The sequence below is a fragment of the Clostridium chromiireducens genome (assembly GCF_002029255.1).
In the GTDB taxonomy this organism is placed as follows: domain Bacteria; phylum Bacillota; class Clostridia; order Clostridiales; family Clostridiaceae; genus Clostridium; species Clostridium chromiireducens.
In genome coordinates, this window is record NZ_MZGT01000005.1 from 1 (window position 1) to 115,343 (window position 115,343).

Sequence of the window (115,343 nt, forward strand, 5' to 3'; positions counted from 1 at the left end):
ATATATTTTTATTAATAAAAATAGCTATTCTAGATTAAATAACCTAAAATAGCTATATCATTAGTTCGATATATTAGTTTTTACTTCCATAAAACATTTGCATCTTTTCTTGGTACAGTCCTAACATATTTTACATTTGGATATCCAATAACCATGCAAGTTACAATCTCTTCTTTCTCTTTCAACCCAAGTAAACTTCTAATCTCATTATTTCCTTGTGCTGCCATTGCAAAAAATCCACTAAAAAATGTTCCAAGTCCTAGAGCATTAGTCATAAGTTCCATATTTGAAGATGCTAAAGTTGCATTTACAGGAGACTCTGAAACCGCAAGAATTAAAATTGGTGCATTAAAAAATAACTTATCATTTTTCTTTGGATCTTCCTTATAGTCATTGTACATTTTAATCCACATTTGTGCATATCTCTTGTAAGGTAATGTTTGTGCATTTAAATTCGCAAGTATACCTTCACCTCTGACTTTTAGATTTTCTAAAGCCATTTCTTTTAATTGTTCAATATTATCTTTCACTACTATATACGAAACATTTTGACTGTTAGTCCCCGTTTGTGTAAATCTGCCTGCTTCAATAATTTTTAGAAGCTTTTCTTTTTCTACTTCTTTATCTTGAAATTGTCTTGTAGTTCTTCTAAATTTAATAAAATTAAGAAGTCTATCTGCTTCTATTTTGAATTCAGATTCATCATAATCTTTTACTTCTTCCATATTGTATTCATCTGTAGATACTGCACCTTTAGGGCATACAGCAATACAATGTCCGCATTTCATACATGTAATATTTCTGATCTCAGCCTTATTTTCAACTATCTTAATATCACTTGGAAAACAATCCTTAACACAAAGTCCACAACCCACACACTTTTCTTTGTTTACAATCATCATAATATATTTAGCTCCTTTTATATTAATTTCATTTAATCTTAGTCATCTTACAATTCACTAGTTCTTCAACCAAATTTTCAATTGCCTTTTCCCTATCATCTTTGTTATAGAAATCGAATCCCATTTCATTTTTTATGTTTTCTGCCTTTAAGAATATGTAATTTAAATATCCTGCAATTAAGTAATTTTTAACCCAAAATTTATGCATATCATCGCCATAAAGTTCTTTAAGGCATTTATTGTATGATTCCTCTGAACCCAATAAATGTGCTGTCATCTGATTCGTCTCTAAATCATCTAAAATAGCAATCTTTGAAATTTCAGAGTTATCAGCAATAAAATTTGCAACTTCTTTTAATATAAAGGCAAGTCTATAAGCTGGCGGTTCACCATCTTTAGATTTCGTTTTTTCGCTCAATGACTTTGTTGCACAGTTCATGACCTTTTTTACGGCTAATCGAATTAAGTTATCCTTACTTTGAAAATGATAATTTACCATACCGTTACCAAGGCCTGCTTTTTCGGTAATATCTTTAACGGTAATCTCGCTTGGTTTTTTACCTTCACATATCATTCTTATGGTAACATCTATTAATTTTTCCTTGGCATCATTTTCTCCCATCCGTTCGCCTCCTTATTATTATTTCATCACATTGAATGATATACTGTATGATATACAGTATATCATTCAACTCTTAATTTTGTCAATTCTGCACATCCTCGAAAAAGATTATTATACTAAGTCCAAAGCATAATATAATCACTTATTTTGTTAGATGGAATATACTAATAGGTATGTAATAATATTTTGTTCAGGAGTATATAATGCTATCAAAGCAAGAATTTATTAATCAATCTTTAGAGCTAAACCTTTTCTTCTTAAGAATTATGAAGGAACATTCAATATTCATTGAAGCGGCAATTCCACAGAAAAATAAAGACTTAGTAAGCCAAGCTGATGCTTTTAAAAATGAATTTTCTATATTACTTACACGTGCTATATCATTAGCAGATGGAATCATACCATCTAGAGTTTTAAGTTCAAATGAGATTGTAACAAAATACACATTGGATGCTGAAAGAGCAACTCAATTTTCTACTGGCATTTTTATAGATACAAACATAACCTCTATGGAAAATTCACTTTCTTATGACTCAGGCGATAATGATGTATCTACGTTTACAGATAATGTTTATATGTTAAATCATCAAGCTATTACTGCAACTAACCTAATCATCAGATTTAAAACTAAATTTAAAAATGATGTTCTAACCTGCAAAGTATTCACAACTTTATATCCATCATTAATAAATCATGTACTTAGTGAAGCTATAATATTTATGGAGCTATTAACAAGATTGCAAAAAGGTATTAAGATTGATATGAAAAAAGATTTGCTTGCTCTTGAAAACTTCTGGGATGATAAAATGTATGAGCATGGATTTACTATTAGAGGAATGCTAGATCCTACCGAGAAAGAATTATTTATTATGGCCCATAATTTCGGAAAAGAATTTGAAACTTTAAGAAAAGAAGCATCTCAGGTAAATTCAGAATCAGATTTATCTAATCTTACCGAAATAACACTAAACAAAACAATAAAATTTAGAGATTTTAAGACACAAGCAACCGAAGGGCTTTTGACATGTAAAATAAGATCAATAATACTTCCACTTTTAGCAGATCATGTTCTTAGAGAATCAAATTATTACATTAACTTACTCAGTTCATATGATGATCATTAAAATATTAAATCAGTGTAGAAATACTGAAGCAGATTATTGTATTTTTTGAATTGCAAGCTATAGTTTTATGCTTAATTTAATTGTAAATAAATAAGTGAGGATTATTCATTTAACTCCTCGCTTATTTATTTAAATATTCTATTAATACTCTATATAAAATTCCTTGTAAGATTTAAAGTTGTATCTGATATAAATAATAATTCTTTATACAATAGATTGATACTCCCATATTGTATCTATAAAAATATACTAGCATCAAACCCTGATGTTTCCAATAAATATTTACATATGTTTATATTTTTCTATTTAAATACTTACATTTCTAAATAGTTTTCTATAAACATAGATTCCTTTTAAAGCATATTCCCATAAACATAGTTTTATTCATATATAGGTTTCTAGGAAAATCCAAAATAATTCTTACTTTTAAAGTAAAAAAGAGCATAAATTCGAATTATAAAACTAAACCGAAGGCTCTGTTCTACTGATTTTATGCTCCTCTTTATATTCTGTTTTTTACCGCTCCGCCCCGTAGTTAATCTTCTTTTGACGGGGACAACTATTGTAGTTTTATAAAAATGATTGACGACATCCCAAATTTTCCAACACCCTTACATCCATATATCCATCCCATTCTCTCTTCCATCAAATCTTCAAAACATTCACACTTTATAATAAAGTCTGGAGAAAAATTGTCCACAAAACCTTCTTTTTTACCTTCAATATATCCACATTAATCACAGGTTTTTTATAATAAAGTTTGCAGAAAACTAAACAGAAAAAATGACATGAGAAAAGGGATAAGATTTATCAATATCTTATTTCAATACTCTTTCAAGCCTTGAAAATCAATACTTTAATCTTATCCCTCTTATTTTTTTCTATTTAGTTTTCAATATAAAAATCAATATTCTTGATTCGTTTTTCTTGTCCTTTTGCCTTAAAATCTTCAATCTTTTTTATCACGTAAGCATTCTTTTTTATGATGTTGTCAAAGATTATTGTTGGAGGACAACTATTTTAATTTATGAACAAATAATCCACTTCTAAGCTTTGGCTCAAACCAAGTTGATTTTGGCGGCATTACTTCTCCAATATCCGCAACACTCATTATATCACTAACTTCTGTAGCATACATTGAAAATGCAATTTTCATATCAGTATGAACTCTTTTTTCAAGTTCCTTAAGGCCTCTAATTCCACCTATAAAATCTATCCTATCTGATGTTCTAACATCTTCAATTCCTAAAATAGGTGTTAAGACATTATTTTGTAAAATTGCTACATCAAGGCTATCTATTGGATCTTCTTCATTATAAATTCCGTCTTTAGCCTCTAGCAAATACCACTTATCTTCTACATACATTCCAAATGTATGTTTCTTAGCTGGTTTAACTGGTCCTTCGCTAGTTGATTCTGCTACAATGAATTTCTCTTGAAGCTTTTCTATTAATTCATCTTTAGTTAATCCATTTAAATCTTTAACAACTCTGTTATAATCCATAACCATCAAGTCATTATCTGGAAATGCAACTGCTAAGAAATAATTAAATTCTTCCTCTCCAGTATAATTAGGATTCTCAGCTCTCCTTTTTAAACCAACTTTAACTGCTGATGCCGATCTATGGTGACCGTCAGCAATATATAAATAATCTATCTCTTTAAATAAATCTATTAATTCACTTATTATGATATCATTATCTATAACCCAAACAATATGAGTAATTCCATCTTCAGCTACAAAATTATACGCTGGTTTTCTTTTGCTCTCATTCTGAATCCAAGCATCAATTATTTCAGAAGCGATTTGGTCTTCCTTATATGTTAAGAAAATAGGTCCTGTATTTGCATCGCAATAGTCAACATGATTAATTCTATCTAGTTCTTTATCTGCTCTAGTAAACTCATGCTTTTTAATAACATTGTTCATGTAATCATCAATAGAAGCACAAAATACTATTCCAGTTTGAGACCTTCCATTCATTATTTGCCTATATATGTATAAACATGGTCTCTCGTCTTGAATAAATTCTCCTTCAGATATCATTCTATCAAGATTCTCTCTAGCTTTTTCATACACTTTTGGATCGTGTATATCTATTGATGGATCTAAATCTATCTCTGGTCTATCAACATGTAGAAATGAGTTTGGATTTCCAACTACCATTTCTCTTGCTTCATCGCTGTTCATTACATCATAGGGTAAAGCTGCTATTTTTGAAGCTAATTCTTTAATTGGCCTTATCCCCTTAAATGCCTTAACTACCGCCATTGAAAAACTCCTCCTAAATAATTATAAATTAAAGAATTCTTTAATTACTGAAACTACTTCTTCACCTATTCTTGTTTGAGCTTCTTTAGTTGCAGCTCCAATATGTGGTGTAGCACTAACTTTGGGATGATTAACTAGTATTTCATTCTTAGTTGGTTCTTCTTCAAATACATCAATACCTGCTCCAGCAATTACTCCATTATCAAGTGCTTCTATTAAAGCCGCTTCATCAACTACTTTACCTCTAGCACAATTAATAAGGTATGCTGTATTCTTCATTAATTCTAATTCTTTCTTTCCTATTAAAGAACCTGCTGCTTTATCATATGGAACGTGAAGCGAAATAAAATCTGAAGTTTTTAATACTTCTTCTAGAGATACGAAATCATACGCTAAATCATCATGTTTTCCTTCGATTGTGAAATATACAACTTTCATTCCTAAAGCAGTAGCTTTCTTAGCTAATGATTGACCTATTCTACCCATTCCAACTATTCCAAGTGTTTTTCCTGCTATTTCAGTACCTTCATATTTTTTCTTATTCCATTCACCATTTCTCATAGTAACATTAGATACAGCTATAAATCTTGCAAGTGCAAACATATGGCCGATTGCAAGTTCTGCTACTGAATCTGAGCTTGCAGCTGGAGTATTTTTAACAGTAACTCCTACACCTTCTGCAGCAGGTATATCTATATTATCTATTCCTACACCAGCTCTTATAGCCAATTTTAAGTTTCCGCCCTTTTCTGCATCGAATATATCAGCAGTAAGTTTAGTAGCTGATCTTATAACAATCGCATCAAATTTCTTTAATTCTTCTCCTAATACATTTTGTTCGATATGTTCGTTAACAACTTCTGCTCCCAATTCTTGTAGTGCTTCGATTGCTGCACTTTCTAATCCGTCGTTTGTTAATACTCTAATCATTTTAAAAATCCCCCTTAATTTATCGCGCTTATTACTATTATTTTTCAATATAATCATGAGATCTATGCATGATTAAAAATAGTTAATTTAGTAAATTACCCATTTTAAGTAATACATCATTGCAATATTTATCAAATTATATATCCTATTAAAACCATCTGAATTGTAAGGCTAAAAAAATAGCATAAATCTAAACTTTACTAAATTATTTAAATAACTTTTAAATCTTGCAATTCTACAATTTCAACTATTAATTACTATAACATTTGACTATTTAATTTGCATATGTATTATAAACATACCGAAACTCATTTGTTTTATTCTACTACTTATTTAGCTTCAATTCAAGACTTTATTGCTCTGAATTAAAATTTTTAAATAATACTAATTTTCTTAGAACTCTTAAAAACTTTATAAATCTTTTAAAAGCAGGGCTAATAGCGATTATTTGCGCCCAAATAGAATAATTTATAATGTTGAATACAGTTTAACAAACGATAAAAAGGCCATTTTAGATAGCATTAATATGCGTCTAAAATAGCCTTTTTTAACTTAATTATTTACATCTATCAATTGTACTATAACAAAAATTTATAGAATAATTATAAAGATTTAGATTATAGATTATTTCTTACCTTCTATATACGCTTGATCAAAGAATATATATCCAAGCGGAGATACTTTTACACCTTTTACATAATCTTTTATTCCAAAAGTTTTAGTATCGTGGTATAAAGGAATAATCGGCATATCTTCCATTAAAACATCTTCTGCTTGATGTAGTATGTCAAATCTCTTATTAGCATCTATTTCATTCTTAGCAGCATCAACTAATTGATCATACTTTGGATTGTTATATCCAACTTCATTATTAGGAGAAGTCGATATAAACATATCAATAAATGTCATTGGATCAGAATAATCTGCATTCCATGCACCTCTTGCCATTTCATAGTTCTTCGCATCTCTTGTTGCTTGGAATACTTTCCATTCTTGAGTTTGAAGTTCAACATTTACACCAATCTTCTTCCACATATCTTGGATTGCTTGATATAATTCACCATTACCATTTTCAGGATTGTATAATACTACAAGTTGTGGTAAACCTTGACCATCTGGGTATCCAGCTTCAGCTAATAATTTCTTAGCCTTTTCTATATCGCCTTTTTCTTCAAAATACTTCTTACTTGCAAAGTCTTTTCCATCTGGACCAATAATTCCAGGAGCTACAAAACTATGTGCAGGCGTTTGGCCGCTCTTAAGTACTTTTTCAACAATTGTTGTTCTGTCTATAGCGTTAGCTAATGCTTCTCTAAATTTTGCATTACTTAATACTTTTGCAGCATTTGCATCTATTTCTTTAGCTTTTTCTGAAACATTAACATCAACATATTGAGTTCCTAACATCTTAAATGTAGTGGCTGTCTTATCTTTTATAGCCTGCTCAATTTCTGATGATGGAACAGAGTATACCATATCAAATTGACCTGTTTTATAACTAGCCCATGCTGATGTATTTTCTGTAACCATCTTCATTGTAATTTTATCAAGTTTAATTTTATCTTTATCTGGATAGTTTTCATTTTTCTCTAATACTATTTGGTCTTTAATCTTATAATCTGTGAACTTGAAAGGACCATTTGAAACTAAAGTTTTAGCATCTTTTGCCCAATCTTTATTACCTTCAACAATTTTTTGTTCTACAGGCATATATGTCGTAGAAGCTGTTAATTCTAAGAAATATGGACATGGTGCAGCAAGAGTAACCACTAGTGTAGTATCATCAGTTGCTTTTACTCCAACTTGATCTGCTGTTCCTTTCCCTGTATTATATTCGTCTCCACCCTTTAGATATAGTAATTGGAATGAATATATAGATGCTGTTTCAGGATTTAATACTCTTTTCCATGCATATTCAAAATCGCTTGCCTTAAGTGGATCCCCATTTGACCATTTAAGATCTTTCTTTAAGTGAAAAGTATATGTTAACTTATCATTAGATACTTCCCATTTTTCAGCTTGACCTGGAATTGCTTTACCATTTTCATCCAGCTTACATAGACCTTCAAACGCATTTGCATCTACGATAGAGCCATCAACCGCCTGGTTTAAGCCTGGATCTAAAGTTTTTGGATCCGCTGCTAAATTAAAAACTAACTCTTGTTTTGATGAAGTTGCTGCTTTATCAGCTGTCTTAGAACCACATCCAGCTAAAACTGAAAGCCCAATTGTTGCCGCTAAAGCTACTGCGCATAATTGTTTTACTTTGCTATTTTTCATTAATATTTCCCCCTTAAATAATTATTATTTATTATAATACCTGTTTAAGTTATTATTTCTAAAATTCCTTAACAGTATACTACTTACTAGTCAAATTATTTTATAATATTTTAATTAAATACTTAATTGCTTTGCCTAAATTAATCATATAAATGACATGCTACAAAATGTCCTGGTTTTACTTCCTTTAAATCAGGATCAACTTCTGAACATATTGGTTTTGCATATTTACATCTTCCCTTAAATCTACATCCTGGTGGCGGATCTATCGGAGACGGGATATCTCCTTCTAAAATTATTCTTTTATTATTTTTAGCAACCTCTGGATCAGGTATTGGTACTGCTGAAAGTAATGCCTGCGTATAAGGATGCAATCCTTCTGAGTATACTTTACTACTTTCTCCCTTTTCTACCATTCTTCCAAGATACATAACTCCAATATGGGTTGATATATGTTTAACCATTGAAAGGTCATGCGCTATAAAAAGATAAGTCAATCCAAGTTCCTCTTGAAGTTCTTCAAGCATATTTATAACTTGTGCTTGAATTGAAACATCAAGAGCTGATATCGGTTCATCACAAACTATTAATGATGGCTCTACAGCCAACGCTCTTGCTATACCTATTCTTTGTCTTTGCCCACCTGAAAATTCATGAGGGTATCTATTAATATGATCGCTCGCAAGTCCAACCTTTGATAAAAGGCTTCTTATTCTTTCCGTTCTTGCTTCACCTGTTAGCAATTTATGAATATCAATAGCTTCTCCAATTATATCTCCAACAGTCATCCTTGGATTTAAAGATGCATATGGATCTTGGAAAATCATTTGCATTTCTTTTCTTAAAGGAACCATTTCTTTTACCGAATTTTTTGTTATATCTTTTCCATTAAATATTATTTGTCCTGCTGTTGGTTCATAAAGCTTTAATATAGTTCTTCCTGTAGTTGTCTTTCCGCAACCCGATTCACCTACAAGTCCCAAAGTTTCTCCTCTTTTTAGTGAAAATGAAACTCTATCTACTGCTTTAACATAACTTTTACCTTTAAATAAACCCTTATCTGCATGGAAGTACTTACATAAATCTTTAACTTCTAAAATTATATCTTTATTATCTTCCACTACTTTATCCTCCTTATAGGTGATTCAACTTTTGGCGCATCCTCGTGGCATAACCAACATGCTGTTTTGTGTTCTTTTCCTACTTCAAATAGAGGCGGCTGCTTTTGAAGGCATATCTTCATTGCATAGTCGCACCTTGCAGCGAACGGACATCCAACTGGTGGATTTAACAAATCTGGTGGCTGCCCTTCAATTGGGATAAGCTTTTCTTTAATATCTTCTTTAGGATTTGGAACACTTCTTAAAAGTCCCCATGTATAAGGATGTTTACCTCTATAGAATATATCTTCAGTAGTTCCAGTCTCTACTATTATTCCACCGTACATTACATTTATTCTCGTACAAACATCTGCAACAACTCCTAAATCATGAGTTATTAATATAATTGCAGTATCAAGCTTTTCTTTTAATTCTTTCATTAAATCTAAAATTTGTGCTTGTATTGTAACATCCAATGCCGTTGTTGGCTCATCTGCAATAATCAGCTTTGGTTCACAAATTAAACTCATAGCTATCATTGCTCTTTGTCTCATACCGCCTGAAAATTCATGAGGATACTGTTTCATTCTCTTCTCTGGACTTGGTATTCCAACTAGTCCAAGCATTTTTATAGCTTCTTTCTTAGCTTCTGCTCTAGTAATCTTTCTATGTTTTAAAAGCGGTTCAATTAATTGATCGCCTATGGTATATACTGGGTTTAATGATGTCATAGGGTCTTGGAATATCATTCCTATATCATTACCTCTTATAGTTTCCATTTCTGATTCTTTGATACTTGAAATGTCTTTCCCATTAAAACGTATTTCTCCGCCAACAATTCTTCCGTTATCTGCTAGCAGCCTCATAATAGACATCATAGTAACACTTTTACCACAACCTGATTCTCCAACTATTCCTAACGCTTCTCCTTTTCCTAAGTAGAAAGATACCCCTCTTACTGAGTGTACTTCACCAGCACTAGTTTTAAAGGAAGTTTGTAGGTCTTTTACATCTAATAACTTTTCCATATGTTCTTTCTTCCTCCTATCTCTTGTTCTTAGGATCTAACGCTTGACTCAATCCATCACCAAAAAGGTTAAAGCATAATATTATTATACAAATCATTGCTGCTGGGAAAAATAATTGGTATGGGTATGTATATATACCTTGCATTGCTTCATTAGCCAATGTTCCAAGAGATGCTCTTGGAGCAGCAATTCCAAGACCAATAAAGCTTAAAAATGCTTCTGTAAATACAGCTTCTGGGATTAATAATGTTAATGTAACCATTATTGATCCTATACAGTTTGGAATCAAATGTCTTATTAATATTCTTCCATTTGTTGCACCTAATGACTTTGCAGCAAGAACGAACTCTTGTTGCTTTAATTGAAGTACATCTCCTCTTACAATTCTAGCCATTCCAATCCAATAAGTTATGGAAAGACCTAACACTATGGTAATAAGACCACTTCCACCAGCTGCTCCTGGCTTATTTAAAATTGCCATAAATATTACTACATATATAGTCATCGGAATTGAAGATAAAACATCTACTATTCTCATTAATATGCTATCTACTATTCCACCAAAATAACCAGCAATTCCACCATATAATACTCCAATAACTAGATTTATAAAAGCTGCTAAAACAGCAATAATCAATGAATATCTAGCTCCGTAAAAATTTCTAACAAACAAGTCTCTTCCAAGATTATCTGTTCCAAACCAATGCTCAGCAGATGGTTTTAAATATGTTTGTGATAGATCGTTAGCTGCATAATCATATTTAGATAACATTGGAACCAAAATAGCTGCCGAAACTACAAGTATTATTACCACTAAGGACACTATTGCCATCTTATCCTTTTTTAATCTCCTCCATGCATCCTGCCAAAATCCAACACTTGGTCTAACTATTGCATCAATTTTCTTTTCTTCTGCACTTAGAGGAGCAAACAATTCTTTTTCAATTTTTAATCCATTTTCCATTTTTCTTTTCCTCCCCTAGACTTCCGCATCTTGTAATTTTATTCTTGGATCAATCAATACATATAGTATATCCACAAAGAATGTAAAAAATATTAACATTGTACAATAGAATACTGTTACTCCAAGCAACATAGAATAATCTCTGTTTGTAACTGATTGTATAAATTCATTACCAAGTCCAGGAATGGCAAAAATCTTTTCAGTTATGAATCCACCAGTTAATATAGAGGCTGTTAATGGTCCAACATATGTAACTATTGGAATCAACGAATTTCTTAAAGCATGTTTAAATATAATTGTACTTTTACTTAATCCTTTAGCTTTTGCGGTTCTTATGTAATCTGACTTTAATACATCTATTAACTTACTTCTTGTAAGTCTTGTAATAAATGATAGAGATGCTGCTGATAATGCAATACAAGGCATTATATCATTTTTCCATTCACCAAATCCTGTTGGAGGTAGTAATTGAAACTCAACACCTAATACATAAATTAAAACCGCACCAATTACAAAGCTCGGTATTGTAATACAAAGCGTTGCAATAAATACTACAACCCTATCCGGCCATCTTCCACTCTTTAGCGCTGCAAGCGTTCCTAGAAGTATACCTCCAATTAGTGACATAATTACAGCTATTATACCTAACTCAGCAGATGCTGGAAATGACTTTTCTATAGTATCTGCTACTCCTCTTCCTTCAAAAACCATCGATTCACCAAAATCCCCATGTACCAAATTATTAAGATACATTGTGTATTGGTCAAATAAAGGTTTATCCGTTCCATATTTTGCTGCCATATTTGCCTTAACTTGCGGTGTTAGCTTGTCTCCATCAAATGGCCCTCCTGGCATAAGTCTCATTAGAAAAAATGTTACTGTTATTACAACCCATATGGTTAACAGACTTACTAAAAATCTTTTTCCAATATATTTTAGCATTTATTCCTCTCCTTCTTAATTTTATCTTTACTTTAATATTGTTAAATTAATTTATTTTAATTTGTTGTATTTAGATATTTCTATTGACATTTAAAATTATAACTGAAATATTATATTTTTCATAATTTAAGGAAAGCGCTTCCATACTTTTCAAAAATATATAATATATTAATGGAGTCATTAAACACACTCAAACGTTTAATAACTCCTTTGTTATTTTTTCTCATTAATGATTTATCAATATTTGATTTTTCTTTATTAAAATTTAATTTATTCGTAACACAATATCATAATAATAATATTTTTATTTATTTATGTCAAGATTATATTAAAATTAGGTAAAACAAATTAGAGGGATCTTTACCTATTTATAGTATGGAATTTATTAAAACTTCACACTCTTTAGGCAAATAACCCCCAAATATTTTCCTTGTTTGCTTATATTTAACTTTTAAATTCCAAAAATTTTCTTTTAGATAATATATTAAATGAATTTCGAAAAATCCAAAGTTTTTACCTTTATATAATAGAATTTATGGAGTTAGAATTCATCTTTTAAATTTTTCACCTATATATACTTAATTTTATTAATATAGACTTTTATATATGTGATAAACTTGATCCCTATCTAGATTTATATAATTATTGGCCATTAGCCTTTGCTGTTTCCCAATAACACTATCCGAAAATTCTTCCAGCTCCCTTTCACTTACTCCATATTCACTTAGTGACTTCTTCACAATTAAATTATCAAGTAAGAATTCCAGCTGTTCATAGACTCCATCTTCTGAACATTCTAATAAGTTCGCCAAAAACTTATTTAATTCTCCAATTTCTCCATCTGGATTCACTTTTTGATATACTTTGAATATTTCTGTGAACATCACATAATTTGCTTCTCCATGAGGCACATGGTATGCTGCGCTTAAAGGATAACTCAATGCATGAACCGCTCCGCACCCAGCATTCCCAAAAGCAATGCCAGCGTAATTACTTGCTAGAAGGAATTCATCCAACATTTCGTTTCGCACATCTTTTCCTTTTTCTACAATTTTTTTATATCCTTTAATTATTATCTCCATAGACTTTAATGAGAAAAGCCTTGTATGCGCTGTAGCTTTAGGAGATAGATATGATTCGATTGCATGAATAAATGAATCAATCGAGCTAGTCGCAAATACATCAAATGGCAGGCATTGTAATAACTCTGGCACCATAACGGCACTATCAGCATATAGTTCATCTGTAGCAAGCCCCATTTTAGTGTTTTTATCTTTCAATTCTAAAATAGATATATTAGTAACCTCACTACCAGTCCCACATGTGGTTGGCACCAAAACCAGTTCTTTTTCCTTTATAATTTCTAATTTATGATCATATAAATCTACAACTGGTGAAATGTTTTTTAACGCAAATAACTTTGCAATGTCTAGAATAGATCCGCCTCCAATAGCTATAACTCTTTCATAAGATATCCTTTTAATATGCTCATACATAGCTTCAACCATTTCATCAGAAGGTTCTCCACTCCCATAGTTTTCTCTAAATAATACAGCTGCTTTATTCACATTAGTCTTCAAATAATTATCATAAACCCTTTTATTAGTAATAATAAGATCATCCTTCCCAACACGAAATTCTCTGCAGAAAGTTTTACAATCATTATACATATATATAGTAGGATTTAACATTAATTGTTTCATAAAGTACTTACCCCTCCTTTATTATTAGAAATACTATAGATATCTCAACCCAATATTTTACTTATAATCAGGATAATACATGTCAGACTCATGTGTCTAATATACTAGAAACAAGTGACATGTCACTTGTTTCGGTAAGTCATCACATAATTCTAAACATTAATTATATACTTATATATTGAACTCTTTTCTAGTATCCTCTAATGCGATATCCATTCTCTCGATTACATTATCCATATCCTCTTTGGAAATAACTGCTGCTGGTTCAAAACGAATGCATTTAGCATTTACTAAGGTACCTGCAGTCATAACTCCTCTTTTAAACAGACCTTTAGCAACAGAGTATCCTATATCACTTTCGCAGAATTCTACTGCTAGCATAAGTCCAGTACCTCTTACTTCATTAATTACTGTAGGATACTTCTTCCATAAACTTTCTAATCCTGCTTTTAGATACTCTCCTTTTTCTTTACATTGTCCAGGAACATCGTTTTCTAGCATATATTTTATTGTTGCAAGTGCTGCTGAACAACAAACTGGATTTCCACCAAAAGTTGGTGACCCTAATAACCATGGATTATCTATTAAATCTTGTGTCCACATTTTAGGTCTGCATATAATTCCTGTTATTGGCATTATTCCACCACCAAACGCTTTACCAAAAGTCATAATATCAGGTGTTACACCTTCTGCTTCACATCTCCACATTGTTCCTGTTCTGCCCATACCAGTTTGAATTTCATCAAATATTAATGCTACTCCATATTCATCACATATTTCACGAACTTCTTGTAAGTATCCTTCTGGCGGAATAATAATTCCTGCTTCACCTTGTATTGGTTCTAGTATGACAGCTGCGACTTTTTCTCCTACTGCATAAAGATTTTTTATAGCTTTTCTCATATCTTCTGCGTTACCATATTCAACGTGTTGAACTTGTTGCACCATTGGTGTGTAAGGTACTCTATATGTACTCTTACCTCCCATTGAAACTGCTCCCATTGATTTGCCATGGAAAGCTCCTACTGTTGAAATATACCATCTTCCACCTGTAGCTATTCTTGCAAGTTTTAATGCCATTTCTACTGCTTCCGCTCCTCCATTAGTGAAAAAGCAGTATTCTAAATCCCCAGGAGTAATATCAGCAACTGCCTTTGCAAGATATCCTCTTAATGGATCTAATAGTTCTTGCGAGTGTAATGCTTGGTGATCAAGTTGTGCCTTTACAACATCGAGAATTTCCTCATTTCTATGTCCACATGTATAAATTCCAAAACCACCCAAACAATCGATAAACTTTTCTCCATATAATCCTGTACAATAAGATCCTTCATCAGTCCACTCTATAACTGCTGCATTTGTAGATACTGACTTTCTGTATTTAAGCCAGCCTGGGCTTACATAATTATCAAAATAATTTACTGTATCTTTCGTAATTAGTTCCTTATCCTCATTTGTTAACTCATTGCTTTTAATATATCCTATTACTCTGTTTAAATCTTCAATAACTTGTTCTTTGTGTCCCATAATATTACTTCCTCTCTAAAACAAAACAGCGCATTACCTTGATTATTAAATCAGTAATACGCCGTTGTATTTAATCTATTTCTTTTATTGATATTATTATAAATCAAACTAGTCAACGAATACAATTCTCTATACGTATGGTTATTGCATTATTTTAGGAGTATACATACTACTTTATAAGTACCTTTTTTCTTCCTTAGTATGTAGCATTTCTAATATTTAAGTATTATTGAAAATATGTACAATTAATCTGGATTATGATACACTGTTTTTAGTGAATACACAGGATATAATGCATGTATTATTGGCATTTGTTCAAGGAGTGTAACTAATATGTAATTACAGAGAGGTATTTATATGCAAAATAATGAATTTCTCTTAATAAATAATATAATTTATCAGATCTATAGCATTCCTGATTTCGATACTATGAAAATAACATTCTTAAACCTGCTCAAAATGCTACTTCCAAGTACTGCTTCAAGTATCCTAATGGCCGATCATACCAGCTCAAATAATTTACTTTGTGACCCAATTTGCGTGCCCGAAATCTATTCAGAAGCTGAGAAAAACTACCTACTAAATGAAGATGAAGATTACACGCGTTGGGTTATGCTTAGCGGTCAGTGCTTACTTATTCGCGAAAGTGATTTGATGCCTGAAGAGGAACGAATAAAGACAGTTCTTTATAAAAAATGTTATGAACCATTCGGTTTTCATTATTCGATACAATTAAATCTTGTATATAATGATTTATTCTTAGGTGTAGTTACCCTTTATCGAAAAAAAGAAGATAAAGATTTTACATCTGATGAAATGTTCATTGTAAAAGCATTTAGTGATCATCTCAATCTTCGTTTCTATGAATATTATACAAAGGATTCAAAGAATTCTTCCACCAAATCCTACTCAATTGCTAATCTTGCAGCACAATATAATTTAACAAATCGTGAAGTAGAAGTTCTGCAACTGATTTTTGAGGATTTAGATAATGACCAAATTGCGGACAAACTATGTATAAGCGGCTATACATTAAAAAAACACATCCAGAATTTATACCGAAAATTCGATGTGTCTACAAAATGGAACTTGTTAAAATTTAGAGAATGACCGAATACTTAAAGTGAGGCAATAGACAACCGAAATAGAATACATATATGTTCCTCAGGACTGTGAAAAATTTCGCTGAACATATATGTATTCTATTTCTTTGTTTTGCTTTCACTTTAAGTGTTTAGAATTACAAGCTTCTTGCTATGCAGTATCAAAAATTACTGAAAGACTCTCATTAACTTTTACTCATCAAATCATTTATTATTAAGAAACTATTAATAATACTATTGATGCCTAGGAAATATATAAATACTTGCCTACATATGCTTTGCCTTTAAAAATTTACACCAAACAAAGAAATTGAATATATGTTTTTGCGGAGCGTTCATCAGAAGAGTTTGCTGGCTGTGATTCTTAGAATATAAGTTGTTCCAAATATGCTAGTTCAAAGCTTGCCTTTGAGGCTAGCATTTTGGGCACAACTTGTATTCTTAGAATCATCCAGAAAACTCTTCCAAGAACTGGAGTAAACACATATATTCAATTTCGGTTGCTTAGAAGTAAACTTAAAGTGTCATACAACTGAAAGTATTTTTATACCGATTTTAGTGTTCGTACCAGCCGATTGGTCCTGGTGTTAGATTGATGTTTATTTGTTTTATTTCTTGGTATTCTTCTAGACCATGGATACCTAATTCTCTGCCATATCCACTCATTTTATATCCTCCCCAAGGAGCTTCGTTGAAAGTTGGGTTATAGCAATTAATCCATGTGATTCCTGCACGGATTTCTTTTATTACTTTTAGTGCTCTTGTGCCGTCTGAAGTAAATACAGCTCCTGCTAAACCATAGATTGTATCATTAGCTAAAGCTATAGCTTCCTCTTCTGTTTTAAATGTTTGAATTGTTACAACTGGTCCAAAGATTTCTTCTTTTACAATTGTCATATCTGAAGTACAGTTATCAAATATAGTTGGTCTCACGTAATATCCTTCTACACATTCTCCTTCTGTGTATCTTTCTCCGCCACAAACTAGAGTTGCACCTTCATTCTTACCTATCTCAATATATTTTAATACTGTTTCCATATGTTCTTTTGAAACTAATGGTCCCATATCTGGATTATTTACTGGATTACCTATAGTCATTGCATTTGCTTTTTCTGCAAGACGCGCTACAAATTTATCTTTAATAGATTCCTCAATAATAATACGTGACCCTGCTGAGCAAACTTCTCCCTGATTAAAGAATATACCAACCATAGCCCATTCAACTGCTCCTTCAAAGTCCGCATCTGCAAAAATAATATTTGGTGATTTCCCCCCAAGTTCTAGGCCAACTTTTTTAAGGTTTCCTACAGCAGCTCTTGCAATACCTTGTCCCACTTCTGTGCTTCCTGTAAAAGTAACCATATCTACATCATTGCTTTCCGCTATTTCTTGACCTACAGTTCCACCTGAACCTAATACCAAATTAACACTTCCTTTTGGAAGTCCTATTTCATCAAAAATTTCAAATAGTGCAATTGTTGATAAAGGAGTATTTGAACTAGGTTTAAATACGACACTGTTTCCTGCTGCAATAGCTGGTGCTAACTTCCAAACTGCCATTAAAAATGGGTAGTTCCATGGAGTGATTTGTCCACATACTCCTACTGGCTCATGAACTGTGTATGAGTGCATTTGCCCAAATCCATCATTTACATCATAAACTCCTCCATATGGTTTTGTGATCAACCCTGCATAATATCTAAAACAATGAATTCCGTCGTCTATGTCACCTTCTGCCTCTCGAAGAGGTTTTCCATTATCTATGGTATCAAGCATAGATAATTTATCTCTTTTTTCTGCTATCTTGTCTGCAATTTGTAAAAGAATATCAGCACGAGCTTGTGCATTCATTCTCCTCCATTCACCTTTTCCATAAAAAGATTCTTTTGCAGCTGCAATTGCCAGCTTAGTATCCTCAATTCCGCCTTCTGTTGTTTTTGCAATCACTTGCCCATTTGCCGGATTTATTACATCTCTTGTTCTTTTTGAAATAGATTCTATCCATTCACCATTAATATACATCTTTTTAATTTCCATAACATCTCTTCCTCTCACTCAATTATTATAAAATTACTCAACTCATTTTTACTGTAAATTATATTTTTCTATTGATTCTATAAACTAATTTCTATTAACAATCACTTTCAAAGTCTTATAAAATATTTATAAAGCCTGATTTCTTGCGCATATTCTGAAGAATATATATGGTACAGAATATCTATTCTTTAAAATAGATATTCTGATATTTTTAGGAATGATTATGGTAAACCGTATTAACCTCAACATTTTTATTACTCCCAATTCCACAGATTACACTTATCTTTAATAGTCTTTCCAGCACTTACATCCAATACTTCTTTTCCTTTTACCGTCATGACTCCATTTACAAATACATATTCAATACCTTCCGGCCTTGTATCTGTGGCTCCAAAGCATGGATAATCTGCCTTATCTTCTATTATTTTCGCATCAAATATTAAAAGGTCTGCATCAGCTCCAATTCCAATAAACCCTTTATTTATTAACCCTAATCGTTTTGCCGGTATATATGTGCAACGGCTGATAGCATCTATTAAATTAATTCTATTCTGCTCCCGCACCATAGTTTTAAAGAACTTAGGGTATGTACCTGCATCTTGAGGATGGCCTGGCACTCCATTATCGTATAATGTCCCTGCATCTGTACAAACCATTACATAAGGTTTTTCCAGGATTTCAAATACTTCATATTCTTCACCTACCATTCCTATTCCAGTGTGATCAGGATAATCTCGTCTAAGCTCTTCATACATGTCTTTGGTTAATCTCTGACCTCTATATTTACCAGTACCAGCTATTATACTGCTGTAATCACAGCCCCATTTCTCTACACACCCTTCATCAAAAACAGCACTTCCTATAGAAGTTGCGAATCCACTATATAATCCACTATCTACTGATATATCTAAGCCTTCAGATAAAGCTTCATCAATCATATGAAGTGCTTCTGTTGCCATTCCCATCCCAAACTGATAAGTAAAATGAGAGATATTTACAGCTGCTCCTGTTTTTCTACTTATATCAATAGCTTCTTTTAGAGCTGAAAGACCTCCATAACAATCTGATCTTGTATGAATAGATACTAGCTTTCCATATTTAGCTGCAACTTTAGCTAACTCTAAAACTTCTTTTGATGAACTTCCTGGTACATACTCGAGTCCAAAAGACAGCCCACTTACTCCCAAATCAAACGCTTCTTCAAGGATAAACTTCATCTTTTTAATTTCTTCATCACTAGATGATTTATAACGATCAGTAACCCCAGCTTGTTCTCTTAGAGTAGTATGTCCAATCTGTTCTATCTGATTGATTAAAAAGCTATCATATTTCTTATAGAATTCATTAATATTTTCTGGAGACATTCCACAATTACCATTGTATACTGTAGTAACTCCCATTGCCGCTAATACCTTAGCGCAATCTAAATTCCCCTCTACATGAGCATGAATATCTATGATGCCTGGACATACTATTTTTCCTCTTACATCTAATTCAACATTACCTTTTATCTCTTCTCTTGTTATACTGCTTATTTTTCCATTTAAGATTCCAATATTAGCAACAGTACTCTTTTTTCTCTTTGGATCTATTATGGTTCCATTCTTAACAACAACATCGTATTCCATAATCAACCACCTTCTCTTGCACTTCTAATGTTCTATGCTTTAATAGCCTTTAATTTTTTAACTTGAAATGCAGTATTTAAAGCTATAATTATAATAGTTACAACCATTATTACTGTTGATAAAGCATTTACCTCTGGTGTTACCCCGGTCTTTACCATTGAGAAAATCTTAAGTGGAAGTGTTGTACTTCCTGGACCCGCTGTGAAGAAACTAATAATAACATCATCAATGGATAATGAAAATGCCAACATGGCACCAGATAAAACTCCTGGCATTATAAGAGGAAGTGTTACTCTCCAGAAAGTTACAATCCTATTTGCTCCTAAGTCCATAGCTGCTTCCTCAAGATATTTATCAAATCCCGCAAGTCTTGCTCTGACTGTTATTACAACAAAAGGAATACTAAATGTAATATGAGATAAAGTAATACTAATTAATCCTAAAGGAATGCTGAGAGCTGAATATATTGAAAGTAATGCAATACCAAGCACTACTTCTGGAATTACTATAGGAATATATAGCAATTTATCTATTACCTCTCTTCCTCTAAATCTATATTTACTTAATCCTATTGCACCAATAGTTCCTATAATAGTTGAAACAAGAGTACTTATAATTCCAATGATCAAGGTATTTGTAAGTGCCTCCATCAAAGTTCTGTTTTTAAAGAAAGTCCCATACCACTGAAAAGTGAAACTTTCGAAAGTAATATTTAACTTTGAGGTATTAAATGAAAAAATAATTACATAAAAGATAGGAAGATATAAAAATAAGAAAACAAGATAGATATAAGTATTTTTTAATATTCCAGCTATATTTTTTTTCTGTGCCTTTGTCATTTTACATACCTCCTAAATCATCCATATTACCACCTGACTTTTGGTATAACCACACAAGTATTAAGGTAATTACAATTAAGAAAATTGAAATCGCTGATCCTAATGGCCAATTTCTAGCGGTTATAAATTGAGTTCTAATAATATTACCAATTACTTGAGTTTTACTTCCTCCAAGTAAATCAGTAACAAAGAAATATCCTAATGCTGGGATAAATACTAGAATACTACCTGCAAATATTCCTGGCATTGTAAGAGGTAAGGTAACTTTTATAAACGAAGTAACAGGTTTTGCTCCTAAATCGCTACAAGCTTCCAAAAGAGATTTGTCCAATTTCTCGATCGAGCTATATAATGGTAGAATCATAAATGGTAATAACATATATACTAGACCTATCATAACGCCCGTTGTATTGTATACTAATTGAAGTGGTTCATTAATTAATCCTAATTTTAACAATAGTGAATTGACAACACCGTCCTTACGAAGTAAGTTAATCCATCCAAAAAGTCTAATTAATGAACTTACTAAGAAAGGAACTATTACCATAGCCATAAAAACAGTCTTCTTTATAGTTGTTTTTTGAGCTATAAAATACGTAAATGGATACGCAACTATTATACAAATTATAGTCGCAAAAGCTGAAATCAAAAGTGATCCTGCAAAAACTTTCAAATATAACGGATCAAATACCTGCATAAAATTATTTAGTGTGAATCCAATAACAACACCACCATAAGCCCCTTTATTCATGAAACTCATAGCAAATACATAAACAAAAGGAATAGCTACTAGCAAAATCATCCATGCTGAAACTGGACCTACTGTGGTTATAAGAGGCAGGTTTATTTTCTTTTTACTGTTCATTTAAGCACCTCCTTATTTTGCTTGCTTCTCTACTGTAAATACAGGGTTGTCTATAACATTAAATACTTCTTGACTTTGTGATTTAATAACTACTGCATCTTCCTTTTCCCAATATACACATACTTCTGAGCCTATTGGTAGCAATTCCACTTTTGGAGTGGTATTCATCTTTATCTCCATTCCTGTTGGAAGCACAATTATAGTTTTGTTCACATTTCCAATATAAACATGTTCTTTTACCTTCCCTACAAGGGTGAATCCCTCTATCGGCTCTTTAGATAACCTTATATTTTCCGGTCTTACTAAAACATAAATTATTTCATTATCCATAACTTGAGAGTCTAGTACTATAGCATCTCCATTTTCTAATTTTACTTTTAATACATCATTTCCCAATTTATTTGCAACTCCATAAAAAATATTTGATTCTCCAATAAAGTCTGCAACAAATTTAGATTTTGGTTTTTCATATATTTCCTTTGGTGTTCCTATTTGCTCTAAGTCCCCTCCATACATAATTGCAATTCTATCGCTCATGGTTAGCGCTTCCTCTTGATCATGAGTAACATAAATAAATGTGATTCCCAGCTTCTTCTGGAGACGCTTCAACTCAAATTGCATTTGCTTTCTTAATTTTAAATCTAGAGCTCCTAAAGGTTCATCTAGTAATAACACCTTTGGTCTGTTTATAAGCGCTCTTCCTATTGCAACTCTTTGTTTTTGTCCACCTGATAACTGATCTGGTTTTCTATTTTCAAATCCTACTAGCTGCACTAATTCAAGAATTTCTGTAACACGTTGTTTAATTTCTGATTTGTTAACTTTCTTAACTGATAGTCCAAAAGCTAAATTATCATAAATAGTCATATGAGGAAATAGTGCATAGTTTTGAAAAACTGTATTTACTTCTCTCTCGTATGGTTCAGTGTTTTGAACCTCTTCACCTTCAATATAAATGCTTCCACTAGTAGGTGTTTCAAAACCTGCTATCATCCTCAAGGTTGTGGTCTTACCACAACCTGAGGGCCCAAGCATAGTTAAAAATTCACCTTTTTTTATATCAATAAACAGATCTCTAACTACATGATTTTCTCCGTATTTTTTATTTATATTGTCTATTTTTACGATAACCTCAGACATTTTATCCCCTCCAAAGTCTTATTTTCTTCTTTCTATCCTTTAAACTTGGTCCATAAGTCAGTTATTTTTGATACATTTTCTCCAATATCTTGTAGACCTTGGCTCTTTTTCATTTCTGCTTCTGAGATATTTACAATATTGTTATTTTTAAATTCTTCTCCTAAAACTTCTTTAGCAGCTTTGTTTGGATTTACATATGGGAACGTCTTTGATATAGTAGCACTTACTTCTGGATCTAATATATAATTCATTAATAAATCTGCATTTTCAGCATTCTTTGCTTCATTTACTTTCATCATCATATCAAATGTGAAATAGATGCCCTCTTCTGGATAAACCACTTTAATTGCTGGATTTTCCTTAGCTGCTAAAGCACATTCACCGCCGTAAACAAGACCTAATGAACACTCACCATTTAATAATAATGTCTTTGGACTATCACCGTTAAATGCATGGATATTTGGTTTTAGTTGTGTTAAAAAGTCTCCTGCTTTCTTTAACCCTTCATCACTTGTATCATTTATCTTATATCCATTTGTCATTAATCCAATACCAACAATTGGCCTAGCATCTTCAACTACAACCATTGTATCTTTATATTTAGGGTTTAATAAATCCTTATATGATTTTATATCATCCTTAATTTTATCTGTATTGACTGCAATCAATATGCTTGTACCCAAATAAGGAATACTATATTCACTCTTTGGATCATTTGATTCATGTAAATATTGTTCATCAATATTTTTATAATTTTCTATTTTACTTGTATCTAATTTTTGAATTAAATCTTGAGATTTTAATATTTGGATATCTTGAGCTGGACCAATAATCATATCGTATGTCCCTTTACTCCCCGACTTAACCTTTGCTAGCATTTCATCTGGGTCAGTAAATGTAGTCATATTAACGGTAACTCCGTACTTTTCTTCAAATCCCTTTAGCACTTCATCTGGAAGATATTCCGACCAGCAAATAACATTTAATTCTTTGCTTCCACTACTAGAATTTCCACCAGCACTTCCGCCAGAAGTTGATTGAGTATTGGAACCACAGCCTGCTAAACTCATTATAGTCACAGTTCCCATCATTATGCTTACTATAAATTTTTTTAATATTCCCTTAATCATTTAACTCACTCCTCTTAATAAATCTCATTTTTTAGTTTTAAAATATCTTGATTAAACTCAAATTATAATTTCATATAAAAAAGTGCATAAAGATATTCATATCTTTATGCACCTTTGCATTTAAATATTTATAATTATAAAGCCTTACTTCCTCTTTCACCTGTTCTAATACGAACAACTTGTTCTATATTACGAACAAATATTTTACCATCTCCAACATTACCAGTACCTACTTTATCTATTACGGCTAAAAAGATATCTTCCAAAATATTATCTTCTACTACTGCCTCAACTTTGATTTTGGGTAGTAAATTAATATTTGTTTTTAATCCTTTGATTTCATTTACTCCCTCTAAAGATCCTCTCTGGGTTCCGCATCCCATTGCAGTTGAGATTGTCATTCCACCACAGTGATATTCATCTAAAATACTTTTAACAATTTCTAATTTTTCTGGTCTTATAATTAATACTATTTCCTTCATAACCTCTCTCCTCTCTAATTATAAAATTATATAAAAAGTTCCTTCTAATTAACTAGTCCACTACTTCTTGTGAATAATATACTATCAAAATCTTTTTATAACAATTCACCAAAAACACCATTTTAATTCTACTTTTTAATATATAAGTACTTATAAAGGAGTATGTTTATTATTTTTCCCTAACCATTTTGAATAATTGAACCCTATTTTTAATATTTAATTTTCTATAAATATTCAGTACATGCTTTTTTAAGGTATTATTTGTAATGCATAACTTATCACTAATTTCATTGTTCTCTAAACCGTTCATAAGTTCGGATAAAACAGATTCTTCTCTCTTTGTTAATCCATAAATGTCTACACATTGTGAAATAGATAACTTTTCACTCTCCATAGAATTATTATTTAAATCCTGATATAGTCTAAATGCTAAATGTTCCTTTATCATATCTAATACAAAAGAATCTTCATATCCAAAATCTGCTTTTCCTTTTAGCCTAAAAAAACACACTACGCCAACAAATTGATTTTTATGCGCTAGTATCATATTTAATGTATTATGCCAGTTATTAGGTTCAAAATATTTTTTATAATATTCAGTTTCTACTCGTTTTTGCTCAGAAATAATGTCACTTTCTCTATAAACTTTGCTTTTACCACCAAACATTAGTCCCCTGCTATAATCTATGCTGTCATACTTGTCCATATAGTTTTCATCTGCTCTAGGTTTATAATTATAGAAAACCGGGTCAGTCAATGTGTGGCTATTCAATTCTGACGCAATGTAAAAATCAGCGCTATCAAAAGCTAATATTAACGCCATCTGAGTAAGGAAATTTTTTCTCATAGTCACAGAATCCTCAATAGAATTAATTTGATAAACAATATTGTTTATCACCATCCAATCATTTGTTTCTAAACTACGCATATGTTAAAACTTCCTTTCTTATTATTAATTAAATTCATATAAAATAATAAAAGCATATGTAAAAACTCGTAAACCAAGTATTACATATGCCACTCTGCATATTTATATTATTTTCCATTTATTTTATTAGTTATATTCTACTCTCTTAGCATACCTCTTTCAACATTATCATTTGACCATTTTTTTATAACAGTCTACTCCTTTAGGAGTAGATTGAGAGTATGCTGTAATATTTAATAAATCTTAATAATCTCATTTTATGCGATTAATATTTGATAGATTAATTTAATTATCTTCATCAAAGTATAATACTGATTCTGTTTCTCTACAATATTTTACGCACATACATTGTGCTAATTTCCTTGGGCATTTATAACATAAACACGTTAAATCTTTTCCATCACATTTCCCTTGTTTTAACTCTGTGCAATCCCCGCAATTTACTCCATTTCCTGCCGGCATAATAATATCACTACTCCTTTAACTTTATACTTACATTATTATTAACCCAAAACTAATGAATGTCAAATAAATAGATAGCTTTTTTCACCAAAGCTATCTATTCTTACTTAAGACATATGAAATTGCATTTACCAAATTGCTACCCTATCTTCTGGACTAACATACATACGATCTTTATTTGTTATGCCATATGTGTCATAAAACTTTTGAAATTGAGGTAAAACTGCATTTACTCTAAATTTATTAGGTGAATGAACATCTGCTATTATAGCATATTCCGCATATTGTTTTGTTGTCATTTGCCGCCAAGTAATTGCATAGCTTTCAAAAAATGCTTTATAATCAGGATTGTCCATAGTTCCTAATATATCTAATAGGCAGGATACACCTCCGATATCCGCAATATTTTCTCCTGCCGTAAGATTTCCATCTATATTTACATCTGGCATAGCTTCAATTTCACTATAAAACTCCTTTACTTTCTGAGTTTTTTGTGTGAATTTTTCATAATCTTCTTGACTCCACCAGTTACTAAAATTTCCGTCTGAATCAAATTGTGCACCTGTGTTATCAAATGCGTGACTAATCTCATGACCTATGATTGTCCCTATTCCACCTAAGTTCTTTTCTTTACTGGCACTTGGGTCATAAAAGTGCCCCTGTATAATCCCTCCTGGTATTATAATCGAGTTCTCATTTACACTATAAAACGCATTAACTGTCTGAGGAGTGAATACTTCTTTTTTATTATCTACTGATTTATTTATCCTACTATATTCTTTATCAAGCGAAAAAACTCGTAGTTCCATTATATTATCAAAAAGAGAGCCACCTTCTTCATAAGACTTAATGCTCAATTGTGAGTAATCCATCCACTCTTCTGGATAACCTATTTTAATGCTTAAATTATCAAGCTTTTTGATAGCATTTTGTTTAGTCGAATCGCTCATCCAATCAAGATTTTTAATACGTTTTTTATAAACGTCTATAACTTCTTTGGTAATATTCTCTACATCCTCTTTAGTCTTTTTAGAAATATACTTTTCCGCATAAATCTTCCCAATTCCCAAGCCCATCATACCACTAACTGTACCCAACGCATCTTCTTCCTTTGATATATTCCCCTTTACGCCAAGAAGGCCATTTTCATATTCCCTATATGCATTTTCGAAGTCTTCGCTTATATAATTGGACGCATATAATAAATTGACTATTTCAATATAATTCTTAATAAGAGGCAAATTTTCCTGAACATATATTTTATTAAATCCCTCAAGCCATTTAGGATCTTCTAAAATAATTTTATTAGGATTATTAATCCCTAAATAACTAAAAATAGCCGAGAAGTTCAAATTTGGTGCTAAATCATTAAGTTCATCTAATGTATATACATTATAAACGGAATCAATTAAATTTGAAACCGTAGACGCCTTTTGTTCTTTTGAAATACTTTGCGCCACCATTTCTTCAAACTTAAACATATTATCTACTTTTATATTCGCCTCACTTTTAGTATATCCACTTAATACTAAAAGTTTATTATAATAATCTTGCGTTAACTTCTTATTTTTTAGTGTATTTTGGGTTGTATTAGTATACTTCTCTGAATCTCCTAGACTAAGTACCGTAGGGCTTATATACAATATATTATTTTTAACGTCCTTTATATCTTTATCAACATGAAACCTTATAGTTGAATTTGCTACTTTTTTATCAATCCACAATTTTGTAACATCATCGATTGTTTGTATGCTCTTAACCTTGTTTAAGGTTTGTTCTACTGGCTTTAATCCTTCTCTATTTCGAGCTTCTACATTAAGAACATTATTATACAGATTTATTATTTTTTTCTGATCACTATTTTCACTATATATACTTTCATTCGATATTAATTCATTCATAATAGATTTTATCTGATTTGTTACATTTTTTTCAACATCATTAAATGTCGAGGTGGTCGAGTTTCCTTCTTGAATTTTTGCAGTATTGAACCACTCATAATTTATTGCATCATAAAAATCATCTTGTAATCTTATTTTTTGATCATTATTTGAGTTTACTTCCTCCGCTATTGCCATCGTATATGATACAGGAGACATCATTAACATAAAGATTATTAAGCTGACTATGGCATATAATTTCTTAATTCTATTCATTATCTAACCTCTTTTCCAGCATAGTTTTTAATAGTTAGTATTGATATATCGGTTGTTATTTTCTTAAAAGAAGGCTTTTATTTCCTAATAACTTCCTAATACATTATGTATATACTTTCTTCACTCAATTTTATTTATATAAAGTATCTGCTAGAACCTTATTTATTTTACACTAATAAAAACTATTCTTTGACTTTCCAAATTAGTAACAAAATCCACCTCATTAGCAATATTAATAGTTAGGCTCATCTAAATAAATGTATCCGTACAAATAGCTTGTCTCATATATTTCTCTATATCTGAAAGCAGCTCCATGCCAAGTTGATTCGGATATATAAATCTTTCCACCGCTTATCTTTTCTACAACAGCTACATGTCCACTTCCGCTGGATCCCGGTAAACTAGATTTCCATACTGCTATCGCTCCAACTCGTGGCTGAGATCCATACTGATATTTACCACTTTTTTTATTCGCCTCCCACCACTCATAGCCATTGCCTATAAATCCTGCATCAACTGGTTTTATTCCAGTAAGTTCCCAAGCTCGTCCCCAAGCATACCATGTACAATTACCTTTAATTTCTTTTCCTCCATTAAGAAATGGCGGTGATAATCTAACTTTGTAAAAAAGATTATCATCTGAGTAGTAATATTTGTTTCCCATGCTTGGTGCTGTATCTCTTATTTTGCCCTTCTTTAATGAATCATCAGTAACATTATCATCCATACTATCATCTTTTTTACCACTATCTATTGGGGGAATATTATCGTTTTCTTCTTTGACATTTGTGTTGTTAGTATCCTCGGGCCCAATTACAACAATTGGTGGTGTGCTTTGAGGCCTTTCAAATATAATCCACTTGGAACTGATCCAACCTTCTTTCCCATTAATAACTATTGGATAGAATTCATTTTCTTTATCTCCCAGAATTTTTACTTCTGTTCCTTTAGCCAAAGTTCCTATTATATCTGAAGAAGTAGTAGCTTTTGCTCTTATATTTAACAACCCATCACTAGTTGATACATATGCTATACGCGAGTTATCCGTGTTTTTTATATCTCCTACTCCAGGTTGCGCTTGTTGAACTATTTCCTTGCCACTTAACATTGCCCCAGTCTGAGAAAAGTCATATGTTTTGCCATCAATTGTAATGGTTCCTGTTTCCATTTCTCCACTTGAATTTGTAAAATACCAAGTGCCATTATCATTAATCCATCCAATGCTCATTTTCCCATCATTATTAAAATGATACCACTTCTCATCGATTTCCTTCCAGCCTGTGAGCATTTCACCACTTCCAGATAGGTTGTACCAATTACTACTATATTTAATCCAACCAGTACACATTCTTCCATTATCATTAAAGTAATACCAATTTTTATCTATTTCTTTCCATCCAGTAACCTTGCTCTTATTCTCTATCCAACTCCAGTTATTTTTCGAATCTTTAACCCATTCCGCTGAAGCTGATGTGTAATGCATATTTGCCGTTGTTAAGGCTGCTATTGTCATTAGAATCAACTTTTTTATAACTTCTTTCTTCATACATTATACCCTCTCTTTACAAATTAATAGTCGTAATTCGTAATCTCATATGTAAACCTACTATGAATCCATTTCTACTATTATCTAATGAAGGAAAATAAATCCCATCTATTAAATATTAACTCAAAAATAAACAATTAACAAATGAATTATACATAATCATTCTGAAAATAACAAAACACTTGTTTATTAAATTTCAAAGAAACCTCTTTGAAATTCAGCAAACAAGTGATATTCTCTTTATTAAAAATTAAATTTTGCAACACCCTAAATTCCTCAACTGAAAATCAAAATTTTTGTTATAAATACAACCCTATTATTATTAAAACAATAACACCTGGAACTCCAAAAAAACCTGCTACTAAAGCCGTAATCGGATTAATTGCTAATGAGAAGTTAACATTTATGCCAACTACACTAAGATTTGCAATTATAAAATTAACTGCATATAGTATAACAACGCCTATTATCCCATTTATAATTATTTTTATTGGCCATTTTAATAATCTTGTTAATAAGAATAATGCTAATATCCCTATTAATCCATATACTAAATATTGTCCATCCATGTTCAACTTCCCCCACCTTATCTACTCAGCAATTTGTACATTCTTATCAACAACATAGTTAATACCTACACTTATACCCCTTTCTCTTGCTATTGAAAGTAGGTAATCATATCTCTTTCTCGCCACATATTCTGAATAAATCGCAACCTCTATTAGTTTGTCATCGTTAACATTATTAAACATGCTGCGTGCTACATTAATCTCCATTTTTGCAATTTCCATATCTTCTATTAATTTTGCATACATCTTTGAGTCTTCAGTCTGGTTCATCAGGTATTCTACAATATTTTTTTTATTCATGTAAATCCCTCCAAAAAACTTCTTGTTAACATTTTATCCATCAGTTGGTAAAAATATACATATTTTTTCTTTTTAAATACCTTAAATTTGTAACACTTTTAAAATACTCTTATATATTATATGTATAAGAAGCTTTTCACTCATGTCAGACAGAAACTTCTAACTCCCATCTATGTAACACTTTTTCTTGGAACCTAATATTACTTTAGGTTCCTTATTTTTTTAAAGTTCTTTTCTTCCTTCTAATGCCTTAGATAATGTAACTTCATCTGCATAATCCAAGTCTCCACCTACAGGTATTCCAGCTGCGATTCTTGTAACTTTAACATCAAGGGGCTTAAGTACTTTTGATATATACATCGCTGTCGCTTCCCCTTCAATGTTTGGATTAGTTGCAAGTATTACTTCCTTTATATCTTCATTCATTCTTGTGACTAACTCTCTGATCTTAATATCTTGAGGACCTCTCCCTTGCATAGGAGATATATTTCCGTGTAGCACATGGTATACTCCGTTATATTCCTTAACTTTTTCCATAGTCATAATATCCTTAGGTTGTTCTACGACACATATAGTTCCTTTATCTCTATTAGGATTATCACAAAGAGGACAAGGATCCTTATCTGTAAAATTTCCACATACAGAACAATACTTTATTGTCCCTCTTGCCTTAACTAATGCATCAGCAAATTCTTTTACCTCTTCATCTGGAAGATTCAAAATATGTAGTGTGAGTCTTTGCGCAGTTTTTTGTCCTATGCTAGGTAACTTTGCAAATTCCTCTATTAATTTCTCTATGGCCACCGGATAAAATTCCATCATGATTAAAACTTCCCCTTTATTTCATATTTGTTTGATATCTGATATTAAATAATTTATTATAAAAAAGCATACAGATTGAGGATCCCCGACAATTCTGTATGCTAGCCATTATAATTTCTTAAGTTCTTAGAATAATCCGCCTGGCATTCCCATTCCGCCTGTTAGCTTACCCATTTTACTTGAAGTCTCTTCTTCTGCTTTTCTTAATGCTTCGTTAACGGCACTCATCACTAAATCTTCAAGCATTTCTACATCGTCTGCGTCTACAACTTCTGGCTTTATGTTAATTGCTGTTACTTCTTTTTTACCATTTACTTTTACTACTACGGCACCACCGCCTACTGACGCTTCAAACTCTTTTGTTTCAAGATCCTTTTGCATATCTTCCATTTGCTTTTGAAGCTTTTGTGCCTGCTTCATAAGATTATTCATATTTCCGCCACCAAAACCGCCTGGAAATCCACCTTTTGCCATAAAAAATCCTCCTCTTTCTTCAATCTCATTTTCTAATTATAAAACATCTTTTAATAATACTCAAGTTATAACTAATAATCGTCAATACACAACTTACATTTCTTTACTATTCATCATACACCTTGAATGGCACTCCATTTACTGCTTCTTTCAGCAGATCTTCTTTATCCCTACTCTCTTGATTTGTTCTTACGATATAGTCAACTATTACTTTTTCTTTCAAGATTTCAGAAAATACTGAGTTTACAATTTCTCTATATTCTGCTTTTTGCAATCTATCTCTATTAAATGCATACATAGCATCATACTCCAATGTAACTATACCATTCTTAAAATTATAAGGCTTAGCCGTAACAATTGACGCATAGACGATCATTGCTCTCTTTGCTTTGAACTTTTCCAACACTTCAGTCCAAGCTCTACCAACATCATCAATAGTTAATGATGAATTAGGATTTATCTCTATCTTTTCTGCATGACTTATATTAGAGCTACTTTCAGCCACAGTTTTTTTGACTCCTGAATTAGTATGCGCATATTTTGAATCTTCATTAGTTTTTTCAACCTGAACCATTTGTATCTTTCCACTCTTCAATGATTCTTCAAGCTGATTTATTCTTGATACTATTACTTCATTTGAAGTGTCATATTCAATTTTACACATTTTAATTATTGCAAGTTCTAAATATAGTCTACTTTGCTTACTGGCCTTTGAATTTATTTCTGCATCCTGAAGTATCCTAATTGCTCTCATTATTTCTTCTACTCTGATTTTTCGTCCTTGCTCTTTAACCATATAAATATTCTCAAGAGACATATCTAAAACTTCTTCTGGATTGTTTGTAACTTTCACCATAAGAAGATTTCTAAAGTGAGCTATTAAATCCTTGATAAAAAGCTGCATATCCTTACCTGAATATACAAGCTTATCAATAATAATCATTGCCTTCTCAACACTTCTATCTATAACTGCATCAGCTATGTCAAATAAATATTCGTTAGTTACGAGTCCTAGAATACTAACTAAATCTTCGTACTTAATTTGACTATCTCCCATGGCAATTGCCTGATCTAATATACTTAATGCATCTCTCATTGCACCATCACACACTCTTGAAATCAAGTCTAAGCTTTTCTCTTCATAACTTATGTTTTGAGAATCAGCTATTTTTTTAAGTCTATTAGAAATTTCTTTTTGGTTTATTCTCTTAAAATCAAATCTTTGACATCTAGATAAAATCGTTATTGGTAGTTTCTGCGGATCTGTAGTTGCTAATATAAATATTACGTTTTTAGGAGGTTCTTCTAAAGTCTTTAAAAACGCATTGACTGCGCCAACAGATAGCATATGTACCTCATCCATTATATATATCTTATACTTTGCTTCCTGCGGTGGGTATTTGGTATCATCTATAATATCTCTAATCTTATCAATACCATTATTAGATGCTGCATCAAGTTCTGTTACATCAATCGCTAGACCTTCATTAATCTTTTTACACATTTCACATTTATTGCATGGCTCCCCATTTTGCAGTTCAAGGCAGTTTAGAGCCTTTGCCATTACTTTTGCCGTGGAAGTTTTTCCAGTTCCTCTCGTTCCACAAAAAAGGTACGCATGAGCAATTCTATCATTTATAATTTCATTCTTTAATGTTGTAGTTATATGCTCTTGCCCTACTACATCATCAAAATTTTTCGGTCTCCACTCTCTATATAATGCTGTATAACCCAAGGGGTTCTCACCTCGCTATTTCTCTTAAATATATACTTATTATACACCATTGCATCAGCGATGCAAATTGTACAATTAGGAAAACTATAAAGGACAAGGAATACTTAATTCTTTTATAGAAATGTTAAAATACTTGAAATTTACTCTACAATAAATAAATATACTAAGTGACTTGTTAAATAGTTTAGGTTAAAATGTATATTGGATAAATTTATTTGAAAGATAATTTTGACAAATTATACAAGGAGGAGTACATTCGATGAGTTTATATGATGATAAATACTTATCTATTGCTAACGATATATTAGAAAATGGTTATTTTGATGATAATAGAACTGGAGTTAAAACTTATAAATTGCCTCATCAAATAATGCAATTCAATCTAGAAAAAGAGTTCCCTATCTTAACAACAAAATTTGTAGCTTTTAAAACTGCTGTAAAAGAACTTTTATGGATATTCAAAGATCAATCAAATAGTGTAAAAGAATTACAAGCTCAAAACGTGAAAATTTGGGATGAGTGGATGATGGATGATGGAACTATTGGAACTTCATATGGATGGGTAGTTAAAAAATTTAACCAAATGGATAAATTGATAGAGGCATTAAAAAATAATCCTCAAGATAGAAGAATGATGATTAATCTATGGCAAATCCAATATCTCGACGGCGGTCCATTATATCCTTGCTGTTTCCTAACAATGTGGGATGTAACCGACGGAAGACTTAACTGCATGCTTGTTCAAAGAAGTGGAGATTGGGGTCTTGGAGTTCCATTTAATACATCACAATACGCTGTATTAGTGCATATATTAGCGCAAGTAACTGGGCATAAGCCAGGATTATTTACTCATGTTATAAATAACGCTCATATATATGAAAATCAAGTTGAAGGTTTAAAGCTTCAATTAACACGAAAAAATGATACATATGCTGCTCCAAAACTTTGGATTAATCCTGAAATTAAAAACTTTTATGACTTTACACCAGATGATATAAAACTTGAAGAATATAAGCACCACGAAGCAATTAAGATGGACGTTTCAGTATAGTAATTAAAGTGTTTGCTTAATAAAAATGAATTCAGTAACTTAAAGACTCAAGGAGGAATACTAAATGATATCTGTAATTGTTGCTGTTGCTCAAAATAACGTTATTGGAAGAGATAATAAATTATTGTGGCACATTTCAGAAGATTTAAAGAGATTTAAAAAAATCACTTCAAATAAAAAAATGATCATGGGAAGAAAGACATTTGAATCATTACCTGGTGTCTTACCAAATCGCGAACATATAGTTGTAACTAGAGATGAGAATTATAATGTTAACTCTGATCAAGTGACTATAATACACGATCTAAACTTATTGCTTGAAAAATATTTAAACTGCGAGGATGAAATTTTCGTAATTGGTGGAGCAGAAATTTATAAGCAGCTTCTTCCTTACGCACAAAAATTATATTTAACTAAAATAGGAACCTCTTTCGATGGTGATACTTATTTTCCTGAAGTTAATTATAATAACTACAAAACAGAGTATATTTCTGAACAATTAACTGATGAAAAAAATGGTCTTAATTATACTTTTATAGATTTAACAAGAATATAGACAGTGTTTACAAAAGAAATCCTAGAAGAAATAAAGATAATAGAAATTTGTGATTCTAATATTTTAATTTCCTTTAGGAATTTTTCTTAAGTTTTTATCAATTATTATTTAAATTAATATTGGGGGCTTTAATATGAAATTTATAACTTATAAATATAACAATCAAGAACAAGTTGGTATTTTAACAAAAGATGAAAATGGAGTTTATCCACTAGAAACCCTTGGCATTCACTATGTTACTATGACTGAATTAATTGAAAATATAAAAACAGAAGAAATAGACTCACTAAGCGGAATGCTTAATGATAGTAGTAAGGAATATATCTCAACTAAAGATATTAATATAATGGCACCGATCCCTAGCCCTAAGCAAGACATAATTTGTTTAGGCATTAATTATATGGAGCACGCAATAGAATCTGCAAGGTATAAAAAAGAAGCTTTTGGTGGCGATAGACCATACGCTGTATACTTTTCAAAAAGAGTAGGACTTGCAACTGGACATGGAGATTATATTCCTAGTTATCCAGAACTTGTAGATAGTTTAGATTATGAAGCTGAATTGGCAGTAATAATAAAAAAAGATGCTAAGAATGTATCTAGGGAAGATGCTTTTGACTATGTGTTTGGATATACCATAATGAACGATGTAAGTGCAAGAAATTTACAAACAAGACATAAGCAATGGTATTTCGGTAAAAGCTTAGACGGATTTACACCAATGGGGCCTTGTATCGTTACTAAAGATGAATTCACAACTCCACCAGTATTGAAAATTTCTTCTAAAGTCAACGGAGAGTTAAGACAAAATAGTACTACGGATCTTATGATTACTTCAATTGAAGATGTAATTTATGAATTATCTCAAGGAATTACTTTAAAAGCTGGAACTATTATTGCAATGGGGACACCTGCTGGCGTTGGCATGGGATTTGAACCTCCAAAATTTTTAAAATCTGGTGATATAGTTGAATGTGAAATTGAAGGCATTGGATGCCTTAAGAATATTGTACAGTAAGTTTTACAATTAAATATATATTAGCAAATTGCAAGTTAGATTTTAATTTTTGTTAATTAGTATATTATAAATAAGATAAGAAAAAGAGGGTATTTCATAAATGAAATGCCCTCACTTTCTTATCCTATTGTGTCCTATGTTAATCCTATTGAAGAATAACCTAATTAATATTCCTATAATTAAACATTAAAATAAACCATGCACCTCGCTTCGTTATTAGTTCTCTATACGTTACTAATGCAGTTAGCTCAGACCAGATTGATCCACGGCACATGAAAGGGACCACTTATCGCTGCTTCCTTCCAGACCTGACGAGGTTCATAGGCTTCCATTGCGTGGGACCCAGTCCTCAACACCACTTACAAAAGTCAGACTATAAATTGCTAATACCTAAGCGAGGGATTCAACCCTGCTGTAGCGGATTGCAGGTTACAGGGCACCGCTAACTCCCCATCTAGCATGGCAATGGTGGAATGTCGAGGGTTTGAACCTCAAAACTTTCTCTAAATCGAGAAAACCTTCGCCCCCAGTGGACGTCAAACCATGTTAAACATTGCTCTTTTAAAATATACACTTAATAAATTGCTAAGCATTAACATTTTATGTAAAATTATTAACCTTGATAGCATAAATTTATTAAACCGTATTTTTGATACTTGTTAATAATAACACATAAAGTTCTTAAGTTCAAGGATATTATCTTTGTCTTTATATTAAATTTCTTCCATCCTTGACATACCGTTATAGTATTGTGAGAAAATCAATACTATAATTTCAATAACCGTTTATATTTTCCTTATTTTCCTAGGAAGTTAAAAAAAAATAATTTATCATATTATTCTTTAACAAGAATAATATGATCCTTTTCCACATCTGCTAATGCCTCAAAAATCTTAATTAGATTCATATTATTAACTTCATTTTTATATTTTTCATAATAGCTTACAGCATGTTCCTCTTTTTGCTTTGCTAAACCTAATAGAGCATTATCACTATCATATCTTTCATAACTTATTTTACTTAAATTAGGAGCATTAGCAAATCCACCTAGCCTTTGATGCACTTTTGAATGAATTATCTCTATTCTTGATAACGCTTCAAATGTCTTTCTTACTTTATCATTCTTTGACATAAGTGCTGCGATATTGTAAAAATCACCATTAAAAAGTTCTAGCTTAACAGCATGATCTAAAATTTTCAAAGTATCTTCATTAAGTAAATTACTATCTATTTCAATAATTTCATTATTTTCGCTTAAGTATTTTTTACTCACACCACAGAACGGACAATATATTATATTATCTATAGTATTCTTATTTGTAAAAGCCGACTCGTTAAAATTATAATTTTTTTCATTTATATCCATACCACATATTTTACATTTCAAATGATCCACCACCTTAAAACTTTATATATACTCTTGTGTATTCTTACACGACTTTGACTTCCCCATATCTTAGATTGCTATTCTACATAGAAAACTAGCTAAAGCAACTCCACCTATGCTCAAAAATACATTAAGGAGAACATTGCTAATACCTAGTATATATCTCCCGTCATTTATAAGACCGATTGTTTCATAACTAAATGTTGAAAATGTTGTAAGCCCTCCCATAATTCCAGTTGTTAAAAAAAGTCTCATATTGGGTGATATTAAATTGGTAGACATACTTAGCTCCATAATCATACCTATTAAGAAGCCTCCAACTACATTTACTATTAATGTTCCTAAAGGAATATTTGAATTAATAATCTTTGATGACTGTAAAGTAACTAAATATCTAATTGCTGCTCCTATAAATCCTCCAATACCTACATAAATTATTTTTTGCACCCTAATCACACTCCACTCACTTAAAGATAAAAGACTCCTGCTTAGAAAGCAAGAGCCAGTAGTATTCACATATACCAGTGAACTCCATAATCTTTTAATTGTTGACTATTCTAAGTGTTATTATATTCTACTAAATAATAAAAGTAAATTACACCTTTCCCTTGCTAGCTGTAACATTTTTTGAGTGTAAGACTTTTATTATGCCTGTAAATATTATTAATAATGTTAATATTAATATTAATTCAATCATAAATAGTTCTTCTGGCAAAGCATTTATTATAGGGTCAGTTACTGGATCAAAGATCCAATAATCATTTCTAAAGAATATTTTATGAAAGATATAGAATGTTTTTGGGAAATCAATTATTGTCGCCGCAGATATAATTGCAAATATTATAGCTATTATATTTACGCTTCTATTGAAGCTTTCAACAAGCTTCTTTCCTTGCTTACTTCTTTTATTACCCATTAACTTTACTAATTTAAAAATCATTAAGATGATAAATATAATGCTAAAAATGTATAATGCTATAAATATTCTCTTTACTTCATAGAAATGAATCTTCCCAAAATTACTCATAGTCAAACTATTAAGTACTAATTCATGATCAAATGGATTTTGAACATAATTTATTACTCTATTATAATTGTCCATTAATATTTCTGTTGATAATCCAGTATAGTTATTTAATTCATATTTCTGTATTACATATTTATAAACAATAGTCATGTTTAAAACACTTAATACCGAAATAGAAATAATCGATATTGCATAGAATAAATCTCTGAAAAAATCATAAAATTTCTTAGTTGTATTTAGATAAACATTCTCCTTAATAAGCGACTCACTTCCTTAATAGAATTTTAAATAAAACCATTTATAATCTTTAAATCATAAATGGTTTACTATTAATTTAATATGTTAAATTGTATTCTTCTCCATAGAAATATTAACATCAATGTTCATATCTCCTACTCCCATTTGTACACAAACTACTTTATCCGAGCTTGCATTTGCAGTAAAGCTTCCATGCACAAGTGTTGGCGTGGATATATTTATATTTATATCTTCTTTTGAAAAATTAGTTGCTACAGTTGCAGTTATCATATTTGTAAGTTCAGATATTGCACTTTGAGCCAATTCATCAAAATTTTCTACAGGCATACCCATCATCATTGTTGATGCAATTGTTTTTGCAGCTTCTAAACTTAATCCATAAATAACATTTCCCTTAATATCTCCAATAATACCAACTATGATAACAACCCCTGGACTTTCTATAAATCTGCCTTTTAAGCTTATCCCCTTTTTTTCTACAGCAGGTAATCCTAATTGTGGCATTACACTAGCAAAAGAACTTATTATAGGATTTATATAATTGACATCCATTCTCCTTCACCTCTTCCAAAGCCTATACTTATTGACAAATCTCCAAACTGTGTCTTTGCATTTGCAGAGTATATAATTTCCAATTCCGCTTTTGATATATTAATTGATTCCCCATGAAACGTAGTTGGAGGTGCAACTCTTAACCCAAATATCTTATTTTTCTTGTTTATCATCGAACATGCATTTCCCGCTGCCATATTAGCTATTTCTGACATGACATTAAGAACTTCTTCGTTATTCTTAGGATCTCTCTTAAGTAAGGCTCCCGACATCTTTTGCGCTGTTTCAAATGATGCATCAAAAATTATTCTTCCTGAGTATTTTCCTATAACACCCATAACAATCGAAATACCCTTACTTACTTTTTCCACATTCTCATTATTTTCATTGGTAACTTCGGGGATTGTTTTAGTAAGTTTATTGAAAACATCTAATAGAGCTTCTCTAAATACAGCTGAATATAACCCATCTAATTCAGAAAACAACTCTTCATCTGCCATAACTCTATTTATTAATAATGTTAATTCTTCTGCATCAACTGGCTTTTGGGCATATCCACTCACATGAGTTTTTCTAGCCTTTCTTACTATCTCATCATCCATCATTGAACTAACAATTATAACTTTAATATTAGAATTTATTTTATGTATTTCTCTAGTACATTCAAAGCCATCCGTTCCTGGAATAGTCATATCCATTGTAACTAAATCCGGCTTAGTATTGGTAACTACCTCAATAGTTTCCTCTAAAGAACTTGCTTCTCCCACAACATTAAACCCATTTTCTGTTAATAAATCTCTCAATAATGCAATTTGAAAAGGTGAATCATCAACTATTACTATATTTACATTCTTCATAAATCTAACCACTCCTTTATTATATAAAATAATAATTAACTCACATACCCTATACATTTTTTTATCTTTTCTACCCTTGTAAAAATGCTACCATAAAAATTTATTAAGTATGTTTTTTATACGAATTAACTCTAACACCATTATATTTTAAAATTCAACATTACTCAACAAAATTCATAATGTTATACTACTAATTCTAGATATATCTAATCAAATGCATCCAAATTTAATGTTTATTTTTTTCTTCTGAAGTTATATTCACATATGGAACCTCAATTACATCTAATATAAACATGAAAATAGGTATTCCTATAATTAATCCTAAAACACCACCAAGGTGCTCTGAAACTAAAAGTATACTTAACGTATAAAATATAGGCAGCTTAGTTTTTGAAGACATTAATTTAGGATTTAAAATATACGCCTCAAATGCATGAAGTAAAGCAACCATTATAAGTATATAAACAACATGAACTAAACCTCCGTTATTAAAAGCGACAATACTTAAAGGTAATAATGATATTATCACTCCGGCTACTGGTATTAACCCAAGTAACATTACCATCATTCCAAACCCTAGTAAATGAGGAAATCCAATTATCCATAATCCAATAGTTGAAAGTATTCCATTTACCGTAGCTATAGCAATTTGTGCCTCAATAACCTTTCCGAAAGATGACATAAACTTTTCCCAAAAAAACTCGAGTTCACTGCAAATTCCCGAAATTTTACTTTGCTTAAATTTATAAGTGAAAAAGATTATCCTATCCTTTTCTAAAAGGAAGAAAATACTTAAAATTAATGAAATTATAATATTAATTCCCAGCCTGCTTATATTAGAAATAGATTGAACAATATAATTTATACCTTCTGCTGAAAATATATGGCCATAGATTTGATCCAATTTTTCTCTAACTAATCTAGCGATTTCATTATCTTGAGAAGAACCATAATATATTTCTTGTATTTGCTTAATAACCTGTCTAAATTCATGAATAACTAATGGTAGAAAGTCTATTATTATTATGAACAACATAGTAGTTACAAATAACGAGACTGCTAATATCATTACTTTATAATTTATTCTTATCTTTCCTTCAAATCTGTTTATTAAGAACTTTGAAACATTATGTATTAAATATGTAAATACAAAAGTTAAAAGCATTAAATTAAGCATACCTCTCATTGCATATAAAAACATAAATAATATCAATAATGTTATAAATCTTTTAAAACCTTGACTTTTTAAAATTTGCATCATATTTGGCATAAATAACTACTACTCCTTGCATATCTTATGCTTTTAAATTTGGGTGATTTCCATAAGAATTACTAATTTGATTTAAAAATGTTCCCTCATACTTATACTAACAGTTTTGCTTTTCCATGTAAATGATTTTAGGATACAGATACATCAAAAATCCTATTTAGATTAATTTTAAAAATTATAATTAATAAATAAGTAAATAAAATCAAAACAGGATAAATTATTATATATTTTATCCTGTTTCCAATTATTGTATTCTTATTCATAATATTTTTTATAGTAATTATTAAGTTAATAATATTACATAGGCATATCAGTGCCTATACTCATCAATTCCGGATTTAACATTCCAAAAATCATAGCTATATGAGCTACTACAAGGAATATTCCTACAAATATAGCGTGTAATTTAAGTTTATCTGTTTCATTCTTATTAGCTGATATAAGTCCAAGTTCAAGCAAACTAATTCCAAGAAGCGGAACCACGCCTAAAAGATAAAATCCTACAGCTATTACATCTGCGATTCCTCTCCAACCACCCGTAGTTGTTAACGGCATTACTGCATTTATAAACAGATAAATAAAAATGCCTAAAAAATAAAAACCAGCGAAGATTCCAGTTATTTTATTAATTTTTCTCGCAGTGCCTGTAAAGTTTCTCTTAAAAAGTATCATAAGTTCAGTGATGGCAAGTGTCTCTGCACAAATAACTGGTATCGCCATAAATATAATCAGATTCCACGGTTGATTTTGTGCGAGTAATTCCATGTAATGGGTCATATTATTCATAATTTAGATCCTCCTTTAAAAGTCTTGGTAATAATATAATTTTATAAAATTCATATGAAGATTTTATGAAGATTTTGATCAAATTCTTTTTTCTATAAGTATTTATAATTCTTAGTTTGATATGATTTCCATTTATTCTAAACATATTTTTAGGGTCACATAAAAAACACAGCATATTATACCGTATATGCTGTGCTTTATGATTAAAATAAATCCATAAGATTTTTTTCTTTCTGCTTAAACTTTAAATTCTTGAATTTCTTCAAGTAATCTATCTGAACTTTCTTTCGTAAGTTCAGCTTGCAATATTACTTCTCTAATACTATTAGCTATATCTATAGTTTTTCCTGCTATATTAGTTGAACCATTAGCACCTTCAGTAGCAGCACTACTTACTTCATTTATTATATGGACAATATTACTAATAGATTCACTTAATTTTTCCGCTGTACTTGAAAAATCTGAAACTAAATTATCAACAAAAGACGCATCATTACTATATTGTTCTCCGGTTTCAACAAGAGTCTCATAATCCTTCAGTACATTTTCATCAATAAATTGCAACATATTCTTAGACTCTGAAACTAGGCTGTCCACAGATTGTATAACTGTTTGAGTCATACTTTGTATTCCTCCTGCAGCTTCCTTCGAATCTTCCGCCAGTTTGCGTACTTCTTCCGCGACCACAGTAAAGCCTTTCCCCGCTTCCCCTGCTCTAGCTGCCTCTATAGCTGCATTTAATGCTAATAAGTTTGTTTGTTCTGATATACTCAATATTGTATCGGATAGTATCTTTATTTTTTCTATAGTCCTTGTTTTTTCTATAGATTTAACCATACTAGCGTGAGTTTTATTATATACATTTTGAGCTTTTTCATTTGAAGTTAACGCTTTTACTTTTAACTCCTCCGCTCTTTGCTTTATTTTCCTAGCTGCCTCTTTTCCCTCTTTGGCCTTCATAGCTGTTTCCTCAACAGATAATTCAATCTCTGAAGCAGTTTCATTCATTTCATGTGTTGATGCTGAAGTTTCTTCTAGCCCAGCTGATAATTGTTGAGTAGTGGCAGAAATACTTTCTATATCTATTTGCAATTTATTTAATTGTTCATTAGTGTTTCTTACATTTTCCTGAATCACATCAGTCTCTTTTATAACATCACTAATAATTGACTTTATTCCACCCTGCATAGACTCGATAGCCTTACCAATATATCCTATTTCATCTTTTCTACTTAATGGCTTCATATTCATTTTCACACTAAAATCGCCTTTTGCAAAAGAATTAATATCATTCCTAACTATCTCTAAGTCTTTTGTTATATATTTTGCTATAAAGATTGATATTATAAATCCTATAGCAATCATAATTGCACTTATTATAGAAATATCTATTGCTAAACTAGTAGTTTTATTTAATACTTCTTCATAAGACAATCCTACAAAATACATTCCAATAATCTTACTATTTTTATCTTTTAACGGTATATAATATCCTTCTACATCAATACCTTCTATAGTAACTTTTCCTATGTAATTCTCTCCACTTTTTAAAACAGTATTAACAACTTGCTCATTTGCCTTTGTTCCTATACTCCTCTTTCCATCTTTGTCTTTAACATTAGTTGTTACTCGAGTATCATTCATAAATATTGTAGCATACATATTAGTCCTATTTTTAACTTCATCAACTACATTGAAATCATTGTTAATTTCTGAATTCCCCTTGTATAACTTGTCACCCTTAACCTCCCAGTCTCCTGGATATTTTTCATCAAAAACTATTGTAAACATGCCCATATTTGAGTTAAGATCTTTTTCAATATTCATTTGTAATATATTAATCACCTTGGTATAAGTCCCAATTCCTAATGTCAACGAAAAAGTAACAAGAACCAATGAAATTATTATTGATATCTTCCATTTTAATTTCATAAATACCCTCCCTTAAAAGTTAGAAATATATTGCATTTAATGTGTTTTTTATCTTTACTTATTAATATTTTCTATTTTATAGAAGTCTTTTAATGATCCGATAAAACGATTTTCGTATAAGGTTCCCAGCTTATGATCTTTTATCTTAACTCTGGAATTAGGATCTACCCCATTTTCTATGCAATGCTTTGCGAAAACCTTAATCTGCTTTTTTCCAATAGTGTGAGGCTCTAAGGAAGGTTCACCCTCCAATGTATAAAAATCTTCTTTTTCAAGTTTCACAAATCTTAATATACTATCATAATTAATTTCCTTCTTATCTTTCGAAGACATTATAAAAGCATGATGATAATTATACTTTTTTGCCATTCCGTGATCATAACTTTCTATATATCCATTCTCAAGCACTATTCCAATCGTTGGTATGTATTTTTCTATAATGACTTACTCCCCCTAAAGTAATAGACTGTGCCAAAATCATTAGCCCATAATTAAAATTTTCATTTTAATTATGGCCTTAATATTTAGTACAGCCCTTACTACTTATGTTATATTATTTTAATTTTACTAATAATTCACCAGTCTTAACTTGTTTTCCTTCTTGAGCCAAAATAGATTCAACAGTTCCTGCACTAGATGCAACAATATTGGTTTCCATTTTCATCGCTTCCACAACAAGTAAGCTATCGCCCTCTTTAACGCTGTCGCCTTCCTTAACAAGCACCTTTATAATAGTTCCTGGGATACTTGCTCCAATTTCAAGCGCATTATCTGGATCAGCCATCTTAGATGAATCATCTGAACCTGAAGTATTTATAATTCTTTCAGTTTTATCTTTTATCTTAATCTCTCTTCTATTCCCATTGATTTCGAAGTCTAAAGTTCTGTTCCCTTCTCCATCTAATTTTCCAATTTCAATTAATTGAACAATCATTGTCTTACCTTCAGCAATTTCAATTTCACTTGTTTCGCCTTCTGCAAGTCCATGGAAGAATACATCACTGCCCATACGGCTTACATCACCATATTCCAATACAGATTTTATATATGATTCAAATACATCTGGATATAGTGCATAACTTATTATATCTTTCTTACATGGAGTAAATTTATATTTTTCTTTTAAATATGTTTCAATTTTATCAAAATCTTCTGGTGGTAATAATTCTCCTGGCCTAACAGTTATCGGTTCTTCTCCCTTTAATACAAGTTCTTGTAATTCCTTAGGGAAACCACCTTCTGGTTGACCCATCATTCCTTTGAAATATGAAACTATAGAATCTGGAAATGCCATATTCTTAGCCTTTTCAAGAATATTTTCAGGTGTCAAATCATTTTGAACCATAAAGATAGCCATATCTCCAACCATTTTTGATGATGGAGTAACTTTAATAATGTCTCCAAGCATATCATTTACTTTTTTGTACATATGTTTTACATCATTGAATCTATGACCAAGGCCAAAGCTTTCAACTTGTGGTTTTAAGTTTGAATATTGACCACCTGGAATCTCAAATTTATAAATTTCAGCACTTCCTGATTTTAAATCAGATTCAAATTGATTATAAACTGGTCTTACTGTATCCCAGTAATCAGATAATTTTTGAATTCCACTTAAATCAATACCAGTATCTCTGCTTGTATTTCCAAGAGCTGCTACTATTGAATTTAATGCTGGCTGACTTGTAAGTCCTGACATACTATTAAAAGTTGTATCAACTATATCAACTCCTGCATCTGCTGCCATTAATACTGTCGCAACACCATTACCAGTAGTGTCATGAGTATGAAGATGAATAGGAATTGAAATTTCATCTTTTAACGCACTTATAAGCTTCTTAGCCGCATAAGGTTTAAGTAATGCTGACATATCCTTTATAGCAAGTATATGCGCTCCCATTTTTTCAATTTCCTTAGCTTTTTCTACATAGTATTTCAAGCTATATTTGTCTCTGGTTTCATCTAAAATATCACCTGTATAGCATAATGCAACTTCTGCTACCTTATTACATTTTAATACTTCATCTAAAGATACTTCTATACCTTTTAACCAGTTAAGTGAATCAAAAATTCTAAATACATCTATTCCATTATCTGAAGATTGTTTTATGAATTCTCTTATAACATTATCCGGATAGTTTTTATATCCTACAGCATTTGCTCCTCTAATAAGCATTTGGAACATTACATTTGGAATTCTCTTTCTTAAAGATTCAAGTCTCTTCCATGGAGATTCTTTTAGGAATCTATAAGCAGTATCGAAAGTAGCGCCTCCCCACATTTCAAGAGAAAATAAATCATTTCCATAAACAGCTGTTGCTTTTGCAATATTCTTCATGTCCTGAGTCCTAACACGAGTTGCCATTAATGATTGTTGAGCATCTCTCATTGTTGTATCTGTAAGAAGTAGTTTCTTTTGATCTTTTATCCATTTAACTACACCTTCTGGACCTTGTGCATCTAAGATTTGCTTAGTACCACTTAAACCATCTAAAGATGTTATTACTGGAATATCCGGTACATCATATTCTCTTTTATTTCCTTTAGTTTCATTTACTACTTTTTCTCCAATGAACTTTAAGATTCTAGATTCTTCATCAGTTCTTGGATTTATATCAAATAATTGTGGATTATCTGATATAAAGTTAGTATCGCATTCACCTTTTTGGAACTTTTCATTATTTAACACGTTTATTAGGAAATCCACGTTAGTTTTAACACCTGAAATTGTTAACTCTTTAATTGCACGAATAGATTTTCTAACTGTGTCTTCAAATGTTCTTGAATATGCAGTGCTCTTTACAAGTAAACTATCATAATATGGACTTATCACTGCACCACTATATCCATTTCCACCATCAAGTCTAATTCCGAATCCTGATCCAGTTCTGTAAACATCAATTTTACCTGTATCTGGAGAGAAATTATTTGAAGGATCTTCTGTAGTTACCCTGCATTGAATTGCATATCCTCTTGGTTTTATATCTTGCTGAGAATATATTCCTACTTCTTTGGAGCCTAATTCATATCCTTCTGCTATTAAGATTTGGCTTTGAACTATATCTATACCAGTTGTCATTTCAGTAATAGTGTGCTCAACTTGAATTCTAGGGTTCATTTCTATAAAGTAGTGATCTCCGTGCATATCAACTAGAAACTCAAGAGTTCCCGCACTTCTATACTCCACAGATTTAGCTATCTTTAAAGCATCAACACATATCTCTTCTCTCTTTTCTGGAGTTAAAGATAATGCTGGAGCAACTTCTATAACCTTTTGATGTCTTCTTTGGATAGAACAATCTCTCTCATAAAGATGTACTATATTACCATACTTATCTCCCAAAACTTGAATTTCAATATGTTTTGGTCCTTCTAAGTACTTTTCAATGAACATATCATCGTTACCAAAAGCTTTTTTAGCCTCATTTTTAGCATTTCTAAAAGCAGTAAGAATTTCATCTTCATTTCTTACTATTCTCATTCCTCTACCGCCACCACCAGCAGCAGCTTTTATCATAACAGGGTATCCACACATTTTAGCAACTTCAACTGCGTTATTTTCATCAGTTATTGGCTTTTCTACACCAGGTATTACTGGTACGCCAACACTTTTAGCTACTATTTTAGATTTAATTTTATCCCCTAATTTATCCATCATTTCTGATTTTGGTCCAATAAATTCTATACCAACTTCTTCACATCTTCTTGCAAATTCTGGGTTTTCAGATAAAAATCCATAACCCGGATGTATAGCATCCACGTGCTTCTTTAATGCAAGATTTATTATTTCATCAATATTTAAATAAGCTTCAACTGGTCCTTTGTTTTTTCCAATTTGATATGCCTCATGAGCTTTAGTTCTAAAAAGAGCAAACTTATCTTCCTCTGTATATATAGCCACTGTTCTGATACCAAGTTCATGACAAGCTCTAAAGATTCTTATCGCTATTTCCCCTCTATTAGCAACTAGCACTCTTTTAAATTTTTTCCCCAATTAATATACAACTCCTTTAATGCTTATTATTTATTTATAATGAGCTATTCATTGCAAAACACTATATTAAAATAGATTCTGCAATTTTTACAACTCATATTTTGTCATAATACAAATTTACGCTGTTTAAAATTAACATAATAGATTATAACATATTTCTTACTATTTAACACATATTATTTATGTTTTATATTAATTTTTACACGATTTTTGTCACAATTACAATTTATTTTCTTTATCAAATATGAATCTTTTATTTTTTTTTCCTTCATTTCTTTGGCTTTTTTTTACAATAACCCAAGGATTTTTAGTTCAATTCTGATGTGCAATTAGGACATCTTATTGCATTAATATGAATTTCACTATAACAATAAGCACATATTTTCTTAGTTCCAGCTGGTTTTTCTTCTTTCTTTTTTGTAAATCTATTAATTTGTTTTATAACCATAAAAATAGAAAAAGCTACTATCAAAAAATCAATTATATTATTTATAAATAAACCATAATTTATAGTAGCAACTCCTGCATTTTTAGCCTCCTGTATTGTTTTGAACTCCCCATTTCCAAGGGCAATAAATAAATTTGAAAAATCAACCTTTCCCACTAATAAACCAACAAGCGGCATTACAATATCATTAACTAAAGATGTAACTATTTTCCCAAAAGCACCGCCAATTATGACACCTACTGCTAAATCAACTATGTTACCTTTCATTGCAAATTCTTTAAATTCTTTTAACATATAAAAATCTCCCCTTTTATAAAATTAATATACCTGCAAATATTAAATTTACTGTTATAACTTATACAATTTCATATACATGTGAATTAAAAATCAACAAGAAAGTGGTATTTGTAACGTAATATAACAAACTTCTTTCTCAAAATGAAGCCATGTTTATAGGTAATCCTATAAACATAGAACTAAATACAAAAACAACTATCTTAGACTTATTTTTATTATCTGTTTCTCAAGTAAATTTATTCTACTATGACAATTTCAAGTTATATTTTATCATATTTCAACAAAAATATATCTCCCATTAACTTCCATGTTAAATATGTGAACAAAAATAAAAGCATATGCATTTATCTATTCTTATCAACAGAATTAAATAAACACATATGCTTTTAGATTTAAATTACAACTTAATTATCATTCATTTTCAATTTTAAATATTATCAATATAGACTTCTTAAAATTCTAATTATCTTTAAGTACTTTATATATTTTAAAATCCATTGATTTCAAATATATGTTTTCACCAACATTTGATATCTGCGAATTTATGAGGTCTTTAATTAGGGAATTAATAGGTAATTTAAATTCAACTTGCTTTTCCTCATTATTAATAGCTATGATTGTCATTTCTTTTTTATAAGAACGTTCAAATATAATCAAATTTCCTTCACAATATAGGGTTTTATAAGATCCATAAATTAATTCCGGATTATCTTTTCTTACTGAAATTAATTGTTTGTATAAATCAAATAATTCTTTGTTTTGTTTTTCCTCTTCCCATACCATGCACTTTCGAGATTCTGGTTCCTCTCCTCCCCAAAGTCCAATTTCATCTCCATAATATATATATGGTACTCCTATGTATGTGAATTGAAAGGCAATTGCTAATTTCATTCGCTCAACCTTCTCACCACATTCAGTTAAAAATCTTTGTGTATCGTGGCTCCCAATCAAGTTCCACAGCTGTCTTGTTATGCTATCCATATAAATATTTCTATTAATAGATAAAATCTCACTAAACATTTTCGCATCTATGGTTCTGTTACCAAAGAAATCTACCAAAGCACCTTTAAAAGGATAATTCATAATTCCATCAAGCTGATCTCCCTTTAAGAAAGAGCTAGCCTCATGCATAATTTCTCCGATAATTATAGCTTCCTTTTTATGATTTTTTACATCCTTCTTAAAATCTCGCCAGAAACTGTGATCTACTTCATCACACACATCAAGTCTCCAGCCATCTATTCCAATTTCATCTATCCAATACTTTGCGACATTTAATAGATAATTTTTTACTTCTTCATTATTTGTATTAAACTTTGGCATTGTTGCAACATTATCAGCAAAAGTATAGTAATTCACATCTTCTAACCTTGCTGGAAATCTATCTATAAAATACCAGTCTTTATATTTAGATTTTTCTTGATTTAAAAGTACATCTTCAAATGCAAAAAAATCTGCACCAGAATGATTAAATACTGCATCAAAAACCACCTTAATATTTTTATCATGGCATTTCTTTACTAGCTCTTTAACTTTTTCTATATCTCCAAATTGTAAATCAATCTTATAATAATCAGCCGTATTATATTTGTGATTAGAAGATGACTTAAATATAGGGGTCAGATATAGTAAGTTTGCACCCAAATCCTCCAAATAGCCTAACTTATCAATTATTCCTTGTATATCACCACCAAACATTGATGCTTCATTTACATCATCACCCCATTTCGCAATATTTTCAGGGTCATTGCTCTTATCTCCATTACAGAAACGGTCAACAAAAACTTGATATACAACAGCTTCTTGAAGCCATTTTTCTTCATTATATACATCTGCTGGCGCTATATAAGGATATTGAAACGCCGTCGCTTCTTTTCTTCGTATCTCTTTTCCTCTGAGTCCTCTTTCATCTAAAAAGAACCTATTCCCTTCACCATCTATTATCTCAAAAAAATATCTATACCTATTTCTCTCAACAGATATATCTGTTGAGAAAAAATCAAATAAATTATTAGTATCTTTAATTTTCATTTCTTCTACATTGAAGCTATTTTCCCAATCATATCTGCTTTTATAATGTATATTGCATATTTTTATATCATTTTTAGCAGCTCTTAGTGTAACCGATAAGGTGTTGATATCTTTTGCATATGCATATGGTGTATCTAATATATGATATATTGCATGTTTGTTCAACTTAAAATTCCTCCTCTATTATGCCTGTAAGTGTTCTACTCTTTTACTGCTCCTGAAACCAAACCCTTAGAAATAAACTTTTGAATAGCTACAAAAAGTATTGCAAGGGGAACAGAAATCATTATAGAACAAGCAGAATACATAGGCCAGTCTGTTAACTTTCCAGCTGTAAATGACTTTAACCCTATTACTAATGTTTTTAAATCTTTATCTTTAAGCAGCGATGCCGAAAATACAAACTCTCCATAAACCGCAATAAATGAGAAGAAAAAGATTACCACAGACATGGACTTAGTTAATGGTAAAATTATTTTGGTAAATATCTGCCACACAGTAGCCCCATCAACTTTTGCAGCTTCATCTAATTCTTTAGGAAGCCCATCCATATATCCTTTCATAAGCCAAATATTATAAGCACTTCCTGCACAAAGTATTAATGATAAAAATATTAGATTGTCCATTCCAAAAGATAGTCTATATGCAACTGCTAATATTGCTGGCACACTCATTATTGTAGGAAACATTTGAAGTATTAATAATAGCATTAAACCCTTTTTTCTACCTATAAATTTTAATCTAGAAAATGCAAACGCCGCTGGTAATGTCATTGCTAATTGAATAATTGATACCAATACTGCCACAAATGTAGTATTAACCATCCACTTAACAAAACCAATATTATCACTTAATGCTTTTTGGTAATTTTCAAAAGTTATTGCTGTTGGAATAAGATTTTTTTGCATGAAACTTGTCCCTGTTGAAAGAGATGCTGCTATTATAGCGAATATAGGAAATATTATTATTAATATAGATACTATTAGAAATAATCTTTTCCCCCATAACTCTATCCACTCTCGCTTAGTCATCCTCTTTCTATATGTTAGTCTTTCCTCCGATATAGACAATTGTTTATTTATACTTACATTAACTTCTGACATTAGTTCTCCACCTCTTTAAATTGTCCTGATATCTTCATATTAATTATTGATAAAGTCCCTATTATTACAAATAATAATATGGACATTGCGGCTCCAAGACCAAAGTTCCCTTTATCCACTGACATTTTAAAAGTCGCAGAACCAATAATATCAGTCCATCCAGCGAAGGATGAGCCCGCTTTTGATGGTCCTCCCTCTGTTAGTAGATAAGCAGAGTTAAAATTATTAAAATTGAATGCAAAATTGGCTATCAAAAGTGGATATGATACGTTTGTCAATGATGGAAGTGTTATACTTACAAACTTCTCCCATCTACCTGCCCCATCAATGTCTGCTGCTTCATAATATGTATCAGGTATTGCTGCCAATGCTCCAATGCATACATTCATCATATAAGGGAATCCAAGCCATAAATTAACTAGGATCACAGCTACCCTCGATGTCATAGGGCTTGTTAGCCATAAAATCGGATCATGTATTAAGTTGAATTGCATTAAAATGCTGTTTATAGCACCATATTGACTATTAAACAACCCTTTAAATGAAATTATTGTTATCGCTCCTGGTAATGCCCACGGGATCACTAGGAGCCCTTTATAAATGAAAGCTTCCTTCATATTCTTATCCCCTAGAGCCATAGCAAATATAAGTCCTATAATAAAAGCCCCCAAAGTAGATACTACCGTAAAGACGAGCGTCCACTCAAGCAGCGGAAAAAACTCAGCTTTTAGAGGTCCTGTTAATACTTGTTGAAATTGATATAATCCAACTACTTTCCATCCATTAGCAGTTCCATAACCATGATTCTGATTTTTTAATGTATAATTAGTAAATGCTATAAATATTGTATATAGCATTGGTAACACACTTAATATGGTTATGCTTATTATAGCTGGTGAAAGATATCTGTAGCTTTGTATGCTATCTTTTAATTTAATTCCCATTATTACTTTAGCCATATTCTCACCTTCTTTTATTATTTTTATGAATGCTATTCCAAGCCTAGTTTAAAAGATAATTTGTTCATATAAGTAAAACATAAGCTTGGAATCTTTTTTCACTCTAATTTTTGCTAGCCTGAATTCCATCCTTAACTGCTTTTTCTATATCTTTAGCTACTGCCTCTGGATCTTCTCCACTTAATATCCTTGTCATATTCTCCATTGGTTTCCACACTGATTCAATTTCAGGTACATTAGGAATTGGTACAGCTGAATTTGTTTGCGCTATAAATCCTTGTGTAAATTCATTGTTCTTTATTTCATCTTTATTCAATTCCACCTTAAGTACAGGAATTCTATTGCCTATTTTATATAGTCTCTCTCCAGTATTATTAGCTAAATACTTCATTAAGCTCCATGCTTCATCTTGTACTGGCGATTTACTGCTTACGAATCCGGCTTGTACACCCATGAATGTTTTTGCCTCTGTTCCATTTATTGGGGGAATCTTCACCACTCCAAAGTTTACACCGGCATCTTTAAAACCACTAATGTCCCAAGGTCCCCCTATATAAAATATTGCATCTCCTGTTTTAAACGAGCTATTTGCGATATCTGCAGTTATATCTGCTGGCATCAGTTTATCCTTTTGAACTAAATCCTGTAAAAATTTATAAGCTTTTATTGCTCCGTCATTTGCAAGTCCTATATCATCTACTTTTATATTTCCTTTATCTCCTCCAAATATATACCCACCATACGACTGAACAAAAGCTGCTCCATAATAGAACTCATTCATTGAAAATTGAAAACCTGATGGACCATATGCTTTTGCTTGCTTTACTAAATCTTCAATTGTTTTAGGTACTTCTTTAACTTTATCTTTGTTGTAGAATAAAGCATAAGTCTCCATAGATAACGGAACACCATATGCTTTTCCATCATAAGATACAGCATCCCAGACAGCACTATTTACATACTCTTCTTTATTTGCAAAATCTTTTGGAACTTCTGAAAGTAATCCAGCCTGCTGAAATGTTCCTAAGTTATTATGAGTTATACCAAAAACTAAGTCGGGTCCTTTTGATGAATTCGCTGCTTGCAGAAAGGACTGAAACGGTGAATTATCCTTAATTACCTTTACCTTTTTTCCATTTTCTTTTGCCCATTCTTGCGCAATATTATCTAATTCCTCAACCTCATTGTCCATTAAATATGACCAAACCACTATTTCCTTGCTATCCTTCTCAGCGGAAACCGCAGATGACTTTCCACATCCAGCAAGCATAGATAGAGAGCAAATACCTGCAACGAGCATAGTAGTAATTCTTAATTTTTTTCGCATCTTAACCCCTCCAGATTATTATCTAAAATAGAATACATTGTTAAACGATTGCAACCTTTACAGGTTTATTATATCAACTTTATATTTAACAATTGGTTTTAAATTGACCTTTTTTATTTCTAGGTACCCAAATTTCTATATTTTAGTATATAATTTAATTAATATATAAACTTAGTTATTATTTTATTAGGAGGTGCCTTTTCATGTATGACGCATATGATTCTGATAGCTATTTTTTTAGTAATGAAATTACTTTTTTAATGGAACAAAAGGATAAACAAGCAATTCTTGATATAATTGAGCAGAAACATAAAGATGAGAATAAAGAATTTATCCCAATAGCAACTAAAAAAAATGATTTAATGATTTGGAATGTCATATTTGCTAGAGAAATAATTAAACAAGGTACATCTAAGCAGTTTATTCATACTTTGTATAATAAATATTATAGAACAATTCAGACCTCAAATAGCTTAGAACTCCTTCAAAAATTAGAAATTAATATTGCCACATCATATCTTGATATATTAATTAATTTTGTTGAAGTTACTGACAATTTTATTATAAACAAGGTTATTGGCTTTTTATATATACGTTTGGAAGATCACTTAAGTCTTAAGGAAATATCTGACGAATTAAAAGTTTCTGTCGGGTATATCTCTAGGTGCTTCAAGAAGAACATGGGCATATCAATAATGACTTACTTTAAAAACATAAAAATAGACAGGGCTAAAACTTTGCTAAAAAACACTGATAAGACCATACTCGAAATTTCAGCACAACTTAGTTTTTGTGACCAAGGAAACTTCTCAAAAGCCTTTAAACTCGTAGTAGGAATGACTCCAATGGATTATAGGAACACTTATTATTTAAAAGAGAAATAATAAATAAAAAAGTGTCTATATTAACTAATGCTCATTAATTAACAGACACTTTTATTTACATATTCATGATTTTTGTTTTTTATACTCTTTAATCGATAAACCAGTACACTTTTTAAACCAGTTACTAAAATAGTTCGGATCATCAATACCAATCTTTTTTGAGATTTCATAAGCTTTTGCATTTGGGTTCTTAAGCATTTCAATAGCTATTTTTACTTTGGCGTTTACAATATACTCCGAAAAAGTCTCATCAGTTTTTTCTTTAAAAATCCGGCTTAAGTAGCTTGGATTAACATAAAAATATTCAGCAACCAACTTTAAAGATAAATCTCTATTAGATATATTTTTCACTATAAATTTCTTAATTTGTTCTATATTCAAATTTTTATCATCTGTTTCACTAGTATCATTTAAATTTATTATATTGTTAAACGCAACCATCTTTTCTTTAATATCTTTGTATTCTTTTTTCTTTAAATATTCATTTTGGATCTCATCTTTTAGCTTTAAAACCGAATTCCTCAATTCATCTTCATCTATAGGCTTAAGTATAAAATCACTTACACCAATCTTTATACTTCTTTTAGCATATTCAAATTCATTATAACCTGTAATAACAATAACCTTTATATCTGGATATTTCTCCAATATACTCTTACTCATATCCAATCCATCTGTTACAGGCATGTTTATATCTGTTAAAATAATATCTGGCTTTTCTTTATTTATGAGATTTAATCCTTCAACTGCATTAGAAGCTTCAGCAACAATCTCCATGCCAATTTCATCCCAATCAATGCAATTTTTTATTAGGTCTCTTATAAGATGTTCATCATCAATTATCATAACTTTAATAATGTTATCCATAAATTAATTCACTTCCTTTAGAATATTCATTAGGGAACTTGATTTATCTTGAAACTCTAGGCATCTTGATTGTTATTTTAGTTCCAACATCTTTCTTGCTTTCAACAATAAATTCATGTTCATATCCATAGAATACTCTTAACCTTTCCTTTGTGGTTCTTACTCCAATGCCAGTAGTCATATTCTCATTTATATTTCTAACTTGTGATTCATCCATGCCAATTCCGTTATCTTCTAAAGTCAATATAACTTTTTCTTGCTCCTGAAAAGTTGATATTCTTATCTTTCCTTTATCTTTGCTGCTTCGAATACCATGATAAATAGCATTTTCAACCAATGGCTGTAATACTAACTTTATTATCTTAAAATCATCGCATCTAGGATCTAAGTCATATTCAACCTCAAACATATCTTCATATCTTATTTTTTGAATAATTAGATAGCTTTTTACTGTATTTATTTCTTCTTTTACTGTAATAATATCTTTTCCATTATTCAAACTTGTTCTATAGAATTTACCTAAAGCTTTTATCATTTCATATATTGTTTTATTTTTTCCGAGTAGAGCTAAAGAATTAATAGTATCAAAAGTATTGTATAGAAAGTGAGGCTTTATTTGTGACATTAATAAATTTAATTCATTTTGTCTTTTTATCTTCTCATCTTTACGTATTTTATCTAGAAGTAAATTAATTTGAGAAATTGCAATATTATATCCTTTTTTTAATTCTCCTACTTCATCATTGTACGTTTTTATGTTAACAATATTAAATTCACCACTTTCAATCCCCTTCATTGATTCACTGAGTTTCTTTAAAGGCATTGTAATAAATTTAGATATTACTATAGATCCAATAATAATTAATAGAAAATTTATGATACTAAAACATAAAAGAAAATAATTAGTATATTTAGTTTGCTGTGGCGATTGGTTGTATTCTGCTACAGTTGTCAAATTCCAGTTATAGTCCGAATTTTTAAGGTTTGATATTATATAATCCTTATCTTCTATTCTTTCCTCTAAGAAAAACACTTTTGATTTAGACTCATTATAATTTTTTATTTCTCTTAGTATTTTAGAATCAGCCTCTGACCCTGTTATTAATTCATCTTTATCATTCTTTATAATCAATCGTGTTCCGTATTGGTTATTTAATTTCAGACTTAAATTATAGAACGCATTCTCATTCATGTTTATAATTATTAAACCAATCTTTTCGCCAGTATTTATATCATTTATTTCTCTTATGAGTGATACATAGTTATTACCATTGCCCTCAAAAAATCCTCCACCGTTTAATCTTAATATATATTTACCTTTACCCTCTAATAATTCATTATACCATTCAGAATTTTTAATCTTCTCAATCTGAAAATCCTTATAAAAAACATTTTCCGAATAATACTTATTTCCGTAATTATCCAATACATATATCGAAGATATATTAGAACTGAAATTCGTGAATTGTATTAGATAATTACTAATATTATCATCGACACTTCCTTCTTTCTGAATTTTCTTTAATGTATTTTGGACGTTATCACTTGATATAATCATCTTTGAAACGTTATTAACATTATCAATTATCATGCTAGTATTAGTTTCTGCGCTTTCTAAAACTTCAACCGAACTTTGTTTCATCTTCTCTATATTATAAATAGAATTTATTTTCTTATATGCAAATGTAAGTATGACTGTTGAAAGCACAAAAATTATTGAAAAATATACAATAATCTTTATACTTATTTTTGAATTTAAATATTTATCCTTCAAATTCTTTAATATAAACAATTTATTATACATTTAATCATACCTCATCATTCTATATTCACCATGTCTTTGGTAAAGTCTTCAGGACTTATTTGTCCTTTAAATAACTGACTAACTAATTCTTTCTCTTTGTTTCCTTTTTCCTCTCCCAAGTAAATATCACCATACAAGCTATATGATGCATTCTCTGTTAACTTCTCTAATTTTTTAGATAACTTATTTACATTGCTCGTATCACCGGTGTATTTCCATGCTGGAAGTCCAGAACCAAATTCGAAATATCTTTTTGATATTCTTTCGGCTATAAATTTTGCCGCATCAACAGCTTCTTTTTTATATTTTGTATTATTACTTACCATTAAGTGATCCACTGCTCCACCTAAAAATTCTCTATCATTACCTTTTCCGTCTTTAACTATCGGAAATTTCTTAACGATTACATTGTCCTTTATAGATGGATCCATATTTCCTATCTCACCGATGAACCAGTTTCCTGTATAGTACATAGGAATTTTTCCTTGTTTAAATAAAATCTCAGATTCATCTCTTGTAAGCTCCATACTTGATTCATTAAAAGCTTTTAAATCCATTAATTCCTTTAATTTATATGCAGCTTTTAATATTGTGTCACTTTTATTTGCACCTATATGAGAATCACCAGCTCCGCCTATTCCTCCTTCTCGTAACGCTAAGATATCATAATATAGAATTCCTGTCCAATTATCTTTTTCTCCCACTAAAAGGGGTGCTATACCTTTATTTCTAAAAGCTTTTACTGCATTTAAAAATTCATCATAATTGTCTGGTATTTTAATATTTGCTTCTGAAAAAAGCTTTGTATTGCAATAAAACGTTCCAACTGATAAGGTCATTGGTAATCCATATATGTTGTTATCATAAGTTACATTGTCAAGCATATCTTTATTAATCTTATCTTTTGTATCCTTATCTATATATTCATTTAGATTTAATACCTTTCCTGACTCTATAAATGGCTTACTAAAACCGCCCCCCCAAGAATAAAATATATCAGGCAGTTCATTTACAGCAAATGCTGTCTTTATTTTTGCTTTATACCGCTCATTTTCTACCGCCTCAATCTTAATTTGGACATTAGGATTAGCTTTATTCCATTCTTCCACCGTATCCTGAATTATCCTTCCATTAGCATCCATTTTGGTTTGTGACCATATGTGCCACATGGTTAATGTTATCTTTTCTTTATTCTCTGTGCTATTTGCGTTATCTAAAGAGCAACCGTTGAGACTAATTAAAAATATTAAAATTATAGGAAATAAAATTACTTTTTTAATAATTATCCCTCCCAAAGAAACTTATAATTAGATAGATAATAGTCAAGCAATCCATAACTTTACTACGATATCATCTAGTTTCCTCATTCATATTTAATAAACCTTTTTCTATATTCTTCTACATTCAAGTTTTCCTTATTTAACTATATCTGTATTAGGCTTTTCCTGCAAGCCTTCCAATTCTTCTTCAATTACAAATATACTTTCTATTTTACTAAAACAAAACTTCCTCTCTTAACACAACACAACTCAACTAAATATTAAACTTATTAATAACTTCATTTAGTCTTAAAGTTAGTTCACTCTGATTCTGTGCATTAACCGAAATTTGCTCTACTTCATGGGTTACTTCATTTATACTATTTAATATTTCACTAGAATTATTTTTGGATTTCTCTATATTAGTTGAAAATTCTATCATGGCACTACTTACATTATGAATATTTGTATTTATTGCTTTTACCATAGTTGAAATTTCTTCGGACATCTCATTGATAAATTTAGCATCATTTTCATAACTTTTACTTGATTCTATCATAAACTCATAATCAGATTTCACATTTTGTTCTATATAATTTAAAATTCCTTTTGAATTCTCCGATAAATATTCAAAAACATTTTTTATTTCTTCCACACTTCCATGAATACCACTTACTGTAGCAATAGACTCTTCTGCTAGTTTTCCTACTTCATCTGCAACAACTGAGAAACCTTTTCCCATTTCTCCCGCTCTCGCTGCCTCTATTCTTGCATTTAAGGCTAAAAGATTGGTTTCAGAAGCAATACTTACTATAGATTCACTTAAACCTTCTATTTCTTTAACTACCTTTCCTCTCTCTATAGCCTCTTTAATTTTTTTATTTTTCTCTACATATATCTCTCCAGATAGTTGTATTGAGGCCTCGCTTTTTTCCATAATTTTACTTGATTTCATTTTTATATCTATTGATTTTTTAACCTCTCGATTTACTATTTCGGCTAAATTGTTCATATTTTCATTAATTTTTTTGATAGATAAAACAAATTCCTCAGTTGATGAATTCGTTTGCTCAGCTCCTGTTGCTATCTCATCTGTAGCTTCATTTATAAAGGAAAGCTTTGAACTAATTTCCTGAACAGATGCAGCTAATTCTTCAGAAGATGCCGATAGTTCTGTTGAATTATCTAAAATGATCCTTATGAGTTCCCTTACATTTCGCAATGCTATATTAAGAGCACCTGCCGTTTGAGCAAATTCATCTTTCCCCTTAAGTATAATTTCCTCAGAAAAATTATACTTCGCAAGGTTATTAGCATAATTTTTTATTTTCTTTAATGACACTATTATATTTCTAGTCATTAAATATCCTAAAGCCACAGTAAGAATCAATCCCGTTATTATAAAAGTTGTTATTTGCATCTCTACCTTGCTGTATAAATCATCATTATCAATATTTTCATTCTTAGCTTTAATTGAACTATATTCCAATAATTTAGTTAGTGATGCTGCAACCTTACTTCGTGATACTGCTAATTTTCGATAATCTAATATAGCTTCGTCATAATTATTTTCTTTCACAAACTTTAGCAATGAATCGCTTTTCTCTTTATAATCTTTATAAACTTCATTATAATTTGAAAGCTCATTCTTTTGATAATCATCTAAATTTAATTCACCATATTTCTCTATTAATAAATTTCCTTGTTCAAATCCCTTGAAAATATCATCATTTAATTTTTTCATCATTAATTCATCTCTATCATAAATTAGACTTAATATATTATTATTTATTTCTAACGAATTTTCATTTAATCTATGTAAAATATCTGTAGACACAAGATCAGTATCATACATATCATTTGAAGCATTATTAATTTTACTTAAACTCTTCAGCCCTATGATTCCTACCGATGCAATAATTATAAATAATAGTGTGTATGAAAATATTAATCTTTTCCCTACACTAAAATTGCTCCAAAACTTCATCTACTAAACCTCCTATCAAATCTAGCTTAAAGCTTGTTTTTCATGTGTATCTCAAATTACTTATAAATTAGTCCCGATCACTAATTAATCTGCATATTAATTTAAATAGCAAGAAAAGGGATAACTCAATTTGAAAATATACTAAAGTAAATTTGAATACATTAATCATTTGAGTTATCCCTTATTAATTTTGAATTTTACGTGTATTTAATTATTATTTAGTTTCTGTTGTAAATTGCTTTTGCTTTTCTTTTCCGTATTCAACAACTTTATCTGCAGTTATCCATTTAACTGGCACTGGATAAACACCATCAACTTTTTCACCCTTTATTTTCTTATCTAAAGTATCTATTATAGTTTTACCTATTGCATAAGAATCTTGGTCAACGATTCCTGATATTAAATTAGTACTTACACCATTTTCCCAAGTTGGAGTATAGTCAAATCCAAAGTGATATATGCTTCCAGCTTTGCCTTGAGATTTTATAGCTTCCATTACACCTGTATCTGGCCCTTCTGATCCTAATGAGAATACAGCTACCATATCAGAATTTGAAGTTATTTGTCCTTCTAATTGTCTTTTTGATTCTGCCGATTGGTCATTATCTTGAATTGGTTCTAACCACTCAAAGTTCTTAGCATCTGCTCCCATTACCTTTTCAAAACCAGCTTTTATTCCTTCTTGTCTATATGTCATAGTTGTTTGAGTTAAGTTTACTGCTGCCATTGCAATTTTACCTTTTGTGATGCCTTTTTCTTTTAAAGATTTAGCACCATTTTCTCCAAGCTGCTCTCCAGCAAGCTTATTATCTGTTCCTATATAAGATGTTCTATTTTCTTTTGTTTTTACGTCAGCATCAAAAGTTACTACTGGAATTCCTTTATCATTTGCTTCTTTAACTTTTTTATCAAACATATCTGGATCCATTGGAGCAATAGCTATTCCTGCTGCTTTATTCTTTATAGCCTCATCAAGGAATCCTATATGCTTTTCGTTCTTTTGTGTCTCATTAGGTGGCGATGTTTTAACTATTAATTCATATCCTAAAGCCTTAGCCTCATCTTCAGCTGCTTTCTTCATTGGAGACCAATAAGCTCCTGTATCAACTATCGGAATAAAGTAAATAACCTTTTTTCCACTTGTACTTGCTGTTCCCTCAGTTTGTGTTTTTGTTCCACACCCAGCTAAGCTACCAACAATAAATACTGTTGATAATAAAGCAATAATTTTCTTCTTCATAAAATTTTTCCCCTTCCGTAATTCCAATTTTTTTAGATATGTTGTTTTGGTATATTTTATATAGCTTAATCCATTAATTTCTTAAATCATTAACCTCTTAGAATCTATTGAATTAAGCTTAAATAACACTTGATAATTAGCTTTTTTTCTTAAATAAACTTCCTTTTCTGTAGAAGTCAACAACTATTGCAAGTACAATAACAGCTCCTGTTACAGCTTGTTGTAAGAATGAGTTGATTCCAAGGATAGCTAATCCACTTTGGAATACTTGTATAGTAAATATTCCTACCATAGCTCCTCCGATTGTTCCTACTCCTCCGCCGAATTGTACTCCACCCATGATTGCACCAGCCATTGCAAATAAATCTGGACCATTTATTTCACTTGGAGCACCAACGTTTATACTTGACATTAGTAAGATACCAGCTATTGCAGCCAAAATCCCTTCTATTGCATACACTTTTATAACGTGCTTATTTACGTTTATTCCTGATAGTCTTCCTGCTTCTTTGTTTGATCCCACTACGTAGCAGTATCTACCGAATCTTGTATTTTTCATTAAATAAGCCATAACAATAACTATTAGGATAAATACTATAGTGTTAGTATGTATTATTGATATACCTACTTCTGTATTAGACATATTATAAAACCAATCTGGAACTCCTTTAATATAAATTCCATTTGTGAAGAATAATATTAACCCTCTTATAAGGTAGCTTGTACCCATGGTAAGTATAAAAGATTCTAATTTAAATTTTGTAATTAGGAATCCATTAAATAATCCCCAAAGTGCACCTACCAATAATCCTGCTAGTAAAGAAACTGGTATACTAACTCCCTTTACAGCTAAATAAGCTACTGTACATCCTGAAAATGCAGCTATTGCACCTATTGAAAGATCAACACCTCCAGTTATTATTACCATAGTAATTGCAACTGTCAGAATTCCTACTGTAGGAATCTGCCTTAAGAAATTGGACATATTTGCTGCCCCTAAAAAGTCAGGACTTGCAATTGAGAATGTTAAAATAAGTACTACAAGCACTAGATAAATTGAATACTTTAGAAATAAGTTTTTAATATTAAACCCTTCCATTTTTGTCTTAGTACCTTCCTCTTGAACAACTTTATTATTAATTGTTTGGTTCATCTTTATTAATCCCTCCAAGCGTAGCTAATTTCATTATCTTTTCTTGTGTCGCTTCTTCTCTGCTAAGTTCTCCCGTAAGTTTTCCTTCACACATAACATATATTCTATCCGACATACCTAATAATTCTGGTAATTCAGAAGAAACCATAATAACTACTTTGCCTTTTCTAACTAAATCATTCATTATATGATATATCTCAGCTTTAGTACCTACATCTATTCCTTTAGTTGGTTCATCAAAAATAAATATCTCTGAATCCGTGTTTAACCACTTAGCTAGTATTAATTTCTGCTGGTTTCCACCTGATAATGTTCCTGCCATAACATCAAGATTTGCTGTTTTAATCTCAAGTGCTTCCTTAAATCTTTCTCCAGTCTCTCTTAACTTTTTATGATTTAATACAAAATCTTTTAAGTTAGTTAGAGTTATATTATCAAGAACACTCATTACTAGTGATAATCCTTGGCTTTTTCTATCCTCTGTTAAAAAGCAGATTCCATTATTGATTGCATCCATAGGTGAATTAATCTTAACTTCTTTCCCATTGATCGCTATCTTACCTTCGCTTATTTTATCTGCACCAAATACAAGTCTCATAAGTTCTGTTCTACCTGAACCCACTAAACCAGCTAGTCCTAAAATTTCACCTTTTCTTGCTTTTAAGCTAACATTTTTAACTCTGTCAGCATAATCACTAATGCCTTCAACTTCTAAAACGTATTCTTTAGGTTCAAAGATCTCCTTAGGAAATAGCTCAGTTAAATCTCTTCCTACCATCATATTTATAAGTCTTTCTTGAGTTATTCCTTCTAGTTCACAACTTTCAATATAAGTACCATCTCTTAAAACAGTCGCTCTGTCACAAATATCAAAAACCTCTTTTAATCTATGTGATATATATATTGCTGCTACTCCTTCATTTTTTAGGGTTTTTATAACTTTAAAAAGGTTTTCAACATCTTTCTGAGATAACGATGTTGTTGGTTCGTCAAAAATAATTATCTTTGAATTTAAACTTATTGCTTTCGCTATTTCCACCATTTGCTTTTTTGCTGTTGGTAGTTGCATAACCAAGTCAGTAGCGTTTATATCTATCCCTAATTTTTGTATTATAGAATCTGTGTCTTCATGTAGTTTTTTATAGTCAACAATACCTAAGGTTTCATTTTTATATGGAAGTCTTCCCATATAAACGTTTTCCGCAACCGTCAATGTCTCTGCTAGATTTAATTCTTGATGAACAAATCCAATACCTAATTGTGCAGCTTTAGTCGGATTAATAACTCCACAATCAACTCCTTCAACAAATATTTGACCTTCATCCTGCGTATGAACTCCCCCAAGTATTTTCATTAAAGTTGATTTTCCAGCACCGTTTTCTCCCAATAAAGCATGTACTTCACCTTTTTTAATTTCCAGCTGCGCTCCCTTAAGAGCATAAACTCCTGGAAATCTTTTATGTATGTTCTTCATTTCTAAAAATACATTACTCAAGTTCTAACCACCTCAACTTTCTTAATTACTAATCGTTTTCATGATTTATTTTACAATAATGCGGGGACTAATTATATGTAATATCTTTACCTCTACATTTGATATCTTTACTTTTTAAACTAATTTTAAAAAGTTGTTATTTATTATAGCCATTAAAACTAGACTTCTCTAATAACTTACCGAAATCACAAATATTTTTTTCCGAAACTATAAAAGTGAAGATAAAAAAAGCACCCCAAAATAGCGGAGTGCCTTTCAAAATATACTTTTTAACTACGGCTTAAATTATTTAGGTAATTCTACTTTTTGAATAGTACCATCATCATTGTATTTTAATTCAGTGAATTTTACGCAACGTTTGTTGTCTGCTCCACCTGATAAAGAACTATCATGATAGAATAAATACCATTTATCTTGGAACTCAACAATCGAATGATGAGTAGTCCAACCTATTACAGGATTAAGTATTTTGCCTTTGAAAGTATAAGGACCCTTTGGATTTTTACTCATAGCATATACGATAGAATGAGTGGTACCAGTAGAATATGAAAGATAGTAATTTCCATTATACTTATGAACCCATGGGCCCTCGAAATATCTTCTATCTTCATCACCAGCAAGTATAGGATTACCTTCTTCATCAACAATTGATATTTCTTCAGGGTTTGCTTTAAAAGTAAGCATATCATCATTTAATTCAGCTACTCTTGGTCCTATAGCAGGTGCTGTAGCAGCAGGGCCTTCACCGTCTGGATTAAATGTTCCAGTTTGCCATTTTTCTAGTTGTCCTCCCCAAAGGCCTCCAAAATAAACATATGCTCTATTATCATCATCCATTAAAACGGCAGGATCAATACTATAACTGCCAGGTATATAATTTTCTTGAGCTTTAAATGGTCCAGCAGGATTTGAGCTAGTAGCTACTCCAAGTCTGAAGATTCCATCCTTATCTCTTGCAGGGAAAAATAGGTAATATACTCCATTTTTATAAGCAGCATCTGGAGCCCATAATTGTTGACTTGCCCATGGAATATCTCTTAAGTGAAGAGCCTCACCATTATCAATACAAGGTGAATTCATATCATCAATAGATAAAATGTGATAGTCCTCCATATTATATTGATCACCATTGTCGTTTGAAACCTGAATTTGATCAAGATCATGAGAAGGGTAAATATAGATTTTACCTTCATATACGTGAGCAGAAGGATCTGCAGTATAAATGTTGGTTACTAAAGGTTCATTTTGTTTTATTGCGTTTTTCATATGATTCTCTCCTATATCTTTTAATTTTTATTTATAAGTTATATATTTATACTAATTCCACATTTATTTCTAAAGCTGATACCGATGTTAGCTCAAAGCTTCTCTTATCTGGTTGCGATATACCAACAGATAATTTAAAATTCTTACTATCAAGAATTCTTTCTCCATCATCATTTACAACTTCAAAAGACTTTTTATTCAATTTCATTGTTACAATTTTACTCTCACCTTTTTTCAATGAGACACGTTTAAATCCTGCTAAGCTATGGTTTAATACAGCATATTTTGATTCTAAATCTTTTACATAACATTGAACTACTTCCTCAATGTCATATTCACCTGTATTTCTGATCTCTATGCTAATATCAAAACTTTCAAAGTCAGATTTAACAGGAGGCACTTGTAAATTAGATAATTCTACGGTTGAATAAGTTAATCCATATCCAAATGGATATAAGCTCTCATGGTCTAGATACCTGTAAGTTCTTCCCTTCATTGAGTAGTCAGTAAATTCAGGAAGGTTAGCAGTATCTTTATAAAAAGTTACTGGCAACTTACCACTTGGAGAACATTTTCCAAATAATATATCTGCTACAGCGGTACCTCCATGACTACCTGGATACCATGCGTTTAAAATAGCAGCACATTTTTCTTCTGCTCCATTAAATGTTAAGGCACTTCCAGCTCCAAGAACAACTATAACTGGTTTTCCTACTTCAAGTACTTTCTCTAATAAATTTTGTTGTCTTCCTGGTAAGTTTAGGCTTTCTTTATCTCCTGCACCATAGCTATTGCCTGCATCTCCCTGCTCTCCTTCAATTGTAGAATCTAATCCTAAGCATAATATAACTACATCAGATCTTTCTGATACTGAAATCGCTTCGGATAATCGATCATCTGGCCTTGCTAGGTCTTCCACTTTATCTTTAAATAGGTGACATCCTTCAGAGTAATATACTCTCACGTCATCACCAACTGCATTATGAATTCCTTCTAATATTGTTGTATACTTAGATGCTGTTCCAGAATAATTTCCCTTTAACATTACTTCGCTATTTGCATTAGGACCAATTACTGCTATTGACTTTAAATTTGACTTATCTAATGGAAGAGTTCCATTATTCTTTAGTAATACCATAGATTTTCTGGACGCTATTAAGGAAATTTCATTATGATCCTTACAATCGTTTACCTCATACGGTATCTTGTTATATTCACACTCTTCATCAAACATACCTAATTTAAATCTTGTTGTCATTAATCTTTCTGCAGCTGTAGTTATTTGTTCTTCAGTTACTAAACCTTCTTTATATGCTAATAACAAATTAAGATACATATTTCCACAATTAAGATCACAGCCATTTTCTATTGCTAATGCCACTGATTCAGTCGCTGTGCTAGTAATCATATGATGCATATGGAAATCTGCAAGAGCCCAACAGTCAGATACTACATGTCCTTTAAATTCCCATTTGCCTCTTAGAATATCTTTTAAAAGAGTTTTACTGCCACAGCACGGTTCTCCATTTGTACGATTGTAGGCACCCATTACGCTTTCAACATTTGCCTCTTTTACACATGCTTCAAATGCTGGTAAATATGTTTCATATAGATCCTTATTATTCACAACCGCGTTAAATTCATGCCTTAATCCTTCTGGTCCACTATGCACTGCGAAATGTTTTGCACAAGCAGCTAATTTCAAATACTTTCCTTCTCCTTGCAATCCCTTTATGAATGCAACTCCTAATCTAGATGTTAAATATGGATCTTCTCCATAGGTTTCATGTCCACGTCCCCATCTAGGATCTCTAAAAATATTTACATTCGGAGACCAATAGGTTAATCCCTTATATATGCCTCGGTCGTCTTTTTTGCTATATTCATTGTATTTCGCACGGCCTTCTGTAGCAATAATATCTGCAATCTTTCCTAAGAATTCTTCATCAAACATAGCCGCGAGACCGATTGCCTGTGGAAACACAGTTGCTGTCCCAGCTCTAGCTACCCCGTGAAGCCCTTCATTCCACCAATTATATTCTGGTACATTTAAATGTTTTATTGCTGGTGATTGGTACGTTAATTGCTCCGCTCTTTCTTGTAATGTCATCTTTGATACTAATTCTTTTGCTGCCTTTGCAGAAAATTCATGAATATTTTCTTGTTTGCTATTCATATATACCCCTCTATTCTTTAAATAATCATGGAGATTTAAATTTATACTACAATATTCATTTGATAATTTAATAATATAAAATTTATAGTTGACTTAACAAGAAAGTATTTATATAATTGTAGACAAAATTTACTCTCTTGGAGGAATTCTATGCTAAAATATGAGTCATACCATTTTGGTGAAAATACTCTTTTTTCTCACTACCATCCAATTAGCCTTAATTACCCTATTCATCTGCATCGGAGCTTTGAATTTATATATGTTATGGATGGAACCCTACAAGTCTATGTTAACAATAGAAACTTTAACCTAAAAAAGGATGACTGTATACTAATTTTACCTTACGAAGTCCATTCCATTTCAACAGAGAAATATTCCGACGCACGTATTTGCATATTTTCTCCTGAATATATAAAAACATTTGATAGTATGATTTATGGTAAATTTCTCGAAAATCCAGTTTTTAATTTATCCTATAATGCTCAAGCCCTTATACTAGACAAAATTTTCAGAGATAATGTTAATGTGCTCCAAATGAAAGCCTGTCTCTATCTATTATGTTCTGAAATTATGGAATACACAAAATTACTTGTTAGTGTTAAAAATGATTACGAATTATTACATAAGATCCTTAACTATATTCAAGATAATTTTGCTAAAGATATATCATTAAAAAGTGTTGCTGATGAATTTTGCTATAGTTACACTTATCTTTCTAAATACTTAAATAATGTACTAGGAATATCATTTGTAGATTTTGTTAATCAGAATAGAATTAATTATGCTGCATATTTATTAAAAAATACAGATGAACCTATAACAGATATTGCATATAAGTGCGGATACTCAAGCATACGGTCTTTTAATAGGAACTTTTTCAACATCGCTGGTAAGACTCCTAAAAATTACAGGAACTCTTAAGTTATACACCTGAAGAAAAAGACTAGGAACAATAAATGTTTATTACAATAGTCTTTAATTATTTTCCTAGGAAATAATTAAAGACTATTAAAACTAAGTTGATTTAGGCCTCCTCTACATATGAAAAATAATCAAAATCTGCATACTTATTCATACCAGATAAATCCTGGCACGCAACTCCAACAAAAGCTCCTGTGAAAGCCCATGAGCCTTTAATTGCATCATCTGACAATGTACTGGCATCATAAACCTTTCCTATAGGCCTCCAATCATCCTTATTAGTAGCAAAGAAAAATCTAAGTTCACCAAAGCTTACTTCTACTTTTAGATAGACACGTTCTGCATCCACTATCAAAATGTTATCATCCTGAACCATTGACTCGGATAAATCATTATTTATGCTGGCCAGTATGCCTATGCATTTGCCCCCTAATTCTTCATCCGTGCTTACCCTCAAATAATAATAATTTTCTGTGTTGTAATAGCAAATTAATCCTGCAAACTGCAACGTTGTTTCAGGTTCAAATTCAAGACAGGTCTCAGCACAATAAACAAAATTCTGCTGACGTCTTGCAATCATACTTTGAGTAAATTTCGAAAACATTGATTCTTTTCCATACAATCTCAAGAAGCCTGGTCTCTCAGTAAGTGACATAAAGGTCTCTGCCGGAACTCTCAATGATTGGAAATTTATATCTAGCAAGATATTGTTAAAATCATCATATTGTGAAACTAAGATATTTTTTTCACCATCTGAGTCACCTTCATTGTGTACTTCTATTTCCCAAGAAGGTAAATTATCTATGCCAGAAGATAAATACAGCCAGTCATCTTCACGCCATTCTATCTTTTGCATAGCTGTTTCTCTTCCAAGAATGCAGCGATCTGTTTCTGGAAGAGGCCTTCCACAAAGATGAACCATAAACCATTCATTATTCGGACCTTCCACTATGCTTGCATGTCCTGCCTTTTGAAGAAATTTATGCATATCGCTACCCGCAGAAGTAAGAATTGGATTTTGCGGATGAACCTCATAGGGACCCGTAATTTTCCTTGAACGAGCAAGAGTTACTGCATGGTCATAGCTAGTACCTCCTTCAGCAGCCATCAGGTAGTAATAACCATTACGCTTGTATATATGCGGCCCCTCAGAACAACCTAAATCTGTTCCTTTAAAAATATTCAGTATTGGGCCAACAAGACATTTGTTTTTTCCATCATATTCTTGTAGAAGATGGCCAGCAAAGCTATTCTTTCCTATACGATTATCCCATTTCATGTTTATAAGCCATTTTCTGCCGTCATCATCATGGAATAGAGATGGATCAAAGCCACTGGAATTAAGATAAACCGGCTCTGACCAGTCACCACAAATATTACTTGAGGTTACCAAATAATTATGAGTATCCTTAATGTGTCCGTTGTTGTTTACTATTGTATATATTAAGTAAAAGATACCATTATCATAAGACAGACATGGAGCCCAAATTCCACCTGAATCAGGAACACCCAACATATTTAACTGAGATACTCTGTTCAAAGGATGTGCTACAAGCTCCCAGTGAACTAAATCTTTGGAATGATGAATTTGAACCCCCGGAAACCATTCAAAAGTAGAGGTTGCAATATAGTAGTCATCCCCAGCTTTACATATAGAGGGATCCGGATTAAAGCCTTTTAAGATCGGATTTTTAACTTTTAACATACTTCTCCTCCTTAAGTTAAGAATTTCGTATTAATATCATACTATTTCAAAATTTCCTTTGAAACAATGTCATATGTTATTACTTAGTGTACAATATTACTGTAATTAGTTATATTTATATGTATAACATGAAAAGTAATGTATGATATTAATATAAATGTCCACCGATTTATAGATTTAAGAAGAGGTAAAAATTTATGAACATGGTTGAAATAGAATTAAATCCATACTTGGTCTATTGTCTATATGACGAATCAATAGCCACTCAAACTCCTGGAAAAGAATATAAATCTAGAGTAACTAGATACCATGAATTAGAATTTATCACCAATGGCTCTGGCACCATGAAGGTTAATGATACTGTCTATAATTTAAAACAAGGAGACTTATTCTATTATCCCCCAGATACAAAAATTACCGGAACAATGCCCTACGGGTATATACTAATAATATTTGACCCATATTTTAATCAGAAAAACTTTCTTCAATATCAGGAAGGGAGAAAGGCTTTAGGCGATGATTTAACTTGTGAAAGCAATGTGAGTATGGAAGCCCTACCTATACCTTTACATATTAATGTGAGTAATTTTAATATATATAAGTCTATATTCAAGAAGATTTTCACAAGCTTTGTAAGAGACGGCAATACTTTAGAAAATAAAATTGTTTTACTACAGCTCTTATTCGAGTTAAAGACTGAGCTATCTAAAACTTCTAATATTGATTCCTTCAGCACAAAATCTTATTATAAAAAAATAATGAAATGTTTAAAAAATATAGACACTACACCTGAAACAAATTATTCTCTCAATGAATTAGCAACGGAAGTTGAATTGAGTAAGAATTTCTTATGCACTGCCTTTAAAGAAATTGTAGGAGTTACTATCTTCTCCTATATACATGAGAAGAGAATAGAAAAAGCGAAGGCCATGCTTATAGAAACTCAATCAAGTATAGAAGAAATTGCTCACCATTGCGGCTTCGAAAACATGTCCTATTTCTACAGAATGTTTAAACGATATACAGGAGCATCACCTTCTAACTATAGACAACATTACAGACTATAATATTAGGTACAACAAAAAGGGACTATACAAAACTTATCAATTTCTAATTAAATCTGATAAATTTTATATAATCCTTTAAAACTCTTAAAGTATTGATATCACAGTATTTTCTTTTTGGCGGAGAGAAGGGGATTTGAACCCCTGATAGAGTTGCCCCTATACACGCTTTCCAGGCGTGCTCCTTCGACCACTCGGACATCTCTCCATATAGTATAATTGGCATTTAATGCTTTCTTATAATATCATATAATTATTTTCAATTCAACTGGATATTTTTAATTCTATTAGATTAACCCATCCTTCTATTTGCAAAAAATTCTGTAAGCATATCTGAACATCCTTTATCATACATCCATTTTACACTTACAAATGAGTTTAATTCTCTGCTTTCTAACAAATTTATTATTGAACCACAGGCTCCCATATCCTTATTGAAAGTTCCTATGTAAACCTTAGATATTCTACTCTGAACAATAGCACTAGCGCACATAGGACAAGGTTCTAAAGTCACATACATTTCACTGCCATTTAGCCTCCAGTCTCCAATATTCTTTGATGCTTCTTTAATTGCTATAATTTCTGCATGAGCTGTACTATCATTTAGAGATTCTTTTAAGTTATGAGCTTTTCCTATTATCACTCCATCTTTAACTATTACTACTCCCACTGGAATCTCACCTTTTCTCATCGCTACCCTTGCCTCACTCTTTGCCATTTCTAAAAAATCATTCATCTACTTTACCTCTATTATAAATTTCTTAACCAAACTGTTCATATTGTTTGTTCCTTTTCTTAATACCTCGACATATACTATAAATTATAAAATCATAAAGCTTTTTACTCATCTATATTATTAACTATAATCATAAATCACAAAAAATTAAACAAAAAACATAGAAGGGATACTATTAATTTATTAACAATACGCCCTTCTATCCAAATTATTTCTAGTTATTTCATGAATCTAATTTTATTTTTGATCTATCATTTCTCTTAAATATCTACAGCTACTTGTCTTTCTCCAATATTTATAATGATCCGGACTCTTTTAATTCTATTCTTTTCGATCTCTTCAGCAATAAATTTAATACTATTAACTATGACCTCTTCTTGTTCCTCTGGCATTCTGCCAAGGTCTCCAATCATAAGTCCACCTACTGAGTCAAACTCTTCTGAATCTATATTAAGCCCTATTAAGTCACTTATATCATTAATTCTAAAGCTTCCATCAACAATATACTCATTATCATTAATAACTACAACAGATTGATTTTCCTCATCATACTCATCTTCAATATCTCCAACAATCTCTTCAACTAAATCTTCTATAGTTACCAATCCCACTGTGCCACCATATTCATCTAGTACTACTGCCATATGATTTCTCGTTTTATTCATTTCCTTAAATAATTCTGCAATTTTTTTGAACTCAAACGTATGGTACGGTTCCCTTATATACTTTGAAACCTTAAAGTCTTTTCGTGGATTTTCAATCATAGCAAGGTCTTTTATGTTTAAGATACCAACAATATTATCTATTGTCTGGTTATATACTGGTATTCTTGAGAACTGTTCACTTTTTATAATACCCATTACCTCATCATAGCTTGATTCCTCATCAATTGAAATAATGTCAACTCTTTGAACCATTATATCTTTTACCTGTAAATCTGCAAACTCAAATACATTGAATATCATTTCCTTTTCAACATTTTCTAAAACGCCTTCCTCTTCACTTACCCCAACCATAGTCTTTAATTCTTCTTCAGTTATAAAGGATCTTATTTCATTAGGGTCTCCACCAAAAAGTTTAATAAAAAATGAAGAAATAGTAGTAAAAATATATACTAATGGACTAAATATTATTACTACAACTTCTATAGGTTTTGCAACAATTAGAGCAATAGTTTCTGATTTCTGCTTTGCTATAGACTTCGGAGTTATCTCTCCAAAAATTAATACTAAAATAGTTATAATCCCAGTTGCTATTCCAACTCCAGTATTACCAAATATATTTGTTGCGATAACAGTCGCCATTGCTGATGCTGCTATATTAGCCACACTATTTCCTATTAAAATTGCTCCTAAAAGTTTATTTGGATCTTCAATAAGCCTCTCCACTAATTTAGCTCCTGGAACCTTTTCCTCTGCCATATGCCTCAGCCTTATTCTACTTAAGGACATTAATGCTGTTTCGGAAGCCGAGAAGAAACTAGATAATACAATTAATATAACCAAACTAGTCAACTGCCACGTATAATTGGGGCCCAAAAATGATCACTCTCCTAATACTGCAAATTTTTAATACATACTATTATATTGAAAATCAATGTAAGCAAATTTCAATAATTAATATTATATTTATTATTGTAGAATTAAAATCATTCTTATTTTTACAGCTTAATTCTATAAATCTCTCATAGTACATTATCATAAGAATAAAAAAAGAATATCTCAAAATAGCATATTCAATAACTATTTTAAAATACTCTTATAAACTTAAAATAAGCTGCTCTTTATATGCCTAGTCATTCAATTGATTTAATGTAGGCATTGAAGCTATTGCTCCATAGTTAGTACATGTAATTGCACCAACTTTATTTGCAAATGAGATAATATCAATCCATTTTTCAAGGCTTATATCTTTTTTGTATTGAATATCAGATACTTGTTTAAGTACGGCTCCAACAAAAGCATCCCCTGCACCTGTTGAATCTACTTGCTTTATTTCTATTGATGGTATTATTTTATTTTGTCCATTAACACTTAAGTAAGTTCCCTTAGCACCTAAAGTGATAGTTACAACCTTAACCCCTAAATCATGTAACTTATTAACCCCAGTTTCTATATCCTTTTCCTTAGTAATTAAATACAATTCTTCATCACTTAATTTAGTAAAATCACTTTCTCTTAAAAACTTAATACAATCCTCAACAAATAATTCTAATTTATCTGGAGTAATCAAAGCATCACGATAATTAGGATCAAAGGATACATAAATATCATTAGATTTTGCATAGTCTAATAATTTAAAGTAAGTCTCTTTTAATTCTCCTTCTAAAAATCCTGTAGCTGATCCAAAGTGAATTATATCTGATTCACTTATTTTTGATAAGTCAATATTTTCAAATGAGTATTCCCCATCACTGCCTCTTAAAAAGTCAAAGTTACGCTCTCCATTTGCATCAATTCCAACTAACGCAATTGTGGTACTTCCCTTCTCCACTGCCATTTCAGTATTTATATTTAAATCCTTTAGAAGTTCAATTAAATGCTTTCCAAAGAAATCATCTCCTACTTGACCTAAAAAATAAGCATTTCCTTCAAGCTTAGATATACTTGCAGCTACATTAGCTGGTGCTCCTCCAGCCTTCTTTTCAAATTTTTCTCCATCTTTTAGTCCCTTATTATCAACACAAACCATATCAATTAAAAGTTCACCAATGCAAAAAATATTATTATTCATACTTCACACTCCTTAAATACCATAAACTCAATTCATTAATCTTAACTTTATTATCATTTTTAATTTCAATTTCTAATTGTTCTTCTTTAGGAAAATACATTAAAGTTGTTACTTCCAATCCATCCTGATAATATATTTCAATAATTGAATTATCAATAAATATATTTAATCTTAATTCTTTCGGAGCTTTTAATTTAAACTTCCTGACTCCTTTTCCACCTATGTGCATGTTACTTCTATCAATGGTGCATACTTCGGTGTCTTTGTTATAAGTAAGTAATATATATTCACCCTTGAAATTAAATCTTATTTCTGTAAGTTTTGTATTCGACATTTCTAAATTCAATATTATCTCTGCACATCTTGAGTCTAAATTCAATTTATAATTATCACAAATCAGCCCGTTAACTTCTAGGGCTTTATCTTGTCTTAAATTTCTAAGTTCTTCAAGGGGCTTTTGATATATTACATTATCTTTATATTCTAAAACTCTAGGGATTGTAAGTGAATACATCCATCCATATTCAGACGTTGGGTACTCAACGTCCTTGTCCGGCATTCCTATCCATCCAAGCATTATATTCCTATTATCCTGAGAGAATACTTGTGGTGCATACAAATCAAAACCCATATCTAGTTCTTTAAATTCATCATGATTTTTTAGTTTAACTTCCTCTAAGTCCAAGCTACCTATTACATAGCCTGACTGATGTATATTTTGATTCTTAAATTCTTCGCATTCTAATCCTTGTGGTGAAAATATGAATACGCATTTGTCTTCATTCACATTTAATATATTTGGACACTCCCACATATATCCGAAATCTTTCATATCAGTGTTTAGCTCACCGAGTAAATCCCATTTTTCAGCATCCCCTGATTTATAAAGTAAAACTCTTCCTCTTAAATCATTATTTTGGGCGCCAAGTAACATATAGTAAGTATTATCTTTCATGAATATATAAGGATCTCTAAAGTGAGCCGTATACCCATCAGGCTGCCTTTTAATGACTACTCCTTTTTTCGTAACCGTTCCGTCTTCATGATATGTTGCTACACACTGATAGGACTCCCTTTGGTCATTTTCACCTTTTACATTTCCTGTGTAATATAATCTTAATTCATCATCTTTGACTAATCCACAACCTGAATAACAGCCATCCTTATCAAACCAATCTTCAGGCTTTAACACTACTTTAGGCTGAGTAAAACTAATAAAATCAGCTGTCGTTACTAAGCCCCAATGTTTTGTTTTATGTTCACACCCAAACGGATTCCATTGATAGAATATATGAAAACTATCATTATAATAACTTAATCCATTTGGATCATTAACTAAACCAAAAGGCATCTCAATATGGAAGTTATTTCTCCACATATTTCTTTCATTACTTCTGTAATAATTCTCCAAATTATTATTGATTTCCTGGTACGATTTCTGGTCTAGCATCTTTTCCTCTTCTCCTATTAATTTATTTAATCCCCCTTACACTTTCTCTTTCAATTAATTTCAATGAAGTATCATTATTTTCTTTCAGCTCTCTTCCCTCTATTAAATCTAAAATTCCTTGAGCTGCTTTAATACCAATTAGTTCATAATCAAAAGCTACTGTTGTAAGTGTAGGGTATGAAACACTTCCTATATCATATCCACCAAAACCTGCCACTGAAATCTCATCCGGAACCTTAATGTTATTTTCATGTAAATATCTAAGTATCCCTAAACAAATATTATCTGTTGCACAAACTATAGCAGTTGGCTTATACTTCAATACTTCTTCTCCCTTGTTATATGCGCTAATAAATGAGAAGTCTGTTTCTATAAACTGAACATTACTCTCTGGATTACCTTCCTTAACTGCATCGAAAAATCCATTTTTACGATCGACCCCTACAGCTTTATCCCATTCATTTACACCAATAAAAACAATATTAGTATGGCCCTTAGCTGTGAAGTAACTTCCCATCATCTTTCCAGCTTCATAATCGTCTATTTTTATATAATTGATGAATTCGTTCCTCTGACCTGTAAAAATAGTTGGAATACTAAGTCTACTGATCAATTCAATATGTTTTTTAGTAATAGCCATAGAACTAATAATTATTCCGTCAACGCCTTGTTGATGCAAACTGTTAATATTTGACAATTCCTTTTCTATATCTAGTTCACTAATTAAAATAATTCCTTGATATCCATTTTCCCTCAACTTTTTATTAATACCAGTTAAGACTTTACCTATTGTCACTGAATCAATTCTAGGAATTACAATCCCAACCAATCCACTTTTCTTAGTTTTTAGTCTTTTAGCAAAAAAATTTGTTTCAAATCCTGTCTTTTCAATTGCTTCTTTTATCTTTTTAGCATTCTCTTCACTAACATATCCATTATTTAAATACCTAGAAACACTGCTCTTAGATACATTGACCATATTAGCAATATCTTGAATTGTAACTTTTCGATCCATATTTTCCTCCACCTAAGCTTTAATTAATACTATTATATATCATTATTAAATATTATTAAAAAATAACTTATGGCTTTGTGAAATTGAGCCTAGTTATTATATAAAAGCTTGCTTAATCTTATTTATATATAACATGATAGACTTAACAAAGACTATTTTCTACGATAAATCTATCTGATTTATATTAGTATGAAATTCATGAAGCATATCTATTTTCTCATATACTAAAAAATATTAAGTGAATATTTTTCTTTGAGATTTTTTTATCAAAAATTATTTTGTAATATATTCTAAAAATATTTCTACTCTTCAGCCTTAAAAAAGAAGTAAGTTAAGCAAAATGCTACTGCTATTGCCACTCCATTTATGAGTAAATATCCACCTAAATTGCTCACATACAATAACATTCCAGGTATAGCTGTAATTCCCATTCCTGTGCCAGCCAAATTAAGAATTGCTGCAAGCATACCACCTGCTGATCCTCCTGCACAACCAAAAGCGAATGGTTTTATAAATCTAAGATTAACACCAAATATTGCTGGTTCAGTAATTCCTAAGAATGCTGGAACTGCTGAAGAAATATATAGTGAACGCTTCTTTTTATCTTTTGTCTTAAAAGCTACCGCTAAAGCTGCTGAACCCTGTGCAACAATGCCACAAGTTATCATTGCATTAAATGCATCTTTTCCTGTACTTGATAGAAGTTCAACTTCTAATGCATTTAATGCATGGTGAACTCCTGTAACAACTATAAGTTGATGAACTCCTCCTATTATTAATCCTCCAATTCCAAATGGAAGGCTCATAAACATCTTGATTGCCCCAAAAATTAATTGTTCTGCATTATGCATTATTGGCCCAACTACTAGAAGCCCTAAAATCATTGAAATTAACAATGTGATAAAAGGTGTAACTATTAAATCAAGAACATCTGGTACTACTTTTTTAAGAGCTTTTTGAGTCTTAGCCGCAATAATCCCTAGCACTAATGCTGGCAATACAGATCCTTGATATCCTACAACCGGAATACTTAATCCAAGTAATGAAAGATGTATTGGCTCAGCTGTTCCCCCTGCTACTGCATAAGCATTCGGCAAACTCGGGGACACAAGCATCAATCCTATAACTATACCTATAACTGGCGTACCACCAAATTTTTTCATTGTTGACCAAGCGACTAAGGCTGGTAAAAATGCAAATGCTGTATCTGTTAGTACTTGAGTGAAAAGAACAAAGTTTTCATTCATTTGGACTCCTAAGTTTTGTATAAGTCCTCTTAATCCCATAAATAGTCCTGTTGCCACTAATACAGGAATTATTGGAACAAATACATCTCCAAATGTTCTAGATAATTTTTGTAATAATGACATATCGCTATATGCATCTTCTTTAACACTAGAATTAGCTAAATCAGCTGATTCTCCAACTATTGCTGCGTAAACTTTGTTTACAAATCCAGTTCCCAATATTATTTGGTATTGTGCTGCTGCAAAAAATTGACCTTTAACTCCATCAATTGCCTCAATTGCTTTTTCATTAATTTTCTCTTTATCTTTAAGTATAAGCCTTAACCTAGTCGCACAATGTTCTACGGATTTAATGTTCTCTTTCCCACCAATATGCTCTAAAATCTCTTTTGCTACTACTTGTTCTTTCATTAACATACCCCTCCTAATATAAACTCATTCCCAAATCGTTTTCATAAAACTATGATACCAATTCCATATATGTCATGTCAATACTTTTTTCTAATTTTAATACTTCTCCTAATTCTGCCTCCTATTCATATGAAAACCTCTACTTATATCTCTTTAAGCACTGTAAAAATAATATTCAGCTTACTCTTATTCTTTAAGCAAATTTTTCAATTATAAATTAAAACTAATTTTATGATATCAGTTCCGTATATATTCTCTTAAATTCATAGTTTCTTTATTTTAACAAAAAAAAGAAAATCTATTCCCCATTTTTAATTAAAGGAATAAATTCTCTTTCATGTATTTGTATTTTATATATTTATTTAAAATGTCATTTTTTGAACATAAATTATTTTAACGATTTTCTCCATTTCTGCATTTAACGCTAATTGAACTCTTTTGTTATTGTTTAGCTCAAATGTATATATATTTAGGTCGCTTATATTGGTGTTATAATATGCTGCTACACCTTTTTTAAGTGCATTTTTTCTCTCAGTAGCATATACTCTTCTAACATCATCTTTATTAATTTTTTGGGCAATTTTTCTTCTGCTTGCATTATAAACTCTTGTTATAGTGATATCACCGTTGAATAGCTCATATTCATAATCAATATACATTAAATAACTACCCACAAAAAATGCTATAGACACAATCGCTAATGCTATTGCAATTATAGGTAATGCAAAAACAAACATTATTGTAATTATCCCAAATACTATTGATAAATTTCTAAACATATTGCTAAGTCTCTTTGGTCTATCTGATGGAATAAATTGTTCTAAAACAACCTCCATATTTCCACCCCTTTCTCTTATCCTTATACTAAATATTTTAAAGTATTTATGGATAATATCAAGTATTATTATTTGTCCAAGCCATTATACTCAGTATTTAAATCTTTAATTTTTGTGAGATATTACATAATTTTATAGCCACTACATGATTCAATAACTTCTTAGTTCTTAAGCTTTATTTTTATTTAAAAAATTTTATGGAAAATAAGAAACCCTAACTGCGATTTCACAGTTAGGATTTATAATATAAATATAATATATAGATTGGGTGCGAAATTATTGGTTTTGTTGGACTTTAATTTTATGAATTAACGCTTTCTTAAGCTTCCATAAACATCTTCATATCATCTTCTACATTAGTAATTCCACCAATTCCGAAGTTATCTACTAATACTTTAGCAACATTTGGTGAAAGGAATGCTGGAAGTGTTGGTCCTAAGTGAATGTTTTTAACGCCTAAGTGTAATAATGATAATAATACTATTACAGCTTTTTGTTCATACCAAGCTATGTTATATGATATAGGCAATTCATTTACACTCTTTAATCCGAATACTTCTTGAAGCTTTAGTGCTATTACAACTAATGAATATGAGTCATTACATTGTCCTGCATCTAATACTCTTGGGATTCCACCAATATCACCTAAGTTTAATTTGTTGTATTTATATTTTGCACAACCTGCAGTTAAGATAACTGTATCTTTTGGTAATTTTTCTGCAAATTCTGTGTAGTAGTTTCTTGATTTAGCTCTTCCATCACAACCTGCCATTACAAAGAATCTCTTTATAGCACCAGATTTAACTGCATCTACCACCTTATCTGCTAAAGCTAAAACTTGGTTATGAGCAAATCCACCAACTATTTGTCCTTTTTCTATTTCTGTAGGAGCTTTACATTTCTTGGCCATTGCTATAACTTTAGAGAAATCTTTTGTCCCATCAGCCTTAGCTTCTATATGAGCACATCCAGGCATTCCTGTAGCACCTGTTGTAAATAATCTGTTCTTATAAGAATCCTTTGGTATAACTATACAGTTAGTAGTCATAAGGATTACTCCATTGAAGCTTTCAAATTCTTCTTTTTGTTTCCACCATGCATTACCATAGTTTCCTGCAAAATGACTATATTTTTTAAATTTTGGATAGTATTGTCCGGCAAGCATTTCTCCGTGAGTATAAACATCTACTCCAGTTCCTTCTGTTTGCTCTAGTAACATTTCTAAGTCTCTTAAGTCATGTCCTGAAATTAATATTCCTGGATTAGTTCTAACTCCGATATCTACTGTTGTTATTTCTGGATGTCCATAACTTTCAGTATTCGCTTTATCAAGTAATGCCATACCATCTACACCAAATTTACCTGCTTCTAATGCTAAAGCTACATAGTCATCAACAGTTAAAGAATCATCTATTGTAGCAGCTAATGCTTTCGCCATAAATGCGTGAACTTCTTCGTTGTTATATTTTAAGTTCATAGCATGCTTCATGTAAGCAGATAATCCTTTTAATCCATAAGTTATAAGCTCTCTTAAACTTCTAATATCTTCATTTTCAGTTGCAAGAACTCCAACTTTTTCAGCTTTTGCATCAAATTCTATTGTATTGTCAGCTGTCCAAGTAGCAGCTTCTGGCATTATCATCTCTGTAGTTTGCATACCAAAGATTTTTTTGAAGAAACCACCAGTTACTTTTACTTCTCCAACAACTCCACCTGCGATAATGACTTTAGCTTTTAATTCTTCTCTTATTTTCAAAGTATCTTTTACTCTATCTAAAATAGAATCTCTATCAAAGTTTGCATTTGTAATTGTTGTAAATAAATTTTCTGTTATATATTTATCAACTTTAGCGTCAGTAACTCCAACTTTTCTTCCTTCGTTACTTACTATAGCTAATCCTTTAGTTACATATATTAATAAGTCTTGAGCCTTTGCTACGTGTTCATCTTTACCACAAACCCCTACTTTAGTGCATCCCTTGCACCCAGCAGTTTCTTGACATTGATAACAAAACATTGACATATTATGTCCCCCTATTTCTACTTTTATATAATATTTAAAATTTCTCTTTATTATTTCTCATCTTCGACAATTTAGAGTTTACTACATTCTCTTTCTTTGCTCTGTAACATACGTTACTAACTTAGAATTAATTTTTTATTTTCTATGTCAGCTCCTTGCCACGGTTATATATTACTAAAATACTCTGCTTAAATCTGTAACAATGGTTACCAAATTTCAAAAAATAGTATAAAGAAAAGAACAGGCAAATAAATCACCTGTTCTACCATTGTAATAACCTATCTATTTCGTTCTCTTGATCACTATCTATTGTTACAACATGTTCCTTTTTATCTATCGCTATTTCCTCAGATATATTGCTAGCTGTATCATCAGTAGAACTTTTTATAGATGGAGTAATTATATTTCCTCTCATTTTTTCAGCTATTAATATAGTTATATATGCAGAAAAATCTAAACCTAGGGAACTTGCTTCTTTGGATGCAAAGTCTTTGATGTGTGGAGATAACGTAATTGTAGTTTTTACTTTCTTAGACATTTTTACTCTTACCTATTATGTCATATGTCTTAACATTTATCATTTGAGCATCATCAAGAACTCTATATTCACCCAAATAGTTTTTAAGTAGTAAAGCTCCTCCACCTATAAAAACAAATCTCGAGTATTTTGACTGCTCTGGAAATGCCTGCTTTATAGCATTTATTATTTCTCCCGCCCTAAGACTCAATACATTATCTATGTCCTTACTTACATCCACTTCTTTGCCTTCTACAAATATAGTTTTATCTGCAATTATCTGCTCCGCCTTCATGCGATTAGAATAATTCACACCATACTTCGATAATTCTTGAAGGAGAATATCATAAGTAGGATTTACGCCTAAAGGGTATGTTCTTCCTTCCTTAAACTGACCATTGCTCATATATGCTATGTCTAGTGTACCACCACCTATATCTATTACTAATGTATCCCTCTCAACCAACGATTTATCATATAAAAACAATCCGGCTGACTGAGGAAAGACAACTACTTTAGTAATAGTGAAACTTCTATTCTCTCCGTTAAGCTTCATAAATACTCGCCTATTTTCAAGAGCCTTTATCAAAGAACTCTTTTGCTCCGCAAAAAACTGAGCAGGAAGTCCGGTTATAATCCTCACATTATTATCTATTGTAGACGTCATAGTCGCTGCTATAGCTGTATATAAACAGATATGAAAAATTACATCCTTATCTCTAGAGTGATCTGTACTTGTAAATCCATCATCATTACCAATTAAATATGTTTTATTATTATACTCTACAGTATATTTAGCAGTTTCTAACTCATGAACTTTTTCTTTTACTGTAGACGAAAAAGAACCTTCTATACTGTGTCCGATAAAGTTTGTTGTATTATACCCTATATCTGCACTAATTCTCATTTTTTTATCCTCCCTTTTCTTTTATATTCTATCAGAATATTTTTGTATGGCGTTTATACAATTGTTTCCTTAAACATCATCTATCAAGTCAAATATGTGTTTTTATTATTCTTTTATCCGTCACTCCTATGGTACTTATACCACTGTTGCCTTATAAGAGTAATATTAATATTTGTCACAATTGTATATATTGTACTGCTTGTACAATATCGTGTACAAAAAAACTCCTATTATTCCTGTATGTTTTTAAAATCTAACCCTAGGTCTAAACCTATATCCCCCTTCAGTTCTAATATCTCTGATTTATTTATAGATTTCATCATATTAAATAGCATAAATTCTGTAATAGTCATTCCCTGTTTTCGTGCCATTCTTTTTATAGCCAATTTCTGTTCTGTTGTAACCCTAAGCATTATCGTTGCATCCTTCATCCTATACCTCCTAATCTAAATAACGTATATAATGTAATAACGATTTATACATTGTATACATTATCACACTTTGCTTACATAATTTGTAAAATGTTAACACAAATATAATGAAATCTTTCGACTTCTTTCGAACTTGTTGATTACTAGGAATAGTTACTAGCACTTCTAAGCTTCCTAATTCGTTTATTTCCTATAGATTTCAATCCAAAATATTTAAATCGTATATTCTATTTGAATTACTTTTTATGGTGTTTATACGTCTGATCATTTATAAATTATTATTTTAGACCAAAAATTTTTTTTAATATTCTTCTGTGAACTCTTTATATGTTATTTATACCATCAGTCCCTTATGTAAATTTACTAAATACTTTTTATGCTGTTAATAGTTTTTTATTTTGTATTTTTTATTATCTATACATTCTATACAACTTAACAAATTGAAAATTCCAATTTAACAGAATAAAAGTATCAAAATTAGAATTATTGCAGGAATTCTTATGGCAAGTATGTTTATATCTGCAACTGCAGTACTTACGTCAACAACAAGCAAGGTCATATGGCGATAATAAAGGGAACTTTAAAACTGTTCTTGATAATTTAGTAACAGCCGGAATAATACTAAATAAAATTTAAAAACACGATAATTTGGGTGTCAGATACAAGAAAATGTAATCTGACACCCTTTCTATTTTCTCTTATGCCGTTTCATTAAATTGATAATATCGTATAATATCAGTTTTATTTCTTTGGAAAGTAGCTTTTAGGGATTAACCACTTAAGAACCCGTACATTATTAAATTTATATAGCAAAAACGTATTTCCTATAAGATCTAAAATGCAGTAAATATTCTATCATTTTTATCACCTATTTCTTACACACTCTAATACTTTTGGATTATACATCAAAAAAGAGTTATAAGAAACTCTTATAACTCTTAAAATAATCAAAACTATCTTCTGTTATTTTGTTGCTTTCTAGCTCTTCTACAATCTGGACATCTTACTGGTTCGTTATCGAATCCTTTTTCTTTGTAGAATTCTTGTTCTCCAGTTGTGAAAACAAATTCATTTCCACAATCTTTGCATACTAAAGTCTTATCTTGCATATTAAATTCCTCCTTCTAAATTAAAGATTAATATCGATTCATATAATTCTCTAAAAGGAGAAATGCATATGTCTTTAAAAAACCTTTTTTTATTACAAAACTTATTATAACAGCTTTCATTTTAAATATCAAGCTTTATTTTCACTAATATTTATATTGCTATTATTTAATGGTCTTAATTTATGAATGGTTAAAAATTATAAGAAAAGATTGTAAGATAACTCTCAATATAATACATCACAAATAGTGCTTTAAACATTCATAAATTTATTGTAGTATACACTATATTTTACTTAAAGTATAGTGCTTTGGCAAATTATATGATTATATAATTTAGAACATTCTAACTAGCAATAAAATCAGGTTTAATTGTTACATGCAATTATTAACATTAATAGGCGCAAAACAGAAATGAAAAAGATGACTCAACCCTAATGATTAAGTCATCTTTTAATATATAATGGTACTCCCAGCGGGATACCGCTCATATATTTATTCACTTTTATTCAATTGCGTCCATATACTCAAAGCTTGCTATTTTACTGCATTTAAATACATACTCATATATACTAAATCCAACTTAATTTTAGTATGATATTTACAATGTGTCCCCTTAGTGTCCCTCTTGCAATCAAAAAATATTTTTTTTTACTATAAAATTTTTATAATTTAATAGATAATATGTACTAACTGTACTAACTAAGTTATATCAATATACTAATCACCTTTCTGTATGTACTAACTATGTACTTTGTTGTACTAAATTAAGTTTTAATTTAAACTACCTCTTAAATAATTTAACTAGCTAACCCTTATTTATTATACTTTTTTTCAATTATCCAACACCACAATGCCCTAATAGCATACAAAAGATCTGTATAATGAAATTCCCAAAAAAACACACAAGTAAAAACTATTTTTAGTAAATAATAAGATTATTAATATTAATTTAGGTAGGGCATAAAAATGTATATCGTATATATTCACACTAATAAGATAAATAATAAGAAATATTGTGGGATTACAAATAATATTCAAAGAAGATGGCGTCATAATGGAATAGCATATAAGCCATATAAAGGTAAACTTTCAAGTAGGCGTTTTTGGAATGCAATTTGTATATATTCATTTAATAATTTCAAGCATGAAGTATTATTTGATGATCTCACATTTGAAGAAGCATGTATAAAAGAAATAGAAATAATTAAAAATCTTAATTTAGCAGATGAGAAATATGGATACAATATGAATTTAGGTGGAAATGGAGGTATAATATATAAAGATCACCCCAAAGGCATGTTAGGTAAAAAACATACTGAAACGTGGAGAATAGAGCATTCAAAAGCAATGACAGGAGAAAACAATCCATTCTATAACAAACGTCATGAGTTTCACCCCAAAGGCATGTTAGGTAAAAAACATACTGAAGAAACTAGATATAAAATAGGTTGTTTTAATAGGGGGAAAAGATTCAGCATTGAAACTAGAGAAAAAATAGCTATTGCTAATAAGGGTAAAACTTTAAGTTCTAAAACCAAAAATAAAATTAGTATTGCAAATAAAGGGAGATTTAAAGGTGGCAAAAATCCAGCATCTATAAAAGTAAAAGTTACCTTCCCAAATGGAATTGTAACAGAGTACCAATGCATAGAAGATTTATATAACGATTTAAAAATCTCAACGACTTTATATTATAAATTGCGGAATTTAAATACACCATATATCCCAAAAGGAAGATCATTAAATTTATATGCACACTTAAAAGGTATATTAATCAATACCATATAGGATATAATAAGTAAAAACTAAAATTTGTCATTATAATCGTACTTTTATACTAAAGAATATTATGCACTCTGTAATTTACACAAATATCCTATACAATTATTTCTAAAAATTCATTTCGGGAAAAATTTGCGTTTAAAATATGGGCTTGTGGTGTCAGCAAAATTCAAAAATGGTAAAAAAATAGGGGGGGGATCAAATAATTATTGATTTATCCAGCCCCTATATGCTTTTAATTGTTCCTAATATCCCCGATTCCTATAATAATTATATTACTTAAATTCATAGAATAACAACACCAACGACTTCTGGATTCAATGCCATCCAGTCTACTTATATATTAATATAGTCTTAATCCCGCTTGTTTACTCGCTTCATTGTCTATAATAAATTGCCATTGTTCTATTAATTTTATTCTATTGGTTGTAGTAGCGGTTGTAGTACAACCTTATCCCTCTTATATTTTATATAATATATATTTTTTAATACCAATTACTATAAAAAAATATTAACCTCATTAACCTAATATCCTTTAAAACGAGTAATATCAATGTTCTTAATAGGTTAGATTTTCATTCTAAAATCTTAACCTTGGTTAATAAAAAATTTAACCTTATTATATATCATTAATCAAACTTAGTTTAATGAAAAATTAATACTTAGATTATGGATTATAGCAGACGCTTGGTCGTTAAGTTGATATTTCTACTATTGTATTCTGTATTAATATTGAACTTCACATATATTATTATATTTATTAAATTTTTATACCGAGAACTCCAGGAACAAGCGAGTTCTAATTATTTAATCTTCAATATAACTCAATCCGTGTTATAATGTCATTCTTGTTTTAATTTATTTTTAACAATATTGTTTTATATTATTCTATGAGGGGTAAAATTATTTTACCTCTCTTTTTTTATTGAGCATATTTATTAATATAAATTAAATATTAAATGTATTTGTCTACTTGTCTTCTGATACTTAAACTTAGTATTATCAGTGGTTTGTTGTAGACAAAAGTTATTTTTAAAAACCATCTACATTTGTCTACTAAAATTTAAAAAGGTATTCACCCTGTAGATGAATACCTTCATATTATTAATGTATATTTTTTATTAAATCAACTTATTTTTTTATAGTACTCCCATCGGGTAAAATATCGATTGTCTTATAAGATTCAGCAATATAATTTCATATCTTATAAAACCTTTATAAATCATAATCTATACACTTTTGAGTATTTTATAATTTTTTATTATTTTTTGCTTTTGAAAATAAAATAGTACAATTTCAAGTAATATTAGTTATAACATATCTCTTTTATTTTAATCTATTTTCGTACAAATCGCTTTACTATTGTTTTTAAATAATAGTTTAAACTTGAACTTTTATTTAAATTGCATTGTTCACAAAGCAGTTGATAATTATCTTTTAATTCATCTCCAACCATTTTAAACGGTACAATGTGATCTATACAAGAATTTACTATATTAATTCTACAATGACACATTTCACATTTATATTCTTGCTCTAATAACAAAGCTCTTTTTTCTTCATCATTTAATTTTTTTCTTATATCATTTTTTCTTAAATATGCAATTATTAATGAAGATATATATTCATAATCACAATCCTGTAATTTCATAGTTATAATGTTTTCTATTAATTCTCTAAGTATAACATTTGTATCACCTCTTCTTAATTTGTTCTTTAATATTTCCTTATTGCTTTCTCTTTCTAGATGGTTGTATATCTCTTCAAAAATAGATAATAGAATCATATTTAACACTATTTCTTTAACACTATCTTCTTTTATATCATTATTAATTAATAATTTATCTAAGTTCATATTGCTTCCCTGCTATATACTCAATGGATCAAATATACTATTTTCTTTAATACATTCATCTTTTAGAAGATTTCCATTGTTTTTTGCCAATATTATAGTACCGCTCTCACTTCTAAATGATAGCTTAATTTTATCATCTTGAAATACAGATTCCCCGTTAGTTATACTATATAACTTTCTTATTATATCTTCTACATTCTTTTCATTTAAGGGCTTTTTAAGATCTCTAAGAATTTCACAAACATAAGGAAAAATGTACATCATATACTTCAACCCAGTTATTTTTCCTAGTGTATGTTTACTATCAGTAAATGCGCTATTATAAACATTTTGCCATCCTTTTAAATAGTTACTTATTAACTGTATTTGTGTACTCTCGTCTTGTTTTGATATTAATTCATAACTTTTAGATTTATCAAATATTTTAGAAACTTGAGTTAGCTTAAAACCATTACTAACCTTCTTCCCCCCAATTATGACCTTATCCTTTAATGGAGAGATAGTTTCTTCATTTAGGCTTATTACCAAATCATATAATTTATCTTCCCTCGAACTCAGCAAATTTAAAGATTTCTTCATTTCTCTCAACACATTTTGTTCCATCTTCTCTTGTTTGTCATTAGTTATCATAAATAATTCTCTTATTTCATTTATTGTTAAATTTATAAATATATTAAATGACATATCATATACTTCATCATCTTTAAAATCTATATCCCTATATTTCTCCATAAAAGATATTAATCTATGTTGCCCATCTATTATATCTATACATCCATAATATTTCTGAAATTCTTCATAAGATTCTGGAAACAATAAAAAATTCTCTGTCGCTTCATTTACTACTCCCATTGGATATTTTATATTTAGTATTGGAGCGTTAGGAATTATTCCTTTAGCCTTTACTTCTTGACCCTTATCTTCTGAAATCCTTGCTCTACCTGAAACATATTCAGCTATTTCCTTTACTTTTTTCTCCAACCAAGGTCTTTGGGCCTTTTGTCCTGTTTTAGGAGCCGGTACATCAACTAACTTAATAATATCCCGTGGATTGCATACCATTGTATAAAAAATTTTACCTTTTTGTTTTACTTGCATTAACCTTATCTTCTTCAACTCCCCCATCCCTTTCACATACAGATAACATTATGTATATAACTGTCTTTTTATAATTATATGTTTTATAGATTTAATATAATAATACATTCATAGAAATACTTTACTAGTTCAAGCATTATATTTTTATTCTTTTGTATGGCACTTATACCACAACTACTTACAAGTTATTTATCTATGATAAATGGATATAATTTAATATTCTTTTTTATGTTATTCATATTGTATTAATACCACAATTACCTTATTAAGACTAATACTAAACAGAATTGTATTGCTTGTATCTACAATATATACAAAACTAAATAAAAAAATAATAACCAAAAGGATGTTTATATCCCCTTGGTTATCTCCAACACATTAAAATTTAAAATTTTTTTATATTAAATGAACCCTCGACTTCTGGAAATGTGGTAATTACACTTATACAATTTCATATTACCATCAAATACTCTTATACTGCCATATCCCTTTTATTTAAATACTATTTATTTTACTCATTACCTTTTTATGCAATATAAAAAACGTTGTAATATTTTTATATTAGAATTATTATTATACACATACCTAAATTTAGTATATATTTTTCATTTTATTGTCTTTTAAGGTTGCTGATATAGACATAATAAAATGTACCCACTTCGCAGGCGAATACCTCAATGCTACGAATACATAATTTACATATATATTATCTCATCCATCCACTCAGGGATTCTCCATCCAGATCTTCTTGCAATATCCATCCTTTGCTTGACTGATAAATTGTTAGGATCTTTAATCAACCTATGTCTAGATAGCCATCCAATAATCAAATCTCCTTCGGTATCACCATTTAATGCAAGTTCATACCACCATGAGACCACAGTATTAATTTTATCAATACTAGCCATAATTTCATCCGCTTTATGCCAATCCTCTTGTTTTTGACAACCACACGCATAACAAAGTGCGTAGTTAATTATATTTACTCTTTGTTTCAATCGAAGCCCCTCTTTTAGTAAGATTCCGATATCATTTACTCTAATTATTCCTTTTACTTCTTTTCTTCTTAACATATATGTTAGATCATTACCAGCAACAACTGATCCCTTTTCGAATGCCTTATCAAATAAAAAAGTAGCAGTTTCAAACTCTTTCCTTTTGTAATACTCAAATGCTATATTTCTTAGTTTATCACCATTCGAATTGCTAATAACTTCATTAATATATTCATCACCAAGTTTCTCATCCCTATTATATTTTATTCCATATTTCAGTCTTCTACCAATCTCATATTTAGCCTCAGCACAACCAATATTCAGTGCTTTTGTGAATTTTTTTTGCCCCTTACTTACAGATCTCTTTACCCCATTTCCCTCTATATATCTAAGCCCTAACTCATATATAGCTTGAGGGTGTTCCACTCGTGCGGCTGCTTTGAGATGCTTCAGTCCATTCATTTTGCTTCTATTATCTGATTTTAGAAAATAGTATTCACTCAATATTTCATGTAATCGTGCGTACTCAATTTTTTTGCTCTTACTATTAGAACCAGTATTTTCTTGCTTTATTACTTCATCCAAAATTCTTAATGCATCCTCAATATTTCTGTTTCCATTCAAATCATAAAGTAAAGCTTGGCTTAAGTTATTAGCTGCCATAATGTTTCCTTCCTTTATTAATTCTCTTAGAATCTTCTCTCCCTCCTCAAAGTCATAATTTAATCTGTCTCCACGTATAAGTCTCTTTCCAAGCTCTAATTTTGCTGGCTTATAATTTTCTTCTGCAATTTCTCGCAAAAGTCTTTCACCTTCATCTTCATCATGCAAAATATCATTACCTTCCAGTAACTCATTAGCTAAAATAAGTTTCGCTTCTGAGTAGCCCTCTACAACTAATTCCTTTATTATCCCTATACCTTTGTTTATATCTTTTACTTCACCGTATTCATCAATTAATTTTTTAGCATATTCACATTTTCCTTCTTTGTTATTCTCATCAACTAACTCTTCAAAAATCTTTATTGCTTCGTCAATATTTTTTTCAACATGATCGCCATCAATTAAGCGATTTGCAAGTTCAATTTTTGCCTTAGTATAATCATCATTAGCTAATTCTCTCAAGAGAAGCTCTCCTTCCCTTTTATCTACTGGTACGCCATCACCTTCTAGCAATGTAATAGCAAGTATATATTTAGCTCTTTTATTCCCTTGATTTATCATATCTCGCAATATTTTAATTCCATTGCGTTGATCTCTATCTACACCTACTCCACGTATTAATCTATTAGCTAAAATAATTCTAGCTCCTTCATTCCCCTCATCAACAACTTCTTTTAGAAGCATTTCTCCATTTTCTTTATCCTTGTCAAGTCCGTCTCCATCTAATAACCTTAATGCTATACTTAATTTTGCATCAATTAAGCCTGAATTCATAGCCTCATATAACAGTTTTCTTCCTTCATTAGCATTGTTGCAGAGGCATTCACCATCTAAAAGCTTTTCCCCAAGTGAATATTTTGCTTCTACAAATCCCCTGCCCATAGCCTCTCTAAGCAACATTTCGCCGTCTTTAATATCTCTCTTTAGACCAGCTCCCTCTATGAGCCTTAATCCTAAATGATATTTAGCTAGTACATAACCACTATCAGCAAATTTTCTTAATAGATATTCCCCATGCTCTTTATCTTTTCTTAATCTATATCCACTAAGAAGTTCATTCCCAAGAAAAATTCCTGCTTCGGCATACCCTTTTTGGGTTAATTCCATTAATATTCGTTCCGACTCATTAATATTTTTTCTTATTTTCCCATTACCTAATAACTTTTTTGCTAATCGTAGGTTCGCCTCAAAATTACCACTTGAAGCGGCCTTTCGTAACAATTCTTCACCTTCACCATCATATGTTTCATTATATTTTCCTTCAACTATAAACGTACCTAACTCCATCTGAGCCTTAACTATGCCTTCTTCAGATAAATTTTTAAGCAGACATATTCCTTCATTTATATTTTTTGAAAGTCCATCTCCATATACTAGTCTTGTTGCAAGGATAATATTTGCCAGCACGTTTCCTGATTCAGCAACATCTCTTAAGATTTTCTCTCCTAATATTAGATTTCTTAGAATTCCATCACCATCTATTAATCTATTTGAATAATCATTTTTCGCTCTCGTATAATTATTATCTACTAGTTCTTTTAAAAGGCTTTCACCTTCTGGTTGATTCTTTTGTATTGATGAACCATCAATCAATCTATTCGCTAAATTGAGTTTTGCTTCCTTATCATTGTTATCTACTAATTCTCTTAATAACCTTTCTCCTCTTACTATATCTCTTTCAATACCTCTTCCATCTAATAGTCTATTTGCTAGTAATCGCTTAGCATCATTACTCCCTTGATCATAAGCCATGTTTAATAGTTTTATACCTTCATCTAAATTCTGTTCTATTCCTTCTCCATCCAGAAGCCTAATTGCTAAATTTATAAGCGCATCTTTTGATCCTTCATCCACTAGCTCTCTTAAAAGCTTTTCTCCCTCTATTAAATTTTGCTTCAATCCATATCCATTAATTAATCTATTTGCTAGTATTTCTTTTGCCTTTTCATTTCCTAAGTTACAAGCTTCTCTTAATAGTTTTTCTCCAAGCGCTCTATCTTGCTTTCCCGAATAACCATATATTAATGCGTCCCCAAGAATCGTTTTAGCCCAGATATCATCATTCCTTACAGCATCCTCTAAATATCTGAATGCCATATCATAATCTTTTCCAATTACATCTCCATCTAATAAAATACCACCAATAAAAACCTTCGCCTTTATATATCCTAATTCAGCAGATTTAATCAAATAACTTTTTCCTTCAAATTTATTGGCATTTATACTTTTCTCTAATACTAACCTTCTACCTAAAATAAACAGTGCTTTTGGATCATCATTAGACACTAATTCTTTTAGAATAGATTCTCCTTTCTCAACATTTGTTTTGATTCCATTTCCTTCAATAAGTCTTAACGCATATTTTATCTTTATTGATTTATCGTCTAATAATAAACATAAATCTAGGCACTTAGTAGCTATATCTTCCATTTTTAAGCCATCACTAAAAATAATGTTTGAAATATTAAATAAGAATTTACTTTCATTCTTAATTTTTAATTCATCTAAAAAATTGTCTATTTTATTTTGAAAAAATTCTCTACTCAATCTCTTTGAATCTCTCCAATATTGCATAAATTGACAAATAATCTTTGTTGAAATACTTTTGTCATTTGAAAACCATTTAAAAATACTATCTATATATTCTTCAATGTCCACTCTGCTGAAATAAAAATTTACTACATATTCACTAAAAGCCCTACTCGCTAATTTAACTCTATACGAATCAATCCCTTCAACTTGACTTCTAACCTTAATAAATACCTTTCTATAAAAAGGTAACTTATGGTTAATGTTTTTATTTTTGAAATATGATTGTATTAACTCAATATCTAATGAACATACTGGCTCAAATAAAGATAATAATATCAGTATCTCTTGAGAAATGCTTTTAACTTCTTGTTCAAAATCTGACCACTTCTCGCATGCTTCTAAGAATAATTCATTTTCATCAGTATCAAGCCTCACTAGTGAAAACTTACCATCTTTTAATTTAGTATCATTACTGATTTCAACTATTTTGCCTGGTTTGTTTGAAAACCTATTCCATACATTATCATTAAAACTTTTTCCTTCACCATTATTATCTTCATCTAAAACATTTGTTAATAATGGTATTTCATCTCTAGGTATATCTTTTAACTCTATTAATTTTACATCGCGATGTCCTTTTAACCACTTAATATTATCTGGATCTGATCTTAAAGATATAATTATAGATGCATTCTGCGGAATATCTTCAGGTAAAAAGTTAAAATCATCAATATTTCTTACTAAATTATCAATGCCATCTAATATAATTATTGCATTGCCGCATTCGGATACAAGCTTGCTCAAAATTTCCTGAATAATTCTTTTACATGAAATGTAATTTATTGAATTAATTCTTTCACTATGTATTTTATCAATTAATCTAGCATTTGCTTGAGAAACAATAGATTTCATCATTTCTGATATATCATTTGATTGTTTTCCAGAATGGTATAATACCGACGTTATCCAAGGTGCAACATTAGTAATTTCTCCTGAATACCTACCTATCCCTTCTGTTTTCATAGACATTCTTTCAGCAATCTTAGATAATAAACTACTCTTACCAGACTGCTCTTTTCCGTGTAACGCTATAAACTTATTACTTACAATTTGATCATATATTTCACTTATATAATTCTCTCTTCCTTTGAAAGTCTTTAAGTATTTTCTTTGTTCATCGGTTATCATATTTAAGAGTATTCGAATTTCATTATCTTCAATATTATTTACAATAAGGTTTTTAGTTTTTTCAATAATCATATTCCTATTTCTGTATATGCTATACAATACAGTGGTAAGTCCTTTTGAAATAATTTTATAGTAATCTTTCTCGGATATAATATTACTGTTTTCATACATGTTTATATTACTTATAGTTACAAAGCAGCTTTTTTCCACTTCATCTATTCTACTACCTTTATCCCTATCATCTGTATTCTTTAATAAAAATAAGCTAGTAGCTCTTTCATTAATAGAACTATCAACTTCACTTAAACACAATACTTCACTTAAATACCTAATCCATTTTGATATGAATCCAATAAATTCTCTAATAATATCTTCTTCAGTTGACTCTGTTTTTTGGCTTTTAATTAAATTTTCTAAACTATCCATTACATCTAAGCTTAAGTCATAATTTGAATCTTCTTTTAACAACTTTATAATCCTATTACCTAATATTAAGATTTGCCTTAAATTTACTTCTATTTCGTTAAATTGGTCGCTGCTTTTTAGTATATTAAATGTAGCTTTCTTAAAAAGTCCACTATATTTTAAAAAGAGTTCATTATTTGTATCTAAATCAACAAACTCATCTTTTTTTACTACATCAATGCTATTCCAATATATATTTTTTATTATTTTAGTCATTGTATTCATTTCAAAATCTACTCTTTTTCCATTTACTTCTGTAATTCTATCATTATACATTGGAATAGATTGTTGATCTCTCTCAGTTTGTTTAATATTATAAGGAATTATATCACTCGTAGCAGCAGATTCCTCTTTTGACTCTGAAATTATAGACTCAAATTTTTTTTTTAACCTTTTTATTGAGTATTCTCTTATACCATTATTATACTTTCTTGTATGAGCTATTTTCCAAAAATCTTCTCGTTTGTCCCAAACATTTAATTCTGCATATCCTTTATAGTTTGTTAAATCAATTCTATTAAGAATAAAGCTTGGAATTGAGTAGTCATCTATAAAATTACTTCCTGAAACAAAAACATTGATATCATTTTCATCATATAATTTATCGAAATCAGGTTCATGCACGTGTCCACATAAATAAATATCAATACCACTTTCTGAAAAAGTATGGGTTAATTTTTCTCTTTGAGTTTTTTCCATCATATTAATAACATGGTGACCTAATGCAATATTAATCTTAGAATTTTCTTCCCACTTATCTATCTCTTCTGGTAATCTTGACTGACATATTAACAAATCATCTTGATACTCTTCTGTATATGATAAGCAAGTGTTTAAATTCAAAATATTAAACTTTTCTCTCTCAACCATATAGTGGGCTTCATTAGAATGCGAACAACCTTCATTGTTAATAACCTCCAAAAATTCATAAAAATATTTATGATTTCCTAATAATTTTTGAATATTATTATCAGGTATATTGTTCATTGCAATATATTGTTTTTTCTCACTTTTTATAGCTTTGATAAGCATTTTCCTATCATAATCATCTCTATCAAGATCATGATTTCCCGGCACTATGAACAAATTATGCGACTTAACATTAACTTTCTGTATTAAACTCATAACGAATTCTGACATTTCACTTAAATAATCTTTATCATAGTTATATCCATAGAATATATCTCCAGTAATTGCAACAAAGTCACACTCTATTTTTTTTTTCTCTAAATATTTTAATAATCTCTTTCTTAAATGTTTTGACTCATAATCATTAGATTTGAAATGCAAATCAGATAAATGTAACCATCTTAATTCCATATTATTTAGTCCTTTCAATATAATTATAAATTTATTCAATCTATTAAGATAATAATCGAGCTTTTTAATTAAAAACTCCATGCTCAAAATAAATTGCTAAATAATAGTACTAGTTATTATCAGATATAATATTCCCTATAATATATATAAATTTCTACAATATGTATTAATATCCTCCTTTTTTCTATAAAATACATAATTTATCACAATAAGTATAAAAATAATTAAGAATATGCTTGACTTTTAATGCCTCGAAAAATATAAGGTGTATTAATTAACTCCATAATCTAAGATTTTGATTGTCGTTGGTTTTATGCTAATGCTGAACTACACTACATAAAATTCTGTATCATCGATATTACATTTCAACCTCTCTTAATTCTAAGTTGATATATCTCATTAATTACACTACGTACCTCTAAAAAACTTTTTTGGTAATACGCTCTATTGGAAAATGTTATCTCCCTCGGTTCTTTACTAATATTTATTTTCATCTCAAAGTGGGGGGATTGTGATTCACAAAATTTTAGAATATTGCATAAAAAAAATCGCATATTCATTTATTTTTCTGAATAATACGATATTTTTAATTTGCTAAAGATTAAAAGAGAATATAAATTTATCTATTAATCCTATTCATCAAATTCAATCATTCTCTTATAAATTCCAGATGATGAATCATCTATCAGTTGTGCTTGAACAGTTTTTCATAGAAACCAATAGCACTCTTTACAGGCCATCCAATAATTGCATAGCCATACCCCATTTCCCACATTGACATTAAGCATTTATTTAACAATGCCTTTCCTATTCCCTTACGCCTCTCACTGTTCTGTACTCCTGTTGGGCCAAAATAGTTTTTAGCAGTAGCTTCAAAGCAAGCAAAACCAATAATCGTTTTGTTTTTGGTAGCAATATAGCAAGTTATTGAATTATTAGATAAAGCGGCTGTGCATTCATCTAGATATCCCTCTTCAAAATTCTCTTTGACAAATTCTAATACTTTTCTTCTATCAGGAGCCAATGCTCTTTTTATTCTAACACATTGTTTTAACAAATCATTTAATTCTTTTTCGTTGCTATTCAAATTATATAATTTAACTAACATATCACTCATTTAGATAATCCTTTCATAAAAAGAGTAATTATTCCTTACTTTATATTAATTTACTACTATACATATTTCACAAATATTACATTATTCGATTTTCAAAGAATATTTTATAGTTTGCTACGTTAAATCTACAAGTTGTTCAATAAATAAAATAACAAAGGTAGTGAGAATAGGTTAAAAACTTTTCAGGATCATAAATAAAAATAATATTATTTGATCCTGTTCATTCTTTTAACCCATTCTACCCCTAACTTTGTTAGTTTGTTATTTATACGATCATGCATCTTATCGTGACAGTTGCCGCATAATGATATTAAGTTATCACTACTAAATTTAAAATCTGGCCTTTGATCCAAAGGTATAACATGATGTACGTTATTAGCTGCAACACTCATACCATATCTTCTTCATTCTCTACAAATACATCATCCTCACATTTAAGAATCCCCTCTCTCTTTGTCCTCATATAACTTAATATATTTATACAATGTACTTCTGCCTATTCCTAACATTTTAGCAAATCCACTTGCACTCACATTTCCATATTCACCTTTTTTAAATTTATCATATTCTTTAATAAAATTACTTGGCAATTCAGCCTTTGGCCTTCCTAACACTTTCCCCTTAGCCTTTGCAACTTGTAAGCCTTGATTTATACGTGCAACTGTCTTTTCTCTTTCTTGTTGAGCTATATGAGCTTTTAGAGTTATAAATATATCAGCTATCATGTTATACATACTAGAATCTTGGATCTTTTCCCATTCATTAAGGTATGGTGTATCTAATGCAATAACTCTAATCCCATCAGCCTTTAATTTCTTAAATTCCATTATTACATCATCAGCATTTCTCCCTAGTCTATCAATATCCGTAATAATTAATATATCACCTTTCCTTATTCTAGCTTTTAACTCATTATATACTGGCCTACGCTCTGCCTGAACATTTCCAGAAATTCTTTCCTCTAGTATTTCATCAAAATTGAAATTATTAGCTGCTGCATATTGATCTAAAGTTATTCTTTGACGATCTGTTGTTTGCTTTTCCTTTTGTGTACTTATTCTCATATATCCAAATATCATAATTATAAATTCCTCTCAATCAACTTATCTTATGATATTATTATATCTGTCTATAAAATCATATGCAAATATAATAGACACTTTTCCAGACAAATTACATCCATTTATATATCGTTTAGTACCTTTTTTCTTTTTCTTTTTATGTCTATCAAATCATATGATTAATAGACATATTTTTATTATCCTAAATATTAATTTTTGAGTATACCATTATGAAAGTTTTTACTTAATGATTACGAAGCTCATTTGTAGATATTCCTTCTCATGAAGAAGTTTTAGTGTGTTCAAGCTTCGTACTTGAAACTGATCTTATAAATCGTGCAATATTTAATTTAAATAAATCAAAAAATTCCCAAAAGAATTAACTTCTAAGGGAATTTTATTAATTTATATAGTATTATTTATCTTTAAAATTATGTAATCACATAATAGATTCTGCATTTAGTTTAGTATTAAACATGATATTATTTAACTTATCATTGGTATTATATATAACTTTTAAATCATCAGAAAGATACTCTAATATATTATCATCTATTTTACTCCTTAATTTAGTCAATTCTTGATGTATTTTTTTTAATTTCAATCCTTCTTTACTTGATTTATTAAAATTTCTACTGTATATTACACTTACTCTTGTTAATAATTCATCAGCTTCCTTTAATTTATCTCCAAACTCTTGTATTTCATTTTTATTATTAAATTCTTTTCTATTCATCTAATTTATCTCCTCTTTCTTTATTTCTTGACAACTCATACATTCACAGTCTATACTAATATTGCGAAATATAGCGTTCCTTTGTGAATGCTTTTTTTATTATATTCTCTAATTCTTGAACTCAACATCCACCCAATACCTCACACTATTGCTAACTTTAGATTTTACTCCAAAACTTGAGAACTGCCTTCCAAAGTTATTTACATTCATTGGAGATAAGTTATTTAATATGCACCATTTATCATATGCTCTATAAACATCTGATTTAGATAATCTTATCCCGCTATTAGGCGCATTTTTAAGTTTTTCCCTATAAAATCTATAAGAACTATCTGCTTCTTGCCTATACTCCTCTAATTCTCTATCTGCTAACCCACTCACTGTAACTTTCCATTTATTATTTTTTACTCTTTTTAATCCTTCTAAAGACCACATCAAAACTATATCAAGTTCATCTTCAATAATTCTTTGTGCTAATTCTGGATCTCTAACCTTATCCCTAATTCCATTCTTAACTTCTTCTTCTGATCCGAATGAATTATTGAAAGGTATTATTACTGGTCTCCGAAAAAATCCAGTTGATTTATCACTCGCCCCAGGCATCCTATTTAATCCAAAGAACATGGTTGTATTAAAGCTTAATCTTATTATATCTTTATTTTTTCTATTAACTGCTACAGGTTCGCCACATACCATAGACTTAAAAAACTTGTTAACTGTTTTACCACTTAACTCATCATCTCGTACTATATTAACATGTTTTCCTTCCGCTGATGATATTACAAAATCACCACCAAAATCACCAAGTCCAATACTACATATATGTGTATTACTGCCTATTAAAGCCTCTTGTATATCAAATGCAACACTCTTTCCATTTGCCCCTTCCCCTTTGTATATAAAACAATTTTGCACTTCTCTGGTATGTGGAGAAAGCATTAACCCCCATGATTCCTGAAGTGTTAATGCGCTCTCCGGATCTAAAGTACTTTCTAAATATACCTTAAACCTAGACTTATCAAATGACTCCTCCCAATCTTCGATATAATTGCCTTGAAATTGAACTTCTAGCTTATACTTGGGACTATGACTTAATAATTTGCAGTTTTCTATATCTATTACCCCATTTAAACAATTAATATAATTCTTTTCATCATGTACTTCTTTCGCATCTTCACTAATTAACATTATAGAGTCAGCAAAGTTTTTTGCTTTTATAGGAGTCTTGTCTTCATCATTCACTGCATATTTGAAATACATCTTTTGAACCTCTCTAAATTCCATAGATTTATAAAAACCTTTTTCATTATCATACATGAACAATAGATTTCCTCTTTGATAACATGGTTGTTCTTGAATTATATGTTGAGCTAATAAATAATTAATTACATTACTCTTTTCATTACAGTAGGCAGGATGTAGTCTTAGTGATATACTTCCAACAATGTTTTCAACTTCTTTATCGTCTAAAGGTGGATCACATTTATATAAATTTAATCCTTTAGCTATTGATTCTATTGTTGAAATATCCCTTATACTTGATTTACTTACTATACTAATAACTTCTTTGAATAGTTCTTGGTTTCTAGCACCCTCTTTATACATATCACTGGTTGTTAAAGTTATTACTTTAGCTGTTCTATTTTTAACTGGCTTGTCTAATTCCATAAACTTATCAAATAATGCTTGAGGCATATTTAAAATTTCATTATTATTACATACTTTATATCCAGATATTATATTATCGATCTTAACCTTGCTACAAGGTAATACAATTAATCCTCCATCAGTTCTAATATCAACACCATCTATATAACTAGCTTTACTTTTCAAGCCCTTTTTATATTTGAAGTATAAATGCTTTCCTCCCCTTGGAGTTTGCACAGAGAATGTATCTGAAATTATCTCCTTATCATTATCTGATAAGTCGCTTATAAAATCAGTAAAACTTTTGAAACCATCAACCGAACTATCTCCATGATTTTTATCTATATCTATAACAATAATTCCACTTTTCTCGCCAGTTACAAGTGAAAATCCACTAACTTCTCCACCTCGTATTTCTCCATCCACTTCTCTTTTATATACCTTTGAAATATTTTCTAATTCATCAGTATTTCTTATCAAATATTCATCTTTGCTCCACCGAAATATTGGTTTCTTTGAATAGTTAATTAGCGGTGTTATTGGAAATAGATCTTTTCTAATTATTATTTTCTTTTGTTCCTTATTCAAACTACCACCTACCCACACGCAACAACATTTCCCATCATATTAATACAATTCTTCAATGTCTTCATTTGAATTTCATAATTTTTAATTTTGCTTTCAAGTTCCTTAATATATATTTCCCTTTCCAGACTTTCGCTAGTTGTTTCAATTCCTAAATATCTATGAATCTCTGTTAAAGTTACTACATACTCTTTTCCCGATTTTACGGCTTTTAGTTTGCCTTGTCTTATTAGTGATGTTAATCTATTAACTGGGATATCATACTTTTCTTGAATTTCCTTTAATTTTAATATTGTTTTTTCATTTGTTGAATTCATTATATTTCCTCCCTATTTTAATTTTCATCTTCTGAAAAAAATAATTCTTGTGGTGTTTTATTAAGAATTTTAGATAATTTGTACATAACATTGAATGATGGTTTTTTAGTTCCATTCTCTAAATAAAATAAATATGTTCTTGAAATATTAACTTGCTTACAGATATCTGTTTTTTTTAATCCACTTAACTTTATAGCTTTCATAAAATTAGTCATATATTCCCTCCCTTCATAAACTGTAGGATTACGCACCTTGTTAACTGACGGTTTACGTTCAAATGATATCATCATCTCCAAGTTAATAAAAGTTTCATTTTTCAGTAATGTTATATGTTAGTATGAATTTCCACCTTAATTTCTTCAAATATCTCATTTATTCACATTTTTTTAATTTTAACTTTTCTATATAGTAATTTTTCATAGACTGATAGATAATACTTAGTGAGGTGATATTATGTCTAATACTTTTGGAAATAACTTGAAAAAGTATAGAATTGAAAAAAACATAGGAATTAATGAGTTAGGAAGAAAAGTAGGGGTATCCGGTGCTTATATTAGTTCTCTAGAAGCTGGAAAGAAGCAAAATCCATCACTTGATATTATAGATAAATTATCAAGTGCCCTTGATATTCCCTCCAGTTTTTTAACGTCTAATAAAGAAATAGATATATTTGAAAAATTTAATCATTATGTTGATACACAAAAAATCAATGAACAAATACAATTAATTAATGCAAAGACTCTATTCTTTAGATCTCTTGGTTATGAAATAAATTATGCAAATGAGGATGAAGAAAGTGAGTATCACATCAAAATAAATGATACCAAATATACGTATTCTCAATTTATGAATTTAATTGACCTAATACAATCCTGTATAGATAACGTAAATAATCTTTTAAAAAATTAGCTAAAAAGAAGGTGAATATATGCCAAGTTATGAACAATTATCGAAAGGGAATTGGAAAGTCACTGTAAGTCTTGGTTTTGATTCTGAAGGTAAGAGGATAAGACAAAAAAAGCAAGGTTTTAAAACTAAAAAAGATGCTGAAAAGTGGGTTACTGAAACCCTAAGTAAAAAACATAAAGGTTATATTACCCCAACTGAAAGCAATATAATTTTAAAAGATTTTATTAGTAAATGGTTTAATGAATACAAAATTAATACTATATCAATTAATACAATTGCTAATTACAGATCAAGGATTGATACTCATATAATACCGAAATTAGGCTCATACAGGCTAGATAAAATCACTAATGTAATTGTTCAAGATTTCTATAATAGTCTTATAAATGAAGGTCAAAAAGCATCTAGTGCTAAAAAGATAATAGAAACATTAGGCAACTGCCTTAAATATGCTCAAAAAAATAAATTGATATATTCACTACCAATTGATATTGATCGCGTAGCAATCGAAAAACCTAAAATTGAGTTTTGGAGTAAAAGTGAAGTTGATTTCTTTTTAAATGTCATTAAAGACGATTATTTATATACTCCACTATTTATTGAATTATTAACTGGCTTAAGACTTGGTGAATTATGCGGATTACGTTGGAATGATATTAATTTAGAATTTAGATATTTAACTGTTAGACATCAAGTTATAAATGACAAAATAAACAAATCTTTATTATTTACCGATAAATTAAAGACTCCAACTAGCTATAGAAAGATAACACTGCCCAAAATATTAATTAATTATTTAAAAACTATTAAAGGCAACTCGCTTGATACTGATTTTATTATACTAAGTCGCGAAGGTACTATGTGTAATCCTAAAAATTTATCAACAAATTTTAGTAATGCTATATCCAGATATAAATTACCATTAGAAGATTATAAAAAATCTAACCCAAAAAAAGACTCAACTAATTATATGCAATTAAAACAAATTACCTTTCATGCTCTTAGGCATACTCATGCTACATTACTAATATTTAATAATGAAAATATTAAAGTTGTATCTGAAAGACTGGGGCACAAAAGTATTACTGAAACTTTAGATACATATACTCATGTTATGGATGATATGAAAAATAATACTGCTGATTTACTAGATGACATATTTTCTAAATAAGTACAAAGTACAATCACATATAATCTGTTACCATGTGTGCTAATTAAGTAATTCCGACTATTAGCACACATAGTACACTAAATTCCTAAAATACTTATCGTTGATACATCTTTTTCTTTTCTTATTTATATTTTAGTTTTTTCTTTTATAAATCTTCACAAAACTTTTTTGTCCCTTTTTTGTCCCTTTTCTCAAAATAAAAAACGGCTTAACCTTTGCAGTTAAGCCATTCTTTCGTACAATATGGTACTCCCAGCGGGAATCGAACCCACATCTATCCCTTAGGAGGGGATTATTCTATCCATTTAACTATAGGAGCATATCTTTAAGAATTAAATAGTATTTAATTCCACCTAATAAATTTTATTATAATTATTAAGTATTGTCAAATCTATAATATATATTCATTAGATTTTTTAATATGTAACTTATAATAATATAGTTGCATATTAAAATTCAATGCGAGCTAGTCAGATGACATAACCTGACTGACTCTATATTATTATTCATATAATTAAACTTATACTATACATTTCATTGCTTTTTAAGTATGCTTCAAAACTTTTACTTAAAATAATCTTCCATTAATTCTTCTAACTCCTGTTGAAAAACTAACTTATCATTATATAGAATGTTCAATTTTTTGTAATCATGAGAAAATTCCTGAATCTGTTCTTCTATCTCCTTTAACTTATCTTCTAATTCTTCTATTTGTTTTTCTAACTTAAGCTTCTTAAACTCATTATTATTTGATTTTGTTGCCTTATTCGTCTTCTCTTTCTTTGATTTTACTACTCCATTACTTCCCTGATTTGACCCTTCAATTAGCACTAAACCTCTCTGCTGATTTAATTTTTCTTTATAATAATCATAGTTACCCTCGTACGAAGTTAAAGATCCTCCTGATAATTCTATACTTCTATTTGCTATATTGTTTATAAAATACCTGTCATGAGATACAAATAAAAGAGTTCCTTTAAAATTTTTTAAGAGACCTTCTAGTTCCTCCCTTGATTCTATATCTAAATGATTTGTTGGTTCATCTAAAATTAAAAAGTTAACTTCATCATACATCAGCATAGCTAATTTAAGTTTACTTCGTTCACCGCCTGAAAGAGAACCGACCTTTTTAAACACCATTTCACCAAAAAACATGTATTTTGCAAGATATTCTCTAGCCTTTCCATCAGTTATTACTATATCTTCTCTAAAACATTCCAATATTGTTTTATTTTCATCTTTAAATATTATATTTTGTGGCAAATAACCAAGGTTTATAGAACTTCCTAGAAGCGCAATTCCACTATCTTCTTTGATTATTCCAAGTAAAATATTGATTAATGTTGATTTTCCGCATCCATTTCGCCCTATTAGTGCCACACTTTCTTCGTTTCTAATTAATAAATCAATTTTGTCAAAAAGTATTTTTTCACCAAACCTTTTGCTTAATTTCTTTATTATAACTACCTCATTACCAGATCTTGTTGCTGTATTAGCATTTATACTAATACTTTGTTTTTCAATAACAGGTTTATCCATTCTTTCAAGCTTAGATAAGCTCTTTTGTATGCTCGCGGCTCTTCTGAAAAACTTGCCATTATCCCCTCTCATCCCCCAATCTCTCAATTGATTGATTGATTTTTCTATGGCTTTAATCTTTTTTTGCTGCTCTAAAAAAGCTTCCATTTGGAGATTAATCTGTTTCTCTTTCTCCTTAGCAAAATCTGTATAATTACCACTATAACTCTTTGCTTTCATATCTTCTATTTCAATTATTTTTGTAACTATATTATCCAAAAAATATCTGTCGTGAGATACTATTATAACTATACCTCTATATTCTTTTAAATAAGCTTCCAGCCACTCCATTGCATCTAAGTCCAAGTGATTAGATGGTTCATCTAATAACAAAATATCTGGACTCTGAATCAGTATTTTTCCCAGAATCACGGTAGTCTTTTCTCCTCCACTCAACTCATTGAACAATTTATTTTTAAAATTAGCATTCATCTTAAGCCCATTACAAACTTTGCTCAATTTTTCCTCTCTTTCATATCCACCTAAACTCTCATAGATAGATTGAACTTTAGAATAGTTGCTTAAAAGTTTCTCCATATTAGTTTCTTTAGAATTCGATAATTGCTGTTCCAATAATTCTAACTCTTTTTGCGATTCATTCAGTCTTTCAAAAGCTACATTTAGTACATCTATTACCTTAAAATTATTGGGGTAAACTGGCATTTGCTCAATATACCCTAATGTGGCATTTTTTCTGATTGATATGGTTCCTTTATCATAACTTTCAATTCCCATGATTATCTTTAACAATGTACTTTTTCCACATCCGTTATCTCCTACAATACCAATCTTTTCAGAAGTCTGTGCTTCAAAAGTAATATCTTCTAAAATTATATTTGCTCCATAATACTTTTGTAATTTATTCAAAGCTAATTCTATCATTTTCAATCCCCCTAACCTTTTCCCTACTTTTATATTTTCTAAGTTTTAATAACAAGAATGTCATTGCTGGAATATATGATAATGCCATAATTCCAAATGTTATAGTGAATCCTATTTTCTCTGCTAATAACCCAAATACAGGGAATACACTTATCATAAACATGCTGAAACAAAAACTATCAAAAGACAGTATTGTAGCTCTATACTCCGATGGAATTCTTGAATTTATATAATCACTAAATATGGTATAAGCTAAACCACCTGTTATAGATGCTGACATAAAAAATACTACAGCCAATTCTTTGGCTAAAGCTAAGCCTATTAGGGAAAATATATTAATTAGTGATACACTAATTAATGTCCCTTTTAATTTTAATAAGTTTTCAAGCTTATAAGCATACTTAGAACTTATAGCTTCAATAAAACTACTCGCTGCACATATTATTGCAATTGCAGTTTTTGAATAACTCATGTTAGAAAAATATTGTTGACTATAGAAGAATACAGTAGTTTGTAGACTTCCTACTAATGCAGAGAACAATATTAGATACAACACTACTTTCCTTGTTTTAAGTACCTTTGCACTTATTAATACCTGATATAATATTAAGTTTTCTTGCTTTTTTTCTTCCTGTTTTTTTCGCACTGTCGGCTCATTAAATTTGCAAGCAACTATAAGAGCTACTGTGTGTATAATCATTCCTAATATATAGGCATATAAAAATTTTATATCTGATAAAATTCCTCCAAGCAAAACTGCAATTCCTTGGCCGATAGACATAATAAAGGCTAAATTACCCCATATTTTTTTATATCGCTCTTCCTCTCCTAATTCTTTTAGACTGTCATAAATTAACGCTTCTCCTGCTCCAGAATTTAAATTCATAGATGCAGCACTTAAAATGAAAGATAATCCAAATCCCCAAAAGCTATTTGACGTAATTATTAAAATACCCGATATTACGCTTACAATTCTTCCTGTGATTATGCTAAATTTTTTCCCATACACATCTGCAATAGCACCTGTAGGTAATTCAAAAAGTACACCTGTTATATGATAAATTGATTCTAGAAATCCTATCTCAATTAAAGACATCCCTTTAAAACTTAAATATAAAACCCATATAGCTGAAGTAATATTCAATTGGAATAAAAAATTATATAAGTAACTTATTGATATATTTCGCTTTAATTTTTCATTAACATTCATTTTAAAATCCTCCTAGATTGTAAATACTTATTTTTTACAAACAAAAATAAGCCTTTTATTTAGCCTTTTAGCACAAGACACTAAAAAACTAAAAGTAAAAGACTTATGGAGAACTGAATCCTGAGATTTTACACTTAAAGCCTATCAAAAGTCAAACTTAATATATAAGCTTAGACTTATTAATAAATTTAAAATTGTAATCTTAGATAAGTACAATATAAAAAGGACTCAAGTACAATCCTCGAATCCTATAAAATCCTTATTTATTAGTATTTAAATTCAACTAATTTAAAGATATAGACCATGGATTTATACTATAATCAGTACTTATTCTAAAAATGGACGCACTTCTCCCGTTAGAAGATGAAATTGCTGTTTTTGAAACACAACTGCTAGATATCCATAGTTTATTAAAATTAAACTCAACAGTACCAATTACATTTGCCATAATCTACCCTCCTTAATAATATATTAATTTAATTATACTCCAGTTGTTGGAAAATCACAATAAAAAAATAAGATGATATAAAATAGATTTTATCCCTCTATTTTATACCACCTTTTGTAATAAAAGTACTGACAAAACAATAATTAACTTTCACCTAAAGCAGATAATTCCTATAATATCTACAACCTTTTAAGTTGTTTTAACTTTATATTTCTTATTAACCTTGATCCTAAATATGTCTACAATTTTAGTTATCAACGGACTTGATATCACTATTACAGCTACTGATATTAGCCAATGTTCAAATCGTATTTTTGATAAACTAAATATATACCTTCCAATTGGAGTTAAAAAAGCAAGTACTATGATACCAAACATAGCCACGCACAATACTGTTTTAAAATTAGTTAACGGTCTTGCAACTCTAAATAAGACTACCATACTAATTCCTGCAAACATTAGCACCGCTAAAGTTCTACTATAATCCATTGGTAATCCAAATTGAATTGATAGTATAAATGTAATCAAAGTAAACAAAGCAATTAATATTCCATTTGGTACGCTTACCGTAAGTATCCTAGTTAAAAAGCCTTTCTTTACACCACCTGTGCTAGGTAATAACGCTAAAAAGAATGATGGAATTCCTATAGCACAGCTTCCTACTAATGATAATTGTATAGGGAGTATTGGATATTCAATAAATAATATTGAGCATACAAATGATAAAATTATACAAAATACAGTTTTTGATAGAAATAATTCTGAAACTCTCTCCAAATTGTTAATTTGTTTTCTTCCTTCTTCAAGAACTTTAGGGAGCGCAGAAAAATCTGACTTCATTAATACTAATTGTGCTACAGCCTTTGTTGCATCTGATCCATTTGCCATTGCTATTCCACAATCAGATGATTTTAATGCAAGAACATCATTTACCCCATCTCCTGTCATTGCTACAGTATGACCCATATCCTGAAGTGCTAAAACAATTCTTTTCTTTTGATGTGGAGTTACTCTTCCAAAAACAGTTGTATTTCTGATTAGTTCTTTTAGATTTTCATTATCTTCTGGCAACTCTCTTGCATCAACGTACTTATCCCAATTGCTCACTCCAGCTCGTCTTGCAACTTCAGAAACCGTAACAGGACTATCACCGGAAATTATTTTCACACCTACTCCTTGACTATCGAAATACTTTAACACATCTGGAGCTGCTTCTCTTATAATATCCTCAATTAGTATCAATGCAACACTTTCTATTTTTCCTTCTAACTTTTCATTTAAGTTATTATGCAGATTTGCTAATAACAATACTCTTTTTCCTTTTTTAGCTTCCTCTTTAACTATACTTTCTATAAAGTGATATTCTTTATTTAATATTATTTCAGGTGCACCAAGAATCCATGTCCCAATATTTTCAAAAGTAATCCCACTCCATTTTCTTTTAGATGAAAATGCAATTTTCTCTATTGGCTTCATGCTATTATCGTATTTTTCATACTTAGCTAATATAGCTTTCTGCGTTGGGTTATTGCTTGGAATATTATTAATTAATGCCGCTAATACATGATCTATTTCTTCTTTGCTTCTAGATCCGATATTTTTCACTTCAGATAATCGTAAATCTCCTTGCGTTAACGTACCAGTTTTATCTAAACAAAGCACATCTACCCTGGCTAAAACTTCTGTAGCACATAATTCCTGTACTAAAGTATCATATTTAGATAGTTTTAAAATTGAAACTATAAATGTTGCACTTGTAAGCAAAACAAGTCCTTCAGGTATCATTCCAACGATACCTGACACCGCTCCTATAGCTGCATCCTGCCATGTATATCCCGGAATTCTTAACTGAGTTAATATTAATAATAATGATAGAGGTGGTACAATCCATATGATGACTCTGAATATCTTATCTATAGCTGCTTGTAATTCTGAATTTATTATTTTAAATTGTCTAGCCTCTTCAGCTAAAGTTGATGAATAAGTTTCCTTGCCAACCTTCGTTACTACTGCATAGCCGTCGCCAGATACAACAAAACTACCAGACATTAATTTTTCTCCTGAATGCTTAGATATAGCATCTGCTTCACCTGTCAACATGGACTCATCTACTTCTAATCCATTACTGCTTATTACTTCTCCATCTGCTAATATCTGAAGTCCGGTTTCTAAATAAACTATGTCATCTAGCACAATCTCATCGACAGGAATATCTTTTATTTCACAATCTCTGAGAACTTTGGCGTGAGCTGCACTTATAACAGATAATTTTTCTAATGTACGTTTTGCTTTTACTTCTTGAATTACTCCAATTAGTGTATTAACAATTATTACCCCAACAAAGATAGCATTTTTAGGCGATCCTGCCAATATAATTACAGCTGCAAGTGCAAAATTTATTGCATTGAACCTTGTGAACAAATTGGCTCTAATTATTTGTGGTAGAGTCCGTGAAGGTGTTTTAGGAATATGGTTTACTTTACCTTCCTTAACTCTTTGCTTAACTTCTATCGCTGTTAATCCTATTATTTGTTCCTCGTTCTTCTCCTTCATATCCTGTTTATCATTTAAATTCATTAATATTCTCCTGCCTGCGTAAATTCTATTCCTGTACTATTTCATAGAATAATCATTATAATATATATTATACATTTTTTAATATAATTTTTCCCTAAATAATGCTTAATTTAAAATTAATTTTATCCTAATTTAACTTCCTCATAATCTATTTAATCTTTTAATCTGCTAATTTTTGTATTATACTGATTAGTGTAAAATTTAATTTATTAAGGATGTGTAATTTTTAATGATAAGAACTATATATTTTTATCTCTGCCTTGGATTAAGTTTAATATTGGCTTCTATTTTTAGAGTTAAAGTAAAAATTTTAACTAACAAAAATGATATAAAAGGAAGAACAGATTACATCCATAAAATAACATATATATGGGCTAAATTTATAATGAAGGCAGCCGGTGCAAAAATTAATATTAAAGGACTAGAAAATATTCCAAAAGACCAAACGGTATTATTTGTTTCTAATCATCAAAGCAATTTTGATATACCACTATTATTAAGCGTCATTGATGTTCCAAAAGGATTTATTGCTAAAAAGGAACTTGAAAAATGGCCTCTTATTAGCACTTGGATGAAATATATTAATTGCATTTTTATGGACAGGGATAATTTAAGAAAATCTGCCGCATCAATTGTTGACGGCATTAATTTATTAAAGTCAGGTTATTCAATGGTAATCTTTCCATCTGGGACAAGAAGTAAGGGAAAGTCTACAGATGAATTTAAAGGCGGCAGTTTTAAGCTTGCTACAAAATCCAAATGCCCAATAGTTCCAATAACTATAAATGGAACATATAAGCTTTTGGAGGAAAACAACAACAGAGTTAAAGGCGCTACTGTTGAATTATTGATACATCCTCCGATAGATGTTGTTAACTTAAATAAGGACGAACTAGAAAACCTACCTAGAACTGTACAATCTATTATAATTGAAGCCTGCACGGATTAGTAATAGATAAAATGAGCTGCCAAAAATTTTAAAGGCAGCTCATTTTATCTATTATTAACATATTTATTCTTGAATAATATTCTTCAATTAATAAAATAATATTTTTGACATAGTTTTATATACTGTGTTATAATGAATTCATTTGACTTATAGATAAATCTTTACTATGTAGTTATAAAAAATAAAAATCAATCAATTTTAAAATTAAGAAACGAGGATATTTAATGAATGATAATCAATTTGCTACATTAGGTCTTAAGGAGAGTATTGTGAGAGCAATATCAGACCTTGGTTTTACGAAACCATCTCAAATACAAGAACAAAGTATTCCTGTAACACTTAGCGGTGCTGATTTAATAGGTCAAGCACAAACTGGTACTGGAAAGACTGCTGCTTACAGCCTTCCAATTATAACTAAAATGAGTGATAAAAAAGGAATAAAGTCTCTTATTTTAGCACCAACAAGAGAGCTTGCTGTTCAAGTTAAAGATGAAATAGAAAGGCTTTCTAAGTATGAAAATATTGAAGTATTATCTGTCTATGGTGGAGATTCTATTGATAGACAAATTAGAGCTTTAAGAAAAGGTGTAGATATAGTTGTTGGAACTCCAGGTAGAATCTTAGATCTTATAAAGAGAAAATATCTTCATTTAGAAACTATAGAGTTTTTAGTATTAGATGAAGCTGATGAAATGCTTAATATGGGATTCATTGATGACATAGAGGAAATTCTTAGTCATACACCATCTGAAAGACAAACTTTATTATTTTCAGCAACAATGCCTGATCAAATAGCTAAACTTGCTAAAAGATACATGAAGCCTGATGCTAAACTTGTTAGTGTAAAGAAAAGCTCATTAACTGTATCTAAAATCGAACAAAACTATTTTATGATTAATAATAAGCATAGATTAGAAGCTCTTTGCAGATTATTGGACTTAGATAATCCAAGTTCAGCTATAATTTTCTGCAGAACAAAAAGAGGTGTTGATGAACTTGTGCAAGAATTACAATCAAAAGGTTACATGGTTGAAGGAATGCACGGAGATATGACTCAAGCTCATAGGTTAACTACCTTAAATAAGTTTAAAGAAGGTACTTTAAGTTTATTAATTGCTACTGACGTTGCAGCTAGAGGTATAGATGTCGAAGGAGTAACTCACGTATTTAATTACGATTTACCTCAAGATGTTGAATCTTACGTTCATAGAATCGGTAGAACTGGTAGAGCAGACAAAAGCGGTACTGCTTACTCTCTAGTAACACCAAAGGATTTCTCAATGCTTAAACAAATTCAAAATGTTACTAAAAGTTCAATTACACAAAAACCAGTTCCAACAGCTGAAGAAATCAATAATAAAAAATTTAAAGATATGATTTCAGAAGTAGAAGATGCTATTAAATCTGGAGAGCTTACTAAGTTCATTCCAAGTGCAATAGAATTGGCTGAATCTCATGATCCAATAACAATAATTGCGGCATTAATGAAAATTAAATTTGAAAACGAAAGTGTATTTGATTATAGCTCAAATAAATTAGATTCACCTAGTAAAAAAGAAGATGTTCGTTTATTTTTCTCTGTCGGCAAAAGAGATGGTTTAACTCCAAAAGTATTAATCAATTATATTAAAGATATGACAAGAATTAATGCTTCAGTAATTGGTCAAATAGACCTTATGGAAAACTTCTCATTTGTAACAGTCGATGAAACTGTATCTGCTAAAATATTGGATAAATGTCCTGGCGGAAAAATTAATAGAAAGAAAGTTAATGTTGAAGTTGCTAATAAGCGTAAGAGATAGTAAATATTTTATTTAATACTCTTAATTTAAGGGAAGATTTATTTTTAGGTATGCACCTAGAGCTTATCCTCCCTTTTTATTTTATAATTTTTAGCAGCAACATAAAAAAAATTCTATAATTATCCCCAATCCACATTTTATTATCAACAGTATTACTTAGTTGTCCACATTATCTTCATAAGACTCCACTTCTATTATATTATATTCATTTTCCAATAAATACTTCTTTGGCATTCTCATACTAAGAATTCCATCGTCAATACTTTTTAACACACGACTTATCTCAATCTCTTCAATATTCTCAAATTTTTTATTATACGACTTTCTGACAACCATATTTCTAGATAGTATTCCTAAACCGGATTTTTGTATCTCCGATCTATTTAAATTTATTTCTATTATTCCTGGGTCGTATCTTATGCTCAATTCTCTAATATTAATTCCATATAAATTAATAGTTAGCAAGTACATATCATCATATTCTTCCATCCTAATGAAGCTAATATTATTATCTTCAACACTAGATTCAGAATATTCATTTTCCTTTGTAAATTCCTCAATATCAATGTTATCCAAAAAAGATTGCATTATTCCACCTATTCTTTCAATATTCCCTAAATTAAAAAGATCTCCCATTCCAAAAGAAAAAATCTTAAACATACTCTCTCCATAATATATTTCTTAACACCTATATAATATTTATAAACTTCTAATTTGCTTAAAATATTTATCTCACTTGATGTGCTTATTAATAATT

Annotated in this window: 93 protein-coding genes, 2 tRNA genes and 1 other RNA gene; 13 read left to right on the forward strand and 83 right to left on the reverse strand. The window is 30.2% G+C overall.

Annotated elements, in window-relative coordinates; all coding sequences use genetic code 11:
• Nucleotides 1-80 precede the first annotated feature (80 nt).
• Nucleotides 81-902: a nitroreductase family protein gene (locus CLCHR_RS02215; RefSeq protein WP_079438054.1), complete on the reverse strand. Its 822-nt coding sequence runs from the start codon at nucleotides 900-902 to the stop codon at nucleotides 81-83.
• A 28-nt stretch (nucleotides 903-930) separates the two neighbouring features.
• Nucleotides 931-1,524 carry a TetR/AcrR family transcriptional regulator gene (locus CLCHR_RS02220; RefSeq protein ID WP_079438055.1) on the reverse strand — a complete coding sequence of 198 codons (594 nt, stop codon included), beginning with the start codon at nucleotides 1,522-1,524 and terminating at the stop codon, nucleotides 931-933.
• Nucleotides 1,525-1,727: 203 nt separating this feature from the next.
• Between CLCHR_RS02220 and CLCHR_RS02225 the strand changes: the two genes are divergently transcribed.
• Nucleotides 1,728-2,648 (forward strand): DUF2935 domain-containing protein, encoded by a 921-nt coding sequence (locus CLCHR_RS02225; RefSeq protein ID WP_079438056.1) that lies wholly within the window; start codon nucleotides 1,728-1,730, stop codon nucleotides 2,646-2,648.
• Between the two features lie 559 nt (nucleotides 2,649-3,207).
• Here the strand turns inward: CLCHR_RS02225 and CLCHR_RS24645 are convergent.
• From CLCHR_RS24645 to CLCHR_RS02270, 10 genes are all read right to left on the reverse strand, one after another.
• On the reverse strand, nucleotides 3,208-3,348 hold the full coding sequence (locus CLCHR_RS24645; RefSeq protein WP_169896736.1) for a hypothetical protein: 141 nt from the start codon (nucleotides 3,346-3,348) through the stop codon (nucleotides 3,208-3,210).
• A gap of 315 nt (nucleotides 3,349-3,663) precedes the next feature.
• Nucleotides 3,664-4,920: a DUF1015 domain-containing protein gene (locus tag CLCHR_RS02230; RefSeq protein WP_079438057.1), complete on the reverse strand. Its 1,257-nt coding sequence runs from the start codon at nucleotides 4,918-4,920 to the stop codon at nucleotides 3,664-3,666.
• A 21-nt stretch (nucleotides 4,921-4,941) separates the two neighbouring features.
• Nucleotides 4,942-5,850: a D-2-hydroxyacid dehydrogenase gene (locus tag CLCHR_RS02235; protein WP_079438058.1), complete on the reverse strand. Its 909-nt coding sequence runs from the start codon at nucleotides 5,848-5,850 to the stop codon at nucleotides 4,942-4,944.
• 624 nt (nucleotides 5,851-6,474) lie between these two features.
• Nucleotides 6,475-8,130, reverse strand: a complete 1,656-nt coding sequence (locus CLCHR_RS02240) for a peptide ABC transporter substrate-binding protein (protein ID WP_079438059.1) — start codon at nucleotides 8,128-8,130, stop codon at nucleotides 6,475-6,477.
• Between the two features lie 140 nt (nucleotides 8,131-8,270).
• Entirely contained in the window at nucleotides 8,271-9,251 is a 981-nt protein-coding gene (locus tag CLCHR_RS02245) for an ABC transporter ATP-binding protein (RefSeq protein WP_079438060.1), read from the reverse strand.
• Nucleotides 9,251-10,258 carry an ABC transporter ATP-binding protein gene (locus CLCHR_RS02250; RefSeq protein ID WP_079438061.1) on the reverse strand — a complete coding sequence of 336 codons (1,008 nt, stop codon included), beginning with the start codon at nucleotides 10,256-10,258 and terminating at the stop codon, nucleotides 9,251-9,253. Before CLCHR_RS02250 ends, CLCHR_RS02245 begins: the two co-directional genes overlap by 1 nt.
• A gap of 16 nt (nucleotides 10,259-10,274) precedes the next feature.
• Nucleotides 10,275-11,222 (reverse strand): ABC transporter permease, encoded by a 948-nt coding sequence (locus tag CLCHR_RS02255; RefSeq protein WP_079438062.1) that lies wholly within the window; start codon nucleotides 11,220-11,222, stop codon nucleotides 10,275-10,277.
• Between the two features lie 15 nt (nucleotides 11,223-11,237).
• Nucleotides 11,238-12,164, reverse strand: a complete 927-nt coding sequence (locus CLCHR_RS02260) for an ABC transporter permease (RefSeq protein WP_079438063.1) — start codon at nucleotides 12,162-12,164, stop codon at nucleotides 11,238-11,240.
• Nucleotides 12,165-12,751: 587 nt separating this feature from the next.
• A complete protein-coding gene (locus CLCHR_RS02265) occupies nucleotides 12,752-13,867 on the reverse strand; it encodes a 4-hydroxybutyrate dehydrogenase (protein ID WP_079438064.1) in 1,116 nt (371 codons plus the stop codon).
• A gap of 171 nt (nucleotides 13,868-14,038) precedes the next feature.
• On the reverse strand, nucleotides 14,039-15,394 hold the full coding sequence (locus tag CLCHR_RS02270; protein WP_079438065.1) for a putrescine aminotransferase: 1,356 nt from the start codon (nucleotides 15,392-15,394) through the stop codon (nucleotides 14,039-14,041).
• A gap of 357 nt (nucleotides 15,395-15,751) precedes the next feature.
• On the opposite strand from CLCHR_RS02270, the gene CLCHR_RS02275 reads away from it, so the two are divergent.
• Nucleotides 15,752-16,504 (forward strand): helix-turn-helix transcriptional regulator, encoded by a 753-nt coding sequence (locus CLCHR_RS02275; RefSeq protein ID WP_079438066.1) that lies wholly within the window; start codon nucleotides 15,752-15,754, stop codon nucleotides 16,502-16,504.
• 548 nt (nucleotides 16,505-17,052) lie between these two features.
• On the opposite strand, the gene CLCHR_RS02280 is transcribed toward CLCHR_RS02275, so the two are convergent.
• The 16 genes from CLCHR_RS02280 to dnaX all read right to left on the reverse strand — a co-directional run bounded on the left by CLCHR_RS02280 (nucleotide 17,053) and on the right by dnaX (nucleotide 33,610).
• A complete protein-coding gene (locus tag CLCHR_RS02280) occupies nucleotides 17,053-18,534 on the reverse strand; it encodes an aldehyde dehydrogenase family protein (protein ID WP_079438067.1) in 1,482 nt (493 codons plus the stop codon).
• Between the two features lie 254 nt (nucleotides 18,535-18,788).
• Complete coding sequence (locus CLCHR_RS02285; RefSeq protein WP_079438068.1) at nucleotides 18,789-20,162, reverse strand: amidohydrolase family protein; 1,374 nt, start codon at nucleotides 20,160-20,162, stop codon at nucleotides 18,789-18,791.
• A 32-nt stretch (nucleotides 20,163-20,194) separates the two neighbouring features.
• Nucleotides 20,195-21,001: an ABC transporter permease gene (locus CLCHR_RS02290; RefSeq protein WP_079438069.1), complete on the reverse strand. Its 807-nt coding sequence runs from the start codon at nucleotides 20,999-21,001 to the stop codon at nucleotides 20,195-20,197.
• A 1-nt stretch (nucleotide 21,002) separates the two neighbouring features.
• Entirely contained in the window at nucleotides 21,003-21,866 is an 864-nt protein-coding gene (locus CLCHR_RS02295) for an ABC transporter permease (RefSeq protein ID WP_079438070.1), read from the reverse strand.
• 12 nt (nucleotides 21,867-21,878) lie between these two features.
• Entirely contained in the window at nucleotides 21,879-23,006 is a 1,128-nt protein-coding gene (locus CLCHR_RS02300) for an ABC transporter ATP-binding protein (protein ID WP_079438071.1), read from the reverse strand.
• A gap of 32 nt (nucleotides 23,007-23,038) precedes the next feature.
• Nucleotides 23,039-24,136, reverse strand: a complete 1,098-nt coding sequence (locus CLCHR_RS02305) for a polyamine ABC transporter substrate-binding protein (protein WP_079438072.1) — start codon at nucleotides 24,134-24,136, stop codon at nucleotides 23,039-23,041.
• Between the two features lie 134 nt (nucleotides 24,137-24,270).
• Nucleotides 24,271-24,618: a P-II family nitrogen regulator gene (locus CLCHR_RS02310; protein WP_079438073.1), complete on the reverse strand. Its 348-nt coding sequence runs from the start codon at nucleotides 24,616-24,618 to the stop codon at nucleotides 24,271-24,273.
• Between the two features lie 169 nt (nucleotides 24,619-24,787).
• The gene (locus CLCHR_RS02315) at nucleotides 24,788-25,546 is read right to left on the reverse strand and encodes a helix-turn-helix domain-containing protein (protein ID WP_079438074.1); all 759 of its coding nucleotides are present in this window, start codon (nucleotides 25,544-25,546) and stop codon (nucleotides 24,788-24,790) included.
• A gap of 285 nt (nucleotides 25,547-25,831) precedes the next feature.
• Nucleotides 25,832-26,008, reverse strand: coding sequence for a hypothetical protein (locus CLCHR_RS24650; protein ID WP_169896739.1), 177 nt, complete (start codon nucleotides 26,006-26,008; stop codon nucleotides 25,832-25,834).
• Nucleotides 26,009-26,136: 128 nt separating this feature from the next.
• The gene (locus tag CLCHR_RS02320; protein ID WP_079438075.1) at nucleotides 26,137-28,164 is read right to left on the reverse strand and encodes a M13-type metalloendopeptidase; all 2,028 of its coding nucleotides are present in this window, start codon (nucleotides 28,162-28,164) and stop codon (nucleotides 26,137-26,139) included.
• Nucleotides 28,165-28,396: 232 nt separating this feature from the next.
• On the reverse strand, nucleotides 28,397-29,710 hold the full coding sequence (locus CLCHR_RS02325; protein WP_079438076.1) for a CHAP domain-containing protein: 1,314 nt from the start codon (nucleotides 29,708-29,710) through the stop codon (nucleotides 28,397-28,399).
• Between the two features lie 299 nt (nucleotides 29,711-30,009).
• Nucleotides 30,010-30,279, reverse strand: a complete 270-nt coding sequence (locus tag CLCHR_RS02330; RefSeq protein WP_079438077.1) for a pro-sigmaK processing inhibitor BofA family protein — start codon at nucleotides 30,277-30,279, stop codon at nucleotides 30,010-30,012.
• 21 nt (nucleotides 30,280-30,300) lie between these two features.
• Nucleotides 30,301-30,579 carry a DUF2508 family protein gene (locus tag CLCHR_RS02335; protein WP_079438078.1) on the reverse strand — a complete coding sequence of 93 codons (279 nt, stop codon included), beginning with the start codon at nucleotides 30,577-30,579 and terminating at the stop codon, nucleotides 30,301-30,303.
• A 222-nt stretch (nucleotides 30,580-30,801) separates the two neighbouring features.
• A complete protein-coding gene (recR, locus tag CLCHR_RS02340; protein WP_079438147.1) occupies nucleotides 30,802-31,398 on the reverse strand; it encodes a recombination mediator RecR in 597 nt (198 codons plus the stop codon).
• A 129-nt stretch (nucleotides 31,399-31,527) separates the two neighbouring features.
• Nucleotides 31,528-31,875: a YbaB/EbfC family nucleoid-associated protein gene (locus CLCHR_RS02345; RefSeq protein WP_079438079.1), complete on the reverse strand. Its 348-nt coding sequence runs from the start codon at nucleotides 31,873-31,875 to the stop codon at nucleotides 31,528-31,530.
• Between the two features lie 106 nt (nucleotides 31,876-31,981).
• Complete coding sequence (gene dnaX / locus CLCHR_RS02350) at nucleotides 31,982-33,610, reverse strand: DNA polymerase III subunit gamma/tau (protein ID WP_079438080.1); 1,629 nt, start codon at nucleotides 33,608-33,610, stop codon at nucleotides 31,982-31,984.
• Between the two features lie 259 nt (nucleotides 33,611-33,869).
• On the opposite strand from dnaX, the gene CLCHR_RS02355 reads away from it, so the two are divergent.
• The 3 genes from CLCHR_RS02355 to CLCHR_RS02365 all read left to right on the forward strand — a co-directional run bounded on the left by CLCHR_RS02355 (nucleotide 33,870) and on the right by CLCHR_RS02365 (nucleotide 36,235).
• On the forward strand, nucleotides 33,870-34,661 hold the full coding sequence (locus CLCHR_RS02355; RefSeq protein WP_079438081.1) for a thymidylate synthase: 792 nt from the start codon (nucleotides 33,870-33,872) through the stop codon (nucleotides 34,659-34,661).
• A 64-nt stretch (nucleotides 34,662-34,725) separates the two neighbouring features.
• Complete coding sequence (locus CLCHR_RS02360; protein ID WP_079438082.1) at nucleotides 34,726-35,217, forward strand: dihydrofolate reductase; 492 nt, start codon at nucleotides 34,726-34,728, stop codon at nucleotides 35,215-35,217.
• A 133-nt stretch (nucleotides 35,218-35,350) separates the two neighbouring features.
• Nucleotides 35,351-36,235, forward strand: coding sequence for a fumarylacetoacetate hydrolase family protein (locus tag CLCHR_RS02365; protein ID WP_079438083.1), 885 nt, complete (start codon nucleotides 35,351-35,353; stop codon nucleotides 36,233-36,235).
• 196 nt (nucleotides 36,236-36,431) lie between these two features.
• On the opposite strand, the gene ffs is transcribed toward CLCHR_RS02365, so the two are convergent.
• From ffs to CLCHR_RS02445, 16 genes are all read right to left on the reverse strand, one after another.
• Nucleotides 36,432-36,698, reverse strand: an RNA gene (gene ffs / locus CLCHR_RS02370) — signal recognition particle sRNA large type.
• Between the two features lie 372 nt (nucleotides 36,699-37,070).
• On the reverse strand, nucleotides 37,071-37,622 hold the full coding sequence (locus tag CLCHR_RS02375; RefSeq protein ID WP_079438084.1) for a ferritin-like domain-containing protein: 552 nt from the start codon (nucleotides 37,620-37,622) through the stop codon (nucleotides 37,071-37,073).
• 69 nt (nucleotides 37,623-37,691) lie between these two features.
• Nucleotides 37,692-38,069 (reverse strand): fluoride efflux transporter CrcB, encoded by a 378-nt coding sequence (gene crcB / locus CLCHR_RS02380; protein ID WP_079438085.1) that lies wholly within the window; start codon nucleotides 38,067-38,069, stop codon nucleotides 37,692-37,694.
• 148 nt (nucleotides 38,070-38,217) lie between these two features.
• A complete protein-coding gene (locus CLCHR_RS02385; protein WP_207652300.1) occupies nucleotides 38,218-38,907 on the reverse strand; it encodes a TIGR01906 family membrane protein in 690 nt (229 codons plus the stop codon).
• Nucleotides 38,908-38,991: 84 nt separating this feature from the next.
• Complete coding sequence (locus CLCHR_RS02390; RefSeq protein ID WP_079438087.1) at nucleotides 38,992-39,459, reverse strand: chemotaxis protein CheX; 468 nt, start codon at nucleotides 39,457-39,459, stop codon at nucleotides 38,992-38,994.
• Nucleotides 39,441-40,316 carry a response regulator gene (locus CLCHR_RS02395; RefSeq protein WP_079438088.1) on the reverse strand — a complete coding sequence of 292 codons (876 nt, stop codon included), beginning with the start codon at nucleotides 40,314-40,316 and terminating at the stop codon, nucleotides 39,441-39,443. Before CLCHR_RS02395 ends, CLCHR_RS02390 begins: the two co-directional genes overlap by 19 nt.
• Before the next feature lie 226 nt (nucleotides 40,317-40,542).
• Nucleotides 40,543-41,586, reverse strand: a complete 1,044-nt coding sequence (locus CLCHR_RS02400; protein WP_079438089.1) for an AI-2E family transporter — start codon at nucleotides 41,584-41,586, stop codon at nucleotides 40,543-40,545.
• Between the two features lie 297 nt (nucleotides 41,587-41,883).
• Nucleotides 41,884-42,372 carry a DUF6803 family protein gene (locus CLCHR_RS02405; RefSeq protein ID WP_079438090.1) on the reverse strand — a complete coding sequence of 163 codons (489 nt, stop codon included), beginning with the start codon at nucleotides 42,370-42,372 and terminating at the stop codon, nucleotides 41,884-41,886.
• A gap of 237 nt (nucleotides 42,373-42,609) precedes the next feature.
• Nucleotides 42,610-44,304, reverse strand: a complete 1,695-nt coding sequence (locus tag CLCHR_RS02410) for a methyl-accepting chemotaxis protein (protein ID WP_079438091.1) — start codon at nucleotides 44,302-44,304, stop codon at nucleotides 42,610-42,612.
• 54 nt (nucleotides 44,305-44,358) lie between these two features.
• Complete coding sequence (locus CLCHR_RS02415) at nucleotides 44,359-44,673, reverse strand: hypothetical protein (RefSeq protein ID WP_139376199.1); 315 nt, start codon at nucleotides 44,671-44,673, stop codon at nucleotides 44,359-44,361.
• A gap of 184 nt (nucleotides 44,674-44,857) precedes the next feature.
• Nucleotides 44,858-48,298, reverse strand: a complete 3,441-nt coding sequence (locus tag CLCHR_RS02420; RefSeq protein WP_079438093.1) for a pyruvate carboxylase — start codon at nucleotides 48,296-48,298, stop codon at nucleotides 44,858-44,860.
• Between the two features lie 307 nt (nucleotides 48,299-48,605).
• A complete protein-coding gene (gene mscL / locus CLCHR_RS02425) occupies nucleotides 48,606-49,040 on the reverse strand; it encodes a large conductance mechanosensitive channel protein MscL (RefSeq protein ID WP_079438094.1) in 435 nt (144 codons plus the stop codon).
• Nucleotides 49,041-49,502: 462 nt separating this feature from the next.
• Nucleotides 49,503-51,239 (reverse strand): glycoside hydrolase family 13 protein, encoded by a 1,737-nt coding sequence (locus tag CLCHR_RS02430; RefSeq protein WP_079438095.1) that lies wholly within the window; start codon nucleotides 51,237-51,239, stop codon nucleotides 49,503-49,505.
• Between the two features lie 35 nt (nucleotides 51,240-51,274).
• Complete coding sequence (locus tag CLCHR_RS02435) at nucleotides 51,275-52,177, reverse strand: sugar ABC transporter permease (protein WP_139376200.1); 903 nt, start codon at nucleotides 52,175-52,177, stop codon at nucleotides 51,275-51,277.
• The gene (locus CLCHR_RS02440; RefSeq protein WP_242965980.1) at nucleotides 52,177-53,136 is read right to left on the reverse strand and encodes a carbohydrate ABC transporter permease; all 960 of its coding nucleotides are present in this window, start codon (nucleotides 53,134-53,136) and stop codon (nucleotides 52,177-52,179) included. Before CLCHR_RS02440 ends, CLCHR_RS02435 begins: the two co-directional genes overlap by 1 nt.
• A 103-nt stretch (nucleotides 53,137-53,239) precedes the next feature.
• Nucleotides 53,240-54,463 (reverse strand): sugar ABC transporter substrate-binding protein, encoded by a 1,224-nt coding sequence (locus tag CLCHR_RS02445; RefSeq protein WP_079438096.1) that lies wholly within the window; start codon nucleotides 54,461-54,463, stop codon nucleotides 53,240-53,242.
• Between the two features lie 203 nt (nucleotides 54,464-54,666).
• Here CLCHR_RS02445 and CLCHR_RS02450 point away from each other — a divergent pair, with 203 nt between their 5' ends.
• On the forward strand, nucleotides 54,667-55,347 hold the full coding sequence (locus tag CLCHR_RS02450; RefSeq protein ID WP_079438097.1) for a helix-turn-helix domain-containing protein: 681 nt from the start codon (nucleotides 54,667-54,669) through the stop codon (nucleotides 55,345-55,347).
• Between the two features lie 63 nt (nucleotides 55,348-55,410).
• Here the strand turns inward: CLCHR_RS02450 and CLCHR_RS02455 are convergent, their stop codons facing one another.
• The 9 genes from CLCHR_RS02455 to CLCHR_RS02495 form a co-directional block, all read right to left on the reverse strand.
• A complete protein-coding gene (locus CLCHR_RS02455) occupies nucleotides 55,411-56,214 on the reverse strand; it encodes a response regulator transcription factor (RefSeq protein ID WP_079438098.1) in 804 nt (267 codons plus the stop codon).
• A gap of 43 nt (nucleotides 56,215-56,257) precedes the next feature.
• Nucleotides 56,258-58,018, reverse strand: a complete 1,761-nt coding sequence (locus CLCHR_RS02460) for a sensor histidine kinase (RefSeq protein ID WP_079438099.1) — start codon at nucleotides 58,016-58,018, stop codon at nucleotides 56,258-56,260.
• 14 nt (nucleotides 58,019-58,032) lie between these two features.
• Nucleotides 58,033-59,187 (reverse strand): extracellular solute-binding protein, encoded by a 1,155-nt coding sequence (locus CLCHR_RS02465; protein WP_242965981.1) that lies wholly within the window; start codon nucleotides 59,185-59,187, stop codon nucleotides 58,033-58,035.
• A 364-nt stretch (nucleotides 59,188-59,551) separates the two neighbouring features.
• Complete coding sequence (locus CLCHR_RS02470; RefSeq protein ID WP_079438100.1) at nucleotides 59,552-61,264, reverse strand: methyl-accepting chemotaxis protein; 1,713 nt, start codon at nucleotides 61,262-61,264, stop codon at nucleotides 59,552-59,554.
• Between the two features lie 214 nt (nucleotides 61,265-61,478).
• Entirely contained in the window at nucleotides 61,479-62,504 is a 1,026-nt protein-coding gene (locus CLCHR_RS02475; protein WP_079438101.1) for a sugar ABC transporter substrate-binding protein, read from the reverse strand.
• A gap of 136 nt (nucleotides 62,505-62,640) precedes the next feature.
• Nucleotides 62,641-63,657: an ABC transporter permease gene (locus CLCHR_RS02480; RefSeq protein WP_079438102.1), complete on the reverse strand. Its 1,017-nt coding sequence runs from the start codon at nucleotides 63,655-63,657 to the stop codon at nucleotides 62,641-62,643.
• Entirely contained in the window at nucleotides 63,641-65,152 is a 1,512-nt protein-coding gene (locus CLCHR_RS02485; RefSeq protein ID WP_079438103.1) for a sugar ABC transporter ATP-binding protein, read from the reverse strand. The genes CLCHR_RS02480 and CLCHR_RS02485 overlap by 17 nt, the downstream gene beginning before the upstream one ends.
• A gap of 285 nt (nucleotides 65,153-65,437) precedes the next feature.
• Nucleotides 65,438-66,418 carry a glycoside hydrolase family 43 protein gene (locus CLCHR_RS02490; protein ID WP_079438104.1) on the reverse strand — a complete coding sequence of 327 codons (981 nt, stop codon included), beginning with the start codon at nucleotides 66,416-66,418 and terminating at the stop codon, nucleotides 65,438-65,440.
• Between the two features lie 46 nt (nucleotides 66,419-66,464).
• Nucleotides 66,465-68,594: a glycoside hydrolase family 3 C-terminal domain-containing protein gene (locus CLCHR_RS02495; RefSeq protein WP_079438105.1), complete on the reverse strand. Its 2,130-nt coding sequence runs from the start codon at nucleotides 68,592-68,594 to the stop codon at nucleotides 66,465-66,467.
• Nucleotides 68,595-68,744: 150 nt separating this feature from the next.
• On the opposite strand from CLCHR_RS02495, the gene CLCHR_RS02500 reads away from it, so the two are divergent.
• On the forward strand, nucleotides 68,745-69,515 hold the full coding sequence (locus tag CLCHR_RS02500) for a helix-turn-helix domain-containing protein (protein ID WP_079438106.1): 771 nt from the start codon (nucleotides 68,745-68,747) through the stop codon (nucleotides 69,513-69,515).
• Between the two features lie 103 nt (nucleotides 69,516-69,618).
• Here CLCHR_RS02500 and CLCHR_RS02505 read toward each other — a convergent pair whose 3' ends face one another.
• Complete coding sequence (locus CLCHR_RS02505; protein WP_079438107.1) at nucleotides 69,619-71,220, reverse strand: glycoside hydrolase family 43 protein; 1,602 nt, start codon at nucleotides 71,218-71,220, stop codon at nucleotides 69,619-69,621.
• Nucleotides 71,221-71,417: 197 nt separating this feature from the next.
• On the opposite strand from CLCHR_RS02505, the gene CLCHR_RS02510 reads away from it, so the two are divergent.
• Nucleotides 71,418-72,287: an AraC family transcriptional regulator gene (locus CLCHR_RS02510; RefSeq protein ID WP_079438108.1), complete on the forward strand. Its 870-nt coding sequence runs from the start codon at nucleotides 71,418-71,420 to the stop codon at nucleotides 72,285-72,287.
• A 115-nt stretch (nucleotides 72,288-72,402) separates the two neighbouring features.
• Here the strand turns inward: CLCHR_RS02510 and CLCHR_RS02515 are convergent.
• From CLCHR_RS02515 to CLCHR_RS02575, 13 genes are all read right to left on the reverse strand, one after another.
• Nucleotides 72,403-72,492 (reverse strand) — tRNA-Ser (locus CLCHR_RS02515).
• A gap of 84 nt (nucleotides 72,493-72,576) precedes the next feature.
• Nucleotides 72,577-73,020: a nucleoside deaminase gene (locus CLCHR_RS02520; RefSeq protein ID WP_079438109.1), complete on the reverse strand. Its 444-nt coding sequence runs from the start codon at nucleotides 73,018-73,020 to the stop codon at nucleotides 72,577-72,579.
• A 260-nt stretch (nucleotides 73,021-73,280) separates the two neighbouring features.
• Complete coding sequence (locus CLCHR_RS02525; protein WP_079438110.1) at nucleotides 73,281-74,558, reverse strand: HlyC/CorC family transporter; 1,278 nt, start codon at nucleotides 74,556-74,558, stop codon at nucleotides 73,281-73,283.
• Nucleotides 74,559-74,811: 253 nt separating this feature from the next.
• The gene (locus CLCHR_RS02530; RefSeq protein WP_079438111.1) at nucleotides 74,812-75,753 is read right to left on the reverse strand and encodes a carbohydrate kinase family protein; all 942 of its coding nucleotides are present in this window, start codon (nucleotides 75,751-75,753) and stop codon (nucleotides 74,812-74,814) included.
• On the reverse strand, nucleotides 75,746-77,203 hold the full coding sequence (locus tag CLCHR_RS02535; RefSeq protein ID WP_079438112.1) for a glycoside hydrolase family 32 protein: 1,458 nt from the start codon (nucleotides 77,201-77,203) through the stop codon (nucleotides 75,746-75,748). The genes CLCHR_RS02530 and CLCHR_RS02535 overlap by 8 nt, the downstream gene beginning before the upstream one ends.
• A 22-nt stretch (nucleotides 77,204-77,225) precedes the next feature.
• Nucleotides 77,226-78,218, reverse strand: coding sequence for a LacI family DNA-binding transcriptional regulator (locus CLCHR_RS02540; protein ID WP_079438113.1), 993 nt, complete (start codon nucleotides 78,216-78,218; stop codon nucleotides 77,226-77,228).
• A gap of 302 nt (nucleotides 78,219-78,520) precedes the next feature.
• The gene (locus tag CLCHR_RS02545; protein WP_079438114.1) at nucleotides 78,521-79,876 is read right to left on the reverse strand and encodes a sucrose-specific PTS transporter subunit IIBC; all 1,356 of its coding nucleotides are present in this window, start codon (nucleotides 79,874-79,876) and stop codon (nucleotides 78,521-78,523) included.
• 362 nt (nucleotides 79,877-80,238) lie between these two features.
• Nucleotides 80,239-80,712: a hypothetical protein gene (locus CLCHR_RS02550; RefSeq protein WP_079438115.1), complete on the reverse strand. Its 474-nt coding sequence runs from the start codon at nucleotides 80,710-80,712 to the stop codon at nucleotides 80,239-80,241.
• Nucleotides 80,713-81,031: 319 nt separating this feature from the next.
• Complete coding sequence (gene hcp, locus CLCHR_RS02555; RefSeq protein ID WP_079438116.1) at nucleotides 81,032-82,735, reverse strand: hydroxylamine reductase; 1,704 nt, start codon at nucleotides 82,733-82,735, stop codon at nucleotides 81,032-81,034.
• Between the two features lie 262 nt (nucleotides 82,736-82,997).
• The gene (locus CLCHR_RS02560; protein ID WP_079438117.1) at nucleotides 82,998-83,273 is read right to left on the reverse strand and encodes a hypothetical protein; all 276 of its coding nucleotides are present in this window, start codon (nucleotides 83,271-83,273) and stop codon (nucleotides 82,998-83,000) included.
• Entirely contained in the window at nucleotides 83,266-84,159 is an 894-nt protein-coding gene (locus tag CLCHR_RS02565) for a ParM/StbA family protein (protein WP_079438118.1), read from the reverse strand. The genes CLCHR_RS02560 and CLCHR_RS02565 overlap by 8 nt, the downstream gene beginning before the upstream one ends.
• Before the next feature lie 230 nt (nucleotides 84,160-84,389).
• On the reverse strand, nucleotides 84,390-84,590 hold the full coding sequence (locus CLCHR_RS02570) for a type II toxin -antitoxin system TacA 1-like antitoxin (protein ID WP_079438119.1): 201 nt from the start codon (nucleotides 84,588-84,590) through the stop codon (nucleotides 84,390-84,392).
• A gap of 953 nt (nucleotides 84,591-85,543) precedes the next feature.
• Complete coding sequence (locus tag CLCHR_RS02575; protein ID WP_008425645.1) at nucleotides 85,544-85,699, reverse strand: zinc-ribbon domain-containing protein; 156 nt, start codon at nucleotides 85,697-85,699, stop codon at nucleotides 85,544-85,546.
• A 966-nt stretch (nucleotides 85,700-86,665) separates the two neighbouring features.
• On the opposite strand from CLCHR_RS02575, the gene CLCHR_RS02580 reads away from it, so the two are divergent.
• A complete protein-coding gene (locus CLCHR_RS02580; protein ID WP_079438120.1) occupies nucleotides 86,666-87,487 on the forward strand; it encodes an NUMOD3 domain-containing DNA-binding protein in 822 nt (273 codons plus the stop codon).
• A gap of 1,330 nt (nucleotides 87,488-88,817) precedes the next feature.
• Here CLCHR_RS02580 and CLCHR_RS02585 read toward each other — a convergent pair.
• The 10 genes from CLCHR_RS02585 to CLCHR_RS02630 all read right to left on the reverse strand — a co-directional run bounded on the left by CLCHR_RS02585 (nucleotide 88,818) and on the right by CLCHR_RS02630 (nucleotide 103,275).
• Nucleotides 88,818-89,336 (reverse strand): HNH endonuclease, encoded by a 519-nt coding sequence (locus tag CLCHR_RS02585; protein WP_079438121.1) that lies wholly within the window; start codon nucleotides 89,334-89,336, stop codon nucleotides 88,818-88,820.
• Nucleotides 89,337-89,348: 12 nt separating this feature from the next.
• On the reverse strand, nucleotides 89,349-90,434 hold the full coding sequence (locus tag CLCHR_RS02590) for a DGQHR domain-containing protein (RefSeq protein ID WP_169896742.1): 1,086 nt from the start codon (nucleotides 90,432-90,434) through the stop codon (nucleotides 89,349-89,351).
• 695 nt (nucleotides 90,435-91,129) lie between these two features.
• Complete coding sequence (locus CLCHR_RS02595) at nucleotides 91,130-97,597, reverse strand: metallophosphoesterase (protein WP_169896744.1); 6,468 nt, start codon at nucleotides 97,595-97,597, stop codon at nucleotides 91,130-91,132.
• A 685-nt stretch (nucleotides 97,598-98,282) separates the two neighbouring features.
• Entirely contained in the window at nucleotides 98,283-98,714 is a 432-nt protein-coding gene (locus CLCHR_RS02600) for a GNAT family N-acetyltransferase (protein WP_242965982.1), read from the reverse strand.
• Between the two features lie 206 nt (nucleotides 98,715-98,920).
• On the reverse strand, nucleotides 98,921-99,106 hold the full coding sequence (locus tag CLCHR_RS02605) for an HNH endonuclease (protein ID WP_079438124.1): 186 nt from the start codon (nucleotides 99,104-99,106) through the stop codon (nucleotides 98,921-98,923).
• A gap of 42 nt (nucleotides 99,107-99,148) precedes the next feature.
• Nucleotides 99,149-99,793 carry a recombinase family protein gene (locus CLCHR_RS02610; protein WP_079438125.1) on the reverse strand — a complete coding sequence of 215 codons (645 nt, stop codon included), beginning with the start codon at nucleotides 99,791-99,793 and terminating at the stop codon, nucleotides 99,149-99,151.
• A 421-nt stretch (nucleotides 99,794-100,214) separates the two neighbouring features.
• On the reverse strand, nucleotides 100,215-100,511 hold the full coding sequence (locus tag CLCHR_RS02615; RefSeq protein ID WP_079438126.1) for a hypothetical protein: 297 nt from the start codon (nucleotides 100,509-100,511) through the stop codon (nucleotides 100,215-100,217).
• Between the two features lie 108 nt (nucleotides 100,512-100,619).
• Nucleotides 100,620-102,746, reverse strand: a complete 2,127-nt coding sequence (locus tag CLCHR_RS02620) for a phage/plasmid primase, P4 family (protein ID WP_079438127.1) — start codon at nucleotides 102,744-102,746, stop codon at nucleotides 100,620-100,622.
• Between the two features lie 8 nt (nucleotides 102,747-102,754).
• On the reverse strand, nucleotides 102,755-103,060 hold the full coding sequence (locus CLCHR_RS02625; RefSeq protein ID WP_079438128.1) for a helix-turn-helix domain-containing protein: 306 nt from the start codon (nucleotides 103,058-103,060) through the stop codon (nucleotides 102,755-102,757).
• Between the two features lie 17 nt (nucleotides 103,061-103,077).
• Nucleotides 103,078-103,275, reverse strand: a complete 198-nt coding sequence (locus CLCHR_RS02630; RefSeq protein ID WP_169896746.1) for a helix-turn-helix transcriptional regulator — start codon at nucleotides 103,273-103,275, stop codon at nucleotides 103,078-103,080.
• A gap of 238 nt (nucleotides 103,276-103,513) precedes the next feature.
• Between CLCHR_RS02630 and CLCHR_RS02635 the strand changes: the two genes are divergently transcribed.
• On the forward strand, nucleotides 103,514-103,969 hold the full coding sequence (locus CLCHR_RS02635) for a helix-turn-helix transcriptional regulator (protein ID WP_079438130.1): 456 nt from the start codon (nucleotides 103,514-103,516) through the stop codon (nucleotides 103,967-103,969).
• Nucleotides 103,970-103,988: 19 nt separating this feature from the next.
• Nucleotides 103,989-105,140 (forward strand): site-specific integrase, encoded by a 1,152-nt coding sequence (locus tag CLCHR_RS02640; RefSeq protein ID WP_079438131.1) that lies wholly within the window; start codon nucleotides 103,989-103,991, stop codon nucleotides 105,138-105,140.
• Between the two features lie 244 nt (nucleotides 105,141-105,384).
• On the opposite strand, the gene CLCHR_RS02645 is transcribed toward CLCHR_RS02640, so the two are convergent.
• The 5 genes from CLCHR_RS02645 to CLCHR_RS02660 form a co-directional block, all read right to left on the reverse strand.
• Nucleotides 105,385-105,459, reverse strand: a tRNA-Arg gene (locus CLCHR_RS02645).
• Between the two features lie 245 nt (nucleotides 105,460-105,704).
• Nucleotides 105,705-107,600, reverse strand: a complete 1,896-nt coding sequence (abc-f, locus tag CLCHR_RS02650; RefSeq protein ID WP_079438132.1) for a ribosomal protection-like ABC-F family protein — start codon at nucleotides 107,598-107,600, stop codon at nucleotides 105,705-105,707.
• Nucleotides 107,578-108,810, reverse strand: coding sequence for an MFS transporter (locus CLCHR_RS02655; protein WP_079438133.1), 1,233 nt, complete (start codon nucleotides 108,808-108,810; stop codon nucleotides 107,578-107,580). The genes abc-f and CLCHR_RS02655 overlap by 23 nt, the downstream gene beginning before the upstream one ends.
• Nucleotides 108,811-109,093: 283 nt before the next feature.
• Nucleotides 109,094-109,258, reverse strand: coding sequence for a hypothetical protein (locus CLCHR_RS24655; protein WP_169896748.1), 165 nt, complete (start codon nucleotides 109,256-109,258; stop codon nucleotides 109,094-109,096).
• 189 nt (nucleotides 109,259-109,447) lie between these two features.
• Nucleotides 109,448-111,811 carry a cation-translocating P-type ATPase gene (locus tag CLCHR_RS02660; protein ID WP_376747004.1) on the reverse strand — a complete coding sequence of 788 codons (2,364 nt, stop codon included), beginning with the start codon at nucleotides 111,809-111,811 and terminating at the stop codon, nucleotides 109,448-109,450.
• Nucleotides 111,812-112,064: 253 nt separating this feature from the next.
• Between CLCHR_RS02660 and CLCHR_RS02665 the strand changes: the two genes are divergently transcribed.
• Together CLCHR_RS02665 and CLCHR_RS02670 are read left to right on the forward strand one after the other, a co-directional pair.
• Entirely contained in the window at nucleotides 112,065-112,784 is a 720-nt protein-coding gene (locus CLCHR_RS02665) for a lysophospholipid acyltransferase family protein (RefSeq protein ID WP_079438135.1), read from the forward strand.
• A 224-nt stretch (nucleotides 112,785-113,008) separates the two neighbouring features.
• The gene (locus tag CLCHR_RS02670) at nucleotides 113,009-114,586 is read left to right on the forward strand and encodes a DEAD/DEAH box helicase (RefSeq protein WP_079438136.1); all 1,578 of its coding nucleotides are present in this window, start codon (nucleotides 113,009-113,011) and stop codon (nucleotides 114,584-114,586) included.
• A gap of 156 nt (nucleotides 114,587-114,742) precedes the next feature.
• On the opposite strand, the gene CLCHR_RS02675 is transcribed toward CLCHR_RS02670, so the two are convergent.
• Nucleotides 114,743-115,246 carry an Hsp20/alpha crystallin family protein gene (locus tag CLCHR_RS02675; protein ID WP_079438137.1) on the reverse strand — a complete coding sequence of 168 codons (504 nt, stop codon included), beginning with the start codon at nucleotides 115,244-115,246 and terminating at the stop codon, nucleotides 114,743-114,745.
• Nucleotides 115,247-115,343 lie beyond the last annotated feature (97 nt).

Excerpts from the sequence above, each read along its gene's own strand:
- CLCHR_RS02215 (WP_079438054.1), bottom strand. The coding sequence starts at position 902 with ATGATGATTGTAAACAAAGAAAAGTGTGTGGGTTGTGGACTTTGTGTT.
- CLCHR_RS02220 (WP_079438055.1), bottom strand. The coding sequence starts at position 1,524 with ATGGGAGAAAATGATGCCAAGGAAAAATTAATAGATGTTACCATAAGA.
- CLCHR_RS02225 (WP_079438056.1), top strand. The coding sequence starts at position 1,728 with ATGCTATCAAAGCAAGAATTTATTAATCAATCTTTAGAGCTAAACCTT.
- CLCHR_RS02230 (WP_079438057.1), bottom strand. The coding sequence starts at position 4,920 with ATGGCGGTAGTTAAGGCATTTAAGGGGATAAGGCCAATTAAAGAATTA.
- CLCHR_RS02235 (WP_079438058.1), bottom strand. The coding sequence starts at position 5,850 with ATGATTAGAGTATTAACAAACGACGGATTAGAAAGTGCAGCAATCGAA.
- CLCHR_RS02240 (WP_079438059.1), bottom strand. The coding sequence starts at position 8,130 with ATGAAAAATAGCAAAGTAAAACAATTATGCGCAGTAGCTTTAGCGGCA.
- CLCHR_RS02250 (WP_079438061.1), bottom strand. The coding sequence starts at position 10,258 with ATGGAAAAGTTATTAGATGTAAAAGACCTACAAACTTCCTTTAAAACT.
- CLCHR_RS02255 (WP_079438062.1), bottom strand. The coding sequence starts at position 11,222 with ATGGAAAATGGATTAAAAATTGAAAAAGAATTGTTTGCTCCTCTAAGT.
- CLCHR_RS02260 (WP_079438063.1), bottom strand. The coding sequence starts at position 12,164 with ATGCTAAAATATATTGGAAAAAGATTTTTAGTAAGTCTGTTAACCATA.
- CLCHR_RS02265 (WP_079438064.1), bottom strand. The coding sequence starts at position 13,867 with ATGAAACAATTAATGTTAAATCCTACTATATATATGTATAATGATTGT.
- CLCHR_RS02270 (WP_079438065.1), bottom strand. The coding sequence starts at position 15,394 with ATGGGACACAAAGAACAAGTTATTGAAGATTTAAACAGAGTAATAGGA.
- CLCHR_RS02275 (WP_079438066.1), top strand. The coding sequence starts at position 15,752 with ATGCAAAATAATGAATTTCTCTTAATAAATAATATAATTTATCAGATC.
- CLCHR_RS02280 (WP_079438067.1), bottom strand. The coding sequence starts at position 18,534 with ATGGAAATTAAAAAGATGTATATTAATGGTGAATGGATAGAATCTATT.
- CLCHR_RS02285 (WP_079438068.1), bottom strand. The coding sequence starts at position 20,162 with ATGGAATACGATGTTGTTGTTAAGAATGGAACCATAATAGATCCAAAG.
- CLCHR_RS02290 (WP_079438069.1), bottom strand. The coding sequence starts at position 21,001 with ATGACAAAGGCACAGAAAAAAAATATAGCTGGAATATTAAAAAATACT.
- CLCHR_RS02295 (WP_079438070.1), bottom strand. The coding sequence starts at position 21,866 with ATGAACAGTAAAAAGAAAATAAACCTGCCTCTTATAACCACAGTAGGT.
- CLCHR_RS02300 (WP_079438071.1), bottom strand. The coding sequence starts at position 23,006 with ATGTCTGAGGTTATCGTAAAAATAGACAATATAAATAAAAAATACGGA.
- CLCHR_RS02305 (WP_079438072.1), bottom strand. The coding sequence starts at position 24,136 with ATGATTAAGGGAATATTAAAAAAATTTATAGTAAGCATAATGATGGGA.
- CLCHR_RS02310 (WP_079438073.1), bottom strand. The coding sequence starts at position 24,618 with ATGAAGGAAATAGTATTAATTATAAGACCAGAAAAATTAGAAATTGTT.
- CLCHR_RS02315 (WP_079438074.1), bottom strand. The coding sequence starts at position 25,546 with ATGCGTAGTTTAGAAACAAATGATTGGATGGTGATAAACAATATTGTT.
- CLCHR_RS24650 (WP_169896739.1), bottom strand. The coding sequence starts at position 26,008 with ATGCCGGCAGGAAATGGAGTAAATTGCGGGGATTGCACAGAGTTAAAA.
- CLCHR_RS02320 (WP_079438075.1), bottom strand. The coding sequence starts at position 28,164 with ATGAATAGAATTAAGAAATTATATGCCATAGTCAGCTTAATAATCTTT.
- CLCHR_RS02325 (WP_079438076.1), bottom strand. The coding sequence starts at position 29,710 with ATGAAGAAAGAAGTTATAAAAAAGTTGATTCTAATGACAATAGCAGCC.
- CLCHR_RS02330 (WP_079438077.1), bottom strand. The coding sequence starts at position 30,279 with ATGGATGGACAATATTTAGTATATGGATTAATAGGGATATTAGCATTA.
- CLCHR_RS02335 (WP_079438078.1), bottom strand. The coding sequence starts at position 30,579 with ATGAATAAAAAAAATATTGTAGAATACCTGATGAACCAGACTGAAGAC.
- recR (WP_079438147.1), bottom strand. The coding sequence starts at position 31,398 with ATGGAATTTTATCCGGTGGCCATAGAGAAATTAATAGAGGAATTTGCA.
- CLCHR_RS02345 (WP_079438079.1), bottom strand. The coding sequence starts at position 31,875 with ATGGCAAAAGGTGGATTTCCAGGCGGTTTTGGTGGCGGAAATATGAAT.
- CLCHR_RS02355 (WP_079438081.1), top strand. The coding sequence starts at position 33,870 with ATGAGTTTATATGATGATAAATACTTATCTATTGCTAACGATATATTA.
- CLCHR_RS02360 (WP_079438082.1), top strand. The coding sequence starts at position 34,726 with ATGATATCTGTAATTGTTGCTGTTGCTCAAAATAACGTTATTGGAAGA.
- CLCHR_RS02365 (WP_079438083.1), top strand. The coding sequence starts at position 35,351 with ATGAAATTTATAACTTATAAATATAACAATCAAGAACAAGTTGGTATT.
- CLCHR_RS02390 (WP_079438087.1), bottom strand. The coding sequence starts at position 39,459 with ATGGATGTCAATTATATAAATCCTATAATAAGTTCTTTTGCTAGTGTA.
- CLCHR_RS02395 (WP_079438088.1), bottom strand. The coding sequence starts at position 40,316 with ATGAAGAATGTAAATATAGTAATAGTTGATGATTCACCTTTTCAAATT.
- CLCHR_RS02400 (WP_079438089.1), bottom strand. The coding sequence starts at position 41,586 with ATGCCAAATATGATGCAAATTTTAAAAAGTCAAGGTTTTAAAAGATTT.
- CLCHR_RS02405 (WP_079438090.1), bottom strand. The coding sequence starts at position 42,372 with ATGAATAATATGACCCATTACATGGAATTACTCGCACAAAATCAACCG.
- CLCHR_RS02410 (WP_079438091.1), bottom strand. The coding sequence starts at position 44,304 with ATGAAATTAAAATGGAAGATATCAATAATAATTTCATTGGTTCTTGTT.
- CLCHR_RS02415 (WP_139376199.1), bottom strand. The coding sequence starts at position 44,673 with ATGGCAAAAAAGTATAATTATCATCATGCTTTTATAATGTCTTCGAAA.
- mscL (WP_079438094.1), bottom strand. The coding sequence starts at position 49,040 with ATGTTAAAAGAATTTAAAGAATTTGCAATGAAAGGTAACATAGTTGAT.
- CLCHR_RS02435 (WP_139376200.1), bottom strand. The coding sequence starts at position 52,177 with ATGTCAGAAGTTAATGTAAGTATAAATAAACAATTGTCTATATCGGAG.
- CLCHR_RS02440 (WP_242965980.1), bottom strand. The coding sequence starts at position 53,136 with ATGGCTAAAGTAATAATGGGAATTAAATTAAAAGATAGCATACAAAGC.
- CLCHR_RS02445 (WP_079438096.1), bottom strand. The coding sequence starts at position 54,463 with ATGCGAAAAAAATTAAGAATTACTACTATGCTCGTTGCAGGTATTTGC.
- CLCHR_RS02450 (WP_079438097.1), top strand. The coding sequence starts at position 54,667 with ATGTATGACGCATATGATTCTGATAGCTATTTTTTTAGTAATGAAATT.
- CLCHR_RS02455 (WP_079438098.1), bottom strand. The coding sequence starts at position 56,214 with ATGGATAACATTATTAAAGTTATGATAATTGATGATGAACATCTTATA.
- CLCHR_RS02460 (WP_079438099.1), bottom strand. The coding sequence starts at position 58,018 with ATGTATAATAAATTGTTTATATTAAAGAATTTGAAGGATAAATATTTA.
- CLCHR_RS02465 (WP_242965981.1), bottom strand. The coding sequence starts at position 59,187 with ATGTGGCACATATGGTCACAAACCAAAATGGATGCTAATGGAAGGATA.
- CLCHR_RS02470 (WP_079438100.1), bottom strand. The coding sequence starts at position 61,264 with ATGAAGTTTTGGAGCAATTTTAGTGTAGGGAAAAGATTAATATTTTCA.
- CLCHR_RS02475 (WP_079438101.1), bottom strand. The coding sequence starts at position 62,504 with ATGAAGAAGAAAATTATTGCTTTATTATCAACAGTATTTATTGTTGGT.
- CLCHR_RS02480 (WP_079438102.1), bottom strand. The coding sequence starts at position 63,657 with ATGAACCAAACAATTAATAATAAAGTTGTTCAAGAGGAAGGTACTAAG.
- CLCHR_RS02490 (WP_079438104.1), bottom strand. The coding sequence starts at position 66,418 with ATGAAAAACGCAATAAAACAAAATGAACCTTTAGTAACCAACATTTAT.
- CLCHR_RS02495 (WP_079438105.1), bottom strand. The coding sequence starts at position 68,594 with ATGAATAGCAAACAAGAAAATATTCATGAATTTTCTGCAAAGGCAGCA.
- CLCHR_RS02500 (WP_079438106.1), top strand. The coding sequence starts at position 68,745 with ATGCTAAAATATGAGTCATACCATTTTGGTGAAAATACTCTTTTTTCT.
- CLCHR_RS02505 (WP_079438107.1), bottom strand. The coding sequence starts at position 71,220 with ATGTTAAAAGTTAAAAATCCGATCTTAAAAGGCTTTAATCCGGATCCC.
- CLCHR_RS02510 (WP_079438108.1), top strand. The coding sequence starts at position 71,418 with ATGAACATGGTTGAAATAGAATTAAATCCATACTTGGTCTATTGTCTA.
- CLCHR_RS02520 (WP_079438109.1), bottom strand. The coding sequence starts at position 73,020 with ATGAATGATTTTTTAGAAATGGCAAAGAGTGAGGCAAGGGTAGCGATG.
- CLCHR_RS02530 (WP_079438111.1), bottom strand. The coding sequence starts at position 75,753 with ATGAATAATAATATTTTTTGCATTGGTGAACTTTTAATTGATATGGTT.
- CLCHR_RS02535 (WP_079438112.1), bottom strand. The coding sequence starts at position 77,203 with ATGCTAGACCAGAAATCGTACCAGGAAATCAATAATAATTTGGAGAAT.
- CLCHR_RS02540 (WP_079438113.1), bottom strand. The coding sequence starts at position 78,218 with ATGGATCGAAAAGTTACAATTCAAGATATTGCTAATATGGTCAATGTA.
- CLCHR_RS02545 (WP_079438114.1), bottom strand. The coding sequence starts at position 79,876 with ATGAAAGAACAAGTAGTAGCAAAAGAGATTTTAGAGCATATTGGTGGG.
- CLCHR_RS02550 (WP_079438115.1), bottom strand. The coding sequence starts at position 80,712 with ATGGAGGTTGTTTTAGAACAATTTATTCCATCAGATAGACCAAAGAGA.
- hcp (WP_079438116.1), bottom strand. The coding sequence starts at position 82,735 with ATGTCAATGTTTTGTTATCAATGTCAAGAAACTGCTGGGTGCAAGGGA.
- CLCHR_RS02560 (WP_079438117.1), bottom strand. The coding sequence starts at position 83,273 with ATGTCTAAGAAAGTAAAAACTACAATTACGTTATCTCCACACATCAAA.
- CLCHR_RS02565 (WP_079438118.1), bottom strand. The coding sequence starts at position 84,159 with ATGAGAATTAGTGCAGATATAGGGTATAATACAACAAACTTTATCGGA.
- CLCHR_RS02570 (WP_079438119.1), bottom strand. The coding sequence starts at position 84,590 with ATGAAGGATGCAACGATAATGCTTAGGGTTACAACAGAACAGAAATTG.
- CLCHR_RS02575 (WP_008425645.1), bottom strand. The coding sequence starts at position 85,699 with ATGCAAGATAAGACTTTAGTATGCAAAGATTGTGGAAATGAATTTGTT.
- CLCHR_RS02580 (WP_079438120.1), top strand. The coding sequence starts at position 86,666 with ATGTATATCGTATATATTCACACTAATAAGATAAATAATAAGAAATAT.
- CLCHR_RS02585 (WP_079438121.1), bottom strand. The coding sequence starts at position 89,336 with ATGAACTTAGATAAATTATTAATTAATAATGATATAAAAGAAGATAGT.
- CLCHR_RS02590 (WP_169896742.1), bottom strand. The coding sequence starts at position 90,434 with ATGCAAGTAAAACAAAAAGGTAAAATTTTTTATACAATGGTATGCAAT.
- CLCHR_RS02595 (WP_169896744.1), bottom strand. The coding sequence starts at position 97,597 with ATGGAATTAAGATGGTTACATTTATCTGATTTGCATTTCAAATCTAAT.
- CLCHR_RS02600 (WP_242965982.1), bottom strand. The coding sequence starts at position 98,714 with ATGAGTGATATGTTAGTTAAATTATATAATTTGAATAGCAACGAAAAA.
- CLCHR_RS02605 (WP_079438124.1), bottom strand. The coding sequence starts at position 99,106 with ATGAGTGTTGCAGCTAATAACGTACATCATGTTATACCTTTGGATCAA.
- CLCHR_RS02610 (WP_079438125.1), bottom strand. The coding sequence starts at position 99,793 with ATGATATTTGGATATATGAGAATAAGTACACAAAAGGAAAAGCAAACA.
- CLCHR_RS02615 (WP_079438126.1), bottom strand. The coding sequence starts at position 100,511 with ATGAATAGAAAAGAATTTAATAATAAAAATGAAATACAAGAGTTTGGA.
- CLCHR_RS02625 (WP_079438128.1), bottom strand. The coding sequence starts at position 103,060 with ATGAATTCAACAAATGAAAAAACAATATTAAAATTAAAGGAAATTCAA.
- CLCHR_RS02630 (WP_169896746.1), bottom strand. The coding sequence starts at position 103,275 with ATGACTAATTTTATGAAAGCTATAAAGTTAAGTGGATTAAAAAAAACA.
- CLCHR_RS02635 (WP_079438130.1), top strand. The coding sequence starts at position 103,514 with ATGTCTAATACTTTTGGAAATAACTTGAAAAAGTATAGAATTGAAAAA.
- CLCHR_RS02640 (WP_079438131.1), top strand. The coding sequence starts at position 103,989 with ATGCCAAGTTATGAACAATTATCGAAAGGGAATTGGAAAGTCACTGTA.
- abc-f (WP_079438132.1), bottom strand. The coding sequence starts at position 107,600 with ATGATAGAATTAGCTTTGAATAAATTACAAAAGTATTATGGAGCAAAT.
- CLCHR_RS02655 (WP_079438133.1), bottom strand. The coding sequence starts at position 108,810 with ATGAATGTTAATGAAAAATTAAAGCGAAATATATCAATAAGTTACTTA.
- CLCHR_RS24655 (WP_169896748.1), bottom strand. The coding sequence starts at position 109,258 with ATGGCAAATGTAATTGGTACTGTTGAGTTTAATTTTAATAAACTATGG.
- CLCHR_RS02660 (WP_376747004.1), bottom strand. The coding sequence starts at position 111,811 with ATGAAGGAGAAGAACGAGGAACAAATAATAGGATTAACAGCGATAGAA.
- CLCHR_RS02665 (WP_079438135.1), top strand. The coding sequence starts at position 112,065 with ATGATAAGAACTATATATTTTTATCTCTGCCTTGGATTAAGTTTAATA.
- CLCHR_RS02670 (WP_079438136.1), top strand. The coding sequence starts at position 113,009 with ATGAATGATAATCAATTTGCTACATTAGGTCTTAAGGAGAGTATTGTG.
- CLCHR_RS02675 (WP_079438137.1), bottom strand. The coding sequence starts at position 115,246 with ATGTTTAAGATTTTTTCTTTTGGAATGGGAGATCTTTTTAATTTAGGG.